Annotated in this window: 90 protein-coding genes (2 of these 90 only partly in view); 26 read left to right on the top strand and 64 right to left on the bottom strand. The window is 55.9% G+C overall.

The annotated features are described in order from the left end of the window. The 6 genes from EU557_RS22350 to panC all read right to left on the bottom strand — a co-directional run. A protein-coding gene (locus tag EU557_RS22350; RefSeq protein ID WP_135532698.1) for an acyl-CoA dehydrogenase crosses the window boundary here: on the bottom strand, nt 1-1008 show its 5' portion. Its footprint begins 132 nt before the window's first position; 1008 of the gene's 1140 nt are visible here — the first part of the coding sequence; it begins with the start codon at nt 1006-1008; the stop codon falls past the left edge of the window. Nucleotides 1009-1315: 307 nt separating this feature from the next. Next, nucleotides 1316-2011 carry a zinc metallopeptidase gene (locus EU557_RS22345; RefSeq protein ID WP_425351973.1) on the bottom strand — a complete coding sequence of 232 codons (696 nt, stop codon included), beginning with the start codon at nt 2009-2011 and terminating at the stop codon, nt 1316-1318. 12 nt (nt 2012-2023) lie between these two features. Continuing rightward, nucleotides 2024-2509: a D-glycero-beta-D-manno-heptose 1-phosphate adenylyltransferase gene (gene rfaE2 / locus EU557_RS22340; RefSeq protein WP_135532697.1), complete on the bottom strand. Its 486-nt coding sequence runs from the start codon at nt 2507-2509 to the stop codon at nt 2024-2026. After that, on the bottom strand, nt 2499-3551 hold the full coding sequence (locus EU557_RS22335) for a lysylphosphatidylglycerol synthase transmembrane domain-containing protein (protein WP_135532696.1): 1053 nt from the start codon (nt 3549-3551) through the stop codon (nt 2499-2501). Before EU557_RS22335 ends, rfaE2 begins: the two co-directional genes overlap by 11 nt. 61 nt (nt 3552-3612) lie before the next feature. Then, nucleotides 3613-3960: an aspartate 1-decarboxylase gene (gene panD, locus EU557_RS22330; RefSeq protein ID WP_135429784.1), complete on the bottom strand. Its 348-nt coding sequence runs from the start codon at nt 3958-3960 to the stop codon at nt 3613-3615. Between the two features lie 75 nt (nt 3961-4035). Next, nucleotides 4036-4887: a pantoate--beta-alanine ligase gene (panC, locus tag EU557_RS22325; protein ID WP_135532695.1), complete on the bottom strand. Its 852-nt coding sequence runs from the start codon at nt 4885-4887 to the stop codon at nt 4036-4038. A gap of 119 nt (nt 4888-5006) precedes the next feature. On the opposite strand from panC, the gene EU557_RS22320 reads away from it, so the two are divergent. The 3 genes from EU557_RS22320 (at nt 5007) to glmS (ending at nt 9216) form a co-directional block, all read left to right on the top strand. After that, nucleotides 5007-5819, top strand: a complete 813-nt coding sequence (locus tag EU557_RS22320; protein WP_135532694.1) for a glycogen/starch synthase — start codon at nt 5007-5009, stop codon at nt 5817-5819. Further along, the gene (locus EU557_RS22315) at nt 5767-7275 is read left to right on the top strand and encodes a DUF4270 family protein (protein ID WP_135532693.1); all 1509 of its coding nucleotides are present in this window, start codon (nt 5767-5769) and stop codon (nt 7273-7275) included. Before EU557_RS22320 ends, EU557_RS22315 begins: the two co-directional genes overlap by 53 nt. 105 nt (nt 7276-7380) lie before the next feature. After that, the gene (gene glmS / locus EU557_RS22310) at nt 7381-9216 is read left to right on the top strand and encodes a glutamine--fructose-6-phosphate transaminase (isomerizing) (protein ID WP_135532692.1); all 1836 of its coding nucleotides are present in this window, start codon (nt 7381-7383) and stop codon (nt 9214-9216) included. Between the two features lie 56 nt (nt 9217-9272). Here the strand turns inward: glmS and EU557_RS22305 are convergent, their stop codons facing one another. After that, a complete protein-coding gene (locus EU557_RS22305) occupies nt 9273-9953 on the bottom strand; it encodes a 3-hydroxyacyl-CoA dehydrogenase family protein (RefSeq protein WP_135532691.1) in 681 nt (226 codons plus the stop codon). 60 nt (nt 9954-10013) lie between these two features. On the opposite strand from EU557_RS22305, the gene EU557_RS22300 reads away from it, so the two are divergent. The 5 genes from EU557_RS22300 (at nt 10014) to EU557_RS22280 (ending at nt 14553) form a co-directional block, all read left to right on the top strand. Next, nucleotides 10014-10400, top strand: coding sequence for a RidA family protein (locus EU557_RS22300; RefSeq protein WP_135532690.1), 387 nt, complete (start codon nt 10014-10016; stop codon nt 10398-10400). Nucleotides 10401-10648: 248 nt separating this feature from the next. Beyond that, complete coding sequence (locus EU557_RS22295; protein ID WP_135532689.1) at nt 10649-11284, top strand: pentapeptide repeat-containing protein; 636 nt, start codon at nt 10649-10651, stop codon at nt 11282-11284. Nucleotides 11285-11458: 174 nt separating this feature from the next. Then, entirely contained in the window at nt 11459-13000 is a 1542-nt protein-coding gene (gene gltX / locus EU557_RS22290; protein ID WP_135532688.1) for a glutamate--tRNA ligase, read from the top strand. A gap of 201 nt (nt 13001-13201) precedes the next feature. Continuing rightward, nucleotides 13202-13576, top strand: a complete 375-nt coding sequence (locus EU557_RS22285; protein WP_210116110.1) for a hypothetical protein — start codon at nt 13202-13204, stop codon at nt 13574-13576. Nucleotides 13577-13770: 194 nt separating this feature from the next. Next, nucleotides 13771-14553 (top strand): TIGR00266 family protein, encoded by a 783-nt coding sequence (locus EU557_RS22280; RefSeq protein ID WP_135532687.1) that lies wholly within the window; start codon nt 13771-13773, stop codon nt 14551-14553. A gap of 394 nt (nt 14554-14947) precedes the next feature. On the opposite strand, the gene EU557_RS22275 is transcribed toward EU557_RS22280, so the two are convergent. From EU557_RS22275 to EU557_RS22260, 4 genes are all read right to left on the bottom strand, one after another. Further along, complete coding sequence (locus EU557_RS22275; RefSeq protein WP_135532686.1) at nt 14948-15442, bottom strand: toxin-antitoxin system YwqK family antitoxin; 495 nt, start codon at nt 15440-15442, stop codon at nt 14948-14950. A gap of 39 nt (nt 15443-15481) precedes the next feature. Further along, a complete protein-coding gene (locus tag EU557_RS22270) occupies nt 15482-17008 on the bottom strand; it encodes a GH3 auxin-responsive promoter family protein (RefSeq protein ID WP_135532685.1) in 1527 nt (508 codons plus the stop codon). Between the two features lie 194 nt (nt 17009-17202). Further along, a complete protein-coding gene (gene lptB, locus EU557_RS22265; RefSeq protein WP_135532684.1) occupies nt 17203-17934 on the bottom strand; it encodes an LPS export ABC transporter ATP-binding protein in 732 nt (243 codons plus the stop codon). Between the two features lie 176 nt (nt 17935-18110). Next, on the bottom strand, nt 18111-19949 hold the full coding sequence (locus tag EU557_RS22260; protein ID WP_135532683.1) for a M61 family metallopeptidase: 1839 nt from the start codon (nt 19947-19949) through the stop codon (nt 18111-18113). Between the two features lie 150 nt (nt 19950-20099). Here EU557_RS22260 and EU557_RS22255 point away from each other — a divergent pair, with 150 nt between their 5' ends. Continuing rightward, nucleotides 20100-20474, top strand: a complete 375-nt coding sequence (locus EU557_RS22255) for a DoxX family protein (protein WP_135532682.1) — start codon at nt 20100-20102, stop codon at nt 20472-20474. Nucleotides 20475-20636: 162 nt separating this feature from the next. Then, nucleotides 20637-21155 (top strand): hypothetical protein, encoded by a 519-nt coding sequence (locus EU557_RS22250; protein ID WP_210116109.1) that lies wholly within the window; start codon nt 20637-20639, stop codon nt 21153-21155. Nucleotides 21156-21184: 29 nt separating this feature from the next. Here the strand turns inward: EU557_RS22250 and recJ are convergent, their stop codons facing one another. The 12 genes from recJ to pdhA form a co-directional block, all read right to left on the bottom strand. Beyond that, nucleotides 21185-22906 carry a single-stranded-DNA-specific exonuclease RecJ gene (recJ, locus tag EU557_RS22245; protein ID WP_135532721.1) on the bottom strand — a complete coding sequence of 574 codons (1722 nt, stop codon included), beginning with the start codon at nt 22904-22906 and terminating at the stop codon, nt 21185-21187. Nucleotides 22907-23251: 345 nt separating this feature from the next. Continuing rightward, a complete protein-coding gene (locus EU557_RS22240; RefSeq protein ID WP_135532680.1) occupies nt 23252-25075 on the bottom strand; it encodes a tetratricopeptide repeat protein in 1824 nt (607 codons plus the stop codon). A 168-nt stretch (nt 25076-25243) separates the two neighbouring features. Further along, entirely contained in the window at nt 25244-27373 is a 2130-nt protein-coding gene (locus EU557_RS22235) for a peptidylprolyl isomerase (protein ID WP_135532679.1), read from the bottom strand. 249 nt (nt 27374-27622) lie between these two features. After that, complete coding sequence (locus EU557_RS22230) at nt 27623-27895, bottom strand: hypothetical protein (protein ID WP_135532678.1); 273 nt, start codon at nt 27893-27895, stop codon at nt 27623-27625. Between the two features lie 9 nt (nt 27896-27904). Further along, complete coding sequence (lptC, locus tag EU557_RS22225) at nt 27905-28480, bottom strand: LPS export ABC transporter periplasmic protein LptC (RefSeq protein ID WP_135532677.1); 576 nt, start codon at nt 28478-28480, stop codon at nt 27905-27907. A 7-nt stretch (nt 28481-28487) separates the two neighbouring features. Then, a complete protein-coding gene (gene bamG, locus EU557_RS22220) occupies nt 28488-29831 on the bottom strand; it encodes a BamG family beta-barrel-assembly machinery protein (protein ID WP_135532676.1) in 1344 nt (447 codons plus the stop codon). Continuing rightward, nucleotides 29818-30561 carry a type III pantothenate kinase gene (locus EU557_RS22215; protein WP_135532675.1) on the bottom strand — a complete coding sequence of 248 codons (744 nt, stop codon included), beginning with the start codon at nt 30559-30561 and terminating at the stop codon, nt 29818-29820. The genes bamG and EU557_RS22215 overlap by 14 nt, the downstream gene beginning before the upstream one ends. Nucleotides 30562-30721: 160 nt before the next feature. Then, a complete protein-coding gene (locus EU557_RS22210; RefSeq protein ID WP_135532674.1) occupies nt 30722-32599 on the bottom strand; it encodes a pseudouridine synthase in 1878 nt (625 codons plus the stop codon). 166 nt (nt 32600-32765) lie between these two features. Beyond that, nucleotides 32766-33149, bottom strand: a complete 384-nt coding sequence (locus EU557_RS22205; RefSeq protein WP_135429831.1) for a TraR/DksA family transcriptional regulator — start codon at nt 33147-33149, stop codon at nt 32766-32768. Nucleotides 33150-33421: 272 nt separating this feature from the next. After that, on the bottom strand, nt 33422-33898 hold the full coding sequence (gene ribH, locus EU557_RS22200) for a 6,7-dimethyl-8-ribityllumazine synthase (protein ID WP_135429833.1): 477 nt from the start codon (nt 33896-33898) through the stop codon (nt 33422-33424). Between the two features lie 173 nt (nt 33899-34071). Then, the gene (locus tag EU557_RS22195; RefSeq protein WP_135532673.1) at nt 34072-34845 is read right to left on the bottom strand and encodes a tetratricopeptide repeat protein; all 774 of its coding nucleotides are present in this window, start codon (nt 34843-34845) and stop codon (nt 34072-34074) included. A 50-nt stretch (nt 34846-34895) separates the two neighbouring features. Continuing rightward, nucleotides 34896-36065: a pyruvate dehydrogenase (acetyl-transferring) E1 component subunit alpha gene (pdhA, locus tag EU557_RS22190; RefSeq protein ID WP_135532672.1), complete on the bottom strand. Its 1170-nt coding sequence runs from the start codon at nt 36063-36065 to the stop codon at nt 34896-34898. Between the two features lie 66 nt (nt 36066-36131). Here pdhA and recF point away from each other — a divergent pair, with 66 nt between their 5' ends. Together recF and EU557_RS22180 are read left to right on the top strand one after the other, a co-directional pair. Then, nucleotides 36132-37244, top strand: coding sequence for a DNA replication/repair protein RecF (gene recF, locus EU557_RS22185; RefSeq protein WP_135532671.1), 1113 nt, complete (start codon nt 36132-36134; stop codon nt 37242-37244). A 78-nt stretch (nt 37245-37322) separates the two neighbouring features. Then, on the top strand, nt 37323-37646 hold the full coding sequence (locus tag EU557_RS22180) for a DciA family protein (RefSeq protein ID WP_135429841.1): 324 nt from the start codon (nt 37323-37325) through the stop codon (nt 37644-37646). A gap of 392 nt (nt 37647-38038) precedes the next feature. On the opposite strand, the gene EU557_RS22175 is transcribed toward EU557_RS22180, so the two are convergent. The 3 genes from EU557_RS22175 to EU557_RS22165 form a co-directional block, all read right to left on the bottom strand. Then, nucleotides 38039-38602: an acyl-CoA thioesterase gene (locus tag EU557_RS22175; protein ID WP_245326356.1), complete on the bottom strand. Its 564-nt coding sequence runs from the start codon at nt 38600-38602 to the stop codon at nt 38039-38041. 240 nt (nt 38603-38842) lie between these two features. After that, nucleotides 38843-39241 carry a helix-turn-helix domain-containing protein gene (locus EU557_RS22170; protein WP_135532670.1) on the bottom strand — a complete coding sequence of 133 codons (399 nt, stop codon included), beginning with the start codon at nt 39239-39241 and terminating at the stop codon, nt 38843-38845. 369 nt (nt 39242-39610) lie between these two features. Further along, complete coding sequence (locus tag EU557_RS22165) at nt 39611-40441, bottom strand: glycerophosphodiester phosphodiesterase family protein (RefSeq protein WP_135532669.1); 831 nt, start codon at nt 40439-40441, stop codon at nt 39611-39613. Between the two features lie 123 nt (nt 40442-40564). Here EU557_RS22165 and EU557_RS22160 point away from each other — a divergent pair, with 123 nt between their 5' ends. Then, nucleotides 40565-41188, top strand: a complete 624-nt coding sequence (locus tag EU557_RS22160) for a DUF2939 domain-containing protein (RefSeq protein ID WP_135532668.1) — start codon at nt 40565-40567, stop codon at nt 41186-41188. A 73-nt stretch (nt 41189-41261) separates the two neighbouring features. On the opposite strand, the gene EU557_RS22155 is transcribed toward EU557_RS22160, so the two are convergent. The 3 genes from EU557_RS22155 to EU557_RS22145 form a co-directional block, all read right to left on the bottom strand. Then, entirely contained in the window at nt 41262-41540 is a 279-nt protein-coding gene (locus EU557_RS22155; protein ID WP_135532667.1) for a PLD nuclease N-terminal domain-containing protein, read from the bottom strand. A 110-nt stretch (nt 41541-41650) separates the two neighbouring features. After that, on the bottom strand, nt 41651-42289 hold the full coding sequence (locus EU557_RS22150; protein WP_135532666.1) for a rhomboid family intramembrane serine protease: 639 nt from the start codon (nt 42287-42289) through the stop codon (nt 41651-41653). 89 nt (nt 42290-42378) lie between these two features. Next, entirely contained in the window at nt 42379-43350 is a 972-nt protein-coding gene (locus tag EU557_RS22145) for a polyprenyl synthetase family protein (protein WP_135532665.1), read from the bottom strand. Nucleotides 43351-43508: 158 nt separating this feature from the next. On the opposite strand from EU557_RS22145, the gene EU557_RS22140 reads away from it, so the two are divergent. After that, entirely contained in the window at nt 43509-44021 is a 513-nt protein-coding gene (locus tag EU557_RS22140; protein WP_135532664.1) for an energy transducer TonB, read from the top strand. Nucleotides 44022-44190: 169 nt separating this feature from the next. Here EU557_RS22140 and rnr read toward each other — a convergent pair whose 3' ends face one another. Together rnr and EU557_RS22130 are read right to left on the bottom strand one after the other, a co-directional pair. Then, entirely contained in the window at nt 44191-46701 is a 2511-nt protein-coding gene (rnr, locus tag EU557_RS22135) for a ribonuclease R (RefSeq protein ID WP_135532663.1), read from the bottom strand. A 442-nt stretch (nt 46702-47143) separates the two neighbouring features. Next, nucleotides 47144-49144: an ABC transporter ATP-binding protein gene (locus tag EU557_RS22130; protein ID WP_135532662.1), complete on the bottom strand. Its 2001-nt coding sequence runs from the start codon at nt 49142-49144 to the stop codon at nt 47144-47146. Nucleotides 49145-49483: 339 nt separating this feature from the next. Here EU557_RS22130 and EU557_RS22125 point away from each other — a divergent pair, with 339 nt between their 5' ends. Continuing rightward, nucleotides 49484-50470, top strand: coding sequence for an aldo/keto reductase (locus EU557_RS22125; RefSeq protein ID WP_135532661.1), 987 nt, complete (start codon nt 49484-49486; stop codon nt 50468-50470). Nucleotides 50471-50475: 5 nt separating this feature from the next. On the opposite strand, the gene EU557_RS26200 is transcribed toward EU557_RS22125, so the two are convergent. Beyond that, entirely contained in the window at nt 50476-50847 is a 372-nt protein-coding gene (locus EU557_RS26200; RefSeq protein WP_135532660.1) for a DUF7831 domain-containing protein, read from the bottom strand. Between the two features lie 106 nt (nt 50848-50953). After that, nucleotides 50954-51607, bottom strand: coding sequence for a lipoprotein signal peptidase (locus EU557_RS22115; RefSeq protein WP_135532659.1), 654 nt, complete (start codon nt 51605-51607; stop codon nt 50954-50956). Between the two features lie 367 nt (nt 51608-51974). Between EU557_RS22115 and EU557_RS22110 the strand changes: the two genes are divergently transcribed. Further along, the gene (locus EU557_RS22110; protein WP_135532658.1) at nt 51975-53768 is read left to right on the top strand and encodes a hypothetical protein; all 1794 of its coding nucleotides are present in this window, start codon (nt 51975-51977) and stop codon (nt 53766-53768) included. Nucleotides 53769-53974: 206 nt separating this feature from the next. On the opposite strand, the gene ileS is transcribed toward EU557_RS22110, so the two are convergent. Further along, nucleotides 53975-57421, bottom strand: coding sequence for an isoleucine--tRNA ligase (ileS, locus tag EU557_RS22105; protein WP_135532657.1), 3447 nt, complete (start codon nt 57419-57421; stop codon nt 53975-53977). Nucleotides 57422-57566: 145 nt separating this feature from the next. Then, complete coding sequence (locus tag EU557_RS22100; RefSeq protein ID WP_135532656.1) at nt 57567-60005, bottom strand: efflux RND transporter permease subunit; 2439 nt, start codon at nt 60003-60005, stop codon at nt 57567-57569. Between the two features lie 224 nt (nt 60006-60229). Here EU557_RS22100 and EU557_RS22095 point away from each other — a divergent pair, with 224 nt between their 5' ends. Further along, nucleotides 60230-60637, top strand: coding sequence for a hypothetical protein (locus EU557_RS22095; RefSeq protein WP_135532655.1), 408 nt, complete (start codon nt 60230-60232; stop codon nt 60635-60637). Between the two features lie 121 nt (nt 60638-60758). Here the strand turns inward: EU557_RS22095 and EU557_RS22090 are convergent, their stop codons facing one another. Then, on the bottom strand, nt 60759-62276 hold the full coding sequence (locus EU557_RS22090; protein WP_135532654.1) for a glycine--tRNA ligase: 1518 nt from the start codon (nt 62274-62276) through the stop codon (nt 60759-60761). A 358-nt stretch (nt 62277-62634) separates the two neighbouring features. Here EU557_RS22090 and EU557_RS22085 point away from each other — a divergent pair, with 358 nt between their 5' ends. Next, nucleotides 62635-64041: an inorganic phosphate transporter gene (locus EU557_RS22085; protein WP_135532653.1), complete on the top strand. Its 1407-nt coding sequence runs from the start codon at nt 62635-62637 to the stop codon at nt 64039-64041. A 191-nt stretch (nt 64042-64232) separates the two neighbouring features. On the opposite strand, the gene EU557_RS22080 is transcribed toward EU557_RS22085, so the two are convergent. The 14 genes from EU557_RS22080 to EU557_RS22015 form a co-directional block, all read right to left on the bottom strand. Further along, nucleotides 64233-64718, bottom strand: coding sequence for a hypothetical protein (locus tag EU557_RS22080; protein ID WP_135532652.1), 486 nt, complete (start codon nt 64716-64718; stop codon nt 64233-64235). A 61-nt stretch (nt 64719-64779) separates the two neighbouring features. Continuing rightward, a complete protein-coding gene (locus EU557_RS22075; protein ID WP_135532651.1) occupies nt 64780-65271 on the bottom strand; it encodes a DUF4385 domain-containing protein in 492 nt (163 codons plus the stop codon). 1411 nt (nt 65272-66682) lie between these two features. Then, nucleotides 66683-68308, bottom strand: a complete 1626-nt coding sequence (locus EU557_RS22070; protein WP_135532650.1) for an Ig-like domain-containing domain — start codon at nt 68306-68308, stop codon at nt 66683-66685. Nucleotides 68309-68543: 235 nt separating this feature from the next. Then, nucleotides 68544-69437: a class I SAM-dependent methyltransferase gene (locus tag EU557_RS22065; RefSeq protein WP_135532649.1), complete on the bottom strand. Its 894-nt coding sequence runs from the start codon at nt 69435-69437 to the stop codon at nt 68544-68546. Between the two features lie 185 nt (nt 69438-69622). Beyond that, nucleotides 69623-71491: a tRNA uridine-5-carboxymethylaminomethyl(34) synthesis enzyme MnmG gene (mnmG, locus tag EU557_RS22060; protein ID WP_135532648.1), complete on the bottom strand. Its 1869-nt coding sequence runs from the start codon at nt 71489-71491 to the stop codon at nt 69623-69625. 278 nt (nt 71492-71769) lie between these two features. Further along, complete coding sequence (locus tag EU557_RS22055; protein ID WP_135532647.1) at nt 71770-72498, bottom strand: GNAT family N-acetyltransferase; 729 nt, start codon at nt 72496-72498, stop codon at nt 71770-71772. An 83-nt stretch (nt 72499-72581) separates the two neighbouring features. Continuing rightward, on the bottom strand, nt 72582-72995 hold the full coding sequence (locus EU557_RS22050) for an Imm50 family immunity protein (RefSeq protein ID WP_135532646.1): 414 nt from the start codon (nt 72993-72995) through the stop codon (nt 72582-72584). Nucleotides 72996-73111: 116 nt separating this feature from the next. Further along, a complete protein-coding gene (gene ybeY / locus EU557_RS22045) occupies nt 73112-73597 on the bottom strand; it encodes an rRNA maturation RNase YbeY (RefSeq protein ID WP_135532645.1) in 486 nt (161 codons plus the stop codon). A 7-nt stretch (nt 73598-73604) separates the two neighbouring features. Then, nucleotides 73605-74057: an ATP-binding protein gene (locus tag EU557_RS22040; RefSeq protein ID WP_135532644.1), complete on the bottom strand. Its 453-nt coding sequence runs from the start codon at nt 74055-74057 to the stop codon at nt 73605-73607. 51 nt (nt 74058-74108) lie between these two features. After that, nucleotides 74109-77528: a DUF4175 family protein gene (locus tag EU557_RS22035; RefSeq protein ID WP_135532643.1), complete on the bottom strand. Its 3420-nt coding sequence runs from the start codon at nt 77526-77528 to the stop codon at nt 74109-74111. Between the two features lie 206 nt (nt 77529-77734). Further along, the gene (locus tag EU557_RS22030) at nt 77735-79012 is read right to left on the bottom strand and encodes a BamA/TamA family outer membrane protein (protein WP_245326354.1); all 1278 of its coding nucleotides are present in this window, start codon (nt 79010-79012) and stop codon (nt 77735-77737) included. Between the two features lie 405 nt (nt 79013-79417). Next, nucleotides 79418-80539 (bottom strand): MBL fold metallo-hydrolase, encoded by a 1122-nt coding sequence (locus EU557_RS22025; protein ID WP_167855308.1) that lies wholly within the window; start codon nt 80537-80539, stop codon nt 79418-79420. 189 nt (nt 80540-80728) lie between these two features. After that, complete coding sequence (locus EU557_RS22020; protein WP_135532641.1) at nt 80729-83785, bottom strand: M16 family metallopeptidase; 3057 nt, start codon at nt 83783-83785, stop codon at nt 80729-80731. 96 nt (nt 83786-83881) lie between these two features. Beyond that, entirely contained in the window at nt 83882-84823 is a 942-nt protein-coding gene (locus tag EU557_RS22015) for a peptidase associated/transthyretin-like domain-containing protein (RefSeq protein ID WP_135532640.1), read from the bottom strand. 180 nt (nt 84824-85003) lie between these two features. Between EU557_RS22015 and EU557_RS22010 the strand changes: the two genes are divergently transcribed. Together EU557_RS22010 and EU557_RS22005 are read left to right on the top strand one after the other, a co-directional pair. Beyond that, entirely contained in the window at nt 85004-86722 is a 1719-nt protein-coding gene (locus EU557_RS22010; RefSeq protein ID WP_135532639.1) for a M28 family metallopeptidase, read from the top strand. 179 nt (nt 86723-86901) lie between these two features. Continuing rightward, nucleotides 86902-87309 carry a hypothetical protein gene (locus tag EU557_RS22005; RefSeq protein ID WP_135532638.1) on the top strand — a complete coding sequence of 136 codons (408 nt, stop codon included), beginning with the start codon at nt 86902-86904 and terminating at the stop codon, nt 87307-87309. A gap of 28 nt (nt 87310-87337) precedes the next feature. Here EU557_RS22005 and EU557_RS22000 read toward each other — a convergent pair whose 3' ends face one another. The 6 genes from EU557_RS22000 to EU557_RS21975 all read right to left on the bottom strand — a co-directional run bounded on the left by EU557_RS22000 (nt 87338) and on the right by EU557_RS21975 (nt 96860). Further along, entirely contained in the window at nt 87338-88435 is a 1098-nt protein-coding gene (locus tag EU557_RS22000; RefSeq protein ID WP_135532637.1) for a glycosyltransferase, read from the bottom strand. Between the two features lie 222 nt (nt 88436-88657). Continuing rightward, a complete protein-coding gene (locus tag EU557_RS21995) occupies nt 88658-90283 on the bottom strand; it encodes an MFS transporter (RefSeq protein WP_245326353.1) in 1626 nt (541 codons plus the stop codon). 146 nt (nt 90284-90429) lie between these two features. Further along, nucleotides 90430-92265 carry an alpha-amylase family glycosyl hydrolase gene (locus tag EU557_RS21990; protein ID WP_135532636.1) on the bottom strand — a complete coding sequence of 612 codons (1836 nt, stop codon included), beginning with the start codon at nt 92263-92265 and terminating at the stop codon, nt 90430-90432. 123 nt (nt 92266-92388) lie between these two features. Then, a complete protein-coding gene (locus EU557_RS21985) occupies nt 92389-93096 on the bottom strand; it encodes an SDR family oxidoreductase (protein ID WP_135532635.1) in 708 nt (235 codons plus the stop codon). Between the two features lie 97 nt (nt 93097-93193). Then, nucleotides 93194-95098 carry a glycoside hydrolase family 13 protein gene (locus EU557_RS21980; RefSeq protein ID WP_135532634.1) on the bottom strand — a complete coding sequence of 635 codons (1905 nt, stop codon included), beginning with the start codon at nt 95096-95098 and terminating at the stop codon, nt 93194-93196. A gap of 313 nt (nt 95099-95411) precedes the next feature. Then, nucleotides 95412-96860 (bottom strand): hydrolase, encoded by a 1449-nt coding sequence (locus tag EU557_RS21975; RefSeq protein ID WP_135532633.1) that lies wholly within the window; start codon nt 96858-96860, stop codon nt 95412-95414. Between the two features lie 407 nt (nt 96861-97267). On the opposite strand from EU557_RS21975, the gene glgP reads away from it, so the two are divergent. Beyond that, on the top strand, nt 97268-98920 hold the full coding sequence (gene glgP / locus EU557_RS21970) for an alpha-glucan family phosphorylase (RefSeq protein WP_135532632.1): 1653 nt from the start codon (nt 97268-97270) through the stop codon (nt 98918-98920). Between the two features lie 241 nt (nt 98921-99161). Here glgP and EU557_RS21965 read toward each other — a convergent pair whose 3' ends face one another. From EU557_RS21965 to EU557_RS21945, 5 genes are all read right to left on the bottom strand, one after another. Continuing rightward, on the bottom strand, nt 99162-100823 hold the full coding sequence (locus tag EU557_RS21965) for an NAD(P)/FAD-dependent oxidoreductase (protein ID WP_135532631.1): 1662 nt from the start codon (nt 100821-100823) through the stop codon (nt 99162-99164). A gap of 121 nt (nt 100824-100944) precedes the next feature. Then, the gene (locus tag EU557_RS21960; RefSeq protein ID WP_135532630.1) at nt 100945-102345 is read right to left on the bottom strand and encodes a sensor histidine kinase; all 1401 of its coding nucleotides are present in this window, start codon (nt 102343-102345) and stop codon (nt 100945-100947) included. A gap of 205 nt (nt 102346-102550) precedes the next feature. Next, entirely contained in the window at nt 102551-103978 is a 1428-nt protein-coding gene (locus EU557_RS21955; RefSeq protein WP_135532629.1) for a T9SS type A sorting domain-containing protein, read from the bottom strand. 17 nt (nt 103979-103995) lie between these two features. Continuing rightward, nucleotides 103996-104688, bottom strand: coding sequence for a phage tail protein (locus EU557_RS21950; protein ID WP_342588274.1), 693 nt, complete (start codon nt 104686-104688; stop codon nt 103996-103998). Between the two features lie 33 nt (nt 104689-104721). Further along, nucleotides 104722-106329: a hypothetical protein gene (locus tag EU557_RS21945; protein WP_135532628.1), complete on the bottom strand. Its 1608-nt coding sequence runs from the start codon at nt 106327-106329 to the stop codon at nt 104722-104724. A gap of 502 nt (nt 106330-106831) precedes the next feature. On the opposite strand from EU557_RS21945, the gene radA reads away from it, so the two are divergent. Both radA and EU557_RS21935 read left to right on the top strand, forming a co-directional pair. Beyond that, nucleotides 106832-108223: a DNA repair protein RadA gene (radA, locus tag EU557_RS21940; protein ID WP_135532627.1), complete on the top strand. Its 1392-nt coding sequence runs from the start codon at nt 106832-106834 to the stop codon at nt 108221-108223. Between the two features lie 357 nt (nt 108224-108580). Beyond that, entirely contained in the window at nt 108581-110059 is a 1479-nt protein-coding gene (locus tag EU557_RS21935; protein WP_135532626.1) for a TlpA family protein disulfide reductase, read from the top strand. An 84-nt stretch (nt 110060-110143) separates the two neighbouring features. On the opposite strand, the gene EU557_RS21930 is transcribed toward EU557_RS21935, so the two are convergent. Further along, nucleotides 110144-110506, bottom strand: coding sequence for a hypothetical protein (locus EU557_RS21930; protein WP_135532625.1), 363 nt, complete (start codon nt 110504-110506; stop codon nt 110144-110146). 205 nt (nt 110507-110711) lie between these two features. Between EU557_RS21930 and EU557_RS21925 the strand changes: the two genes are divergently transcribed. The 3 genes from EU557_RS21925 (at nt 110712) to EU557_RS21915 (ending at nt 113572) form a co-directional block, all read left to right on the top strand. Then, nucleotides 110712-111734, top strand: a complete 1023-nt coding sequence (locus tag EU557_RS21925; RefSeq protein ID WP_135532624.1) for an SPASM domain-containing protein — start codon at nt 110712-110714, stop codon at nt 111732-111734. Nucleotides 111735-111825: 91 nt separating this feature from the next. After that, complete coding sequence (locus EU557_RS21920) at nt 111826-112467, top strand: helix-turn-helix domain-containing protein (RefSeq protein WP_135532623.1); 642 nt, start codon at nt 111826-111828, stop codon at nt 112465-112467. Nucleotides 112468-112600: 133 nt separating this feature from the next. Next, the gene (locus EU557_RS21915) at nt 112601-113572 is read left to right on the top strand and encodes a hypothetical protein (RefSeq protein ID WP_135532622.1); all 972 of its coding nucleotides are present in this window, start codon (nt 112601-112603) and stop codon (nt 113570-113572) included. Between the two features lie 121 nt (nt 113573-113693). Here EU557_RS21915 and EU557_RS21910 read toward each other — a convergent pair whose 3' ends face one another. Then, complete coding sequence (locus EU557_RS21910; RefSeq protein WP_135532621.1) at nt 113694-114344, bottom strand: outer membrane beta-barrel protein; 651 nt, start codon at nt 114342-114344, stop codon at nt 113694-113696. Between the two features lie 207 nt (nt 114345-114551). Next, on the bottom strand, nt 114552-115343 hold the 3' portion of the coding sequence (locus EU557_RS21905) for an erythromycin esterase family protein (protein ID WP_135532620.1). Its footprint extends 504 nt past the window's final position; only the last 792 of its 1296 coding nucleotides appear in the window; its start codon lies beyond the right edge, outside the window; it ends in the stop codon at nt 114552-114554.

Below are 115343 nucleotides of genomic sequence, written 5' to 3'. Positions count from 1 at the left end.
CTGAACCGCTTCAACGGCAGTGTCCATCGCTACCTTAGATGCGAACAGCTTAGCCATGGCTCCAGACTTCGCATAATCTTGGTGGGCGTCCTTATCATTGGCTGCTTGCAGACACAATAGTCGCGCTGCATCAATATTCGTCGCCATATCCGCCAGCTTAAACTGAATCGCTTGGTGCTGCGAAATCGGCACGCCAAATGCCTTACGCTCTTTAGCGTACTTCAACGACAGCTCATAGGCACCTGAAGCAATGCCTAATGCCTGCGAGGCAATACCGATTCGGCCACCTGCTAGTACCTGCATAGCGAACTTAAAGCCGAAGCCGTCTTCGCCAATGCGGTTTTCTTTAGGCACCTTCACGTCAGTGAACATCAGCGAGTGCGTGTCGGAGCCACGGATACCCAGCTTATTTTCTTTGGGGCCTACTACGAAACCAGGGGTATCTTTCTCCACGATAATGGCATTGATACCGCGGTGTTTAAGCTCGGGGTTGGTCTGAGCAATAACAATGTATACCGAAGCTGAAGAGCCGTTGGTAATCCAGTTCTTGGTGCCGTTGATGAGGTAGTGGTCACCTTTGTCCTCCGCAGTTGTGCGCTGCATGGTAGCATCGGAACCCGCTTCCGGCTCAGAAAGGCAGAAAGCCCCGATTATTTCACCGGTTGCCAGCTTTGTCAGGTACTTCTGCTTTTGCTCCTCGGTGCCATACTTCTCTAGGCCCCAGCATACGAGGGAGTTATTAACGGACATGATAACGGAGCAGGAAGCATCTACCTTGGAGATTTCCTCCATGGCCAGTACATAGCTCACCGTATCCATACCGCCGCCGCCATACTCGGGGCTTACCATCATACCCATGAAGCCCAGCTCACCCATTTTCTTGATTTGCTCGGCGGGAAATTTTTGGTGCTCGTCTCGTTCAATAACACCAGCCCATAGTTCATTTTGGGCGAAGTCGCGAGCAGCAGCCTGAACGGCTAATTGTTCTTCAGTGAGCTGAAAATCCATGCGGTAAAAGGGGTGGGGTGGGAAAAATCATCAGGAAGCACAGCGTAAATTCGCTAGCAACCCTCAAAATTAAGCGCCTGAGTTTGCAGATGACACAGACAGTGTAGTTTTTTTCAATGCGCTTGCATTGATAAGGGCAAGGATCAGCTTTTTGTTTCCTGGCAATTTCTTTTCAGCAGATAACAAACACTTGGTTCTCTGAGCGCTGGTCCATACATCTACACTAGCCACTCTCTAAGCCTATCAAATAAAACCGCCGCTCCTACTTGTGGAGCGGCGGTTAAAGCAGTCATGCTTATCTATGTGACTAATCACGACGGCGACCCATCAGGAACGAGGCGTAGTACAGGAGCGTTGCCAAGGAGCCAAGAGCGGCCACTACGTAGGTCAGTGCGGCCCACTTTAGCGCGTCTTTAGCCATTGCGTGCTCTTGAGGTGTCACAATACCTCGGCGGTCAATCCAAGCCAATGCCCGTTTAGAAGCATCAAACTCAACTGGCAAGGTTACGAAGCTAAACAACGTAGTGAGAGCAAACAGGCCTACACCAATTGTCAGGGGCAGCGGAGTATTGTTCAGCATAATCACGCCTAGAAACAGCAGAATCGGCATGAACTTCGAAACAGCACTCAGAGCTGGTACCATGGCTGAGCGGAACTGCAAGGCCGCGTAAGCAGTAGCATGCTGCACAGCATGGCCGCACTCGTGTGCTGCTACGGCAGCAGCAGCGGCGGAGCGGTCAGCATATACTGCTTCACTCAGGTTAACTGTTTTATCGGCAGGGTTGTAGTGGTCGGTTAGGCGGCCAGGAGTTGAAATTACTCGAACATCATTGATGCCGTGGTCAGCAAGCATGAGTTCGGCAATTTGCTTGCCGGAAAGATTTGATTGGAGGCCTACTTGGGAATAGCGCTCAAATTTGCTTTGCAAGCGGCGCTGAATGAGCCAACTCGCAATCATCGTTATGATAACGATGATGTAGGCCGGATTCATTGGGTAATACATGGTGGAAAGGTCTTAGGGAGTGAGATGCGCCTGGATACGCTCGACGATGCGCGTCGTGCTATAGCCGGCTACTAGTGGTACGGTCAGGACTTGCCCGCCGTTTTGTAACACCACCTGATGCCCTACAATTCCACTAATTGTGTAGTCGTCTCCCTTTACCAGGATATCCGGCACAAGGGCTTCAATTAGTGTTAACGGCGTCTGCTCGTCGAAGAGTACTACCGCATCCACAAACAAAAGGGAGGCCAATACACGGGCTCGTGACACTTCGTCTTGAAGAGGACGGCCGGGTTTGAGACAGCTCACGGAAGCGTCGGTGTTGAGGCCTACTACAAGCCTATCACCGAGATGCCGGGCCTTCTCCAAGTAGTCAACATGGCCTAGATGCAACAGATCGAAACAGCCATTGGTAAACACCACCCGCTGCCCCTGCGCTTTCCAGTCTGTAACTACGGGCAGCAAGGCCTCCCGCGTCATTATTTTGTCTTTACTCCACATGCGCGGGAACAGCCACAGCTGCTTTTATGGCCCCGGCCCGGCGGGCTACGCGGCCAGATTTTACCATACTAGCTACGAAGCTGATACCACCCATTAGTATAACGAGCAAGGTTTGGGAGCCATGCACTACTAGCGCGTATGCTATACCAGCATCTTTACTGATACCGTAGGCCAGTAGGATGCTCTGCACCATAACGTGGAATGGCCCAATACCGCCCGCAACAGGTGCGGCCATACCAAAGGCCCCGAACGTAAGCACAGCCAAACCTGCCCGCATATCGAGATTATAGGTAGCAGGAAAGCAGAAAAAAGCGAGGTAATCCATTAGATAATACACCGCCCATGTGAAGAACGTATGGAACAAGAACAGGCCTTTGTTCTTCAGCTTTAATACACTGAACACTCCTGCCAGAAGCCCTTTCAGAAAAGCTACTGCTTTATTAAAGAAAGCATTCTGCCGTAGCCGCTCTAAGTTGCGGAATAACGTATAAGCTGCCGCTACTAACAGGAACAGCGCTATGGCAGCGGCAATCAGCAGCGGAGTGCGGTTACGAGCCAGTGAATCGTAACGCCCCCCCAGCAGCTTATCCGTTACAAATACCCAAAAGGTGTTAAAATCAAGTAATAGGGTAGAGCCTAATAGGCCTAGCAGCACCAGCACGTCAATAACCCGCTCAGTCACAACGGTACCCAAGGCTACCTGTACGGGCACACCACTAGTCCGCCGTAGCACAGAGCAGCGTATGACTTCACCCATGCGTGGCAGCACCAAGTTGGCTAAGTAGCCCACCATCATAGCATGGTAGATGTCCCAAAAAGACGCCTTATAGCCAGTCGGGTCTAGCTGCATTTTCCACCTATACGCTCGGCTAAAGTAGCCCAGTGCCGACAGGATCATAGTGACTATTAACCACGAGTAGTTTGCTTCGCGGATTGAAGCTCCAATTCGCTCAAGGTTTTGTCCTTGCATAGCGTACCACATCAGAAGGCCCGAAACGGCAAGTAGCAACGCGTATTTAAGAACAGTGAGGAGATGCTTCACGTGATTGTAAGTAGGTGGATCAATAGCTAACGACAAGTGGCCTAGCTAGTAGCTATGTCACTTAGCCTAAGCGGTTGTGCTGATCAGGGAAGATAATAGTGGGCTTATGCGCCCGTGCCTCCGCAAAGTCAACTAGACCGTAGGAGATGATAATAATAATGTCTCCAACGGCGACGCGGCGAGCCGCTGGACCGTTCAGGCAAATCATTCCTGAGCCTCGCTCCCCACGAATGGTATAGGTTTCGAACCGCTCCCCATTGTTAATATTAACGATGGTCACTTTTTCGTTCTCCACCATATTTGCTGCGTCCAGTAGGTCTTCATCAATGGTGATGCTACCAACATAATGCAGCTCCGCCTGCGTAACCTTTACGCGGTGGATTTTGGACTTCAGAACCTCTATATGCATGAGGGATATATGCGAATGAAAAAGAAGGCTACAAAGATAGGAAACCCTACTTGAAGCCGGCCGGTTCGAGCAGCGCTAGACAGTTTTCACAACTACATTATCAATCAGGCGCACTCCTCCTAATTGGGCGGCTAAGCACAGGGCAATGGTCTGATTGGGTTTCCACTCACTCACGGGCTGCAGGGTTTCTGCGTCGGCTACCTCAAAGTATTCTAGGGTGATGCTTGGCTCCTGGCCTAGCAGTTCGGCTACAGCTATCCGTATAGCATCAGGGGTATTATGCTGGTGCACTAATTGCTCGGCCTGTTGTAATGCTCGATAAAGAGCAGGAGCAACTAAGCGTGCCTCAGGCGTTAAGCGGCGGTTGCGAGAGGACATAGCCAAACCATCTGCCTCTCGAATAGTAGGAAATGCTACTAACTCCAGATCAAACGATAGATCTTGCACCAGTTGGCGAACAATAGCAACCTGCTGGAAATCTTTCTGGCCAAAATAGGCGCGGTGCGGGCGGCACAGATGAAATAGTTTGCTTACTACCGTAGCCACACCATTGAAGTGTCCCGGCCGGTGCGCTCCCTCCATTACTCGCTCAAGGCTGCCAAAATCGAAATGCAGAACCGTCGGCCTAGGATACATTTCCTCCACTGAAGGCAGGAATAATGCGGTACACCCTGCTGGCCCCAACAGCTCAGCATCGGCTTCGGGTAGGCGTGGGTACAGGCGATAATCCTCAGGGTTATTGAACTGTGTAGGATTTACAAAAATACTGACTACCACTACGTCACATTCTTGGGCGGCAGCACGCACGAGTTGTAAATGGCCCTCATGCAAAGCGCCCATGGTGGGCACCAACCCGATGCGCTGACCCTCGCGACGCCAAGTTTCTGTTTGAGCTTGCAACGCAGCAGCCGTTTGCAGTATCTGCATAGAAAGAAGAGGCCTACCAGAATACCGGCAGGTGTGTTTAGTTGAAAATTCCCTCAAAAATGTTTAATTTTGTGCATCCCAAAGTGTTGCCCTCTCCCATTCACACCAACTGACCCAGTATGTCCAAGTTGAGAATACTCTATGCTGCCACGGAAATCAACCCGTTTTTGCAGACCACCAAGGTAGCGGAGTTTTTGCGGCGCTTGCCGCAGGGAATGCAGGAGATGGGGATGGAAATTCGCATTTTCGTACCCCGTTTCGGCATCATCAATGAACGTAAAAACCGCCTTCACGAAGTAGTTCGCCTGTCGGGCATCAACATCGCGGTGGGCGAGGATGAAAAGCCCCTCATCATTAAAGTGGCTTCGATTCCAAACGCGAAGCTACAGGTATACTTCATTGATAACGAAGATTATTTCCACCGTAAATCGGTACTGGTAGATAAGAACGACAAGTTCCACTCTGACAATGACGAGCGGGCTATCTTCTTCTGCAAAGGTGTGCTGGAAACGGTGAAGAAGCTAGGCTGGGCTCCGGATATTGTGCACTGCAACGACTGGATGACCGGCCTGATACCTATGTACTTGAAAACGACCTATAAAAAGGACCCGATTTTCAAGGACGCTAAATCCGTGTTCACTATCTACAATAATGAGTTCGACCATAAGTTTGATGGCGATATTATTGAGAAGGCGAAAATGCTGGACATTGAGGATGACATGCTGGCAGCATTGAAGTCGGCTGACTTTGGTGGCTTCATCAAAGTAGGTATGGAGTACGCTGATTCCGTTGTGAAATCAGACGAAGATTTCAGTGACAACCTCAATACGCTGTTTACTGAGTACTCAGAGAAGAAACAAATTGGACAAGTAGGTGCCGATGAAAACCTGCTTACTTCTTATTACGCGCTCTATAATGAACTGGCCAGCTAGCGCCATCCGACTAGCGTCGGTTACCTTCCTTTCCGGAACCCTACTAGGCCTCACCACTGCTTGTGAGAAGGCCAACGACCTAGGGCTTGAATTACCCGGTACATCTCCTATCAATTCTAACTACCGCGATTTTCCTGTTACGGCCTACACCGTACGGCAACAGCCGGTAGAGACAATTAAGGCTGATCATTTTCTTGTAGGGCGAGTAGCAGACACTAAAATTGGTGTTACTACGGCAAAGTCGTTTCTGAATGTTCAGATTGGCATGCCATCTGATTCGTTGCCTTCAAAGTATACTGAGACTAAGCTCGACTCTGTAGTATTGAGCCTGGGCTTCGATCAAGTATATGGTACTGCAACACGGCCATTGCGCTTAGACCTGCTTCAACTGCAGCAGCCGCTAGGTGAACGAACCGTCTATAATTCGCAGTCGCAGGTTGCCACAGGCAGCCCGTTGATTTCTGACTTCGCAGGCGTTTTAAACCGTGACAGATCAGTACGACAGGTAGTTGCTGGTAGTACTACTGATAGCATTACGGTACGAGTGCCGGATCGGGTAATTCGGATGCGTTTGTTGCGATACCCACAAGCAGCAGCTTTTGCTACTACAGCTTTCGCAGCGCTCAATGAAGCTAGCTTTGATCAAGCGCGCCTTGATGCTGTGGTGAAAGGATTGGCGGTAACACCTACTGCCAATGCGCAAACTGAGGATAACCTAGTAGGCTTTAGCCGAAACTTTGATACAAGGCTTGCCTTTTATTTCCATGGCAAAGCAAGCGGGAAGACGGTAAGCACCCGTCACGTTTACGCCATTTACTTCGGAAACAACCCGACACAGCTTCCTGCTGACGCAAAGTTTTTCACCCAGATTTCCACTACACTGGCGCAGCCACTTAGTGGCCTAGCAACTCCTTTTCAGCAGGTACCTGCTAGTGCTACTGGTGGAGAGACCTATTTACAGGAAGGTGTAGGGCTAGGCACTCGTATCGAGTTTCAAGGACTTGACGATCTAAAAAATAACGGGCAGCTGAATATAGGTCTGGCCGAGCTTCGCATCCCAATCAAGCAGTATACTAATGGTCTATTCCCTTATGCAAGTAGCGTGTACTTGCAGGAAGTAAATGCTGCTAACCAAGTTTTGATTCGTACGGTAGGTGCAACTGATTATGAGCGCCTGATTCAAGTCGAGAACAGCTCTACAGGAGCAGTGCCCCCTACATCGGTAGGCACTCCGGCTGCGGCGACGCTTTATCCTAGCTACTCTCAGCCTCAGTACTACACAGTACCGCTCACTAGTTACTTGCAATCTTACCTACTCAACCGATTAGGCGGGGAGCTTCCTTCAGGGCTAATTCTTTCACCCATCCTAAGAAACAACCCTAGCCTAACCTTGAACCGCACAACCCTTGACGCCAGTGGCATTAAGCTCCGGGTGTACTTTTCACAGCTTAAATAATATTGCTAGCGGAAAATCGCCAGCATAAACAGGGCGGCACGGCTTTTGCCAGTGCCGCCCGATTTTGTTTCTCTCAAAATATTGCTCTGACACAACCATCCAGCTATGTGCGGAATTGTCGCTTACATTGGGCACCGTGAGGCCTGCCCCATCATTATAAAAGGCCTGCGTCGCCTAGAGTACCGTGGTTATGACTCAGCTGGGGTAGCCTTGCTCAATGGGCAGCTTAGCGTCTACAAGAAAAAAGGGAAAGTCGCCGAACTAGAGGCTTTCATCTCTGATAAAGACACCCACGCTAACATTGGTATGGGCCATACTCGTTGGGCAACCCACGGGGAGCCAAACGATGTAAACGCACACCCCCACTATTCCACGTCGGAGCGTATTGCCATCATCCACAATGGCATCATTGAAAACTATGCAGCTCTAAAGACCCACTTGCAACAGCAGGGTCACGAATTTCACTCAGATACGGACACGGAGGTATTCGTTAACCTTATTGAGGAAATTCAGAAACAGAACCACTGCACGCTGGAAGAAGCTGTGCGCCTTGCCCTCCACGAAGTTGTTGGCGCCTATGCTATTGTAGTACTCAGCAAAGACGAGCCAGGCCAGTTGATTGCTGCCCGCAAAGGCTCGCCATTGGTTATCGGTGTTGGTCAGGACGAATTCTTTCTAGCTTCAGATGCCACTCCTATCATTGAATACACCAATGAAGTAGTCTATGTTAATGACTATGAAATTGCGGTAATCAAAGACGGCAAGCTCGACATCCGCACTAAAGAAGATGTGCAGCAGACGCCGTATATCCAGAAGCTGGAAATGGAGCTGGATAGTATTGAGAAAGGCGGCTATGAGCACTTCATGATGAAGGAAATTTTCGAGCAGCCTCGTTCTATCCTTGACTCAATGCGCGGCCGCTTGGAGCTGGAAGCTGGTCACTTGAACATGGGTGGTGTACGCGCTTACGAGCGTAAGTTCGTAACGGCCGACCGCATCATTATTGTGGCCTGTGGTACTTCTTGGCATGCTGGCCTAGTAGCCGAATACCTGCTAGAGGACTTAGCTCGTATTCCCGTAGAAGTAGAATACGCTTCGGAATTCCGGTATCGGAACCCCATTATTACTGAGCGCGACATTGTGATTGCCATCTCGCAATCAGGGGAGACGGCTGATACGCTAGCTGCTATTGAGCTAGCCAAGAGCAAGGGCGCTACGATCTTTGGCATTTGCAACGTGGTGGGCAGCAGCATTGCTCGCGCTACAGATGCCGGTGCTTACACGCACGCCGGTCCTGAAATTGGGGTGGCTTCGACCAAAGCCTTTACGGCACAGGTAACGGTGCTTACGCTGCTAGCCATGATTGTAGGCCACAAGCGCGGCACACTTTCCGACACCAAGCTGCGTGAACTCATGATGGAGCTCAGCAATATCCCTTCTAAAGTGGAGAAGGCTCTTTTGTTGAACACGGAGATTGAGCAAATGGCAGAGATTTTCAAGGATGTTTCCAACTTCCTGTATCTGGGCCGCGGCTATAATTTCCCAGTAGCTCTGGAAGGTGCCTTGAAACTGAAAGAAATCAGCTACATCCACGCTGAAGGATATCCGGCAGCTGAAATGAAGCACGGCCCGATTGCTCTCATTGATGAGAATATGCCGGTAGTGGTTATTGCCACGAAGGATAGCTCATATGAGAAGGTGGTGAGCAACATTCAGGAAGTGAAGGCTCGCAAAGGCCGCATCATTGCCGTGGTGACCGAAGGCGATGACGTAATTCCTCAAATGGCGGAATTCGTGATTGAAGTGCCTGCCACAAGTGAAGTGCTGACCCCTCTGGTTTCAGTTGTTCCGCTGCAATTGCTGTCGTACCACATTGCTGTACTGCGCGGCTGCAACGTCGATCAGCCCCGGAACCTGGCAAAGTCGGTAACGGTAGAATAGCTTAGATTATAAGTAAGTTAAAGCCGCTTCAGTTTCCTGAAGCGGCTTTCTTATTTCTACACTTCCTCAGCAGGCAAGTTAAAGTGCTGGCCTTGCAAAAACATTGCTTTTAGCAAGGAGCAAGGCTTGTAACGGCCTTCGTGAGTATCGTAGTACAATGCCTCTAGCGTTTGATAAACGTGGCCTAGGCCTATGCTGTTGGCCCAAGCAAATGGGCCTAGTTCTGTACCTAGACGCAGTTTCATTGTTTGCTCAATATCAGCTACAGATGCTGCACCTGTTTGAAGCAAGTAGCACGCTTCATTAATAAAAACGCAAACCAAACGCGGCGACAAGAGGCCTACACGGTCGGGCACGAGGCAGAAACGTGTGCCTAGTTTGGCGCAAAGCTGTGCCAATTGTGCAGCATCTTCAGGGCGAAATAAGCTAACCTCTAGGTGCTCACGATTTAGCATCGTTGGCAGTGCACACAGACCAAATACAGCACCGAAGGGCGGGGCTTCCTTATGGAAAAGCTGGGCCAAGCTCTTCGTGCAAGTGCCATAGAAGAGTGGTTGCCGGGGCTGTTCGTAATGCAGTTCCGGCCACTCCCGCAAATCGAATCCTACATCGGCTGCACCCAGGCGAGTGAGTAGATCGGGAGCGGAGGCTTCGCAGAAGTCGTAGGTGTGGCCTAGGCCAAACTTAGCGCGCAGCTCGGCTTCTACCGCTTCGCCGCCAACGATGAACAGGTGCATAGATTTTCCACTTACTTTGGCCTAAGATAGATTTTCTCTTTTCGCAACCTCTCCACCCGTATGGCAAATACTGTTGTTTATTCCGACCAAGCACCTGCTCCTATCGGCCCCTATAGCCAAGCCATTCAAGCTGGCAATACAGTCTACGTTTCCGGACAAATAGCACTCGACTCCACTACTGGGCAGCTCGTAGGTGAAGGGGATGTGGCCCAGGAAACGCATCAAGTAATGCGTAACATACAAGCGGTACTACAAGCTGCCGGCCTTACGCTGCGTAATGTGGTAAAGTGCAGCATCTTCGTGAAAGACCTCGGCAACTTTGGGTTGATTAATGAAATTTACGGCAGCTACTTTGAGGCTGACTATGCTCCTGCCCGCGAAACTGTGGAAGTGAGCCACCTCCCCAAAGACGTACAAGTGGAAATTTCCTGCATAGCGGTACAGTAACAACGTACTACAAAGCGGATATACTAAGTTGATGTTGGTAGTGCGTCAACTTAGTATATCCGCTTTTTACTTATCCGGCTCATGAGAGAATTAGGCATATTTTTGTTTGTGGCAGGCTTGATAGCCATGGTAGCCCCTTTACTACTGCCGAGTAATTTTCGGTTTCCCTTTCTCGACTGGATTCATACGTGGGGTAACACTATTGCTTGGGTTATTAGAATCGGGATTAGCTTGCTAGGGCTAGTGCTATGGCTATCCTTCAAGAACCGAGACTAGTGCGTCGCCCATCTCGTAAGCCGACGAAGGCGCTGCAAAAGCCCGATTTCTTTCCTGCTGAACATGTACTTCAACGGGCTCTGCCGCCGCATTTGGTAGGCCAGCAGGAATTTGAGCAATACCACTTTATTAACTTTGATCTGACGCAAGCGAACCTTGCGGGGCGGGTGTTCAGCGACTGTCTGTTTGAGAACTGTAACCTGGCGGGTGCCAGTATCGTGAATGCAGCCCTGCAAAACGTAGCCTTTGAGGGTTGTAAACTACTAGGCCTGCAATTTCACTCCTGCCGCGACTTTCTGTTTGGCGTGCATTTCAATAAGTGCCAGCTCGATTATGCGTCCTTCGCTGGGAAAGCGATGCCCAATACACAATTTGTATGTTGCTCCCTTCGGGAAGTTGAGTTCGGCCGAGCCAACTTAACGCAAGCCGTATTTGCTGACTGCGAGCTATCGGGCGCAGTATTTCACCAGACTAATTTGTCCGGTGCCGACTTCACGACCGCGCAGCACGTGATACTGGACCCGGAAGTAAATGAGCTGAAACAGGCCCGGTTTGCCTTGGCTAATCTACCAGGGCTAATGAGCAGACATGAGTTGGTTATCATGTAAGCGCCCTAGGCCAGTACGCTACTTCAACTGGTTACTGGCCTAGAGCTGCATAACCCTCCTCATGAGCGCTGTGCTGTGCTGGAAGGGCATTATTATATCCTTCTCCCTCCCCTGCTAATTGCCTACCTTTGCGGCGCGTTTCGGACTTGAACCGGCCGCGAATCTGCTGTTTGTATGGAAAGAGAAGTACGGGTACGTTTTGCACCCAGCCCCACCGGTCCGCTGCACATTGGCGGCGTGCGCACTGCGCTCTATAACTACCTGTTGGCCCGTAAGCTGGGCGGCAAAATGTTGCTGCGCATCGAGGATACCGACCAAAACCGCTTCGTGCCAGGCGCCGAGGACTACATCCGGCAGAGCCTGGAGTGGTGCGGCATTGAGCTTGATGAGAGCCCCTGGAACGGCGGCCCCCACGCTCCCTACCGCCAGAGCGAGCGGAAACCCATGTACATGCAGTATGCACAGCAGCTCATTGACAGCGGCCATGCCTACTACGCTTTTGATACACCCGAGGAATTAGATGCCATGCGCGCCCGCCTGACGGCCGCCAAGGTTCCGAATCCGCAATACAACAGCATCACGCGGGCGCAGATGCGTAACTCTCTTACCCTGCCGGCCGAGGAAGTGAAGCAACTGCTGGAAAGCGGCGAGCAGTACGTTATTCGTCTAAAAGTGCCCCGTAAGGAAGAAGTACGTTTCAACGACCTCATTCGCGGCTGGGTAGTGGTGCATTCTTCTTCCATTGATGACAAGGTGCTGATGAAGTCGGATGGAATGCCGACTTACCACTTAGCCAACATCGTGGACGACCACCTGATGGAAATCACCCACGTGATTCGGGGTGAGGAGTGGCTGCCCTCGGCACCATTGCACGTGCTTCTGTACCGTTACTTAGGCTGGGAAAGCACCATGCCGCAGTTTGCCCACCTGCCCCTGCTGCTCAAGCCCGATGGCACTGGCAAGCTCAGCAAGCGCGACGGCGACCGGTTGGGCTTCCCCGTGTTTCCGCTGGAGTGGCACGGTAAAGACGCCGAAACTGGTGAGCCTACGGTGAGCAGCGGCTACCGCGAGAGTGGCTACCTGCCCGATGCGTTCATTAACTTCCTGGCCTTCTTGGGCTGGAATCCTGGCAGTCAGCAGGAGCTCTTTACCATGGAGGAGCTGATTGAGGCCTTCTCAATTGAGCGCGTAAGCAAATCACCGGCTCGCTTCGACCAGAATAAAGTACGCTGGTACAACGAGCAGTACCTGCGCGCTAAGCCCGACAGCGAGTTAGCTCAGTACCTACTGGAAGCCCTGCAGGCGCAGGGCCTAGAGGTGCCCGCTGGCAAAGCCGAGCAAATTGCTGCCCTGGTGAAAGAGCGCGCTACCTTCCCTGCCGATCTGGCTAAGGAGGCGCAACTATTCTTTGTACGGCCCACGGCTTATGATGAGCAGGTAATCAGCAAGAAGTGGAACACGCAGGTAGCCGGTGCACTCGCTGAGTTTGCCCGGGAACTGCCCGCTGCTACTGATGCCTCTCCGGACGCTATCAAAGCCCTACTCACGCAGGTGCTGGAGCGCCAGGGTATTAAGATCGGGCAGGTGCTGCAAGCCTTGCGCGTTGCCGTAACCGGTGCCGCCGCCGGCCCCGACCTGATGCACATTATGAGCATTCTGGGTACTCAGGAAACGGCTGAGCGTATTGAAATGGCCATTAGCCAGCTGCCAGCTTAGCTCATACTGGCCTAGACAGCTTTACTAAAAGCCCATCCGACAATTCAGTTGGGTGGGCTTTTTTGTTGTTGCACGTTCATTGGAACAGACTTCTAGGCCACTATGTCAACCGCCGGTAAGGTCGCATCGTACTAGTTCTTTCAAGGCGACTGGTTATCTGCTGGGTCGCTTGCTGTTGAACTGACTTTAGCTGCCCGCATCATGGCCAAGAAACCCGTTAATCCGAAAAAGAAAAAGAACGACCCCGAGAAGAAAGCCCGGGTGCATAAGGAGCTAGAAGGCTTCGAGATTAAAGTAAATCCGCTGGGTGAAATCACCTCGAACTATTCCATAGAAGACATTAACCACTTTTTGAACCGCCACGTGCGCGATAAGAAGCTGGTGAACCGTGATGGCCAGTTTGGGGAGAAAGACGAAGAGGAAGAAGATTTCCCACTGGAAGAAGGTGCCCAAGAGCCCGAAGAGTCTGATGAGGACTTTATGCGCCGCACCAGCAAGGAGGCCAAGAAAAAAGGCCCCAAAGCGGAAGCTGAACCCGACGAGGACTTGGAGAAGACGACTGAAGACGACGAGTAAGCTTACTATAAGCAGCTTTCAAATGCCCTGCTGTGTGAGTGTCTCGTGAGCTAGCTTGCGACACTTGCGTAGCAGGGCATGTTTTTAAGCTCACGCTCTTATATGGCGTGGTTGCTTCCCTGCGGTGGCATTACTAACCGAATGAAAGCGGGTTTTACTATACTTGGGGGGTCCATTCACTACTACCCTCAACTATGCAATCCCACGACGTTGATTACAAAATTCTAGGCAACGACATTCAGGTGCTTGAAGTGGAGCTAGACCCGAATGAAACGGTAATTGCTGAAGCTGGCGCCATGGTGTACATGGACGAAGCCATTGCCTTCGAAACCAAAATGGGCGATGGCTCAGAGCCCGACCAAGGCTTTATGGGTAAGCTGTTTTCGGCGGGCACGCGCTTGCTCACGGGCGAGTCGTTGTTCATGACGCACTTCACCCACCGCGGAAGCTACGGCAAAAGTCGGGTAGCTTTCTCGGCTCCGTACCCGGGTACTATCATTCCGTTGGATCTGCGGACTCTGCCGCAGGGCCTCATTGTACAGAAAGATGGATTTCTGGCTGCTGCTCGGGGCACCAAGATGAACATTCACTTTAACCAAAAGCTAGGAACAGGCTTATTTGCTGGTGAAGGCTTCATTTTGCAGAAGCTGACGGGTGATGGCAAAGCCTTTATTCACGCCGGCGGTACTATCATTGAGAAGCAGTTAAACAACGAGCTACTACGCGTCGATACGGGTTGCGTAGTAGCCTTCGAGCCTAGCATTGATTTTAGTATTGCCCGCGCCGGAGGTTTGAAGTCCATGATCTTTGGCGGTGAAGGTCTGCTACTGGCTACGTTGCGCGGCACAGGGCGGGTCTGGCTCCAATCGATGCCGGTGAAAAAGCTAATTCAAGCATTGGCGCCCAACGGTGGCAACAGCCGAAAGGAAAGTGGCAGTGTGCTGGGTAATATGGTGGGCGGCATCTTCGACGAATAACAGCCTAGTTAAAAGCTCGCCCTGCTTAGCAGTGTACTATTAACATAGTCAAAGCTCAAGCAGGGCGAGTACAATTTACGGCGCAGAATTACGTACGCCCAGTCGGTTACATAGCTAGGTTAGCGGCAATAACACCTAAGCTCATTATCAGAGCCAAGCCTAACAGGCCTAGAAAAGCCATTATGGTGCGAGTGCCTAAAAGTGTGGGAGTTTCGGGGGTACGACGGCGCCTACGCCGTGCTTCCAGGGTGTGGGTAGAGGTTGTTGCAGTAGACACGCTTGTGAATTGAATGAGAAACAATTCACTAATATATTATTTTCTAATTGCCTGAATAAATCCTACTTCTATTTTTTTCACTGCTCCTCGTAGCCTTTAAGATAGACAACTACCCAGTCACCGGCTTTTACCCTGCAGCTGGCCGTTTACGTAATACTCGGAAGCCTCTACCTGCCCCAGTGCCGAGTATCGTTTCCACTCACCAAACCAATAAAACTGGGCTCCGTCGGGCCGGAGCACATACTGGGCTCTCCCATACCGAGCAATTTGCCCGTTGGGGTGGAAATAAGTAATAGCTAATTGCTGAGCCGGTATGCGCAGGTAGCGTTCCTTACGCTCAAGCTGCTGGGTGGGATTGTAGTACCGCCATACGCCTACGGGCCGCCCATGCCGGTAACGCCCGCGGTTAGCTACTTCACTTTCGGCTGCATCAAAGTACTCCTGCCAGTATCCGTGCCGTTGACCCTTAGCGTCGCGGTGATTACGGGCGTGGCCTAGTGGTAACGACGCACACGAAACTGTAGTGACACTAAGTGCTAAGAGCGAAACCCTCCAGCCGTTGTACCTCCCTAGAAGTGAGCAGGACCAGCATAGCATTTCTTCCTGTATCATCACGCAATCGAGTTAAATTGATGATGAAGGAAGTTAGAACTAATTTCTTAGTTCTAATAATATCTCCTCTAGGAATTCTCGTGAATTGCTAAGACGAGGCACTTTATGCTGACCTCCCAATTTGCCTTTGCGGGCCAGCCAGCGCTCAAACGTACCTGCCGGAGCAATAATCACGTCCGGGGGCGTTAGGGCAATATCACGGTGCCGCTTAGCATCGTAGTCGGAGTTGAGCTGACGCAGGGTCTGATCCAGAACTTCGGCAAAGTGGGTGGCATCCGTGGGGGCTTGCACAAACTCTAGTACCCACTGATGCCCGCCACGGGAGGCGCCATTATCGGCAGCAAAATAGATGGGCGCCGCAGTAAAGTCGCGGATGGTAGCGCCGGTGGCTTGGCAGGCAGCGGCTACGGCAGCTTCGGCGTTTTCTACCACCACTTCCTCACCGAAGGCATTCAGGAAATGCTTGGTCCGGCCTGAGATGCGAATGCGGTAGGGTGCCAGACTAGTAAAGCGTACGGTATCGCCAATTTTATAGCGCCATAGGCCTGCATTGGTGCTGATGATAACGGCGTAGCTACGGCCTATTTCTACCTGCTCTAGGCCTATAGCTTGGGGTGCGGGCACATCCCACTGGTCAGAGGGCAAGAACTCGTAGTAGATGCCGTGGTTGAGCAGCAGCAGCATATCCTCTGAGTTGGGCTCATCTTGAAACGCTAGGTAGCCTTCGGAGGCGTTATAGATTTCAAGGTAGTGCATCCCCTCTCCCGGAATCAGCTGCCGAAATAGCTCACGGTAGGGTCCGAAAGCCACAGCGCCGTGCAGAAAGAGGCCTAGGTTGGGCCATACTTCCCGGATGTTCTGCGCGCCCGTTAGCTCCACTACTCTCCGAATCAGCACAATCATCCAGGTGGGCACGCCGGCGAGGGTTCGCACATCTACGTGGCGTACGTGCTGGGCAATACGCTCAATCTTCTCTTCCCACTCATCTAGCAAAGCCAACTCCAGAGGCGGCGTACGCACAAACTCAGCCCAAGCGGGTAGGTTCTGCATAATGAGCGCCGATACGTCGCCTACCCGGGAGCCGGAGCCTTCTTCCCGAAAAGGGTTGCCCTGATGGGTACCACCTAGGGAAAGCGTTTTTCCACCAAAAATATCCACCTCCGGGTAGAGCAGCGTGGCCACCGCCGACATATCTCGCCCGGCCCGATAATGGCCGTCTTGCAAGGATTCTCGGGTGACGGGAATGTACTTGCTACGGGCATTAGTGGTGCCGCTGCTCTTAGCGAACCACTGCACTGGGCCGGGCCAGAGTACGTTGCCTTCCCCCTGCAGTACGCGCTCTAGATGCGGGTACAGATCTTCGTAGCTGCTGATAGGCACACGTTGGGCAAACTCGCGTGCCGAAGGAGCATCGGCGAAACCGTAGCGCTGGCCCCACTCGGTGTCGCGGGCTGTGCGCAGCAGGCTTTTCAGCAGAGCTTGTTGCACCTCGTGCGGGTGCTGACGGAAATGCTCAATATCATCCAGGCGGCGCTGCACGGCCCACGTGAGTACGGTACTAATCACAGCGGCGGGAATAAGTAGGACATAGGAAGGAGGGCGAGAATAGGTTCTCTACCGCAGGTAGCGGCAGAAAGTTACTAGAAATGCCCAGGCCTAGAACAGTCGTTCCGGCCAGGGCGAGCAACGGGGGTACTCAGTAGTAGCCACCCACATTGCTTGCCCTAGCCGGAACGACTGTTCTAGCCTATGTGCTAGTCTTAAATCTTCCGCTTCAGCTCGAAGTGCTTACCCAGGTAAACCCGGCGCACCATTTCATCAGCAGCCAGCTCTTCGGCCGTGCCTGCTTTCAGCAGCTTACCTTCAAAGAGCAGGTACGCGCGGTCTACAATGCTGAGCGTCTCGTTTACATTGTGGTCGGTGATGAGGATGCCGATGTTCTTGTGCTTAAGCTTGGCTACAATACCCTGAATTTCCTCTACAGCAATGGGGTCAACGCCAGCAAATGGCTCATCCAGGAGCACAAACTTGGGGTCAACGGCCAGAGCACGGGCTATTTCGGTGCGTCGCCGCTCCCCGCCCGACAGCACTCGCCCCAGGTTCTTGCGCACGTGGGTTAGGCTGAACTCGTTGAGCAGTTCCTCGGTTTTGTCGCGCTGGGCCTGTTTCGGCAGATCCGTCATTTCGAGCACCGAGAGGATATTTTCCTCCACGCTTAGGTCGCGGAACACGCTGGCTTCTTGAGCTAGGTAGCCAATGCCTAAGCGGGCCCGCTTGTAAATAGGTAAGTTGGTAATTTCCTGGTCGTCGAGGAAGATGCGGCCTTCGTTGGGCTTCACCATGCCCACAGTCATGTAGAACGACGTGGTTTTACCGGCGCCGTTGGGCCCCAACAGGCCTACGATTTCGCCCTGCTCCACGTGCAGCGACATATCGTTCACCACCGTGCGCGACTTGTATTTCTTAACCAGGTGTTCGGCTCGTAAGATCATCGTAGCGCAAAGGTAAGTGAGGCAAGGAAGGAATGGGATGATGAGATAAACTGGCTGCCATACCGAGCTGGTTGAGACATCTTGCGTATTGACTTTACGATGCTAGCTCAACGATTCGAGCCAGCTGCCTCGGCCAGCTCGGCATGGCGGCCTTATAGGGTGGTTATGTTGTGCCCCTACCCTTTTAGTAACCCATCCTGCAGGGCTTGCTGGGTAGGCGTTGGGGTCGGGATGGCTTCTACCAGGTTTTTTACTTCCACATCAAACTCCCGTGGGGTGGCCTGGCGCTCCTGCTCTGGGCCAGTAGCCCCACTCCGGAATTTTACCCGCACCGGATCGGCAGTCTTGGGCTCTACCAGCGGGCGCAGCAGCTTTTCAGCGCTCTGCATGTTCACGGCTTGCCCGTTTACAGCCACAATCACGTCACCTTCTTTCAGGCCGAAAGCATTTTCATCGGCCTTGGTTTTCATGGCCCGGAACTGGTCTTTTGCCTGATCGTAGCCGAAGCCAATATTGCCGAAGGCTTTCACCTTGGCCTGGCCTACGGGCGCGTACACCCAGCCAATCTTACCGAAGTACTCCGTAAGCGGGAGCGGCTCGGCACCAATCACGTAGCGGTCGAAGAACTGCTGCAGCTGGGTATTGGTGAGGGCTACCACCTCCGGAATGAGCTGGCTATCCTCGAAAGAGCGGTCGGGGCCGTACTTCTCGCGCAGGGCCAGCAACACATCGCGCAGGGTTTGGCGGCCCTGGCTAAGCTCCCGGATGCGGATATCCAGCAATAGGCCTATTAGCGCGCCCTTCTCATACACATTGTTGTACATGTCTTTGTAGGGCGCCTCCAGAATCTTGCGGCTCATTTCCGTAAACGACACATCCTGGAATTTCTGGGCCTTGTCAATCTTGTCCTTCATCCGCTCCCGGAACTCGTCGGGCGTAATCAGGCCCCCGCGCACCTGCACCAGCTGTGATACGTACTCCGTCACGCCCTCGTACAGCCACAAATGCTGCGACATTTTAGGGTTCTGGAAGTCGAACTCCCCAATTTCCTTGCTGTGGATATTGAGGGGCGCCAGCATGTGCAGAAACTCATGCGAAGCCACTTCCAGCACCATGCTGCGCATGCGGTCTGAGTCTGGCATTTCGGGCAGGAAGTAGAGCGAGGAGTAACTGTGCTCCATGGCGCCGTAGCCGCCGTTTTTGCTGTTAAGCGGAGAGTTCATGCCGGGGAAATACATCAGAAACTGATACTTCGGCACCGGCATTTTCCCGAAAAACTTAGTCAGTGCCTCCGACATAGGCCGTAGCATCTCGCTGACCTGCGCCGCTTTCACTAGGCCACCCTCCGATAGCACGGCCACCGAAATGCGGGCACCGCCGGTGCTGAAGCTGGCGGTATCGGGTTTGCTGTAGAGCACGGGGCCATCCGCCAGCGTCACGTAACTGTTGGCGGTAAACACATCCTTGGTCGGCGATTCGTGGCGCACATCAAGGGCAGAGGCTCCATAAAAATCAGCCGGCTTCTGCACGCTTACCTGGTAGGGCTGCATCTTATAGCCTTCCAGGTAGCCATAGAAACCATAGTGATTAATGGTCACGTTGCGGCCGGCGTCGATGTTGGTGCCACCGGGCTGGAAGATGAAGGAGTCGTCCTGCTTGGCATCCCAGGTATCATCTACTAAGTACTCCAGACGGGCTAGGTTCTTGGCATTGTCAATGACGAACAGATTGGGGCCGTTGTTCTTCACCTTGAGCTGCTTGCCCTTGCTATCGAAGGCCTTGAAGCTGGTCACAAAGCGGCCGTAGTCTTTCTTGGAATAGGAGCCCGGCACCACCGAAGGCATCACGTACGTGACCTGCGCTTCTTTCACCGGAGGCGTATTCACGACCACCTTCACGCGGTCGTTCTGAATATTCTGAAGGTCGAGGGAAATTTGATAACCAGCCGGCTGCTGGGCCTGCGCCGTACCAGCCACGGCCAGTCCTAGCCCGAGGGCCAGATAAAACGTTTTCATCAAGTAGTTGTCGATAATGAATGAGGAGCTATAACGCCTAGTGCAAGGTACGCATTGTGACTGGCTACTGGCCTAGCCGCCTTCTGATCATAGAGCCTGAAGTTCGCGCTAGTCTAACCTAAAGCAGGCATAGCTCGTCAGGAAAGTCATATGGATTTCAAGAAGATCAGCCGCTTCCTTCTAGCCCTCCTATTCGTGGGTGCTGGGGTTGCGCACTTTGTCGCGCCTGCTCCGTTTGTGCGGATTGTGCCACCCTATTTGCCGGCCGCGCTGCTACTCGTGTACGTGAGTGGCTTAGCCGAAATACTAGGTGGCCTAGGCTTGTTGCTGCCCATTACTCGCCAGCCCGCTGGGTTAGGACTTGTTGCCTTATTGATTGCTGTGTTCCCAGCCAACGTGTATATGCTACAGACTCACGGAGCGGGCATGCCGGTTCCCGTATGGGCGTTGTGGCTGCGCCTGCCGCTGCAGCTGGTGCTTATTGCTTGGGTATGGTGGAGCGCGCGGCTCACGTTGCGCCGTTGAGCTAGGCCACTATATTTGCCCGCGCTACTTGCATTATCCATCTACAGCTTACTTGTTGGCTGCCTTATAGCCTTCTTCGGCTGTCGCAGACATCGGCTCACTGGGCCTGCCTAAGTACAATCTATAGCTACTTCTTCACCACTATATTTCCTTTCCACTTTCATGCAAAAGCTAGCACTGCTATCCCTAGTCTTGTTATCCACTCTCTTCGTACCTCGGGCATCCCAAGCGCAAGTCGTCACCGACGGGGCGGCTGTGGCCCTCGACTCCTTGATGCAAATGGTGGCCAAAACCCGCTACGAGCTAAATCAGATGACTAAAGTTGAGATTAATGCCCCCCGCATGGGTTTACGCCGACACATTGTGCGTGGCTATAATCTCGCAGCCAACCCTGGCAATTTGCCCATCAATGATGTCAAACGACTGTATGTGTGGAAGCAGCGGACTCGTTACCTCCGCAACGGGCAAATAAGAGAAACCTTTGTTGCTCAGATCAACAATCAGAAAGTGCTGCAAGAACGTAGGCTGAATGGCTCACCTATTTGGCTAAAGCTTGCGCGAGGCCTTGATATGACCAACAAAAATCCAGCGAACAACAAGTACGTTGGGGGCACTTACATCCGCGACGGCTATTTTATCTGGAACGGAGTTTATTACGCCTTACCTAAAGCCAAGCTATAGGCCACTCCGCCGCACATAAAGGACATTCGCTATTCCCAGCGGATGTCCTTTACGCGGAGCTGCAGGGTTTTCACACCGCGGTATTCGTTCATTTCTACAGTGTAGCATACGTGGAATGGTTGCCCACGCTGGATTTCCTCCAAATACTCGCCCAGCCCGAAGCCGATAGCATCCACGGTGTGGCGTCCGTCTTGGGTAAGAGTAAGTTTGAGATGAGAGTTACCCACGATGCGGGCCGAGTCAGGCGTCACGTACACCTTTTCCGACTCAAATACCGGATTGCTATTACCGGGGCCAAAAGGCTCCATCTGCCGAAGTAGGTTGAAGAAGCTGGGGGTAATGTCGCTAAGCTGCAGCTTCTGGTCAATTTCCACCGGCGGAATCATCTGCTCGGGTAAAATGCGGCCGGCTACAATGCGCTCAAACTTCTCGCGGAAGGCTGGTACGTTCTCCACGGGCAGCGTGAGGCCAGCGGCGTACATGTGCCCACCAAACTGATCTAGCAGTTCCGAGCACTCCTCAATAGCTTGATGCACATCGAACCCTACCACCGAGCGAGCTGAGCCGGTAGCTTTACCGTTGCTCTCTGTCAGGATGATAGTGGGGCGGTAGTACTTATCAAGGCAGCGAGAGGCCACGATGCCTACCACGCCCTTGTGCCAGTCTTGCTTAAACAGTACGGTGGTGCTGGCGGTGCGCAGCAGGGCATCCTGCTCAATCATCTCCAGCGCCTCTTTGGTAATGCTGGTGTCGAAGCCGCGGCGCTCCTGGTTGGTTTTATCCACCACCCCGGCTTTTTCCTTGGCTTCCTCCGTGCTCTCGGCCAGCAGCATAGCTACAGAGCGCTTAGCGTCGCCCATGCGGCCGGCGGCATTAATGCGCGGTGAAAAGCCGAAAACTAGGCTGCTGATGTTGAGCTCGGCATTCTGAATACCAGCCAACTCACGCAAGGCATCTAGGCCTGCTCGCTGCGGACGCAGGCGGTCGTTGAGCAGACGTAGGCCATGGTAAGCCAGGGTGCGGTTCTCACCCACAATAGGTACAATGTCGGCGGCAATGCTCACGGCTACCAGATCCAGCAGTTCATGCAACGGCTCTTCGGGGAAGCCCTGGTTCTGGGTGAAAGCCTGCATCAGCTTGAAGCCGACGCCACAACCCGATAACTCCTTGAAAGGGTACGGGCAGTCTGCGCGCTTAGGGTCTAGTACAGCCACAGCGGCGGGCAATTCAGTACCGGGCAAGTGGTGGTCGCAGATAATGAAGTCAACCCCACGCTGATTCGCGTAGGCCACCTTCTCTACGGCTTTCACGCCACAGTCGAGCGCGATGATCAGCTCGTACTCGTTGTCGGCGGCAAAATCGATACCCGCATCTGATACGCCGTAACCTTCTTTATACCGGTCCGGAATGTAGTAGTCGATGCGGTCAGGGCCAAAAAAGCCTCGCAGGTAGCTGTACACGAGCGCAACGGAGGTGGTACCATCCACATCGTAGTCACCGAACACGAGCACCTTCTCCCCCATATGCAAGGCCCGCACGAGGCGGTCAACGGCGCGGTCCATGTCGCGCATCAGCAACGGGTCGGGCAGGGAGTCAAGCGAAGGGCGGAAGTAGGCGCGAGCCTCTTCAAACGTACACACCTTGCGCTGGCACAGCAGGGAAATGATAGCCTCGTTGACGCGTAAGGCGTCGGCCAGGTGCCGGACTTTATCGGGGTCGGGCGCGGGCTTGCGAATCCATCTTTTTTCCATATTCTGCCGGGAGCCAACTGGGGGCTGTATCTTCAAAAGTACAAAGAAAAATGGCGCCTGCCGCGCCTATTTCTCTCTTCGGAACCCACATTCCGTAATTTCGCAGCTGCTACTTGCCTCTGTGTCCTCATGAAGAAACTCCGCGAATTCTTTCAGCAATACCGTCATTATATCCTTACCGACGGGCTGATGTATCTGGCGTTCTTCGTGATTCTAGGCCTGATGTTCCTCTTCTTTTCGTGATGACTTTCCTGTCATTCCCAGCGAAGCGAGGAATCCGAAAATACCTTCTAATGGCGTGACCAAGATTCCTGGCTTCGCTCGGAACGACAGTTTTGGAGTGGCCTAGAGGGCATCACCGCGCAGCTTGCGGAAGCGTTTGCGCGCCTCGGCCACGTAGATGCTGCCGGGGAATTTTACCAGTACCTGATTGTAGAGCTGCTGAGCTTTCTCACGGTCTTGCACGTTCTCCTCCAGAATACTAGCCGCTAGGAAGAGGGCATCATCACTGAGCACATCAGACTTAGGATTGGCCGTAATTTTTTCCAGCGTGGCCAAGGCACCGGGGTAGTCGCCGGTGCGGCGCTGGAGCTGGGCCTTCAGGTACCATGATTCGTCTTGCAGTGCATGACCGGGGTACTTCTGCAACAAGGCATCGAGGCCGCGCAAGGCTTCCGTAATCTTGTTCTGGAACACGAGCTGCTCCACGGCTGCATAATCACGCAAGGCAACACCCGCCGTATCCATGGCCGTGTTATCCGTGATGAGCAGGCTGAGTTGCATGGCATCGTTGGCAATTTCACGGCTGGTAGCCTGTTTCAGAATATCCAGATGGCTTTGCGCCAGCTTGAAGTCTCCGGCAAAGTAGCTTAAGCGGGCATTACGCAGCTTGGCATCGTAGCCCAGCGGAGTATCCTTATGCGACTTCTCCACCTGCGAGTACAGCAGCGTTGCTTCCCAGGGCTCACCCCGCAGTAAGAAGATATCGGCTAAGTCAATCTTGGCCTGGTCTACTACCTCCAAACTAGCCCGCGGCATGTTGATGACCTCGTTGAGCAGGGTGATAGCCTTGTCTTTTTGATCGAGTTGGAACGCCAATAACGAGGCCATGCTGCGCAGCACGGGTGCCGTTTCGGGAGTGCGGCCTAGGTCGGTGAGCACCTGCTGATACTCCTGCAACAGGCTTTGCAGTTGAGCCTGATTAATTGGATACGTGTTGCGAACCTGTTCCTCCCGAGTTTGCACGAGGCGCTGGCGGGCAATAGCGTACCATGGCGGAGCCTTGTACTCCCGCACCACGTACTCATAGCCCTGAATGGCGCTATCGTAGTCTTTGTTGCGGCGGGCTATTTCAGCCACGTCGAGCACGCGCTGCCCCTCGGTGTGGCTGCGGCGGTCTAGGGCTTTCGCCTGCACTAGCGCTCCTGTGAAGTCGTGGCGCTGCACCTGCAGCCACAGGAGCAGCTCGCTGTACACGGTGCGGTCGGGGTTCTTCTGCACCAGGCCTAGCAACTCTTTCTCCAGCGCGGCAAAGTCTTTATCGTCTTGGATGCTGTTCTGGAGCATGTTGCGCACAAAGGGCAACTGCCGTTCATCGTCCTGCACCAGGCGCAAAGTTTCTACCATCACCTTGCTCTGCTGGCCCGATTGGGTATAGAGCTGAATGAGCTGAGGCGAATACTCCGTTTCCTTGTTAGCCAACTCCCGGCCGCGCAGGTAAGTACGCACCGCCCATTCCGGCTGGCCAGACCGCTGAAACTCTGCTGCCACTGGTATTACTTGCGCGGTCGTTAACTGGCCTAGCACTCGCTCAAACTGCTTCTGACTAGCCGCTTCATCACCGGCTTTTAGATAGCCTAGGCCTAGGGTTACGCCTAGCAATGAGTCATCGGGGCGCTGGCGCTGGGCCCGTTTGATTAGCTTCTCGGCGTCCTTGTATCGCTTCAGCGCCTGCAAAGAGGCTAAGTAATCGGGCAGCACATTGGGAGACGTTTGCTCGTCGGTGCGCAGCCGCCCAAATAAGTAGATGGCCTTTTCATTCTCCCCTTTGCGCGCATACTCGCGGGCCAAGCTAATAGCACTGCCCTCTGGCTCCTGCTGAGCGTGCAGTGGAGCGGCGGCGGCAGTTACGAGGGCAACAGAAAGCACAATAGGGCGAAGGCAGCGCATACAAATGAGATATTCAGCAGCAACGGACCAGAGCCCGGATTCATTTCAAGATAAGCAGGAAATCTTGGCAGTGGCCTACAGGCAAGTTGCCTTCTGCTCTTACAGGTACAACAAAAACGGACCGCACCTTGCGGCGCGGTCCGTTTTTATGTGAGCGTATGGAGTGGCCTAGAAGAACTTAGTGCGGTTGTCTTTCACGTTGGCGTGTGCTTTCACTGCTTCAAAGGTCAAGCCATCTACGCGAGCCGTGCGCTGGGCCGTCAGTTGCTGACGAACCGCTTTCACGTCGGTATTGGTGGTTGGCTTCTGCACGCTTACGGGCTCTACAATGAGTACACCTTGCTCACCTTGGAAAGGAGCCGATTTCTGACCAGCTTTCAAGCCGAAGGCTTTACCTACTGCCAGGGGCTCGTTGCCTAGGCCAGGCAGCAGGCCAGTACCCAGCGCTATGTTATCAGCCGTTTTCACTTGCGCCGTGTTGCCATAGGCTTGGGCAATTTGCTCCAGCGTACCCTTAGAGGCGTTCAGCTTCTTGATGATCTGCTCAGCCTTCAGGTCGTTGCGCACCAGCGCCGATACTTCGGGCTTCACGCTGGCAACGTTGGCCGTGCCTTTGTTTCGCTCGCCGGTCAGCACAGCAATTACGTACTGGTCGCCGATTTCAAATACTTCTGAAACGTCACCTACTTTGGTTTCAGCGCCCCCCTCGGGGTTCACGCCGTACGCCCAACGCACCAGCTGGCGGGCACCTTGTAAGTTGTTTACTGATTGGTCGCCGCGGCCAATGCCTTTGGCTTCTACTTTCTGCAGGCTCTTGTCTTTCGCAACTGCATCGTGGAAAGATTTGATGTCTGAAGCTTGGCCTTTCAGCTGCTGAGCCTTCTGGTAAGCAGCATCACGGGTAGCATCGGTAGGCTGGATAGTCTTCTGCACAGCGGCCACCTGATAAGTCTGGGTGGTTTTAGGAGCCGTTATCTTGATGATGTGGTACCCAAACGAGGTCTTTACAGGAGCAGGCAGCAGGCCTACCGAGGTAGCGCCAAACACTGCCTTCTCAAACTCAGGTACCATGCGGCCTTGCTGGAACCAACCTAAGTCGCCGCCGGTGGCGGTAGTACCATCAGTGCCGTACTGACGGGCCATGGCGGCAAAGTCAGCACCTCCTTTGATCTTGTTCAATACCTCGGTGGCTTTGGCTTTAGCCGCTGCATCGGCCTCCGGCGTGGTACCTTCGGGCTTGATGAGAATGTGGCTGGCACGAGCCGCTGCTTGTGCTCCAGCTTTCTGGCCAGTTACTTTGAACAGCGAGTAGGTACCATTCTCCGCGAAGGGACCGTACACTTTACCCACCTGCAGGGGCAGCTGGTTACGCAGCTTCTCGGGCATATCGGCCGGCGAGAGGTATGCGCCATTGTAGGGCTGGTCAGAGTTCAGCTTTGCAAACAATGAGTCGTTAGGAGCCGTGGTAAACTGAGTAGCCAGTTCGTCTACGTTTTTGCGAACGGCAGCGCTGTCTTCTACTGAAGCGGCCACGGGAACAGTTACGTACTCAATGTCGCGACCATCCTCTACTTTGTAGCGGCCCTTGTTTTTGTCGATGTAGGCCTGAATCTGGTCATCGGTCACCTTCACGCTCGAATCTGAAATCGTGAAGTACGGTACCAGCAGGTAGCGCAGGCTAGCCTTGGTGTTCTGCGCTTCATCGAAACGCTTAGCCTCGGCTGAAGTCACGTAGGTGCTCTGCTTAATCAGGTTATTGTACTTGATAGCTAGACGCTCTGGGCTCAGGTTGGCTTCGAAGGTGCGGAAAGCATCTTGGTTCTGCGGCGGCATCTTGTCGAGGTTGCGCAGGTACTCGATAACCTTCATCCGGTCGAACTTGCCAGTCTGCGGGTCAGTGAAAGCCTGACGGATGCTGGGGTGAGGGTTCTCGCCCTGTACCATGTCGGTAAGTTCCTCATCCGAAACTTTCAGGCCCAGCTTATCGAACTCCTTCTGGAAGGCAATCCGGTAGAGAATCTGGTTCCAAGCCTGTTCCCGCAGGTAGCCCATGGCATTTTCGTCGGGCTGACGGCCCTGCTGAGCAATGAAGCCTTGCTTAGCTTGCTCTAAGGCGGCATTGAAGTCTTCGTACTCCACTTTCTCACCGGCTACTTCGCCTACTACACGGTCGTTGCCCTTGAAAAAGCTATTGCGACCGTAGAGGAAGTCTCCCCCCAGCATGAAGAGCAGCAGGCCAATAATAATGGCCCCGACTGCCCAGCCCGATTTTTCGCGAATCGTGTTAATTAATGCCATTTACTTGAAAAAAAGCACAGATAGAAAGGTGATTGAGGTGCAAAATAACCAGAATACCGCGGACATTCAAAGCTGACCATCGAACGAGTGGCCTAGCGAAGCCCCGGAATGGAAGCCATTGAGAAGCAGACAAGAAGAATCGAGAAATAATTGCAGGCCTAGTGAAAGCAAACGACCTCATTTCGCTGGGTAGCTGAGCGCTCCAACGGAATAAGGTCGTTTGCTTGTGTGGCGTAAAAGAAAGGTCTTCTAGCGCTTTTTATTTTTTGCTTTTGACTTAGCCTGTGCTTTCGCAGCCGCCTTGCTAGCCGCTTCTTCCTCGGCAACAGCTTCTTTGTGTCGTTGCTTTAGGTAGCGGTAGTAAATAATGGCTCCGAAGGAAATCATGTAGAGCCAGTAGTTATGGTACAGCCCTTCCATGTTCCCTTCTGTCAGCGTTTGATAAGTGGCAATTACGAAGGTGAAGATGGCCAGCGTGAATAACAGGGTACGCTCAATGCCGGGGTCCCAGAAACGTTTCATGTAAGGGAGTTAACGGGTAGGTGCCGGGACTTTGGCGGTGGGGTCTACGGCAAATACGCCCGTGGGCGTTAGAATAGTGTAGCGCGAAAAATCCTGGTTGGCAGTCAGGCCGCGCCCAGTCAGACTTTCAGTGGGAGTGGTAACGCGCACTTCGGTTTGCTTCTGGGTATAGATTAGCGCCTTGTTCTTGTCGTAGAACGCCTCTTCGGTGTTCATCCGTTGCTGCTTCTCTATGTTGGTCACCTGCACATCGCCCCGAACGATGTAGAGGTTTTTGGTTTTATCCAGCTTACCGTAGTTACCCTTGATGGTATTTATAACTGTACTACCATCCTTATCCAGAAAAGTCAGATTTACGCCTTTGGGGTAAACCTGGTCGCCGTTTTGGAAAATCTGTTCCAGAGGAGCTTTCAATCGAAGGCGCAGCCGGGCAGAGTCGCTCATGAGGGTAAGCACGTTGGATGTTTCCAACATGGGCCCTTCATACTTGACGACTTTCTTCTGTACTTCTTCCTGCTTTTGGCAGCTCATCAGTCCAGAAACTACCAGACTGTAGGCCAGCACGTAACTCCCCAGCCGTTTCATTTCTCGATTACTCAATCTTACGCTTCAGGAACCAGCGGTTGTTGAGCGTCACGCCCAACTGCATTTTCAGGTAGCTTTCCTGCACGTTGCGCTCCACAGTGCCCGCTACAGTGCGGGAGTCGGTGTTACCGCGGCGGCCATACTGGAAGCCTAAGCTGATGGTAGTAGCCTCCAGCGGGGTTGCCGTAGGTAGTGGCAAGGCAAAGCCCCAGCTAACGGAACGGTCATAGAGCGTATTACCACCTGGGCGGTAGGGTAACTGGGCCAAGTTTAAGCCAAAACGGTAGGTAACTCGGTTAAAGTAGTTATCTACAGAAGTAGCATCGGGTGTTAACTCGCCGCCCATGCCTACCCGGTACGTATCACTTAACAAAACGCCCGAAGATCCGCCGTCCTCATTAAAAGCACGGAACTTCGACCACTCTTGCCGTGAACCGTCAAGGTTTACACTCCAGTTTTTATTGTTGTCGAGGCTAATGCCTACCTGGGCCAGACCGGGCACGGTAGCCTTACCCTTCACTCCGTTCTCTACTGCTAGCGAGGAAATAGCTACTCCTTCAAGCGTCTCACGATTTAGAGAAATCGTTCTCTCGCCGTCGATATTAGACTGGAAGCTGTACACGCCCCCCAAGTTGAAGTTCACCTTGTCATTGATCTTACCCCGGTAGTGCGCTGCTCCCCGGAAGGTGAAGTCCGAGTAGTGCACGTGCTGCAGGTAGATATTACGGTCAGTATTGGCCGCGGTAGACGTTGAACTAACTATTACTGTGCCGGCCTGCTGATCGATGCTGCCAAACACATACCCTGCAGATGCTCCCAGAGTAAGTCCCTTCGCAATTTTTACAGCATGACTGGTGTATGCTTCTGCCAGGCCACCACTGCCTTTGTACTGGTTTTGGGCTACTGCAGTTGGCTCTCCTTCTACTGCGGCGGTCGTGTTCGACTCGTAGTCAACGGTGCTGTACGGTTTCAGGCCAACAGCACCAGCCCAGCGGCTATTGATCGGCAGCGACAAGGCTAGGTAACCTAAATTGGCTGAGCCGGTTCGTTGGGAGCTAACACCGTTGCGCAAGGTTTTTACCTGTGCCGAGTAGCCCGCCTCAAACGTAGTACGAGAGGTGTAGAAAAGCAGCGCCGGGTTCAGCTCGTTTACGTTTACGTTGTTGGGAGCTGCAATACCTACGCCGCCCATGCTCAGCTGCCGGACGCCCCCCAGGTTGCTGTTCGCGTCGCCGAGGCCTAGGCGTGAATACGGCGAGTTACCGAGGCCCTGCCCGTGTACCGACGAAGCTGCCAGGAGGCCGAGCAGCGAAAGACCACCAGCGAGGCCGGCGAAATTAGGTTGAGACATGGTGTACTAAAATTCGGTGAAGCCCTATTAGCACGAGCTCCGGTATAACAAAGATAGAGCCTTTCAGCCGGGCATGGAAAAAAGCTGCATCGCCCCCCGCCAGAACTACTGCTAGGCCAGGGTACTGAACTCGGTATTCCTCCATAAAGCCCCGGACTTCCGCCGCCGCACCATTCAGCACGCCGCTACGAATTGCCGACTGGGTGTCGTCGCCAGTAAGCGCCACGGTTGCCGTAGGGTCAGTGGGCCGTGCTACTAACGGCAGGCGGCCAGTAAACGTGTGCAAGGCCTGAAACCGCATGGCTAAGCCCGGCGAGATGCTGCCACCCCGAAAGACACCCGCAGCCTCCACCAAGTCGCACTTGATGGCGGTACCGGCATCTACAATCACCACGTCGCGGCCGGGTAATAGCCAAGCAGCCCCTACAGCGGCAGCTAATCGGTCGGCGCCCAGTGTCTGGGGCGTGGCATAGCCATTCCGGATGGGGAGCGGCGTGGTGGCAGGCATAAACTCCAGTACTAGGCCAGGTAAGGTTTCTCGCAGCTCTGCCGCCCACGCAGCAGTAGGTTCTGCTACCGAGGCTACAGTAGCATGCTCTGGCTGCAAGCGCTGGAGGGCCGCCCGTACCTGATCCGGCGTTTGATGCGTGGCCGATTCCACCAGCACGTCATCCTGGAAGTACCCGTACTTCACAGCCGTATTGCCAATATCGAGGGAAAACGTACGCAAGCAGTGAGCTTATGAAGTTGGTAGTTCTGGTTCGCAAAAGTGGTGAAGCTGTGTTCTGTTGTGGCAGGAAAGCAGCGTTCAAACTGAATCACCTTTCTCCTTCTTCAACAATTCACAACCTCACCACTTAGAGCCGCCCGGTAGCCGAGCGGTTGCGTGCTTACATAAAATACTTCAGGCGGATAACCTCCTTCTCAGTGAGAAAACGCCACTTGCCGCGGGGCAGATCTTTCTTGGTCAGGCCAGCATACTGCACTCGGTCCAGGGATACTACGTCGTAGCCGAGGTGCTCGAAGATGCGGCGCACAATGCGGTTCCGGCCAATGTGAATCTCAATACCCACGAAGTGCGGGTTGCCTGCCACTACGGCCACGTCATCTACTTCCACCTTACCATCTTCCAGCTCTAGGCCAGCGGCAATCTGCCCGAGGTGCTCTTCGCTCAGTGGCTTGTCGAGCTCCACCTGATAGATTTTCTTATTGCGGTGCGAGGGGTGCGAGAGTTTCTGCGCTACTTCGCCATCGTTGGTGAAGAGCAGCAAGCCCGTGGTGTTCCGGTCGAGGCGGCCAACGGGGAAGATGCGCTCCTTCGAGGCACTTGCCACCAGCTCCATCACGGTCCGGCGACCTTCGGGGTCTTCCGTAGTCGTGATAAAGTCCTTGGGCTTGTTAAGCAGCACGTACACTAGCTTCTCACGGTTGAGGTTGGTTTTGCCGTACTGTACCGTGTCGGTGGGCTTTACTTTGTAGCCCATCTCGGTTACCACTTGTCCATTCACCTTAATCTCACCGGCCGCAATCAGCGAGTCGGCTTCCCGACGGGAGCAGATACCCGCGTTGGCAATGTAGCGGTTCAGGCGCGTTTCGTCATTCTGCGAGTCGTCCTCTTCCCGGCGGCGCTTGTTGCCACGGGTTTTGTCGTCTTCATAGAACTTCAGGTTCTTGTAGTCGGGGGCTTCCCCGGCTACCTCTCCCCACTTGCGCTTGCCAGCCTGGTTCGAATCTAGGTCACGGCCGGTGCGCTTGTTGATGGTGCGCTCCGGACGGTCACCGTAAGGGCGAGCGGGGCGCTCTTCCCGACGGTCGCCGAAACGCTTGTCGCCAGCACCGCGGCTGTCCCGGTCGCCGAAGCTACCTGACCGAGCGGGCCGCTCATCGCGGCGGTCGGTGTTGAAGCTGCTGGGGCGGGCAGTGCGCTTCTCACCGAAGCTGCCACCACCGAAGCCGCCTTCTTTCCGGTCGCCGTAGGGGCGCTGGCCGAAGCCACCCTCCCGGCGCGGAACCGAACGCTCCTCACGAGGAGCAAAGCCTTCGCGGCGAGGTGCGCGCTCTTCGGAGTCTAGTTCATCAGGGCGTCCCCGGAAATCGAATGGGCGGGCCGGACGAATCTCCCGGTCGGGACCAGTGCCATAGTCACGGCTAGGAGCCGCTGGCTCCTGGCGCTGCTCGAAGCGGTCAGCCTGAGGGGCATCCTGCTCGAAAGGGTTTTTCTTGTTGAATTTGCGATTACGCTCGCCGGCTCCACCACGGGGCACGGTGGGCTTGCCCTCCTGGCGGTAGGGCTGACCGGGCCAGTTAGCCTTAGGCTCATAGGGGCGAGCCGGGCGCTCATCCCGGCGGTCGTTGTCGCGGTCGGAGCGACCTTCGCGGCGGTCATCAAAACGGCGCGGTGCATCGCGGTCGAAGGAACGCTGCGGGCGGTCGTTGCCATACTCCCGGTTGCCGTAGGGGCGTGAGCCACCACCGCTGGGCCGGCCTTCGCCGCCGCGGTTGAAGCCGCCACTGCCACCGGTTGAGTTAAACTTCTTAGGGCCTCCAAAACCGGAGCTAGTGTTACCAAATTTCTTAGGGCCGCCGTAGCTGTTGCCACGGGGGGCATCGCCGAAGCGGGGGTTGCCGCCAGAGGGGCGGTCGTCGCGGCTGCGGCCGGCACCACCAGATTTGCGGAAGCCTTCGGGGCTGCTAGAGCTGCCCGTAGGACGATAATTAGAGCGGCCGTTGCGACCAGACGTTTCGTCGGAGTTATGTTGCTTACCCATGGAGTAAAAGCGTAAGTGCCGTATCGCTACGGTACGAATGAAAATTCAACTAGTGTTGCCGAATTGTGGAAACCACAGGCGGCAGAAAACAGTGCCCGGACCAGCGGCGCGGCTCCAGATAGAGCCCCGGCCGTAGGTCCGGGCAGAAATGTTGGGTATCGCGCGTTTAGTCGCGACGAGCCATTTTGGCCTCAATAGAATGCTGCGTGTGCGGTACTGCACGCAAGCGCTCCTTCGGGATCAGCTTGCCAGTACCAATGCAAACACCGTAGGTGCCGTTCTTGATGCGCACGAGAGCGTTTTCGAGCTGCTGGATGAACTTCATCTGGCGCGAAGCCAGCTGGTTCAGGCTTTCTTTCTCAGCCGTATCCGCACCATCTTCCAGCACCTTCGAGGAAGAAGCCGTGTTATCGGTACCCGAATCGTTTTTGCGGCTCAGCGTTTCTTTGATGAACGCTACTTCCTTGCGAGCAGCTGTGAGCTTGTCTTGAATGATTTGCTCAAATTCAGCCAGTTCTTCCCTGGAATAGCGTAGGGATTCGTCACTCATGTTGGTGCAGGGAGATTAGAGGGATAATAGGAAAAGTTAGCAACGACTGCAGGACAGCGTAATAGCCACTTGAGCTTCCAACAGCATGCTCAGAAAATTAGTTTAGGATTTCCTAAGCCGGTAGGTCAGTTGGCTGCATTGCGTATTCCAACACAGCATTTACGGCCGCAAAGCTACGGTTTTGTCGGTTATTGAGCTATAGTTCAGTCTGATTAGCCTTGTCAGTTGCTGACTACATGACAATGCTAACCGCACTGCGGAATAGTGTTGTGCTAGAAGCCAAGCATGTGAATAGCGGCAACAGCCCCTTCTACACCTTTATTGCCGTGCTTTCCGCCCGCCCGATCCCAGGCTTGTTCTAGTGTATTGGTGGTCACTAAGCCAAAGATTACCGGTTTGTTAAATTTCAGGCCTACGTTCGTAATGCCGCTGGCTACAGCGTGGCAGATGTAGTCATCGTGCTTGGTTTCCCCTTTGATGACTACTCCCAGGCAGATTACGGCATCAATCTCCTCGTGCTGGGCTAGCAGTTGTGCACCCAGAGTAAGCTCAAAGCTACCGGGCACCGTGTTACGGAAGATATTCTCGGGCTTGGCGCCATGCTTGATCAGGGTCTCGTATGCCCCGCGGGCCAAGGTGTCGGTAATCTCGCGGTTCCACTCGGCCACTACCAACCCGAAGCGCTTATCAGAAATATCGATGAAGTTATCGGAGGTGTAGTCGCTGAGGTTTTTCAGTGCGGTTGCCATGAAGTTCTTGAGTATATCAGGAGTGAAGTGGCCTAGCGCTCGAAAGAGTGCTCAGGCAATGAACTTAGTGTTGCCTACTTACTATTGAAGCTCTGCATTGTTTGAGCTGTGCCATTTATAAACAGAAAAGGTGGCCTAGGCCACCTTTTCTGTTTCTGGTGCGAAGGCTATGACTATTTACCAGCCATAGCCTCGTCACGGGCTTTGTATTGCTTAGCCTCGCCTGCCTCAGCAGCAGCGGGGTAATCATTCAGAATCTTGTCGTATGCCGTAATAGCACCATCGTAATCTTTAGCCAGCTCACGAGCGGTAGCTTCCTTCAGCAAGTAACCGGGCGAGAAGTACTCGTTGGCATTATGGTTAGCGGCCTTATTGTAGAAGTCAGCGGCCTCCTTCGGCTGGTTCAGCTCCAGGTGTGCATCACCCAGCAAAGCGTAAGCCCGAGCTTGTACCAGCAGGTCGTCAGAGCTGAAGTCTTCCAAGAAGTCTACCGCCTCTTTGTACTTGCCTTCTTTCAGAGCGGCCACGCCAGCATAGAAGTTAGCAAGGTTGCCGGCAGCCGTTCCGCTGTACTCCGAAGCCACACGCTCCAGACCCAGGTTGCGGCCGTCGCCTTTCATAGCTTTTTGCAGCGAGTCCGCCTCCCAGTAGCTTACTGCCCGGAACATGGCAGCCTGGCCTTTCTCATCCTGTGAAGACCGCCATAGGTAGTACCCAAAGGCACCAGCAACTGCCAGTATCACCACAGCCGCTAGGCCTAACAAGACGTTCTTGTTACGACGCAGGAAGTCCTCCGACTCAGCCAGGCGGATAGCCAGTGCGTCTGGGTCTTCCAGGAGCGGGTGCTCCGGGTTGTAGGCTTCGGCCGGCTGCAGAGGGTCCGAGGACACTACCTGCTGTTGCTGGCGAGCCTGGGGACTCTTGCCCGTAAAAGGAATCTTCGACATGGAATTAGCTCAAAAAGGCAGCTACGTGGGGCTGGTTAAATTTCCGCTGACTAGTCGCGGATGTAAGGATAGTCCTGCTGCACGTACACGTCTTTGTACAGCTCGTCGGCGGTAGGATACGGTGAGGTTTCAGCAAACTCAACTGACTCCTGAACCTGGGCCTTGATCTTCTCATCAATGGCAACCAGATCATCCTCCGTAGCCATGTTATTGGTCAGGATGGTGTGACGTACTGCTTCGATGGAGTCGCGGGAACGGTAATCCTCCAGTTCCTCTTTGGTGCGGTACTTGGCGGGGTCACTCATGGAGTGGCCTTTGTAACGATAGGTCTTGAACTCCAGGAACGTTGGGCCTTCACCAGCACGAGCACGCTCAGCGGCACGGGCTACGGCGTTGTGCACGTCTTCCACGTTCATGGCGTTCACCGGCTCCGACGGCATGTCGTAGCTCTCACCCAATGTATAGAGTTCGGTTACGTTGGAGGTACGCTGCACGGAGGTACCCATGGCGTAGCCGTTGTTCTCTACTACGAAGATCACGGGCAGCTTCCACAGCATAGCCATGTTGAAGGCTTCGTGCAGGGCACCTTGGCGCACAGCACCATCGCCCATGTAGCAGATGCAGAGGTTGCCGGTCTTGTTGTATTTCTCAGCGAAGGCAATGCCAGCTCCGAGTGGAACCTGACCGCCCACGATACCGTGGCCACCAATGAAGTTCACCTCCTTGTCGAAGATGTGCATTGAGCCACCTTTGCCTTTCGAGCAGCCGGTAGCTTTCGCGAACAACTCCGCCATTATGGCATTAGGCGAAGTACCCAAGGCCAGCGGATGCGCGTGGTCACGGTAGGCCGTAATCCACTTGTCATCTTTAGTCAAAGCCGATACGGCACCAGCTACGCAGGCCTCCTGGCCAATGTAGAGGTGGCAGAAGCCTTTGATCTTTTGCTGACCGTAGAGCTGTCCTGCCTTCTCTTCGAATTTGCGCATGAGCTGCATTTGCTCATACCACTGCAGGTAGGTCTCCTTCGGGAATTCGGGGTTGACCGGCGTAGTAGCCTTGGGGGCGCCGGTTGCGGCTTCTGCCTCAGCATTCGCTGGGGGCAATACCGGATCGGGCTGCTTCACCGTATCGGTGTCCTTAGAGGATGCAGCTTTAGGGGTCGACGATTTTTTCGTCGAATTGGAAGCCTTGGAGGCAGCCTTTACTTTCGTCTCCGCCATCTTGCTCTCGGTTGTTCGCGTTTGGGATGCGAAAGTACGTAAAAGGATTGCAATTCCGAACCGCGCATGATTCTAGAAAACCTGCATTTATTGTTCTTCAAGAACTACGACGAGGCAAACCTTTTACTCTCCCCCCACATCAATTGCTTTGTGGGCGACAACGGTAGTGGGAAGACCAACCTATTGGATGCCATCCATTACTTGTCGCTCACCAAAAGTGCGTTCACATCTTCTGATGCACAAAGCATAAAACAAGGAGAAGAGTTCTTTGTGGTGCGGGGCAAGTTCAAACTTTCTGATGAAGACAAAGGCGAGACTATTCAGTGCAGCCTCCGCACGGGTCAAAAGAAATCGGTCCTCCACGACAAGCAGGCCTACGATAGAATCTCCGACCACATCGGGCGCTTTCCAGTCGTACTCATCTCCCCGTACGACACGGACCTCATCCGGCAGGGCAGCGAGGAGCGGCGCAAGTACTTCGATAGTCTTATCTCCCAGCTCGACCACGAGTACCTGGAAGTTCTGATTAAGTACTCCCACCTGCTCAAGCAACGCAACTCCCTTCTTAAGCTGGCCACCGATCGGCAGGGTGGTTACGACCGCGACTACCTATTAGTACTGGATGAACAGCTGGCTCCGTTGGGCGAGCAACTAGCCCAGCGCCGGCAGGAGTTTCTACAGGAGTTCGAGCCCGTATTTCAGCGCCACTATGAGCAGCTGGCTGATGCCCGGGAGGTAGTCACGCTTACCTATAAGAGTGAGCTACCTGGTGCCGACTTCCTCAAGCTCCTCCGCCTGCAGGAGCGCAAAGACATTTCTCTGCAGCGCACCACGCTCGGCCCCCACCGCGACGATGTGACCTTTTTGATGGATGGCCTAGCGGTGAAGGGCTACGGCTCCCAGGGTCAGCAGAAGTCATTTGCCATTGCGCTTAAGCTGGCACAATTTGAGGTGCTTGCCGCCCGTAAGCAGCACAAGCCCCTACTCCTGCTCGACGACATCTTCGACCGCCTCGATGAGAAGCGGATAACTCGACTTATGCAACTCGTCGCGAACCAGACTTTCGGGCAGATCTTCCTTACCGATACCCACCTTGAGAGGACTGACCGTATTCTCTCCTCCCTATCAAATGATATCCGCCGGTTCCGGGTCGATTCGGGTAAAGTAGCGCTACTCTAGCTCGGCTTGGGGTTACCTTTGCACTAGCTCCGTTATCTACTGACAGGGGCCTGTTTCTTCGCGCGTTATTTTACTGAAATGGCTTTTAAAAAACCTTATTCACCTGAAAATTCCCGTCAGTCGGATATTGTCCCGCTGAAGGATGGTATTAAGGCTTTGCTGAAAGCATATCGGCTGCAGGGTAAGCTCAACGAGGTGGTGGTAGTATCGAGCTGGGAGCGGGTGATGGGCAAGGCCGTAGCCATGAAGACTCAGGAGGTATACGTCAGCCAGGGCAAGCTCTTTGTTCGCCTCTCTTCTGCCCCGCTTAAGCACGAGCTCTTCATGGCCAAGACTCGGGTCCTGGAAATCATCAATGCTGAAGTTGGAGAGGAAGTGATTAAGGAGGTGGTCTTCCTCTAGGCCTACCCCCTCCTGCTTAGCAACGTTCCGTCTGCTTTCCTGTGAGCAACTGGCTTACTTAGGATTGCTCTGAGCAGGATCTTCTCTTCTGCTACCCCTACTCATTATACAGAGGCACATCTGCTATTCATGCCTTGCCTGTGTGGGTCCGGCTGGGCCTGACGACTATAGTCAGCTCAACAGGAATGCATCATGATAAGGTTAGCTTATCTGATAATGCGCGCCGGGCTTATTATCCATTTGCCTTGGAGAGGACAAGAACCATTAGGTTATACACGCCTCCTTGTTGTGTCCTCTTACCCCTACTATCGCTCGTGAGTCCGTGGCCTTGCTAAACTACTCGGGCTGGTCAATGGCTCTCCCCTATTCTATCCTTCTTCCTCCTGCAGTACTTAGTACCCGAGCTGACACCGCTCTTGCTGCAAGAGGTGAAGCTGCTCCTCGGCGGCCAACTCAGTGCGGGCGTTATCGAACTGCTCCCGGTACTGGGCATTGAACTCGCGGCGCTTGATTGCCTCCAGAAAGCGGCGGGTATCCTCGGGGGTTTCCAGCAATAGCTCCGGCACTATGGTAGGCTTCCCGGCGTCGTCTTTAGCAACCATGGTGAAGTAGCTGGTGTTGGTGTGCTTCACCGTACCGGTGCGCACGTCTTCGGCAATCACCTTGATGCCTACTAGCAGGGAAGTCCGGCCTACGTAGTTCACGGAGGCCAGCAGTGAAACCAGCTCTCCTACTTCCACTGGCTGCAGAAAATTTACCCCGTCTACGCTTACCGTCACGCAGTAATTGCCGGCGTGTTTGGAGGCTGCTGCGTAGGCGACTTTGTCCATTAGCGAGAGCAGAATCCCACCGTGAATCTTACCGCCAAAGTTGGCATAAGAAGGGATCATCAACTCGGTAAGAGTAACGCGAGAATAAGACACCGGGCGCACGTCCGGGAGTACTGGATTAGCCATTAATGCAGCTTGAATTGGGAAGGGTAAGCAGCGGCCACTTAAGCCTGAATCTGGCTTTGGTACCGACGTGTTTTCTGCGGCGCAATATGCTTCATCGCTCCTCCACTACCAGCATCACCCCACTATCCTTCCCCTCTACTTTCTTTTCACCTTAGCCTCCCTACTAGCTGTGATTACAGCTGCTAATCATCACCCGTTAGAGGAAGTCAAAACAAATATGTTTCACGTGGAACAAATCTGTCACTTAGGACCATACACCCGTAACAGCAATTCATTGTAGGCCTCTAGTAGGGCAATGTATTTCGCTTGGAGGGCCAAAAGCTGCTTTGTAGGGTCTAATTCGGGGGCGGAGGGTGTAACAGACTTATGTGTTACACCTAATAGGGGCGCGGACGATACAGTAGGTGATACAACAGGTGTTACAAAAGGCAAAGCACCTTGTTGTAACACTGTAAAGTCTTGCGAAAAGTCGTGTCCGATAACTTCGCCCACTCGCTTTACGAAAGCGTAATCAAGTGTATCCTCCTTGAATTTACGGTAGATGGTTGGACGTGTAATACCCAGTTCCTCCACGATACGTGTGATGGAAATACCGCTGTTTTTAATGGCTTCCTGAAGTATTTCGCCTTGGTTTGGCATGTAAATAGGGTGTTACTTTTCGTAGTGTAAATATGTAAAAACTGTTTCAAACAGCCAAACACTTTTACGTAACACATAACACCTGTAACACTGTAAAACAAGAACACTGTTACATATGATACACGTTACACGTAACATAATATAACAATACACTGTCACATTACACAGTGTATCACTGTAACACATACAAGTGAAAAGCGGCTGAAACAGCTCATAGGAACCATTTCAGCCGCTTTTATAACTGGTTTACAAACCTTGTGTTGTCTTCATAGGCTAGTGCTAGCTACCCTAAGCGCTGTTGGCAGCACTAGGCTCTGATTATCGGAGATGAGATACTTAGTTGTAACGCTCTGAGCACGCAAGGGCAGCCTACCGCAAAGCCAAAAGCACATCCGGATAGTCGGTTGTTATACCGGCTGGCTGGAGCGCCAGAGTGCGGCGCATGTCCTCGGGTTGGTTCACCGTCCAGGGTACAAATGCTACTCCCTGTTCCCGCAAAAAATCAGCTAGGCCAGGGGTGAGCAACGGGTAGTGCATGCCATACACGGCGGGCAAAAATCCGAGCTCCTGAAGGTGGTCTTGAGCGGGTAGTTCATCCTCTACCAACAGACACAGCGGAAGCCCGGGAGCTTGTTGCCGGGCCACCTGCAGCACCCGCTTATCGAAGCATAAAAGTGTAGTCCTCTCCCCTACCTGCGCAATGGAAATCTCGGAGAGTACAAGCGCGAGAAAGTCGGCGGGTGCGGGATGGAAAATGCCGTCGCTGGCGGGTGAGCTTTTTATCTCGATGCTGTAATGTACCGGCGGCCGCCCAAGCTTCTGCGCATAGCGTTCCGCCTCCTGCAGCACCTCACGGAGCAGTGGTTTATAGGCCGGCTCCGGCTGCTGCTCCGGGAAGCCAGGGTGCCGAGAAAGGCCGCAATCGTACTGCCGAATAACCGCGTAAGGAAGCTCATAGAGATTGTGCTGCCGCTCAGTGGCTGCCTCAATGGGCTGGCCCTGGGGCGTGCGGCAAATAGCCGCCGAAAACCATGGCTCATGTGAGACAACCACCTGCCGATCGGCGGAGATGACAACATCTAGCTCCAACACATCAACGCCCAAGGCCAGCGCGTACCGGAAGGCCGGGAGGGTATTTTCGGGGCGTAAGCCACGGCAGCCACGATGGCCATGAATAGCCGGAAAAGTTCTTTCAGTCATGGAGCAAGGAATAAAACGGGCTTGTTATACGTAGGTAGGAAGGTAGGCCTCCATAGCACCACAAGCAGCTTTAGCCGCTATCCTACCTTTGTATTACTCCTTACTTCCCCTTAGAGTACCCACATGAAAAGAATAATCATCCTGCTCGTATTAGCTGGCCTAGCCGTAGCGGGCTACTTATACTACCGTAGCCTGAGTACTGGCCCAACCTACTCACTCATGCAAGCGGCAAAGGCCACCCAAAGCCATAACATGGCCGAGTTTGAGCGCTACGTGGACGTAAAAAGCGTAGCAGGCAACATGATTGATCAACTGGTTGAGCAGAGTGAGGTGTTAGACAACTTCGTGCCACGCAGTTTTGCGCTCAGAACAACTCTGCCTCTGCTGAAGCCCCAGCTCACGGAAGCGGCACGCAAGGAGGTACAACGCTACATAGAGACCGGCTCGATAGAAGCATCAGGCCAAGCCCAAGCTGGAGGCATTTTGCAGATGCCAGTACTAGGAGTAGTTGGCGCAGTGGCAGGCCCTGGAAGCCAGTTCAAAGGCATTAAGTATACGCGCGAGCAGGGCGACCAAGCTATCATTGGCTTAGAGGTTAGTCAGCCCCGGTATGACACTACTTTAGTGATAGATGTGAAAATGCGCCAGCAAGGTGACCATTGGCAGGCTACTGAAATTGCCAACGCTGGAGCACTGGTCAAAAGCATTGCTCGCCTTGAGAAGCAGCGGTTACACACCCGAAACTAGAGTTGCTAATGCAAACAAAAAGGCCCGATGCACTTAGATGCACCGGGCCTTTTTTATGGGTTGTCTGGTAACCTTAGGACGCTTTACCGCGACCAGCGAAGAGGTAGTAAATAATCAGACCACCCAGCGGGAAGAAGAAAATAATAGCAGCCCACAGAATCTTCTTGCCAATTGACCACGGCTGACGGAAAACGTCAAACAGAGCCAGTACATCGAGGGCAAGCAGAACGTAGCCCCAGGTAGCTAGGCCACCGTTGGCGTTGTAGCGGCTGCAGGAAGACATCACGAGCGTCAGTGCGAGCAAAGGCGTAGTGAAAGCAAGTCGGGTGATATAAGGTGCGAGTTTGTTCATGATTGAAGAGAGTAGTTGAAAAGGGATTTCAGACTCTCTTTACGCGCATTCCGCTAAATGGATATCTATCAATCTATATATTTGCACACATACTATTGATAGTCAATAAGTTAACTTAAAAATCCTCGAATTTGGTCCCAGAAAAACGGACCAGCCTTGGGAACTAGGATCAGCGTGACTACCAAACCATATAAAGCACCATAGAAGTGCGCATCATGGTTGATGTTATCGCCGCGACGACGACCCATGTAGTAGGAATAGGCCAGGTAGAGAAAGCCGAAGATGAAGCCTGGAATGCCGAGGCTGGGTGGCAATGGGAACACGCCAATCTTGTTGGTAGGCGCAAATAGTATAGCCGAGAAGATAACCGACGCTACTCCACCCGAGGCCCCCAGGCTACGATAGTTGGGGTCGTTGCGGTGGCGGAGGTACGTGGGAATATCAGAGACGATGATGCCACCGATATAGAGCAACAAGAAGTACAGGATGCCGGTAGTGATACCGAAGAAGTTCACGAAGACCTGTTCTACAATCTGGCTGAAGGAATAAAACGCCAGCATGTTGAAGAGCAAGTGGCCGAAGTCGGCGTGCAGGAAACCGGAGGTGATGAAGCGGTACCACTCGTTGCGGCGGCGCACTTCGTAGGGGCTGAGGATCCAGCTGTCCATCAGCTCCTGATTAGACCAGGCATACATGGAGATACCACAGGTGAGGGCCACCAGTACCAGCGTGGGGCTTAGATTAAGCATGGAGATTTCGTTGTTGATTGTTAGTTGTCGGTAGTTGATTGGTTGGGGACAGCTAACAACTGACAACCCGCAATCAACAACCCAAAAGACTACTGCTCGCGGTCCATGAGTTGGAGGGCAAGCTGCTGCAGAGGCTTTTTGCGCTCTGCGGGGGCCGCCACGCGCTCCAAGTGCTGCAAGGCATTCTGGAAGTAGGTATTGATGAGAGCTTCCGTCTGAGGGCGTATTTCGAGCTCATCGTAGATAGCACGCACGGCTTGCACCTTGGCCTCAGCATCCGTGACGGGCTGGCCTACGTGTTGGGCTAAGGTCGCCTGCTGAGCAGCGTTGGCCTGAGCCTGGGCGGTGAGCAGCAGAAAGGTCTTTTTGTCGGAGACGATATCACCGCCCACGCGCTTGCCGAAGGTGGCCGCGTCGCCGTACACGTCCAGTAGGTCGTCGCGCAGTTGAAAGGCTAGGCCGATATCCGTTCCGAACTGGCGCAGGTGGTCGGCATCCTCTTGGGAAGCGCCGCCCAGCAGGGCGCCCAGCTCCAGGGCAAAGCCAAGGAGCACGGCCGTTTTCAGGCGAATCATGTCGAGGTACTGGGCAATGGTTACCTCGGTTTCTGTCTCGAAGTTCATGTCCCACTGCTGGCCCTCGCAGACCTCGGCGGCGGTTTGGGAGAAGCGGCGCAGCACGTAGGCCAGTAGCTCGGGCTTCACGTCTAGGAATAGCTCGTAGGCGCGCACCAGCATCACGTCGCCGGAGAGAATGGCCACGTTGGGGTTCCACTTCTCGTGCACGGTGGCTTTGCCCCGACGTAGGGGCGCCTGGTCCATTAGGTCATCGTGGAGGAGGGTGAAGTTATGGAAGACCTCGGTAGCCAAGGCCGGCTTGAGTACGGGGTCTAGGTCGTCGGTAAACAGATGGGCACCCAGCAGTGTGAGCAAAGGACGAATGCGCTTGCCCCCAAGGGCCATGATGTAGCGAATGGGCTCGTAGAGCGCGTCGGGCGCTTCGCCGTAGCGTAGCTGGCCTAGGCCAGTATTGAGGCGGTCGGTAAGTTGGGACAGGTCCACAGAAACGGGTATGGTTCGAAGGGGAAAGGTACGGAGGAGTCGGTTGGGATGGATGAGTGTCCTAGGCCAGTAGGTAGGCTACTAAGCAGACAAGCTGCTCATGGGAGAAGTTGTTATCTTCCACACAACGCTATTATCCGCGAATCCATGTTTATCCCATGAGTACTATGCGCTGTGTAGCTATCCTGAGTTGCCTGCTTCTATCTACCGGAGCTGCTGCTCAGAACTCTTACAACTGGTGGGATGCCCATAAGCCGGCCCCCGTTACTACTCCGCCTCGACCTAAGAGTACCACCTCTGCGGCCCCTAAACTAACCGAGTCGAAGCAGGAGGTTATCCTGCCCGACTCAGCAGCTCTGACTACCGGTGGCTATGTGTATGCAGAGCAAGTGCCGGTCTTCCCTGGCGGACAAGCAGCCCTTGCAAAAGCCATCCAGAAAACCCTGAAGTGGCCGTCCGGCCCAAAGCAGCACGTGCGGGTATTCGTGCATTTTACTGTACTCCCTTCCGGTGATATTACCGACGTTTGGGTAGCGCCGGGCCGTGGCATTAGCGACGCGTATGATGCCGCCGCAGTAGCGTGCGTCAGTCGGCTTCCCAAGTTTTCGCCTGGTCAGAAGAACGGTAAACCAGTAGCTGTTGCTACCACGGTTCCAGTAGATCTTCCCTGATAGCCGGTAATGATTCAGATGCAAAAAGCCCTTACCTCCTAAGTGGAAGTAAGGGCTTTTGTTTGTTCAAGGCTTCGTGCAACGACAAGGAAAGATTAGCGGCGCTGTCCTGCGGGTGCTTCGTCCTTCGTCCTCGCAATTGCAGGCCTAGGCCACCACGAGAGGTGGCCTAGCTGCGCTTGCTGCCTTTGCCGCCGGGACGGCCGCCACCGTTGCGCTCAGGGCGGTAGCCGCGGGGCTTGCTGCCCTGGCGGCGGTCCTCCTGCTCACGGCGCTTCACGTGGTCGGGGCGCTCGTCTACCAACTCGAAGTCGATGGTACGGTCTAGCAGGTTGGCAGCTTTTACCACCACCTGCATCTCGTCGCCGAACTGGATAATGCGCTTCGTGTTCTTGCCTACGATGCGGTAATTGTCACGGTCCAGCTCGAAGAAGTCGCCGGGAATCTCGCTGAGGCGAACCATGCCTTCGCACTTGTTCTCCTCGATTTCCACGTACAGCCCGCGCTCCGTGAGGCCCGACACCACGCCGGTGAATGTCTCGCCGATAACGTCCGACATGAACTCCACCTGCTTGTACTTGATGCTGGCACGCTCGGCGGTGGCCGCTAGTTTCTCCCGCTCCGAGGAGTGCTTGCACTCTTCTTCCACGGGACCCACTTCCACATTCTTGCCGCCCTCCAGATAGTGCTCCAGGAGGCGATGCGCCATCATGTCGGGGTAGCGCCGGATGGGCGAGGTGAAGTGCGAATAGTGGTCGAAGGCCAGACCGAAGTGGCCTAGGGGCTCGGTGGTATAAATGGCCTTGCTCATGGTGCGCACGGCCAGCGTCTGGATGACGTTCTGCTCCGGGCGACCCATCACTTCCTCCGACAAATCGTTGAGCTCGGTGCTCAGCTTTTTGGGGTTGGTGAGGTCGAGGTTGTGGCCAAACTTCTTCGCGAAGAGGGCGAAGTTCTGGAGGCGGTCGGGGTCCGGGGCTTCGTGCACGCGGTACACCATAGTGAAGCGCGGCTTGCGATTCTTGAGCTTAAACACGAACTCGGCCACCTTGCGGTTGGCCAGCAGCATGAACTCCTCAATCATCTTGTGGGCGTCCTTGCGCTCCTTCACATACACGCCCAGCGGCTTGCCATTCTCATCCAGCTTGAACTTCACCTCCTGGGTTTCGAAGCTAATAGCACCCTGCTTGAAGCGGGCTGCGCAGAGCTTCTTGGCGATGCTGTTCATCAGCTGAATCTCGGCGGTGTAGTCGGCTTCCAGTCCTTCGATACGCTCCTGCGCTTCTTCGTACGCGAAGCGGCGGTCGGAGTGAATGATGGTTTTACCGAACCAGGAGTTGTAGAGCTTCCCGTTCTCATCGAGCTCAAACACGGCCGAGAAAGTCAGCTTGTCTTCGTTCGGGCGCAGGGAGCAGAGACCGTTGGAGAGGCGCTCAGGCAGCATAGGAATCACGCGGTCGACGAGATACACGGAGGTAGCTCGGTACTTGGCCTCGCGCTCCAGCTCCATGCCGGGGCGCACGTAGTGCGTTACGTCGGCGATGTGCACGCCAATCTCCCAGTGGTCGTTCTCCAGCTTCCGGATAGACAGGGCATCGTCGAAGTCCTTGGCGTCGGCGGGGTCGATGGTGAACGTGGTGATGTCGCGGAAGTCGCGGCGGCGCTCAATCTCGCTCTGAGGTATCACCTCAGAGATGGATTCCGACTCGGCTTCTACGTCCGTGGGGAACTCGAAGGGCAGTCCGAACTCGGCCATGATGGCGTTGATCTCGGCCTCGTTTTCGCCGGCCTGTCCGAAGCTGCGGACCACCTCGCCCACCGGCGTGCGGCCTTCGCTGACCTCCGGAAACTCGGTGATGCGCACCAGCACTTTCTCGCCGTGGTTGGCGCCGTGCAGGTTCTCGAACGGCACGAACACGTCGAAGTAGAGCTTGCGGCTATCGGGCTTCACGAAGCCGATGCCACCCTGCACAAACAGGCGGCCCACTACCTCGGGGCGCACACGGTTTACTACTTCCACCACGTCGCCGACGGGGCGGCCATCGCGGGAGCCGCGCAGGCGCAGACGCACAGTGTCGCCGTGCATGGCAAACTTCAGGCGGTCCGTGAACACGCGCACATCGGTCTCGCTCTCCTCACTAATGACGAAAGCAAACTGGTCGGTGGCCAAGGATACGGTACCCGTAATGGTCTGGGCATCGCTCTCCCGACCGGGACGGCGACGCGTGTCGGGCTCGTCGGCATCGGGGAAGTCGAAACCAGCTTCGCGGCGACGGTGCACCACGGGGTCTTGGCCAAACTCCGTCTCGATGGGACGGCCACTGCGACGGGTAGGCACCGGCGTATTCTCGGGGTTGCGCGCCCGCCGGCTGCTGGCCGGAGCGGTGGCAAACTCGGTAGTGCCGGGGTCCGTGAGGCGGTACTCGTCGTTCTGGAGGAGGGTAATCAGGCCTGCTTTCTTGAGGGCTTTGAGGTGGTCAAAAATCTCCTCGCGCTGCTGCTTGGTTGTTACGCCAAGGCGGCGGGAGAGCTGGCGGTAGGCCAGTACTTTGGTGGGGTTGTCGCGGAAGATCCGAAACACGAGGTCTTTGGATACCGATGCGGCAGCGGTGGCTTCTTCGCCACGGGCCGCCTTCGCGCGAGGTGCGCGGGGGGCGGCGGATTCGTCTTTTCTTTTCATCAGAAAATAAGAGCCGCCAGTGGTTGTCTTTTTCGCAGGCGGCGGGGTTGATATGAGGAAGGCTGGTAGTAATACGAGGCCTTCCGGGGTAAGGGTACTGAGGCGCTAAACTGCGCTTCTGAGAGATGATACGGAATATATCGGCAAATAACTATTTCCGCCGGTAGGGGGAAGGTTATGGTTGAGTTACGCGGGTGTGGGCAAGTGTTACGGTTGCCCGGTTATAGAGACGCGACACTTCGCGTCTCGGTATTGCTGATGTTGTTTAGCTAGCCCCGTTCTAGGCTAGTAATTTTGACGCCGAGACGCGAACCGGAGGTCGGCAGAGCCAAGTGTCGCGTCTCGACAATCGTTCTTGCCTCAGCGCGCGAGATCCTTCGACTGCGCTCAAGATGACGTTCTGGGTTTGACTTAACGTTGACTCCTGCTGGGCCACTCCTGCCTATGCCCGACTAGCTACGGCTGCCCGAATGTCCGAGGGCTCGTCCTTCGGGATGGCGGCCAGCAGCTGCTGAGTGTACTCGTGTTGCGGGTTGGCGTAGACCTCGGCCGCTAGGCCACTCTCTACAATCTGTCCCTGGCGCATAACCAGCAAACGGTCCGACATGAAGCGGGCCACGGAGAGGTCGTGAGTGATGAAGAGGTAGGTGATGCCGAACTCGCGTTTGAGGTCGTTGAGTAGGTTGAGCACCTGGGCCTGCACCGATACGTCGAGGGCCGAAACCGACTCGTCGCAGATGATGCACTTGGGTTGGAGCGCCAGGGCCCGCGCAATACAAATGCGCTGGCGCTGTCCGCCACTGAACTCATGCGGGTAGCGGAGGTAGTGCTCTTCCCGGAGGCCTACGGTGCGGAGCAGCTCCAGCACGCGGGCCTTCTGCTGCTGGCGGGTGCCGCCTACACCGTGCACTTGCATGGGCTCCTGGATGGCCTCGCCCACCGTCAGCATAGGATTGAGGGCAGCATAAGGATCCTGGAAGATCATCTGAAACTCGCGGCGGCGGCGGCGGAGCTCCCCGGCTGGGAGATTGGCCAAATCCACTCCTTCAAACAGAATACTACCCGAGGTTGGTTCCACTAGGCGCAAGAGCGTCCGGCCTAGCGTGGTCTTGCCGCAGCCCGACTCGCCCACCAGCCCGACAGTTTCACCGGGGTAAATGTCGAAGCTCACCCCGTCCACGGCGCGCACGTACTCGGTGGTGCGGTTGAAGAAGCCCTTGCGGATGGGGAAGTGCACATTCAGGTCGCGCACCTCTAAGAGTGGCCTAGCACCGGTAGCTGATCCCGCCGAGGCTGCGGTGGCTTCGTAGGCCACTGCTGGCTCCGAGGCTACCGTACTTGGCACGTCTATCTCCGAAACAGCGTCTACCCCTACACTGGGTGTTTCCAGCAACGGCTGCCCAGATTCTAAGCTAGGTGCTGTTTCCAGGCCAAAAAGTGGCGTTTCGGGGCGTGAAACAGGATGTTCCACGGGGAACGTTTTGGTGGTTTCAATGCCATTTTGAGAGGCTACACCACCTGCTTCACCAATTTCATTAGCAAGCAGTTGCGTAGGGGCAGTTTCAGTAGCAATAAAGCCTCCATCGGCCGTTTCACGCATGAAATCGGCTACTACCGGTAATCTTTTTTTGCCAACCGATAATTTTGGGCGGCAGGCCAACAAGCCCTTTGTGTAGGGATGCTGAGGGTTGGTGAAGATGTCTAGCACCGGCCCCTGCTCCACTACCCGGCCGCGGTACATTACCATGATGCGGTCGGCTATTTCCGCTACCACGCCTAAGTCGTGGGTGATGAAGATGACCGCAGTGTTGTGCTGCCGGCGCAGGTCGTCGATGAGGTGGAGCATGCGGGCCTGCACCGTCACGTCGAGGGCAGTGGTGGGCTCGTCGGCGATGAGGATGGCTGGGTTGCAGGCCATGGCCATGGCAATCATTACGCGCTGCTTCTGGCCGCCGCTGATTTCGTGGGGGTAGCTGCTGAAGATCTTTTCGGGGCGCGGTAGCTGGGCCATGCGGAACAGCTCCACGGTGCGGGCCTCGGCTTCTTTGGCACTGAGGGTGGTGTGCAGGCGCAGGGCCTCCACCACTTGGCTGCCGCAGGTATACACGGGGTTCAGCGAGGTCATGGGCTCCTGGAAGATCATCCCGATGTCGTTGCCGCGCACCTGCTGCAGCTGCTCCTCGGAGAGCTTGAGCAGGTCCACCTCCCCTAGCGCCTCCGACTGAAACCGCGCCTCGCCCGACGTAATGCGGCCGGGCGGCAGCGGAATCAGCCCCATCAAGGCCAGCGAGGTCACAGACTTGCCTGAGCCCGACTCGCCCACAATGGCCAGCGTCTCGCCCCGCCGCAGATCAAACGAAATGTTCTCCACGGCCCGCGTGTCGCCGCGGTGGCTGGAGAAGTCGATGGTCAGGTTACGAACGGAAAGAATGGGCTGGGACACGGCAACGAGGGACGAGGCGGAAAAAAGTAAAGATAGGCAGGCGGGCAGTAGCTTGCGGCGCAAGTCTACCGTATGTCATTTCGAGCGCAGCGAGGAATCTGGAGACAGGCCTAGAGCCTTAAAAGCTGTTCAGGAAGTTGAAAAAGACCGTCATGCTGAGCTTGCCGAAGCATCTCTACCTCTGGCTAGCTACTGGCCTAGGCCTCTGCAACGAAGCAGTAGAGATGCTTCGACAAGCTCAGCATGACAGTCTGTAGGAGCATGAACAACCTCTAGGCCACTCCTCAGATTCTTCGCTGTGCTCGGAATGACAACCAAAACTCAACCCAACCAACACATATGAACTACCGCAAACTGGGCAAAACCGGCTTTAACGTTTCTGAAATCAGCCTCGGCACCTGGCAAGTCGGTGGCAAGTGGGGCGACCCATTCAGCCACGAAACTGCTGACGCCATTTTGAATAAAGCCGTGGATAGCGGCATCAACTTCATTGACACTGCCGACGTGTACGGCGACGGTGAGAGCGAAAAAGCTGTGGGCCGCCTCGTACGCAGCCGCTCTGAGCGCGTGTACGTGGCCACCAAATGCGGCCGGCAGCTGCAGCCCCACGTGAATGAGGCCTACCAGCCTGAGGCCATCCGGAAGTTCGTGGAGGCCAGCCTGCGCAACATGCAGCTGGAAACCCTCGACCTGATTCAGCTGCACTGTCCGCCTACGGAGGTGTACTATCGCCCCGAAATCTTCGAGGTGTTTGATCGGCTCAAGGAGGAAGGCAAGATTCTGAACCTGGGCGTGAGCGTGGAAAAGGTGGAAGAAGGCCTTAAAGCCCTCACGTTTTCTAACGTCACCACCATTCAGCTTATCTTCAACATGTTTCGGCAGCGCCCCACTGAGCTGCTGTTTAGCGAGGCCAAGCGCCACGATGTAGGCCTGATTGTGCGCGTGCCGCTGGCTAGTGGCCTACTCACCGGCAAGTTCTCCCGCGAAACCACCTTTTCCCCCGACGACCACCGCCAGTTCAACCGCGACGGAGCCGCCTTCGACAAGGGCGAAACTTTCTCGGGCGTTGACTACGAGACTGGCCTAGCAGCCGTGGAAGAGCTGAAAAAGGTGTTCCCCGATCAGCCCAACCTCGCCCCCATTGCCCTGCGCTGGGTACTGATGTTCGATGAAGTGAGCTGCGTAATCCCCGGCGCCTCCAAGCCCAGCCAGCTAGAGTCAAACCTCAGTGCCGCAGAGTTACCCGCGCTATCAGGCGAACAAATGGAAGCCGTCCGCAGCATCTACGAGCAGCGCATCAAGCCGCTGGTGCATAACCTGTGGTAGAGCTTTTATAAAGCTTGAATAGCTTGTTCCAAGTAGGCAAACGTTTGGGGTGCTCGTTGCTCCAATTGAGCTAGGCCGGTCCCGAGACCATCCTCTGGTACCACTACGGTCCCACCTTTGGCGAGATGATGTCGTGCTGGAGCTAAGTCTTCGTCAATCATCTGACAGTTTTTAGCCAGGGTTTCGTCGGTCCAGAAATCTGCTTCCTTCAAGCTAGGCTTACGCTTCGTTCTCACTCCTATTGCGTTTGGTTCTCCACACATTTCCTTGGCTTGCCCGCCTAGTCCACGTCTGCTTTCGTTGTCGCCAAACAGGTATAGCGTATTAGAGTTAGCTCTTAAGTCAGCCCGGTATATCCTCTTTTGCTTCAAAAGCATACATATTCGATGAAGTGAATAAGGAAAAAGTGAAGCTACAAACATTAGACACAAAAAGGCCCGTTGGAGTAGTTCCAACGGGCCTTTTTGGCATTTAAGGGGTTCTCTAGGCTACTTCTGAGGCTTCGGCGTCGTGGCGGGCCTGGGCGGCGGCGGCATCATCGGCGGCTACGGGATGGGCGTCTTCTTCGTGGTGGCTGAAGAAGCGATTCTGGAAAATCAGGATCAGGGCCACGCCTACGAAGATGGCGGAGTCGGCGATGTTGAAGATGGGCCAGAGAGAAACGTGCGAGCCACCTATCAGCGGCCAGGAAGCAGGCAAGATGCCTTCGTAGATGTCCACGTAGAGCATGTCAATCACCTGCCCGTGAAACCAGGGCGTAGGCGCCGTGATGGGGGCGTTGTTGTAGATGATGCCGTAGAAAATAGAATCGATCAGGTTGCCGATGGCCCCGCCCAGAATCAGGGAAACGCAGGTGATAAGGCCTTTGGGGGCGTGGCGCTGCCAGAGCTTGTAGATGTAGTAGGCGATGCCCGTCACGGCCACCAATCGGAAGCTGGTAAGGAGAATTTTACCGTAGGGCGGGGGCAGCTCAACGCCGAAAGCCATGCCGGGATTCAGCGTGTAGTGCAGTTTAAACCAGTCGCCGATGAGGTGAATTTCGTCGAAGCGGTCCATGTAGGTGTGCACGGCCCACTTCGAGAGCTGATCAATGAGGATGACCAGCAGGGCCACCAGGTAATACTTCCAATACTTCATAAGCACAAAGTGACGCAGAATTTTTGACTCCGCTGCGTGGCGCCCCATTACAGCCTCTGCGTCGTTGGTATATGTTCTGAGGTGGCTTTTGTGCCGATATAAACCCGTTTTTCGAGGATTTGTGCGGCGTTATGCCAAACGCTCCCTCAACGGCAAACTTACTCCAAACAAATGTTTTTCTGGGCGAGACGCAGCGTGCAGTTTCCGGGGGAAGTTGCGCGGCCACATTTCAGCCGAGTTAAGGAGCTTATTCAACCGGCAAAGTCCCGAAAATTCAAGGCTGACGCGGCAAAGCAAAAGAAGCTTTAGCAGTAAACTATTTTTTTAGTTATACATTCCATTTCGGTATCCTTCATCTGCTATTCCTATGCTAATCAGCCATAATCCGCTTTCGTATCTACCGCTCAGAGCCTCGCTTATTGCCTGCACAATAGGCCTGGGGGCCTGCGCCTCGCCCCACCCGCTCACCAAGAGCAATGAACAGCAGAAGACTATGACCACCACGTTCTACAACCGCCAGCTCAACACCAGCCTGCTGCTTAACGGGGATTACGATATAGAGCTGCGGCCCAAAAACAAGCCTGATGCTGTAACCAAACTGCGCCTGAAGCAGCTAGGCCTCTCGCGGCGGCAGGCGGCGCTGGTGTTTACTGGCAAGACATACATAGACCCAACTTACCGAATACGTGGCCTGCGCGTGGTCGGCAGCCCCGATTGGCACGCCCTGGGATTTCAGGAAAACGGCACTGGCCGCTACCAACGCACCGACACCGTAGGCCAGGATTTGCTGATGGAATACGCCGCGCCACTGCCCGACAAGCAGGGCTGGCTATACCTGGTGGCTACGGATGAAGGCAGTTCCCGCCCCGGCACCTCCATCCGCGACCGGAGCTTTGAGATGGATGCGGAGTTCGTGACATTCACGTTTCCTTCGGTGCAGAAGGGGCGCTGGCCGCGGGTGGTGTCGCCGGTGCGGCTGGCCAATGATGCGTTTCTAAGTCGGCCAAATGGGGATTATCTGGCTCCGCTGTCGGCGCTGGCCCAGAGCCGGCACGCACCCAGCGCGGGCAACGACCCTAGCCTTGATGGGATGCTGTGGCAAATGCTGCAGCAGTATCACGCCATGGCCGGCAACACCGACTCGGTGGAGTATTTTCAGCAGCAGGGTTGGAACAACGTGAGAATCCCGGCGCCTAGCTCACCCACAGAAACCACTCGCCGGCCCACTCCTATGTCCTCTGATACGCTAGTGAGCCTGGATGCGGTGCCGGAAATCCTGCGGAAAGCGGCTGGTGTGCAGGCCGTGATGCTGAATGAGTCGCACACGTTCGGCCGGCACCGGGCCCTGGCCGCGGCTTTACTACCGGGCTTGTATCAGCAAGGATTCCGCTATCTGGCCCTGGAAACGCTCGAAGACTCGGCGGCCGCCAGCTTGGACCCGCTGCCCCTAAAAGCCGGCTTCTACACCCGCGAGGCCACGTTTGCCAACCTAATCCGCACGGCACGCCACCTAGGCTTTACCTTGGTGGCCTACGAAGCTACCCGCGACCAAAAGGAACGGGAGCTAGGCGAGGCCACCAACCTGTATAATGCCGTGCGCCACGACCCCGCCGCCAAGGTGTTTGTGTATGGCGGCGGCTCCCACATGAACCGCCTCATTATGCCCGGCCAAGCCGACAAAAAATGGATGGCCCAGCACCTCATCGACCTCTCGGGCTGGCGCATTCTGAGCATCAACCAGGCGCGCATGAGCAATGAGGCACGAGGTGGCCTAGTGGCTGCTCCTGCCGGCACTGCCCAGGTGGTGTACCAGCTGCACAAGGGCAAACGCCTCTCTCCCTACCCCGAAAACGACTTGGTAGTGCGCAACAACCTAGACCTAGGCCAGTTGCCCCTACCTTACTCTGATGCCACCAACGCCCAGCTAGTGTCCCTAGACGTGCGCCCTTTTAAGCCAACCACTACCACCGGCCGCCGGATGGTACAGCTCTACCTACAACCAGAACTAGCCATGCGGGAGGATATTTCGCCCATCTATACCCACGAATTACGCGCATCAGAGGACGCATTGTCGCTTCGCCTGATACCGGGCAGATATGTGTACCGCGTGCTCTCAGAGAAGCAAAAAGAGGAGGTACGGAAAGAGTTGGTTGTGAAGTAGAGTTTACATTACTCTCAAGAACGTCATGCTGAGCTTGTCGAAGCATCTCTACTTCTAGCTAACTACTAATCAAACAACAGCAACGAAGCGGTAGAGATGCTTCGACAAGCTCAGCATGACGGCCTGATTAGGCTAACACAAACAAAAAGGCCGCGCATCAATTGATGCGCGGCCTTTTTGGCTCTATAAGTGGCTCAGGCCACTATCTATCCGTTAGCTACTTCCAGCTGCACGGGCACGTTGTACTCGTCGAATTCCAGTACGGAGCCGCCATTTACATCGGGCGCGAAGTTCAGGGCGAGGGCCTGCACTTCCTCGCGGATGTAGTCGCCGAACGACTGCACGGCGGCTTGTAGCTCGGCCTGCTGGCCTAGCGTCACGCGGATTTTGTCCTGCACTTCCAGGCCGCTGTCTTTGCGCAGGTTCTGAAGGCGGTTCACCAACTCGCGGGCTACACCTTCCTGGCGCAGCTCATCGGTCAGGGTCACGTCGAGGGCTACGGTGAGAGGGCCGTCGGTGGCTACGAGCCAGCCGGGCAGGTCCTGAGTGCGGATTTCCACGTCGTCGGGGGCCAGGGTAAGAGCTTCGCCATCCACTTCTACGGCCAGCTGACCCGTCTTTTCGAGGGTGCTGATTTCCTCAGGGGTCATCTGCTGGATGCGGGCACCCACGGCTTTCAGCTTGGCGCCGTACTGCTGGCCTAGGCGCTTGAAGTTAGGCTTCACCGACTTCACTAGCACGCCGCTGGTATCGTCGAGGAACTCCACGTGCTTCACGTTTACCTCGGCGCAAATCAGGTCCTCCACCTTGCCTACCTGCTCACGAGTAGTCTCGTTGAACACCGGCACCAGGATGCGCTGCAGGGGCTGGCGCACCTTCAGCACCGACTTCTTCCGCAGGGAATGCGTGAGCGAAGAAATCCGCTGGGCCAGCTCCATGCGCTCCTCCAGAGCCTTGTCGATGCGGTTTTCGGCGGCTTCTACTAGCAGCGTGAGGTGCACTGACTCAGGAGCCAGCGGCGTGCTTTTGGCCACTGCTTCCTCGCGCATGCCGTCGGTCATGTTCTTGTAGAGCCACTCGGCGAAGAAGGGCGCAATGGGAGCCATGAGCTGCGAAACTACCACTAGGCATTCCTGCAGGGTTTCGTAAGCGGCGCGCTTATCGGTGGTCAGCTCGCCCTTCCAGAAACGGCGGCGCGAGAGGCGCACGTGCCAGTTGGAGAGCTGATCGGTCACGAAATCCTGGATGGCGCGGGCGGCTTTCGTGGGGTCGTAGCCATCATAGTAGCCGCGCACTTCCACAATCAACGACTGCAGCTTGCTGAGAATCCAGCGGTCCAGCTCGGTCAGCTCTTCGTAGGGCACTCGGTCAAACTCGCGGGCCTGGAAGCCGTCGAGGTTGGCGTAGAGGGCGTAGAACGAGTAGGTATTGAACAGGGTGCCGAAGAAGCGGCGCTGCACTTCCGTGATGCCGGCCAGGTCAAACTTGAGGTTGTCCCAGGGCTGGGCGTTGGCAATCATGTACCAGCGCGTAGCATCGGGGCCAAACTGGCTGATGGTGGCAAACGGATCTACGGCGTTGCCGAGGCGCTTGCTCATCTTGTTGCCGTTCTTGTCCAGCACCAGGCCGTTGGCCATCACATTCTTATAGGCCACTGAATCCTCCAGCATTACGGCCAGGGCATGCAGGGTGAAGAACCAACCGCGGGTCTGGTCTACGCCTTCAGCAATGAAATCAGCCGGGAAGTTCTTCTGGAACTTCTCGCTGTTTTCCAGCGGATAGTGCCACTGTGCGTAGGGCATGGCGCCGCTGTCAAACCACACGTCAATGAGGTCCGTCTCGCGGTACATGGGCTGGCCGCTGGGCGATACCAGGAAGATATCGTCCACGTAGGGGCGGTGCAGGTCCATTTTTTCCCCGTTGGCGTAGGGGTTGTGGGTCATAACTTCGGCCGCTACGGCCTTGTCAATCTCCTGCTTCAGCTGCTCAACCGAGCCGATGCAGATTTCCTCCGAGCCATCCTGGGTGCGCCAGATGGGCAGGGGCGTACCCCAGTAGCGCGAGCGGCTCAGGTTCCAGTCGACTAGGTTTTCGAGCCAGTTGCCGAAGCGGCCGGTGCCCGTGCTGGCGGGCTGCCAGTTGATGGTTTTGTTGAGCTCAATGAGCCGATCCTTCACCGCCGTGGTCTTGATAAACCAAGAGTCCAGGGGGTAGTAAAGTACGGGCTTGTCGGTGCGCCAGCAGTGCGGGTAGGTGTGCTCGTACTTCTCCACTTTGAAAGCCGTGCCGTCGCTTTTCATGCGGATGGCAATGCTTTCATCGAGGGTTTTATAGTCGGCACCGCTCTGGTCATGGCCATCGTAGTTCTTCACCCAACGGCCGCCAAATTCGCCCATTTGCGGCACATAGCGCCCAGTGCGGTCCACAACGGGGGTAGGCTTGCCTTCCGCATCCGTCACTATCAGTGCAGGGATGTCGTTAAGCTGGGCTACTTTAAAGTCATCGGCGCCAAAGGTGGGCGAGATGTGCACGATGCCGGTACCATCCTCCGTCGTTACGAAGTCGCCGGGAATCACGCGGAAGGCACGCTCCTCCCCTTCAAACGCCGGGAAGCCTTTGTCGTGACCAAACAAACGCTCATAGCGGACACCCACCAAATCGGAGCCCTTGAAGTGGCTCTCAATGCGCCAAGGCAGCACTTTGTCGCCGGGCTTGAACTCTTCAAACGAGGCGTTTTTTCCTTTCTCCGAGAAGTAACGGCTCACCAACGCCTCCGCCAGCACCACCCGAACGGGGGCGTAGGTATAGGGGTTGAAGGTGCTCACCAGCACGTACGGGATGTTCTTCCCAACGGCTAGGCCAGTGTTAGCGGGCAAGGTCCAGGGCGTAGTCGTCCAGGCCAGGATGTACACCTCTGGCTCCGCGGCTCCGTCACCATATAGCTCAGCCAGCGGCACCTCATCGAGCTGCACATTGCTGAATAACTGTTCTGATTTCTCATCGCGCTTCACCTTGAACTGGGCCACGATGGTCGTGTCCTTCACGTCGCGGTAGGTGCCGGGCTGGTTCAGCTCGTGCGACGACAGGCCCGTGCCAGCGGCTGGCGAGTAGGGCTGAATGGTGTAGCCTTTGTAGAGCAATCCCTTGTCGTAGAGCTTTTTGAGCAGGGCCCAGCAGCTCTCGATGTACTCGGGCTCGAAGGTGATGTAGGGGTCGTCGAGGTCAACCCAATAGCCCATTTTCTCGGTGAGGTCGTCCCACTGGGCTTTGAAGCGCATCACGGTTTCGCGGCAGCGCTGGTTGTACTCCTCAATGCTGATTTTCTTGCCGATATCCTCCTTCGTGATACCCAGCTCCTTCTCTACCTGCAGCTCAATGGGCAGGCCGTGGGTATCCCAGCCGCCTTTGCGGTTCACCTGCTTGCCCAGCAAGGTTTGGTAGCGGCAGAAAATGTCCTTCACGGTCCGGGCCATCACGTGGTGAATGCCGGGGGCGCCGTTGGCCGACGGGGGGCCTTCATAAAACACGAAGGTGGGCTGCCCTTCGCGGGTGCTCACGCTCTTCTCAAAGATGCCGTTCTGCTTCCACCACGCCAGGATATCGGTACCAACCTGGCCGTAGTTGAGCGGCTGCTTGTATTCGGGGTAGTTCATTGAGTGGGGGTCGTTATATCAGAACGTCCTGCTGAGCTGGCCGAAGCAGCTCTTCCTCGGGCTAATCAAGTGGCCTAGGGCCGACTCACCGAAGCGGTAGAAATGCTTCGGCCAGCTCAGCAGGACGGTGGTATGAATAGTGGTTCTATCCGTTCAGCTTGGGCTGTACCTGAATGCGGTTCAGGTTCAGTTCCAGGTCATCATCTTCTTCGTGGTAGTTATCATCGTAATGACGAATACTAGACTGGTCGATGGTTTCTTCATCCTTGCCGTGCTCAAAGGTAACCAACAGGCAGGGCAGCAGAATCAGGTTAGAGAAGTTGGTAATCAGCAAGCTGGCCGACATCAGCAGGCCTAGGGCCTTGGTGCCGCCAAACTCTGAGAAGGCAAACACCGAAAAGCCCAGAAACAGCACAATGCTGGTGTAAATCATGCTCGTGCCGGCCTCCGAAAGCGTGGTGCTGATGGCAGCCCGCACGCGGCGGCCGTTGGCGGCCATTTCTTGCCGGAACTTGGCCAGCAGGTGAATGGAGTTGTCGCCATCAATACCCAGCGCAATACTGAAAATGAGGGCGGTGCTGGGCTTGAGCGGGATGCCGAAGTAGCCCATAATACCCCCCGTGAGCAGCAACGTGAAGAAGTTAGGCAGCAGGGTGAAGAACACCGCCCGAATGCTGCGGAACAAAATCAGCACTACTAGGCCTACCAGCACAAAGGCAATAACGAGGCTTTCCTTGAGCGTGCCAATGAGGTATTCGTTGCCCTTGGTGAAGATAATGGTGGTACCCGTTAGCTTCACATCCATGCCCGTACCGTTGAAAATCTTATTGATTTCGGGACGAATGCGGTTGTTGAGCAGCGTATCGAGGTTGTGCGAGCCTACGTCGGCAATCTTGAGCGAGATACGGGCCCGCTGCATGGTGCTGTCGGTGAAGGAGCGCAGCAATTTACTGGTTAGCTGGCCCTCGCTGCCCTTGGTAGACTGTGAATGAGCCAGATAGCTGAAGATGTAATTCTTCTCGGAGTTATCGGGCAGGCGGTAATACTCCGGGCTGCCGTTGTAGAAGGCCTGAGTTGAGGCCTTCAGGAAGGTAACCACGCTAACCGGGGTGGTGAGCACGGGCTGCGTGCGCAGGAAGTTTTCCAGGCGGTCAATCCGCTCCAGATTCTTGAGCTTCAGCAGGCCTTTGGGCTTACCCGTATCCACCACCATTTCCAGTGGCATAACGCCGTTGAAGTGCTGCTCGAAGAACTTCAAGTCGGAGTTAACCGATGAATCTTTCGGCAGGTCGTCCACCATATACGACACCGATTTCACCTTCGTAACCCCGAACGAGGCCAGTACAATCAAGACGAGAGCCGTTAGGTACACGGTAGTGCGGCGCTCCAGCACCAGGTAATCAAAGAACTCCAGCAGCTTGGTCAGGGGCTTGGCTTCGAGGTGCTCTAGCTGCTTGGGCGTGGGTGGCGGCAGAATGGTAAAAATGATGGGCATCAGGATGAAGGACACCGCAAACGCCACGAAAATATTGAGGGTAGCCACCGCCCCGAACTGGAACAGAATGGCAATATTGGTGAAGCAGAACACCACAAACCCAATGGCTGTGGTGGTATTATTCATCAGCGTTACTAGGCCTATCTTCCGCACTACCCGAGCCATGGCCAGCACTTGGTTGCCCGATTTGCGGTAGTCGTAGTGATAGCGGGAGAGCAGGTAGGTACAGTTTGGGATGCCGATAACGATGATGATACTCGGAATCAGGCCCGTGAGCAGGTTGATTTTGTAGCCTAGCAGCACCATGCTCCCGATGCACCACGTTACCACAATCAACACGATAAGCAGGGGGAACACCACCGCCGACCACGTCCGGAAGAACATAAGCAGCGTTACGGCCATCATAACGATAGTCAGGGCCACAAACAGCTTCATCTCGGAGGCTACCTTAGTGGTCATGGTGGCTCGCACGTAGGGCAGCCCGGCATAGTGCATTTTGATGCCGGTCTTCTTTTGGAAGTGCTCAGCGTGGCCTAGAATCTCCTGCATCACGGCCTCGCGCCGGCTAGAGTTCAGGTACTTGGGATCCATGGTGAGGGCCAGCAGCGTGGCGCCCGTAGTGGGCGAAATCAGCTGGCCTTTGTAGAACTCCTGGGCATTTACCACCCGCATTAGCGAGTCGAGCTCGGGCTGAGTTTGGGGGAAGTTGCGGAAGATCGGGACAGCCCGGAATGTTTGGGTGGCAGTATCCTTTTCCAGCTTAGGCAAGCGCGTAACGCCCAGTACGCCATTCACACCCTCTACCTTGCTCAAAGTATCAGTAAGCGTGCGCAGCTCATTGAAACTGCCGAGTTTATACACGGAGCTATCCTGCATGCCCAACACCAGCACATTGCCATCTTCCCCGAAAGTCCGCTTGAACTTCTGGAAGTACACCATATCTGGGTCGTCGGCCGACACCACCTGGGCAAAGTCGTAGGTCATCTGCACCTTGCGGGCTTCCCAGGCCATAAATACCGTGATGACCGTCAGCAGGCCAATGAGCAAGCGACGGTTCTTAATGACAAACAGGGCGAGGTTTCTCCACATAGGCTGCTAAAATGCAGCAAAGGTACGCAACTACTCTGTGGGCGTAGCGATTAAACCGTTAGCTCAACCATAAGCAAACTAAACCTGAATAGCATGCGTTTTAAAAATTGTTTAGAATATAGGCAACAACTTATGTAGCTTACAGCGTAAACAGCCGCACATCAACATGTTGCGGATTCATCCAATTGCACTTTGAGGCGTGTTGGTTGTTTTAACTCGACTTAATGACACTTTTTTCTTCCCCAGAAGCTCTCCTCACTTTCAACTCAGCTTCTCAGACTCTGCACCTTAGCTACAACGCAACTCGTTTGTCGGTCTCCTTTGGGCAGGCCTACCAGCGGGCCCTGCAGCAGATGCTTGATCTTAACATCGACAAGCTTCTGCTGGACCTAAAGCGTAACGCTCCTCCCACCGAAGACGAAACGGAACAAATTCTGCAGCCGCTCGTAACGGCTCTACCCGCTCACCACACGCAGCCGCTCTTTATTGCGGCCGTGGTGTCGGAGGGTCAGTACCAGTATCAGATTGCGTCTTACTCTTCGGCCGCCAGCCAAACGGTTCCGCCAGCACACATAGAGTTCAACTACTTTACCTCGCGCCGCGATGCTACGGCCTGGCTCAGCGAGAACTAAGCATCCCGCGTTCTACCCAACTCCATTCCTTCCTTTCCAAATATTCCCAAACAAGAACGCCCCCGGATTCCTCCGGGGGCGTTCTTGCGTTCTAGGCCTGTGGTACTAGCCGGTAAGTGGCCTAGAGCTTCTCAAAAACGCGCGACAGGCTCACGGCCTCGCCAATGTAGCTGCGCAGCTCCGAGATGGGCATGCGGGTTTGCTCGCGGGAGTCGCGGTGGCGTACGGTTACGGTGTTGTCTTCCAGGGTCTGGTGGTCAACGGCAATGCAGAAGGGCGTACCGATGAGGTCTTGGCGGGTGTAGCGCGTGCCGATGGAGTCCTTCTCCTCCACCACCAACCGGAAGTCGTGACGCAGGCTGTTGTAGATTTCGTTGGCTTTGTCGGGCAGGCCGTCCTTCTTCACCAGCGGGAAAATAGCGGCCTTGATGGGCGCTACGGCTGGGTGCAGGCGCAGCAGCTTGCGGGTTTTGGTTTGCTGCTTCTCGCCCTCGCCCTCTGTAATCGTCTCCTCCTGGTAGGCCTGGCAGAGCGTGGCCAGGAACAGGCGGTCGGCGCCCACGGAGGTTTCTACCACGTAGGGCACGTAGTTGCCGTAGGGCTTGCCGGTTTCGGGGTTGATGTCGTTGTCGAAATACTGCTGCTTCTTCCGGCTCAGGTTCTGGTGCTGGGTCAGGTCAAAGTCGGAGCGGGAGTGAATGCCCTCGATTTCCTTGAAGCCAAAGGGGAACTCATATTCAATATCCACGGCCGCTTTGGCGTAGTGGGCCAGTTTATCGTGGTCGTGGAAGCGGAGCTTGTCGGCGGGCAGGCCTAGGGCCTCGTGCCAGCGGCGGCGCGTCTCTTTCCAGGTGGTGTACCACTCGCCCTCGGTGCCAGGGCGCACGAAGAATTGCATCTCCATTTGCTCAAACTCCCGCATGCGGAAGATGAACTGGCGGGCCACAATCTCGTTGCGGAAGGCTTTACCGATCTGAGCAATGCCAAACGGCACCTTCTGGCGCGCCGACTTCTGCACGTTCAGGAAGTTCACGAAGATGCCCTGGGCCGTTTCGGGACGCAGGTAAATCTTGCTGGAGTCATCGGCTACGGCGCCCACCTGCGTCGAGAACATCAGGTTGAACTGGCGCACGTCGGTCCAGTTGCAGGTCTTGCTCACGGGGCACATGATTTTCTCATCGAGGATGAGCTGCTTCACGCCCGCCAAGTCTTCGGCGGTTAGCAAGCGGCCCATCTCGGCCAGCAGAGCGTCGGCGCGGTCTTTGTCGCCAGCATTTTCATACTCGGCAGCTTTGTCTTCGAGCAGCACGTCGGCGCGGTAGCGCTTCTTGCTGTCGAGGTTGTCAATCATGGGGTCAGAGAAGCCATCCACGTGGCCCGAGGCCTTCCAGGTGAGCGGGTGCATGAAAATGGCCGCATCAATGCCCACCACATTCTGGTTGAGCTGGGTCATGGCCTTCCACCAGAGCTGCTTCAGGTTGTTCTTGAGCTCCACGCCGTTGGGGCCGTAGTCGTACACGGCGGCAAGGCCATCGTAGATTTCCGAAGAAGGGAATACGAAGCCGTATTCTTTGGCGTGCGACACGATATCGGCCAGGGTGTTTTCAGCCGTGGCGGCGGGTTTCTGCTCGTTGCTCATATAAAGGAGAAATAAGAAGGGAGAGCCAAGAGCTTAGATCACTACCTACTTCGCAGCGCTTATCGCCAAAGCAGGTCTACTATCTAACTTCTAAGCTCTCAGTTCTACTGTGTGGGCAAAAGTAGCCAAAGCTTTAGCTAGTCGTCTATATCTTCCGGCTAAAATGCAGCTCTGCCTCAGTTTAGTAGTAATTTACTGTTCTTGCAGTGGCCTAGCCAACCTGCAAGGCTAGCCTACGTTTAGCGCCTCAAGCCGGAGCCTATTCTGCTAGAGCGGTAACAATTTCATAATCTTGTGCCCCTTTACGGCACCCCTACCTTTGGTTGCCAAAATCTGAATACTCACCAATCCCCCCCTTATGTTTGGCTTAGAGCCTCATGTGCTGTTGCTGCTGATTGCCTGTTTGGTGGCAGCTTGCGCCTTTGAATTCGTAAATGGTTTCCATGACACGGCCAACGCCGTAGCCACGGTCATTTACACCAACACCCTGCGTCCGTGGGTGGCTGTTATCTGGTCGGCGTTCTGGAACTTCATCGGAGTTCTGACGGGCGGTATTGCCGTGGCCATGGGCGTAGTGTACCTGCTCCCGGTAGAAAGCCTCGTGGACCAGAACGTGTACCACGGCATTGCCATGGTGGGCGCGCTTATCATGGCCGCCATTATCTGGAACGTGGGCACCTGGTACTACGGTATCCCCGCTTCGTCGTCGCACGCCCTCATCGGCTCTATTCTTGGTGTGGGCATTGCCTACAGCTTCCTGCCGGGCTCCAATAATGCCGCCGTAAACTGGGGCAAAGCCGGCGAAACCGGTATTGCCCTGCTGGTAGGCCCACTGTTTGGCTTCTCACTGACCATTGTGATGATGTTCCTGCTGAAGCGCTTCGTACGGAACAAGTCCATCTTTAAGGAGCCCCACAAGCGCAAGCCCCCACCCCTGTGGATCCGTCTGATTCTTATTGCTACCTGCACGCTGGTAAGCTATTTCCACGGCTCCAACGACGGTCAGAAGGGTGTAGGCCTCATGATGCTGATTCTAATCGGCATTGTGCCCACGTACTTCGCCCTCGACCACGGCAAGAACCCCCTCGACATGCGCGACTCGCTGGTAAAGGTGGAGCAGGTGATGCAGAAGGTGAACGTGAACGAGCTGGGCACGAAAGACCGTGAATCGGTAGCCAGCATTAAGCTGCAAACCAATTCTCTGGACAGCATCTTCGCCGGCAAAACGCAGGTGAGCCAGCTCCCTCAGAATGCCCGCTTCGAGATTCGCAAAGCTATCCTGCTGCTCAACGATCAGGCGAAGAAAATCCAGTCGAGCGACAAGGTAAGCCTGAGCACTGCCGACCGCGACGCGCTGAAAACTGGCCTAGACACCATGAAAGGCTTCACCGACTACGCCCCCTGGCAGGTACTAGTAGCCGTGTCGGTATCCCTAGGCCTAGGCACCATGATTGGCTGGCAACGTATCGTGAAGACTATCGGTGAGCGTATCGGTAAGGAGCACCTGACCTACGCGCAGGGTGCCTCTTCGGAGCTGGTAGCCGCCGCCATGATTGGCGCTTCTACGTCGTACGGTCTGCCCAGCAGCACCACGCACGTACTGTCGTCGGCCATTGCCGGTTCTATGGTTGCTAACCGCGGTATCAAGAACCTCAACCCCCAGATGGTGCGCAACATTGCTCTGGCTTGGGTACTCACGCTGCCGGTTACGGTGGCACTGGCTGGCGGATTATTCCTGCTCTTCAGAGCTATCCTGCCTTCCTAGGCCATCTTGAAATTACACAAAAAAGCCACCCCAGACCGGGGTGGCTTTTTTTGTTGCTTCCTGATTCCTTTAGGTGGCTCTATTTGGGAAGAGCAATTCACTTAGAGAAAGGGGCGGCAGGAATGCACGGTTTATCAAATACTTATCAACTTATCAACACGAAAATCGTGTGATTTTGTGGATAACTCTGGCTAAGCAGGCCACTGTACCTCTAAGTCGTCGTTGATGAAGACCCCAAAGTTTACAAACTGCAGCTGGTCCTCGTCAAAATACAGGTCAATCATCTCCTTCTCGTAGGAGAGGCGCATCTCGCCGGTGTCCATTTTCTCTACCTCGCTTTGCTCGTGGCCGTGGCGCTGCATCAGGTCCTGAATAGCTTCCGGCGACATGCCGTGGATAGCTTCACCGTACAGGCGGATACCGGGGTGGTCCGTTTCAATGCAGCTCAGGCGGTAGTCATCTTCGCGGTCGAAGTACAGAGAGTAGCCTTCTTCCAGGTAGTTCCAGGCTTGGTGCTCAAACTCGTCGTCGTCTTCCGACTCTTCAATTTCTTCGGGCTCGCCCATCAGGGCGCGCACTTCATCCATGGAGGCACCGAACTTAAGCGGGCCCATGCCCACGCCTAAGGTGATTTCGTTTTCTTCGGTGCCGGAGGATTGATTGGAGGGCGTTTGCATGGCTATATCAGTGAGGGTGGAGGTTCTTAAAAAAAGCAGGGTAAAGGTAGGTATTCAAGGTTCACTTGCCGTAGCGGGCCTCAAATTCGGCTCGCTGGCGTAGGTACTCGGGGTGCTGTTTGGCCTGGTCCCACTTCTGCTTAAATATAGCAGCCGCTTCTGCTTTCGCGGGGTCCTCGGGAGAGCGGGGCAACTCGGCCCGACCGTGGGCGCCGCTCTGGCCTTTTTTGTCGTCGGGCACGGGTCCATCGTACTTCTTGCCCCCACGGTGGTTGGCATAACGCCGCGCTCTAGTAAAGCCCATCTGCAGGAACTTACGAGCCATGTCGGCACCCACAAAGTCGTGATCTTGTAAATAGGCCTCAAACAACCCGTAAATGGTTGTGCTAGACTCCTGGGCCACCGCGGGGGTGCGGAAGCGCCAGTGGGGCAGAATCTCGCCTTTATAGGGCTCTACCAGCAGCACCCCCTGCTCGCCCTTGCCCACCCGGTAAAGCTCCGGGTGAGCCCGAAAGTCCAGCGAATGAAAATCAAGGTCGTAGTTGAAAGGCATAAAGGCTAGGCCAGTGCTGTGGACAAGTTGTGTATTTATGGATGCTATACGCCCATTCCAGGTTCCTGGCTGCCCCAACTCCTAAATGCCCACCCCAGCAGTGGATAACCACCTTCTATCCTGTGGATAACTACCTACTTATTAACAGTTTATTTCACTCACTTCCTTATATCAACACTTCGGAGATGTAGATAAGCCAATGCCGGTAGTTTAGGCTGCTTTGGGCAGAGGCTGCCGAAGCATTCTGCTATGGCAAGTGGTATGGGCGAAGGAAACATCTACGCAGTGGCACTATGTGTCTGGGTTGCGGCTCAACTGGCCTAGTGGTTTGAAGAGGGTTGAGCTAAACCAGAAGTTAGCAGCTTAGCAGAACTGCCCTCGCTTTTCGACGCCTCTGCAAGTACTCCTATCCGCACCTTCTTTGGCTCGGCTGCCTAATAACTCATGCGCTAGGCCACTCAAACGAAAACCGAAAGCCCGGCTCGCTTTTCCACAGGTTAATAACTTTTAAAATATTTTTTTCTTAAAGTCTCTTTTTCTTCTCTGTCATAGGGGCTGTGTATAAGTGGATAAAAAGAAAGGGTTATTAACACGACTGATAACTTGTGTACAAGAACAGAGTTATGCACCGTGTATCAACAGGGTATGTGGATAGTAACTAGTTGTTTTATAAGTAGTTAAACTAGTTTTTCACAATCCACATAGCTTGTCAACAAATCCACAATTCACACTGTGTGTGGAGTGTGGATTGTAGAATTTTCGGGGGAAAGTTATCCACCCTTGTCCACCACCTAATTGCTCTGTTATAGCTGTACAGCAGCCAAAAAAACTTGTACCCAACTTCTCCACGCATTATCCCCAGGTTTCCCCACCATTATCCACAGATTATGGCCTAAGCGTAAACAGACGTGGAAAACTATGTGGATTGCGTGTGGAGAGACAGGTAAAATATGCCTTGCTGAGCTGGAAACGCAGATATGGAATGTGGATAGCTGCATGGGCTATTTTCTATATAGGAAGAAATAGTACTTTACCGGACCATTAGCCTCTCTTCTGCCGAGAAGAGCTATAAGGGGTACGGTTGAACTCCATCTTAGCCAAGACTGAGTGGCCTAGCTAGTCACGTACGCCTTACCTATTCATATAACATCCTGCTGAGGACAATCAAACTGCCTTTGGAGTGCCGCACTTGAACAGTAATATAGACGTCACATCTAAGGCGCTTCGGCAACATAACAACTGGCCTAGAACGACGCTGTACAGGTAACATCAGCAACCAAAGAGCAACGAAGACAAGAACCGAAGATTGACGGAGCTAAGTGTGCGTTTCTACACCGTGTCGATGGATAGTCATCGTAAACAGAAATGCCCGACTTGTTAGGCCGGGCATTCCTTGAGAAGAAACAATGGGTTAGAAACTAAGCGCCTCTACTATATCAAAGTTGGCGCGAATTTGAATGCTTTTGGGGAAGAAGTAAATGGGCTCGGGGGGCACCCGGAGCTGCGGGTCGCCGCCCTGCCAGCGGCCGTCTTTATTAGTGTCAATAAGCACGCGCAGGGTGTAGGTGGCGGGCGCCAGGTAGTCGAAGCGGTAAGTGCCCTTGGGGCTAAGCAGAGTAGCTACCACTTGGTTGCTGGCATCTAAGAGCTGCAATTGATAGCTGGTGTACTTTGTGTTGATAGAGCCACTAAGCGTGCCAGTAGTCGCTTGGTCAGTCACTCGGAGACGCGTCAGGGGCTTTAGGCCTAAACGCTGCCCGGTTATGCTTTGCACTACGGTGCTATCCAGAATAATACCCACGTTTTTCTTCGCCTGAGTGTTCAGGGTAATGGTCAGGGTGCTACGGTCGGGGCTTAAAACGGCGTCGGTGGGTACCCGGAGGGGGCGGCGTTTTAAGGAGTCCTCCACGAGCGTGCCAATGGGTTTACCAGCTACCAGCCGGATGGGCTCCGTGAATTTAAACTTCACCTGGCCCTGGCGGTACACTTCCCGCGGGCTGCCTTCTACGGAGTAAGGAGCGGGACGTTTGGTGGGCGGATTGCCCTGAAACCGCACATTCACGGTGTCACGGCCCACGTTGCCGGCGCTGTCAGTGGCAGCTAGCAGGTAACGGCCTTCCGTGAGGTCGGGGAAGCGGTAGAGCACTACATTGCGGCCGCGCTCCGTCAACTGCACCGCCTCATTGAGCACGGGCGCCGTGGCTCCGCTGAGCGCCGACAGCGTGGCCGTGGCCAGGCCTTCGTTATAGCTCACTTGAAAGTCGGTGGGGCCAGGCTTCTGGCTAACCAAAGTAGGGCGCCGACTATCAGGCCGGGTGAGAACAAGCTGCAGTGAGTCGGCGTTGGGCCGCACGGTGTACAAAGAAGGTAAGTAGGCAATTCGCTCTCCTTCCTCGTAACGCAAGCTTTGGTTCTTATCGGCCAGAGCGTAAAGTTGGTAGTTACCGGCCTTGAGGTACTGCAGGAAAAACCGACCCTGTTTATCGGTGCGAGCCAAATAGTATGGCCGGCCCCGCCGAATGTTGGCCGTATCGCCTTCCGGGTACAACATCACCACCGCTTCTGCCGCCGGCTTGCCCGAAAGCAGTTCCGTCACGGAGCCCCGCACCGCGCCCGAGTCGAGCTGGGCACCAGTGCTAAAGCTCACTCGGGCATCGGGGGCCGGGTTGCTTTCCGTGATGTCGGAAATGGCGTTGCCGAAGTTGAAGGAGTAGGTAGTGTTAGGCGTGAATGGCTTATCAAAAGTGAGCGTGACGGCGTTGCGGTCTTCGCGCACTTTGTACTTGTTATCGTCGCCGATGTAAGGCGCAATAATCAGGTTCTTCTGCAGGTCCTTTACCTGAATAGACTCGGAGAATACTAGCCGTATAGATTGCCCACGCACGTTACGCGCTTCGTTTTCTGGTAGGCTGCTTACCAGCTTAGGCGGGGTAGTGTCCCGGATGCCGCCCTCTGGGGAGCTAACGGCCGCGCACCCGGCTAGGCCAGCTACTGCCGGTATAAGAAAGAGCCAACTTAAGCGGGCAAGGTGAAGCATAAAGAGAAAAGTCTCGGAAGAAAGGACGGACTACGATCTGTGGCTGCAAGTCCGTATTCACAGCTCGAAGGTACAATGCACAACGCTGCAACGGCCAAAAACTGTCATTCCGAGCGAAGCGCAGAATCTAAGGCAAGCCGCTAGGCCAGTAACTCAGATTCCGCGCTCCGCTCGGAATGATAATGTAATGGAGAGCAGAAGAGTAGCCCCTCCCCTACCCCACCCGCTAAGCCACTTAGCGCCGGGTGGCAACGTAAATCAGGCTGGAATACTGGCCCTCGTGCTGGGCCGCATATTGGTTGGATTTGTAGCCGGCTTTAAGCACTGTAAGCAGGCCGCCCCCGCGCTCGGCGCGGTGTTTCTCGCTGAGCATGCTCACATAGTAAGCGTCTAGCGCCATGGGCAGCACCTCACGCACGCCCATTTTATGCTTTTTGAGCAACTGGGTCATGGTTTTGGCGCTGAAATGGTACAGATGGCGGGGCACGTCATAGGCAGCCCAGTCCTGGCGGTAATGCTGGGCGTCGAGGCTCTCTACGTTAGGCACGGCAATAATGAGCACACCATCGGGCTTCAAGAGCTTGATGAGCTGCTGCAGGGTATCGTTCAAGGTATGAACGTGTTCTAGCACGTGCCAGAGCGTAATAGCATCAAACGAGCCCGGCTCCAGTGCCGTCAGGTCGTCGGAGCCGATGGGTTGGCCTACGCGCTGGCTGGCCTCTTCCCGGGCCCGCGGGTTGGGCTCTAGGCCACTTACCTTCCAGCCCGCCGACTTAGCCGCCTCCAGAAAATGACCCGTGCCGCAGCCATAGTCTAGCAGCTGGCCCTTGCGCGGGGCCTGCTTGTTGAGCAGGGCCACCTTGCGGCGCATGGTAAAGAAGCGCGCTACTTTGTAGGCCTGGTTGATAACCCCCCCTGCCCCACTGTTGTGCGACACGTATTCCTCCGACTCGTAGTACCGCCCAATGTGGGCGGCGTCGGGGCGCGGGTTGGTAAACTGAAAAGAGCAGGCGGCGCACTGCTGAATAGCGAAGCTTTCCTTGCTGACCGATTTGTCCTCCACCACGAGCTTGTTGCGAAGCTCCGTCTTGCCACACACCGGGCATTTGTCCAGACGTTCGTAAACCACTGAGTTGTGTTAATGAATTTGATTGGTGAAGCAGGCCTAGGCCAGGCCGCCCCGAATGCGAAGGTACAAAACAGAAGCTGCCACAAATTCACTAAGAACTCGTGGCAGCTTTAATAGGCCTGTGGAATACAGAACGTCATGTCGAGCTTGTCGAGACATGACGTTCTCTTTGTTTTACCACTACTCTACCGGCCCAGGTACACCATCAGCACCGACACGTCGGCGGGAGATACGCCGCTGATGCGGCTGGCCTGGCCTAGGGTTTCGGGCTGAATTTTGAGCAGCTTTTCGCGCGCTTCGTGCGAGAGGGCGGGCATGGCTTTGTAGTCGAGGCGGCCGCGGATAGCGAAGTCTTCCAGCTCCTGCACGCGGGCAGCTTGCTGGTGCTCCTTCTCCAAGTAGGCCTCGTACTTCACCAGAATCACGGCCTGCTCCAGAGCATCGGGGCGGTACTGGCCTAGGGCCAAGGCCAGCGTGGGTAGGGCGCGCGTGAGTTCGGGCAGCTCCACGTTGGGGCGGCGGAGGAGGTTCACAGCGCGGGTTTTCTCATGAATGGTAGCTGAGCCAATTTCCTCCAGCCAGCCGTTGATTTCCGTGGGCTCAATACCGAAGTTCTTCAGCAGCTTCACGATTTCGGCGGTCTGCTCCTGCTTCTCGCGCACGCGCTCCATACGCTCATCCGAGGCCAGGCCCAGCGAGTGGCCTAGTGGCGTGAGGCGCAGGTCGGCGTTGTCTTGGCGGAGCAGAATGCGGTGCTCGGCGCGGCTCGTGAACATACGGTAGGGCTCGTCGGTGCCTTTGTTTACGAGGTCGTCGATGAGCACGCCGATGTAAGCCTCGCTCCGCTTCAGTATGAAAGGCTCCTTACCGTGCACGCGGTTGTGGGCGTTGATGCCGGCCATCAGGCCCTGGCACGCCGCTTCCTCGTAGCCCGTGGTGCCGTTGATCTGGCCCGCGAAATACAGGTTTTTGATGCGCTTAGTTTCCAGCGTCAGATGTAGCTGGGTGGGCGGGAAGAAGTCGTACTCAATAGCGTAGCCGGGGCGGAACATCTTCGCGTTTTCGAAGCCGGCAATTTTGCGCAAAGCGCGGTACTGCACGTCTTCGGGCAAGCTGCTGCTGAAGCCGTTCACGTACACCTCTACCGTGCTCCAGCCTTCGGGCTCCACAAAAATCTGGTGGCGGTCCTTGTCGGCGAAGCGGTTGATTTTATCCTCTACCGAAGGGCAATAGCGCGGCCCCAGACCCTTAATGCGACCCTGGAACATGGGCGACTTCTCGAAGCCCTCCTTCAGGATTTCGTGCACCTCGGGGTTGGTATAGGTGATGTAGCAGGGGCGCTGCTTGGTCAATGTGGGCGTATCGAGGTAGGAAAACTTGCTCGGCTCGGCGTCGCCCGACTGCTCTTCCATTTTAGAGTAATCGAGGCTGCGACCATCCACGCGGGGCGGAGTGCCAGTTTTCATGCGGCCGGCCTCAAAGCCCAGCTCCTTCAACTGCTCCGTAATGCCAGTGCTGCGGCTCTCGGCGGCGCGGCCACCCCCAAACTGCTTCTCCCCAATGTGGATAAGGCCGTTCAGGAAGGTGCCGTTGGTCAGGACCACCGCCTTGCCCCGGAACTCAATACCGAGCTGGGTTTTTACCCCTATTACCGTGTCGTTTTCCACCACTAGGCCAGTTACGGCTTCCTGCCAGAAGTCCACGTTCAGGGTTTGCTCCAGGGTCATGCGCCACTCTTCGGCAAAGCGCATCCGGTCACTTTGCGCACGCGGGCTCCACATGGCGGGGCCTTTGGAGCGGTTCAGCATCCGGAACTGAATCATGGTTTTGTCGGTGATGATGCCCGACTGCCCGCCCAGCGCGTCAACTTCCCGCACAATCTGCCCCTTGGCCACCCCGCCCATAGCCGGGTTGCACGACATCTGCGCAATGGTGTTCATGTTCATCGTCACGAGCAGGACCTTTGAGCCCATGTTGGCAGCCGCGGCGGCCGCCTCACATCCGGCGTGGCCGGCTCCTACTACAATAACGTCGTACTCTTCTTGCTGAAACATGGCGGGGATGGCAATAGCGCGAAACCGGAGCTTCGCGTGTTGTTGAACTCTATGTTAGCTGGTTGCTAACGGTAATTCGTTCGGGGTAAACAGCACTTGGGGGCTTAGTCGTTCAACATGGTGCGCGGCCAGAGCTGCGCGCTACATATTTACCAACAAAAACGCCCGCGTTTGGGCGGGCGCTCTTAGAGAAACAAGTTCAGAAAGCCAGACGCAACGCGCTCAAAACGTGCGCAAAGATACGCAGCCGCGGGCTTTATCGCGAGGCGTAAGAAGGTTTAGTCTACGTCGAAGTCCTCGAAGTACTCATTCGGGATATCCCGCATTAGATGAGTTGATTGAGCCGCCACCGTATCCCAGGAAAAAGGCAGCCATAGGCCCGTCACGCAGTCAAAAACCTCCGTGGCGGCCAGGCAGGGAAATAGCTTGTAGTCGAACTTGGGATAGTTGTGCACCAGGTAGCCGGGGTAATAGTAGTCGTGCTGCTTAGCTAGCGCGTGCTTAATTTTCAGCAGCATGAGGTATTTGCCTAGGCTGTGCTTGCGGTAGCTTGGGTGATAGAAGTTCATGATACCGGCCAGCGTGCGGGCGCCACTGTCGAAGATACCCGCCGCAATTAACTGGTCACCGTCGCGGACCTCTAGTACCTCCGAGTTGAACACGTTGTGCGTAGCGCCAGCCAGCATAAAGGCTTCCACCGTTTCGGGCGCATCGAAGGTGATGGAGCGGCGGTACTCGGCGTACAGGGCCTCCAGCTCATCCGTAAGCCGGAACGGCCGGATGGATGTGGAGAACCGCTCGTTGAGGCGCAACAGCCGGCGTTGCTCACTACCAAATTCCATCTCAGGCAGCACTAGCCGCAGCCAATGCACCGTGTAGAGGGTATCGTTGATGGGCAGGAACCGACAGGTAAACAAGTCCTGGTGCATCCGGTAGTAGCCCTGGCTCAAGTAATAATCTAGCGCGTCGCCTCTGATAATGGGGAAGTAAGAAGGAGTAGCGGACATGCGGCGTATGTAGGGTAGTTCGGTAATGAAAAGGTAGCATAGGCGGGCTTCAGCTAGTAAGCAAGTAATAGCTACAAAGCTTGTTAATGAGTCGCGGGAGTTAAACTCAATACGCGCACTTCCTTCGCAACTATACTAGCATCTAAGCCTACCGAAGAGTCAAAAGTGCATTTGAGGTTACTTCCACTTTCTTCGATAAGTAAGTCGAAAATCACATTTTGGTGGCTGAAGCAATCAAACTCCACTTCCTGAATGTCGATAAATTGAAGCTCTATTGTGCAGTGTTTAACTGGCTTAGAAAATCTATTTGTCTGCCCCTCTTTCGTCATGCCAAAGGCATTGATTACAAACGTGGCGGCGGCATGATAGCCACGATTAGCTTCAAAAGTTACTTTGGTGATTTCCGCGTCATGAAAGCTAGGCCAGTAACCGAAGAACTGACGAACTACTTCAGCATTAACGATTCGGGCGAGGGCAAGGCTCTCAAGTTCAGACATAAATAGCACTCAGTATAAGGCAGCAGAAAGAGCTAGGCCACCTAAAACTAAAAAACGCCCGCGTTTCGGCGGGCGTTTTAAAGAGTATTAGTAGAGTCAAAGTAAAATCAATAGGCCTAGAAGGTGCGCAGCGACAGGCAGTAGTCCTCTTTTTTGCGCATGGCCGTCTGGCTCAGCAGGTCTTTATCGGCGTAGCCCAGCAGGTGCAGCACGCCGTGAATCATGACCCGGTGCAGTTCATCGCGGAACGGCACGCCCAGCTTTTCGGCATTTTCCCGCACGCGCTCCACCGAGATGAAGATGTCGCCCTCAATGATATCCGACGTATCGGCGTTGTCGAAGGTGATGACGTCAGTGTAGGTGTCGTGGTCGAGGTACTCCATGTTTACCTTGTGCAGGTACTCATCGGAGCAGAATATGTAGGTGAGCTGCACAATTTCGTACTCGTGCACTTTGGCTACCTGCTCAATCCAGGAAACCAAATCTTCAGCGTCACCTAACTCAAACTCGACATCCTCCACCAGGAACTCGATACCGTGTACCTCGTGCTCGTGGGTGGTATCGTCCTCAAACTCGTCGTGGTCGTGCGGAAAGTCGCTCATACCCTAATCAGTTGCTAGCAGAAGCGTTTTCGGCATCGTTCAGAGCGGGCTCCTGCGGGTTGGGCAGGAAGAACGTCAGCTGCACGTTGCGGCCATCTTTCTGGAACTCCACTTCGTCGGCTAGGTGCCGAATCAGGAAGATACCACGACCACCGGGATTCTCGATGTTCTCGGGAGCGGTGGGGTCGAGAAGGTTGGTGTAGTCGAAACCTTCGCCCTGGTCTTCTACTTCAAACTTCAACCGGTCGGTATCCACGATCAACGATAGGAACACATTCTTGTCCTTGTCGAACTTGTTGCCGTGCCGGATAGCGTTGTTTACCGCTTCCGTGACGGCCACCATGATGTTACCGTAGATATCATCCTCAATGTGAAAGGTATCCTTCGAGTTGTCGATGAAACTTTCCACCACGCGGATATTTTCGACCAGCGAAGGAATCTGAATTTTAACCTGCTTCATAAAAAGAAAAAAGAGGGAAAGCGGCGTAGGGGCGGTAAAAGTAGCTCAACGCTACTTCATTTTCTGAAAATATTCACTCACCTCGCGCTGATAGTACGGGGTGAGGGCGGGCGGAACAGTCCGGAGCAACTCCGTCTGCCGGTTTTGCTGGCGTTTGTACTGGTCAAAAGCCGGCGGAAAAACAGGCGGACGGTTCTGAGCCGTCTGCGCTTCGCGCTTGTCATCCTGGTCCCGTTCACGGGCCGATTTTTCGGCTTCGAGCAAGCGAGTCAAGATTTGGCGCTGGCGCATGACAGTTTGCTCCGTCAGCCGCTTGTTTACGAGGTCGGTTTCGGTTTGTTCCATCATTTTTTTGACGTCGCCGAGACCCCCGGCACCGTCCTGGCCTTTGCCATCTTTATTGGAGCCCGGCTTGCCGCCATTTTTCTGCTGCATGCGCTCTAGCTCCTGCATAGCCTGCCGCAGCATTTGCTGCTGCCCAGCTAGTTTGGCCAACTCTTCGCTGAGAGCCCGGCCCTGCTTGCCACTCTGCTGCAGCTGCTGAATCTGTTGGTTAAGCTGCTGCTGCATGCGGCCCATCTGGCCCTCACCAGCGGCGCTGCCTTTTTTCTTTTTGCGGCTGCCTTTGCCTCCCCCACCCTGCTGTTGCTGCTGGCTCTGGCGCTGCTGCTCCTGCATTTGCTGCAGGGCATCATTGAGCATCAGGGCTAGGTTGTTCATGCTGGTCATGGCCAGCTGTTGGCTGTTGGTGGCCCGCCCAATGTTGCGCTGCCGAATCTGGTCGAGGCTCTCATCCATGCGGCCGTTCATCTCGCCCACTTCGCGGGTCACGAAGCTCTGAATCTGGAAGACTTTTTTGGCCAGTGCATACAGAGAGTCCTGCACCACGCGGGCATCGTCCTTGAGCTTGCGTTGGGTTTGGCCGAGCTGCACGAAGCGCGGGTCCGACTGGTCTACGGTGCGGAACTGCTTCATCAAACCCTCTTGGTCGAAGCTGAGCTTGAGCAGGTTTTCCAGGATGTCGCGCAGGTCGTCAATGTTCTGCTGCTGCTGGTCCTGCTCCTCTTCTTCCTGCTGTTGCTGCATCTTCTGGGCCATCTGCTTCATCTTGTCAGCGGCTTGCTTCTGGCTCTGGCTGGCTTTCTGGTTCTGATTCTTACCGAGCTGCTCCTGGCTTTCCTGCTGCTGCTGGTCCACCTCCTGCTGCTCCTGCTTCATCTCGTCGGCCCCGTTCTGGTCGTCGAGCTGCTTGTCCAGCTCCTTCATGTCTTTGAGGTCCTGCTTCAGCTCCTCAAACTGCTGTTTCTGCTCAGCCTGCTTTTGCTGCAGCTCCTGCTGTTTCTGCTGTTGCTGGGCTTTATCCTTGGGAGCCTCGCCGGAGTTCTTGTCGTTCTTTTGGGTTTCGTCGGCCAGCTTCTCCTGCTCTTTGGCAAGCTCCTGCAGCTTTTCGAGGGCTTGATCCTGCTTCTGCTCAAACTGCAGCTGCTTGAACATTTCGAGGGCACGCTCTAGCTCCTTCTGCAAGGTATTCTCCTTGTTTTCGAGCTGTTGCAAGAGCTTCTGCATTTCGGGCTGGTTCTGGTCCTTCTGTTGGTCCAGGAGCTTCTGCAGCTCCTCGTAGAGCTTCTTGGTCTCGGGGTCAAGAAGGGTTTCCATTAGCTTCTGTAGCTCCTTCGCTTTCTCGGCCAGCTCCTCGTTTTTCTCGGGGTTGAGCTGGTTCTGCTGCTCCTGGAGCTGCTCAAACTGCTTCTTCAACTCATCGAGGGCCTGATCCATCTGCTGTTTTTGGTCCAGCATGTCCTTGAGCTGCTTGCGGTCCTGGAAGTTCAGGTCGCGCTTCACCTTGAGCTTGTCCTCTGCCTTGGCCAGCTCGCGCTCCATCTTCTTGCTCTGCTCCTTCGATTGGCTCAGCTGGCTCTGCACCGCCTGGCTTTGCGAGGCCATCTGCTGGCGCATCTCGGTGCGCGAGGGCAAGCGGAACTCCGCCGCCCGGCTCCGCGCCGACTTCGGCCCATGCAAGCCGTCGTTGTCCCACACCTGCACAAAGTACTCCAGCCGGTCGCCGGGCTTGAGGCCTAGCGGCCGGATATCCCACTGGTGGGCGTAGCTCTGGTTGGGGCCGCTGCTCAGGGGCAGAGCGCGGGTCTGGTAGGCCGCATTGGGCCGCGCTTTGCTCAGCACGCGGTAGTGCAGCTGCAGGCGCGAGAGGCCATAATCGTCGCGCACGTTGCCGGCCAGGGCCAGAAAACGTAGCGAGGTAGTGTCCTGGAAGCTTTCCAGCGTAATCTCCGGCGCTTGGTCCGGAATCACGGTGAGTTGGTACTGAATTGGGTCGCGGTTGGGGCTGAAGCTGTTCTGCAATTGCACCGAGTAGTCTTGGCTGCGCGACACCTTGCGGCTCACCCGGAATAGCTCATCGTTGGCCTCAGCCGTCACGGTTTCGTCGGGGTTGCGGAACTGCAGCTGCAGCTTATCGGTGGCGGCGGTAGTGAATTCCCACTGCACCGTGCTGCCCTCGGGCACCGTGAGGTTACCAGAGTTGCGGATGGTTTCGGCGGGCTTGCCAAGGTAGGCCGGGTAGGCCACTCGCACGGCAAAGTCGCGCAGGTTGGGCCGCTCCCGCACCTTTAGGTCGTAGTCGGTAGAAGTAACGTTGGCGGCCGAAAGCTGGAAGTTTACATCTTGCTGGAGCTGCCGGAACTGGTACTGAAAGCGGTTGCCCTGGCTGCGGGTGAGGCGGCGCGTGCGCCCCTCATATTCAATGCTGATTTCGTTGGGCAGGGCCTCGCCTTCCACGGCCACATCCAAGGTAAAATCTTCACCCTTGAAGGCTTTGAGGTCTTTATTTGCCACCACAAACCGGAATGGCGCGGGCGGGCTATACTTGTTGTTGTAGTGCAGAATCCGCTCAGTGCCCTGCACGAACAAGGCGGGGTAAATTAGCAGCACTAGCATCACAATGGCCGCGGGCACGGCCACGTACTTCCAGAGTGGCCTAGTTTGGCTTTTAATGTTGATGCCTTGGCTGAACTCCACGCCGCGCAGCTGGGCGGCGCGTTGGTCGAGGCTGGCCGCCAACAGGGCGTTGGTTTGGGCCTGGCCCCGCAGCTGCAGGGCATTGAGCAGGCGGTCCTGCACATCGGGGAACAGCTCGCCCACCCGGCGCGCGGCCTGCTCATCGGTCAGCATGCGGCGCAGGTTGGTAAGGGCCGCCAGCGGTTGCCAGATCCAGCGCCCAAACGCGTACACCGACAGGCCTACGAACCCGAACAGCAACCCGGCCCGCACCCACGTGGGCAGGTACAGGAAGTACTCGAGCAGGTTAACCACCAGAAACAGGGTAAGCAGCAGCCCGCCGGCCACCAGCGCACCCCGCACCAGCAAACTCAGATAAAATTTACGCTTAAAGGCATCTAGCCGGGCCAGCACATCGTCTAGCGCCCGGGTTGTTGCAGGGTCTTGCTCCACCATAGGTCTTCAGCCAGTTTCAGGCCTGGGAAAGATACGGATTTAGGGGCGCAGGATGCACCAACCCATGTCCTTAGCAGAAGGACGTACAGCAAGGGGTAAAATGTTCCGTTTCGGAGGAGGTTGGTTTTTGGTTGTGGCCTAGCGTGACCTTACCCCCGGCCCTCTCCTCGGAGAGAGGGAGAATTCTGGAAGCAATGGGCAATGGCCTAGAAGACCTCACCCAAATTGAACGCCAAGCCGCGGGAGCCATCGGCGCCGATACCATAGTCTACGGAAAGGTTGGTGCGGGAGACTTTGTTGAGGTTGAGACGGAGGCCCGCTCCCATGGCGGGCACCACTTTATCGAAGCGTGCCGTGAGCAAGGAGCTAGAGGCTAGGGGCGAGTTTTCGGATACCGTTTGCGCATTGCCGAATACTACGCCGCCCAGCAGGCGGTTGCGGGTGATGCCGAAGCGGTATTCGGCCTCAGCATAGAGCAGGTTTTTTCCCCGAAAGCGACCCTGGATAAAGCCGCGACCTACGTTGCTGTACGTGTCCCAACCGGTGCTAGGCAAGTCTAAGAAGGGCGGGTTGCCATGCAAAGTCATGGCGTTGTATGACCAGAAGGCCAGCACATCCTGAGAGTGAGGCGCCAGCTTAATATAATGGCGAGCATCAACTAACAGAGTTTGGTAGTTATTGTCGCTGCCCAGCCACCGTGAGTTAAACCGCAGTACCGTATTTACATAGGTGCCGCCCAGCGGGTTGATGCTATTGCCCCGGCTGTCATAGAGCAAGCTCATGGTGGGCCCCGAGGAGATTGACTGGCCTAGCACACCGTTATCGTAGTTTGAGATGTGGCTTACCTCCTGGGTTCCAAAACGGCTTTTAATATCCCAATGATAGTCAAGCTGGTAGCCCAGGCCCGCATACAGGTCTTTGCTGATGTTGCGTAGGCCACTCTGGTGAATGCGCAAGTAGTTGTAATCCATCAGCACGGCCCGGTCGAGAGAGGTATGCATGCCCAGGCCGTAGGTGCTTTGGGGGTAGTGCATCACGCGCCAGTCGCCTACCCAGTTGAAGCGGTTGCCAGGGTTCCAGATGGAGGAGGTGGCCGTGAGAATCAGCTGCTTATTCTGGGTGTAGCTCAGGGCCGATACCAGCGTTGACATGTTGGCGGCCGGCCGCTGAAAGGCCACGTTACCGGTGAGCTGCACCAGCAGGCGGGTTTGCTGGGTGTACCCAATGGCCGGAATTACCCACACAAACTTGTGCCCCTCGCCCAGCGCCGCCGAGTCGTGGGCAGCCATGTGGGTGCGCGGAAATAGGGTGCGGTACAGATCTACTATATCCTGCTGGGGCCGCCGGCCCACCCCAATCAACTGTACGCTGTGGCGCGGCGGCGCAACGATGGCCGCCGTATCAGGTGCCTGGGCAGCAACGGTTCCGTTCATCAACCAGCTGATTAACAGGCCTAGGCCACCCTTTTTTACTACTTGTAACACTGCACGTATTCAAATGGAACTATATGTAATCGGTGCCGGGATATCTAAAACCCAAAGGTCCGAGAAATGATTAGGAGCTGTTTAAGTTTTTCTGCCACTCCAAGCTTTTGCTCGATCAGCAGAAGCAAAAGCCAGCTCCTTCCTCAGTTGAGGAAAGTCTAGGGTAGTTGCTTAATCGTTGTTTACTAAGCCCGTCATGCTGAGTGCAGCCGAAGCATCTCAACCGCTTCGTAGCGGCTAGGCCAGTTGATTATCCCAAGGGAGAGATGCTTCGCTAAGCTCAGCAGAGCGGGCGGGGACATGGGAGAATGACGGTTCTAGGCCAGTCAACTACCCCTACCCCCACGCCGCTTTATGGGCAGAATTGGCTGAGGAGGGGAACTAGCCGCTAGCTCAAGCTTTCTACTACTGCCACCACTGCACCTGTGGCAAGGGTTGGCCTAGCGTTACAGGCTGGCCTAGCTCGGGAGTGGTCATGGGAAGATGGTGGCGGAAGGCTGCAGCGGAGGCGCGCTTTACGGGGTCGTTCCAGGGGTGGTGGGCTTCCGTGAAGGCTCCCCAGTGCACGGGCAGTAGCACGTTGGCCCGCACATCTAAGGCCGCCTGCACGGTTTGCTCGGGCAGCATGTGAATGTTGGCCCATTGGGCATCATACTGGCCACATTCCATGAGTGCCAAGTCGAAAGGGCCGTGCTGGCGGCCGATGGTTTGGAAGTGCGGGCCGTAGCCTCCATCACCGCTGTAAAACACGCGCTTGGTGGCCGACTTCATCACCCAGGAGCTCCAGGAGGTGGAGTTACGGTTGGTGAGGCCGCGGCCTGAGAAGTGGCGGGCTGGTGTGCTGATGATGGTCAGGCCGGGCAGCTTCACGGAGTCGCCCCAATCTAGCTCGTGCACCTTGGCGGGGGCCACGCCCCAGGCCAGCAGGTGGGCACCTACGCCCAGGGGCACGTAAAAATTGCTGGTCTTGTCCTTGAGGCGCAGAATGGTTTGGTAGTCGAGGTGGTCGTAATGGTCGTGAGAAATCAGTACGGCATCAATGGCGGGCAGCTCCTCGGCGGTAATGGCCAGCTGGGGGTTGTAGCGCTTGGGCGTAACCCAGGAAAGTGGGCCCATTTTCACGCTCAGCATGGGGTCGAGGAGGATGTTTTTGCCGGCTATTTCTACTAAGCTGGCCGAATGCCCAAACCACGTGGCCCGCACCGTTTCGGGCGCCTTTTGTGCAATGCTGGCGGCCGTGAGCGGTTGGGTAGGAAGGGGCCCATTGGGCGTGGCATTGGGTGATTTACTGAACAAAAACTTCCACAGCACCGAGAAGGTGCTACCGCCGGTCATCATCTCCGTGGGCACCAGATTCTTGAACTCGCCATCCTCGTAGTGGCCCGACTTCGCGTAGGCCAGTCGCTGCTCCTTGGTGGGGTTGCCGCCCAGCTCGGGGCTCAGATTGGCAAAGGCCACACCCACCACCAGCAACACAACTACAATACTGCCGACGAGCCGGCCGATGACTTTCAATGGTTTACGCATGAGTACAGGTGAATCATGTAGTGCTAGGCACATGGCCCAGGCAATGGAAGAGGCAGACGGGCAAGGGCAACAAATACCTTACGCACTAGGCCAGCTGGTGGCCTACAAACCAAAAACCGCCCTGCCCGACTAAACGGACAGGGCGGCTGACTAAGGCGTAGGGCGTTGTATTACAACGCGTAGGCCGGTTTACTTAGCGTCGGCTGATTTGGCGTCGGCTTTATCGTCTTTGGCTTTAGCCTTGCGCTTCTCTTTCTTACCGTTCGCGTCTTTGGTCTTGATTTTCATCTTCTCATTGTCGGCGGGCGGCGTTACGGCAGAAGGGGCCGGAGCCGCCGCCGGGGTCGACGCCGCAATGGGCAGGCCCTCCGTGTCAAGCTCCACTACTTCGTAGCCCAGCTCGGAGAGGCCGGGGAACGACTTAGCGCGGTCACCTACTACCAGGATATACATGTTGTCGGCGGGCAGATATTTCTGCGCGCTGGCCTGCACATCTTCCTTGGTCAGGTTGTTCAGAATCTGGCTCTGCTGCTTCACGTAATCCTGGGGCAGGTCGTACTCCACCAGGCGCGAGAGGAAGGCGGCCTTCTGCTGGCCGGTCTCGTAGCGCAGGGCATCGCTCTGGCCCACCGACGACTTCAGGAACTGCAGCTCCTCATCCGAAATGCCGTTGCGGTAGTTCTGAATTTCCTTCATGAACTCCTTCACCGAAGCAGCGGTAGCATCGGCGCGTACGCCGGCTGAGGCCGTGAACGGACCCACGTAGCGGGTGCTCTGGAAGCCCGAGCGGGCACCATACGTGTAACCTTTGTCTTCGCGCAGGTTCAGGTTGATGCGCGAGTTAAAGGCCCCACCCAGCAGGTAGTTAGAGAGGTAAGCACGGTAATAGTCGCCGGTAGCATCGTAGGTGAAGGGCGTGAGGTAGCCCACCCGAATTTCTGACTGCGCGGCACCCTCCTTGTTCACGAAGTAGATGCGGGTCTTATCAGGCTTAGGCGCGTTGTCACCAGCGGGCAGGCTGATGTTCTTCTGGGGCCAGGCCTTCAGGAACGCCAGCTGCGGCGTGAGGGCGTTCTGGTCCACGTCGCCCACGGCTACCAGGTAGCTCACGTTAGGCGCGTAGTACTGCTGGTAGAACTGCTTCACGTCGTCCAGCGTCAGAGCCGATACCGTGGCGGCGGTACCGCTGGTAGGCACGTTCAGGATGTTGGTAGGCCCGTAGAGCAGGCGCGAGTAGGCCTTGTCGGCAATTACTACGGGCTGGGTGTTCTGGTTGGCAATGTTTTCCAGCGTCTGCTTCTTGATACGGTCAAAGTCGGCCTGATCGAAGCGGGGGTGCATGAGGCGCTCCTCCAGCAGCTTCATGGTGGCTGGAATGTTCTTGGTCAGGCTCTGCACGTACACCGTGGTGTTGTCGTCGCCGGCTGAAACGCGCACGGTGCTGCCCAGCTTGTCTAGCTCAGAGCTGAACTGCTCGCCGGTGTATTTCTGGCTGCCTTCGTTGAGCATAGCGGCCGTGAGGGAAGCAATACCAGCCTTGTTGGGCATGGTTTGCTCCAGGCGGTGACCACCCCGGATAGTCATCAGCATGGTAACCGTCGGGATTTCCTGGTTACGGGTGCCAATGATGCGCAGGCCATTATCCAGGGAAGCCTGCCAAATGGTGGGCACCTGCACCACCGGGTTAGCTCCGGCGGCGGGCTGCTTGCTGCGGTCGAAGGTATCGGTAGCCTTCAGGTATTTCAGGCCCGCGTACTCGTCTTTGGGCGCTACGTAGCCCGCTTTCGATACCGTGAAGTTATCGGGGTGAGAAGGTTGCACGCCGCCCGTCTTGGGCACCACGCTCAGGATTACCGCCGATTTGCCCTTCAGGTACTGGTTGTACACGCGCTGCACATCGGCCTTGGTTACGGCCCGGATGCGCTTCAGGTCTTCGGGCAGACGGTTGGGGTTGCCGAAGTACGTCTGGTTGGCCGCCAGCTGGTTTACCTTGCCGTTTACGCTGCTCAGACCATTGATCAGGTCAGCTTCTTCGGAGGCCTTAAAGCGCTGGATATCCTCGTCGGTTACGCCGCGGGTTTCAAACTCCTTCAGGGTCTTGCGCAGCGTCAGCTCCAGAGAGTCTAGCGTTTTGCCGGGGAAGGGCAGCGCAATCAGCGAGAACTCACCCGCCAGCTCGTTGTTGCTGCTGTAGGCGGTAGCCTGCACGGCCTTCTGGGGCTTCGTCAGGTTCTTGTACATCAGCGAGTTTTTGCCCTGTCCAATAATCTGGGCCAGCACGGCCAGTGGCACCTCGTCGGGGTTGCCGTTAGGAACGGTCGGGAACACCATGCGCAACATGGGGAAACGCACGTTATCGGTGTAGCTCACGTAGCGGTCCTGGGTCAGCTTCACGGGCGCCAGCTTCTGGCTAGCCACGGCCGGACCGCGGTTGATGGGACCGAAGTACTTCTCCACCATCTTCACCACCTCGGCCGTCTTCACGTCGCCGCCCACGGTGAGTGTAGCGTTGTTGGGGCCGTACCAGCGCAGGAAGAAGTTCTTGAGGTCGTTCACATCGGAACGGTCCAGGTCTTCGAGGTAGCCAATCGTCGACCACGAGTAGGGGTGGCCGTAGGGATACAGCGTCCGGATGATGTACTCATTGGCCTGACCGTAGGGAGCGTTATCCACGCGCTGGCCCCGCTCGTTCTTCACCGTAGAGCGCTGAATTTCAAACTTCTTCTGCGACACGGCATCCAGCAGGAAGCCCATGCGGTCGGCTTCCAGCCACAGGCCGGTTTCCAGCTGGTTGCTGGGCAGGGTCTCGTAGTAGTTGGTGCGGTCGAGGTTGGTAGAGCCGTTGAGGGTACCACCGGCCGAGGTTACCAGCTTAAAGTGCTGCTGGTCGCCCACGTGGTCGGAGCCCTGGAACATCATGTGCTCAAAGAAGTGGGCAAAGCCCGACTTGCCAATCTGCTCCCGGGCCGAGCCTACGTGGTAGGTCACGTCTACGTGCACCAGCGGGTCACTGTGGTCTTCCGTCACGATGAGGGTAAGGCCGTTGGGCAGCACATACTTTTCATACGGGATAACCAGCTCGTTGCCCTTGCGGGTTACTTTCTCCACCAGTTTGGCACCACCCGCTGTAGCAACAGGCGCTTTTTTTACCGTGGCAGGCTTAGGAGTAGATTTTTGTTGGGCCATTGCCGGGTTGAAGGCCAGGGAGAAGCCCAGCCCGAGCAAGAGCAAATGATTACGCGTCATTAGTGGGGAAATAGAGGATGAAGAAAGTTCGTAGTCCGGAAGTTACGCCGCGAAAGACACAGTAAAAAATAGGAAGATGCAAGTAGTGGCCTAGGCCTATTCCAAGGCGCGGAGCACCAACGTAACTGCCACATTCTCCGACTCCTTTGGCTTGTGGGTCAGCCGGTACCCGCGCCAAGGGCGGTTGCAGCACTGCCGCCAATATGTCTCGACCTCCGTCACGGAAGTACCGCGCACTACGGCCGGAAAATCGTTCATAGGGGTGCGGCGGTAAGTGGCAGAGTCTGCGAGATTTGTAGCGGTAAGAATAAGGTGAGGTGTTGGGTCGCCGCGTTGCATAGGAACGGCCACTTCGGCGGGATAATTGGAACCTAATCCTTCAATCAGCACGAAAAAGCCGTTAGGCGGCAGCTGCAGGCCATAGGCGGATATATCCACGGTAAGCCGCTGGTCAGGTAGGGCCACTAGTTGCGCCGCAGTGTAGGTAGCTGCCACCGGAATGAGGTCGTGGGAGGTGGGCCGAGGCTCAGCCTCGCTAGTAGGAGCCACGAGCCTAATGCGTATTTGGCCGGCTTTGGGCTTATTTGGGCGCAGCTGCACAGTTATTTGCTCTACCACAGCTGGCGGGCTGTCAGGCGCGGGCCGAAACAGTACGCCACACTCACTGCCTGGCACTACTAACACGCCCATCTTATCCTTCACCTTTGGCCCGAAGCTGGAGAGTACTACAGGCTTGGTAGGCCGCACACTCACTTCGCCAAGCAAGATGGACTGAGGCAGCAGGCGCAAGGTGTCTACTTGCCCGGGTTGTAGGCCACTGCGGGAGGCTTCTAACGGCGCAAAGCCTAGGTGGCGTAGCTGAAAGTGAGCCGCTGGTCCCGCTAGCGTGAAGTGGCCTAGAGCATCGGTGCTGAAGCGCTGCTGGGTGGCAAGGTCAAGCCCGGTCACGCCGGGTAGTGGCCGGCTGGTGGTGGCATCTACTACTATTGCTTGGTAAGGAGGCTCTTGGATTAGATGTGCAAGAAGTAATGCAGTCATAGTAGAATGGTAGAAAGGCATAATAGGATATAGCTCAACAAGAGCAAATCTAGAGAGAAAGTATCCGGAGAAGCCTATATAAATACAGGAGATTTTTGGCACCTTGAGGCTGAGTGGCCTAGTGGTTGACAATTGGCGCTAGGCCACCACAGTTCCTTCACACTTCTCCCCTACTTGCGTATGCGCGTTCTTTCTTCCGCCGCCCTGGCGGGCCCGGCCTTGCTGCTAGGCCTGTTGGCCGGCTGTCAGGGTAACTCCTCCACAACCACTACCGGTGCCGGTGCTGCCACGGCTGCCGCCGACACCACCGTTGCTTCCCCACCCGACGGCATCACGACCGCCGACATCGGCAACCACATCAAAGTGCTGGCTTCTGATGAGTTTCAGGGCCGCAAGCCCTTCACTGCTGGCGAGGAAAAAGCTACCAGCTATCTGGCCGATGAGTTCAAGAAACTGGGTTTGAAGCCCGGCCCCGATGGCTCCTACTTTCAGAATGTGCCCTTGGTAGAAATTACGGGCACGCCCTCCAGCACCATGCAGGTAACCGGCAAAGGCCAGAACCTGACCTTCAACTACAAAACCGATTTCATGGCTTTCACCGAGCGGGAGGTGCCTTCGGTGGCCCTGAAAAACTCCGAGCTGGTGTTTGCCGGCTACGGCGTGGTGGCCCCCGAGTACGGCTGGAACGACTACGCCGGCCTCGACGTGAAGGGCAAAACGGTGGTGGTGCTGGTAAACGACCCCGGCAATGCCGGCAACGATACCACCATGTTTAAGGGCAAGGCCATGACGTACTACGGCCGCTGGATGTACAAGTATGAGGAAGCCGCCCGCCAGGGTGCCGCCGGCCTGCTCATTGTGCACGATACCAAGCCGGCTGCCTATCCGTGGTCGGTGGTGCAGAGCAGCTACTCCGGTGCCAAGCTGCGCCCCCAAACCACCGACAAAGGGGCCAGTAAGTGCGCTGTAGAGGGCTGGATAACCCTGGATGCTACCAAAAAGCTGTTCCAGGCCGCTAACCTCAACTACGATCAGCTTTACGCTGCTGCCAACAAGAAAGGCTTCAAGGCCCAGCCTATGGGCCTGAACCTAAGCGTGAGCGTGCAGAACAAGCTGCGCCGCCGCAACTCTAAAAACGTGGTGGCCGTGCTGCCGGGCGCGGCCCGCGCCAACGAGTACATCATGTACTCGGCCCACTGGGACCACCTCGGTATTGGGCCCGCCATCAACGGCGACTCCATTTATAACGGCGCGGTGGATAATGCCAGCGGCTGTGCGGCCCTGCTCAGCATTGCCAAGGCTTTTACCAAGCTACCCCAGCCACCCGCCCGCAGCATTGTGTTTCTGGCCGTAACCGGCGAAGAGCAGGGGCTGCTGGGCTCGGGCTACTACGCCGCCCACCCGCTGTTTCCGCTCAACAAAACCGTGGCCGACATCAACATGGATGCCCTCTCCTCCTTCGGGCCCATGCGCGACCTGACGGTGGTGGGCCTCGGCCAGTCGGAACTGGATGACTATGCCCGGGAAGCGGCGAAAGAGCAGGACCGTTATATTCAGCCCGATGCACAATCGGAAAAGGGCTTCTACTACCGCTCCGACCATTTCAACTTCGCCAAGGTGGGCGTACCTTCTCTCTACGCCAGCGGGGCCGCCGATAGTCGGGCCAAGGGCAAGGAGTACATCACCCAGCAGCACGCCGAGTTTGAGGAGAAGCACTACCACCAGCCCTCCGATGAGTACAACCCCAACTGGGACCTGCGCGGCATGGAGCAGGATGCCCGCCTGCTGTTCCGGGTGGGGCAGCGTCTGGCCGGCGAAACTACCTTTCCTAACTGGAAGCCCAGCTCCGAGTTCCGGGCTATTCGGGAGAAAAGCCTAGGCCAGAAGCCAAAGGCGTAGGCCAGTGAAGTAATCATAACAAAGGGAGCCGCAAAGAACTTGCGGCTCCCTTTGTTATGGTAGCGTTCATAGAAAAATCATGATGGAAATGGTATGATAAAGGTCATGGTAGAAAAATGCCCTTGGGAGTCTCAAAACGGGACATCTTACCCCTACCTTTACTGCAATTGACTCTCCTCATGCAAGCTTCCTCAACCGATTACGTGGCTCTCTCCTACCGCTCTGACCTGCGGTTGCTGTTTCTGCGGTGGAAGAGGCCGGCTTCACCAGCCGAGCATCGGGCCGGGTATCAGGCTGCCCTTCAGCTGGCTCAGAAGGAACAGGCTGGGCGCTGGCTAGTGGACTTGCGTAGCCGCGGACTAGCCGACCCCAATGATTTGCAGTGGGTATTGCGGGATTTTCGCTCTGATTTTCAGGCCGCCTTGCCCACTACTACGCGTCGGCTGGCTTACCTCACCACCCCTTACCACGCCGATATTCTGCGGCCGCGCCTATCAGAATTAGACAGCCTGGCGGATACTGGCACCGATATTCGGGTGTTTACTGAGGAGATGCCTGCTCAGCAGTGGCTGCAAACCGGGCAATAGGCAGCTGGTACTTGCAGGCGGCAGTGCCCTAGCCCTCGGCCCAGCGGTACCGGCGCTCCTTCCACTGAATATAGGAAGGCCACACGGTGTAAGCCAGGGCCGCCAGCGACATGAACAGCAGGTACGCGTCGTAGATTAACAGGACGCTCAGAGACTCCCGCCGCCCAGTCTGCCGAAGCGTGATGAATAGAAACAACGTCTGACACAGTACTTTGGCAGCGTACAGCGTGAGGATGGTGGTGGTGGGGAGCAAGCCCGGCCACCCCAGCACCGTGTAGAAAAAGCCGTAGGAGCTGAACAGCAGGCTTAGCTGCCAGGGCAACCGGCTGGCCCCCTTCATCCAGCGCTTGCGCTGATGCAACAAGTGGCGCACCGTGGGCTGCGGCACCGATACGCCCAGCGCTTTCGGAGAAATGATGTTGCGGAAGCCCCACCCCTGGCCTACAATCTGCTCAAACAGCTGCAGGTCTTCGGTGATGCTGAATGCCAGGGCCTCAAAGCCGCCAATAGATTCATAGGCGGCCCGCGTCACGAGCATGTTGTTGCCTACCGCCGTGATGGGCAGACCTAAGTCGGTGAGTACCCGAATCAGACTCAACCCATAGAGCCAGTCGAGGCCCTGCAGGCGCCCGAAGAGGTTGCCATCAGCGGTGGTGATGCCCGTTACAATGCCCACACCTTCGGGCGCGGCGGCCAGCATGGTTTGCACCCAGTCGGGCGCCAGAGCCATATCGGCATCGGTGAACAGGAAGTAATCAGTAGTGGCGGCGCGGCAGAGGTGGGCCAGCACGTTGCTCTTGCCCTTGGAGGTGCCTAACCGGTGCCGGATGGACAGTAGCCGGAACTGGGGCTTGTCTTTGATAAAAGCTTCCACCACGGCCACGGTGTTGTCGGTAGAAGCATCGTCGCCGATGAGGATTTCCAGTTGCTCAGCCGGGTAGTTTAGCTGCAGTAGCGCCTGCAGGCAGCGCTCAATGGTAACTTCTTCATTGCGAGCGGCAATGAGAATGCTGACTCGGGGCCGGGCACCGGTATCGCGCAGAGCGGGGCGCGGCAGCACCAGCAGAAGCAAGATCAGCAAGAATAACCCAAAAAATACGCCGAAGAAAATAACCGGAAATACCATACGCTGCCAGTCGAGAGGAAAGGCCGCCCATCGGCTGAGGGCAAAGGTGCGGCACTGATTGTCTATGGAATACGGCTTGCGCGCTAATTGGTGGTGAGGGGTAAATGCTGATTTTGACTTTAACGGCCTGGTATTAATACGGATAGGCCTAGAGCACAGAAAAGCCCTTCCTCGTGTGACGGAAAGGGCTTTTCTGTGCTCTAGGCCTATTTAGATAGGAACTTACATGTTGGGGACAACGGCCGTTGGGGTATCATAACCCGGCGAATCAACTATTTGCGCGCCGGGCTTCACATCATCTTGGTCTTTCACCCACAGGGTAAGCAGGCCCGCTAAAATCATGGAGCCGCCGCCTAAGGCAATTGTATTCAGGGTGTTGCCTTGGAACAGGTGCATTGTAAAGAAGCCCAGGAGCGTGGCCGCTACAATCTGAGGAATTACAATGAAGAAGTTGAACACGCCCATGTAATACCCCATTCTGTTAGCCGGCAACGACCCCGCGAGAATAGCATAGGGCATCGACAGAATGCTGGCCCAGGCAACACCCACCATAGCCATGGAGACCATGATAAAGTCGGGGTTGCTGATAAACTTCAGCGACAACAGGCCTAGGCCACCTATGAGCAAGCAGATCATGTGCGTTTGCCGCCGGCTGGTGCGCGCGGCAATCAGCGGGATGATAAAAGCAAAAACAGCCGCTACGCCATTACGAACTGAGGAAGCTAGGCTCAGCCAGTCGGCGCCATCGTTGTACTGCTGCTGCACCCGCTTGAGCTCTGCCTGCTCCTGGCCCGTAGGCTGGGCGTGGGTGAGGTAGTAGCCGGTTAAATTGGTGGTGAGAATTTTGGTAGGATTATCCGCCTGAAACTGGTTGATCTCCTTGATGTCGTTCTGCAGAGAGCTCAGCTCTTTCTTGTCTTTATCGGTTTGGGCTTGCGTGGCGGCTTGGTTCACAAACGCAACCATTTTGGCATACAGGCCCTGGTTCACCTTCATGTTGTAGATGTTGCTCGTAATGGCGTTGGTCGAGTAAATCCACATCGAGAACAGTGCAAACCAGGTGAAGAACTGCACCAGGGCTAGTTGCCGCATGGCCACCGGCATCTGGAAAATACCCGCAAATGATTCCTTCAGGCCGTCCCAAATGCCCACCTTGGCGTTTTCCTTCCGAAACTCTTCCATGTCTTCCGGAGGAGTTTCAGTAGAGGTAAACACCGTGTACATCACGGCCAGCATAAAGGCCACGGCGCCGGCGTAGAAGGCCCATTTTACAGAAGGCGGAATCTCACCCGCCGGAGCCGTATTGCTGAGGTGGAACCAGTTAGTAAACACCCAGGGTAGCGCCGCTGCAATCACTGAGCCGACCCCAATAAAGAAGCTTTGCATGGCGAAGCCGCTGGTGCGCTGCTCGCTCGGGAGCTTGTCGCCCACAAAGGCCCGGAAGGGCTCCATACTCACGTTGATGCTGGCGTCGAGAATCCAGAGCATGCCGCCCGCCATCCAGAGAGCGGAAGAGTTAGGCATAACAAACAGCGCCAGCGTGGCCAAGATAGCCCCAATGAAGAAGTAAGGGCGGCGCCGGCCCCAGAATGGGTGCCACGTACGGTCAGAGAAATACCCAATGATGGGCTGCACAAGTAGGCCAGTCAGCGGAGCGGCAATCCAGAGAATTGGAATGTCGTCCTTGTTAGCGCCCAGCGTTTCGAAGATGCGGCTGACGTTGGAGTTCTGCAGCTCAAAGCCGAACTGGATGCCTAAGAAGCCGAAGCTCATGTTCCAGATTTGCCAGAAGCTGAGGCGGGGTTTTTCGCGGGTGCTGGTGGAAGCCGCCGCTACACTGGTTGCCATGTGGTGGGAAGTGGTAAAGAGGTGAGGAAGGGATGAGGCAAGGAGGTGATGAGGTGCCTAGGCCAGTGAAGATGTAGGATGCACGGGCCGTTTATAGTGCTCAGGATGACGTGCTGGAGCGCTTCATCACCTCGTCACTTCATCACTTATTTAGCTTTGATTTCGAAAATGTAGGCGCTCTGCGGGGCCAGCGTTACGTTCAGGGCCTGCACGGTGGGGGCCTGGTTGAGGATGTCCGTGTAGGTGTAGAATTGGTTGGCGTTGAGGCCCATCAGCTGCAGCACGTTAGGCGGAATGCGCAGGGTTGGCTTGTAGGTTTTGTCGGGGCTGAAGTTGGCCACAATGAGCAGCTTCTGCTTATCCGTATAGCGTACAAAGGTGTAGAGCTGGCGCTGGTTGTACTGCTGATCGAGGTTGTTGGCGTCCTGCAGCTCATAGAACTTCCCGCGCCGGATGGCGTCGCTCTGGCTGGTGAGCGTGAGCAGGCGCGTATAGAAGTCGTGGAGCTGCTTCTGCTCGTCAGAGAGCTTGCCGCCGTCAAACTTGCCGCCGTTCATCCACTTCTGGTGTTCGGGCACGCCCCAGTAGTCGAAGATGGTGGTGCGGCCGTCTTCGCTGGAGAAGCCCTCGGCGCCGTGCGCCGGCTCGCCCACGTGCTGCCCAAAGTACAGCATCACCGGGCCCGTAGCCAGCGTGGCCGACACCGTCATGGCCGGAATAGCGGCGCGGGGGTTGCCGGCAAAGTCTTTGGAGGCAATGCGCTGCTCATCGTGATTTTCCAGAAAGCGCAGCATGTGGCCCGAGAAGCCGCGGCTTTCCTGGCTCCACACCTTGGTAATGTCCTCGGTGGTGCCCTCACCCCGCATCAGGCGGCGTAGGCCATCGTAGAGGCCTACCTTGTCGTAGAGGTAATCGAAGTGCCCCTGCTCGATGTACATCTTGTACGTCTTGGCGTCGTAGGCCTCTCCAATGAAAATCAGGTCGGGCTTGATCTTCTTGAGCTCCGGAATCACCCAGGCCCAAAACTCTACGGGCACCATCTCGGCCATGTCGCACCGGAAACCATCCACGTTCTTCTTGGTCCAGAAGATAAGGATGTCGCGCATTTTCAGCCACGTATCCGGGGTGGGCGTGAAGTGCTGGGCGCGGCCATTCTGGTAATCAACCCCGTAGTTGAGCTTGATGGTCTCGAACCAATCGTCCACCTTGGGTGCTTCCGAAAACACGTCGTTGCCGGTGGCTTTGGCGGGCACTTCCTGAAACTTGGTGTCTTCTTTCGGGCCGCTTAAGGGGCCTAGCGGATTGTAGCCGGCCGGCACCACAAAGCTTTTGCCGGGCAGGTAGTAGAAGTTGTTGTTGGGCGCAAAGGCCTTGGTCTTGTCGTCCTTCTCCCCCAGGTCTACCACGCCCGCCGGGTGGGCATCCGACTTATACGTGCGGGCTACGTGGTTGGGAATGAAGTCGATGAGCACCTTCATGTCGTTGTCGTGGGTCCGCTTTACCAGGGCTTCAAACTCCTGCATGCGGTTCTTCACGTTCACGGCCAGGTCGGGGTCTACATCGTAGTAGTCCTTCACGGCGTAGGGCGAGCCGGCACGGCCCTTCACCACGTCGGCATCATCGAGGGCAATGCCGTCCTTGGTGTAGTTGGTCATGGTGGCGTGCTCTAGCACGCCGGTAAACCACACATGGCTCACGCCCATCTTCTTGATGGCCTGTAGCGCGGTGGTATTGATGTCGTTGAACTTGCCAACCCCGTTTTCCTGGAGCGTACCGTAGTGCTTATTCACGGCTGTTTTGTTGCCGAACAAACGGGTCATCAACTGATAAATCACCAGCTTGTGGTCCTGCGGTACTTCGTCGGTGGTGTTGGGGTCCGAGGTGGAAAAGGTTTCTGCCACGGGAGCTGAGGGTTGCTGAAACAAAGAGAAAGATGCTAATCCTAGAGAAAGGACGGCAACCGGCAGTACCAGGTTTTTCATAGGCAAGTGAGAAAGGTAAAATGGTGAAGCGGTGAAGTGGTGAAATGATGAGCTTAGTACTGGGGCCGTTCAACGTGTTTGAACAGGACAGCATCACATTCACAACCTCACTGCTTCACCATTTTACCACTCCTGAGTAAGGGGGTGAATCATCAGCTCATCCACTACCACATGAGGCGGCGCTTCTAGCACGTAGCGTACCGCCTGGGCAATATCGGAGGGCTTGAGGTGGGTCTTTTCGAGCTCGGGAGAGCCGGGGTGGGAGTCGTTAAAGTAGGTGTCCACCATACCGGGGTAAATGGTGCTCACCTTCACGCCGTGGGGTCGCAGCTCCTTGCGCAGAGAACCCAGCATGGCATCCTGGGCGTACTTGCTGGCCCCATAAACGGTACCATGCTCAAAGGTGCGCTTACTTACATCGGAGGCAATACCCACAATGTGGCCCCGGCCCTGCGCTTTTAGGTGGGGCACTACGGCCTTGCACATCAGGAAGGTACCCTTCACATTCACGTCAAAAATCCGGTCCCACTCGGCGGCCTCAAAGTTTTCGAGCAGGTTGAAAGAGCCCACGCCGGCGTTGCACACCAGAATATCGAGGCGGCCAAAGCGGCTTAGGGCTTCATCTACCACATTTTGGGCGTCGTCGGCATCGGCTACATCAGCCGGAATAGCGAGGCCCTGGGTTTTGGCGTTGAGCTCTTCCAGTTCCTCGGCGCTACGGGCTACGGATACCACTTTGGCACCTTGCAGGGCCAGCAGCAAAGCAATAGCTTTCCCGATGCCGCGGCTGGCACCGGTTACAATGGCTACTTGGTCGGTCAGGTCGGTCATAAGAATCAGGCTTAGTGGGCTTATGCTGAAAAAAGCAACCAGTGCTCTAGGCATAAGTTACGAGGGACTGCGGAGGTTCCCGCAGTCCCTCGCCAGACTATTTCTTCAACTCCACTACCCAAGCCGTGCGCCCAGGGATTTTGAAAGACTTCAAATCTGATACAGTGGCCCCAGTGGCTACCTCCGTACCGGACGTAAACCCGCCGGTACGCTCCGCAAACCGGGTACCGTCTACCGTCTTCTCTTCCTTGTTGCCGTTGAGCATGACCATCACGGTCTGGCCCTGGTCGTTGTAGCGGAAATAGGTGTACACCCCGTCCTGCGGAATGAACTGCATGAGCTTGCCGGTGGCCACTACTGGGTGCGTTTTGCGGTAGTTGGCCAGGGTACTGAGGTATGTGAAAGCCTCGCCGGCCTGCCCAGTGCGGCCGGCGGCCGTGAAATAATTGGTCTTATCACCCGCAAAGCCGCCGGGGAAGTCTTCGCGAACCTTGCCGTCGGGGTTCGAGAAGTTCTTCATCAGCACCTCGGTGCCGTAGTAGAGCTGCGGAATACCGCGGGTGGTGAGCAGCCAGGCAATGCCCATCTTGTACTTGGCAAAGTCTTCCCCAATCACGGAGTAGAAGCGGCTCATGTCGTGATTGTCGAGGAAGGTCACGTTGCGGCTCGCGTCCTCGTACATCCAGTCGCCCTGCAGGGCTTCGTACAGGCGGTTCATGTTGGGCTGGTCGCCGCGCAGCGCATCGTGAAGAGCACCCTGCGACTGGAAGTCAAACACCGACTCCAGGTTAGACTTGAACCCATCGACGGGCTGGAAAATGTTGCGGGCGAAGAACGCCTGCTGAGCCGTGCTGCCCACCCAGGCCTCCCCAAACTTGAACAGGTTCGGGAACTCCTCGTTCAGGGCCTGGCCCCACTGCATCAGGAACTTGGGGTCGGAGTAAGGGTAGGTGTCGATGCGGTAAGCATCTAGGCCAGTGTACTCCACCCACCACAGGAAGTTCTGAATCAGGTAGGTAGCTACCAGCGGGTTGCTCTGGTTCACATCGGGCATGGTGGTATCAAACCAGCCTCGGTTGTACAGCTTGCGGTCCAGCTCCGAGCCATACGGGTCGTTGAGGGCCGAGGAGTTGTAGTTGCTGCGCGTGAAACTAGGCCACTGGTTGAACCAATCTTTGGCGGGCTGATCCAGAAACAGGTAGTTCTTGCTTCCCATGTGGTTGAGCACCACATCATGCACCACTTTCAGGCCGTTCTGGTGGGCCTTGTCCACAAACTGCCGGTACTCCTCCAGGGTGCCGTAACGGCGGTCGGTGTTGTAGTAGTCGGTGAGGGCGTAGCCGTGGTAGCTGGCCTTGGGCATGTCGTTTTCCACCACCGGCGTCATCCAGATGGCCGTGGCACCCAGGCTCTTAAGGTAGTCGAAATGGTTCTCGATGCCCTTCAGGTCGCCGCCGTGACGGGAGTACATAGAGTCGCGGGCCACTTTGGGGGCGCGCATCTCCTTGATGTAGTCGTTTTTCGGGTCGCCGTTCGAGAAGCGGTCCGGCATCAGGAAGTAGATGAAATCCTGCTGCGTTAGGCCCTGCACTTTCTGCTTGTCGCCGGGGGTAGTGCGCTGACGCAGCTCGTAGGCGTACGTCATCTTTTTGGCACCCTTAAACTCCAGCTGCAGCTTGCCTGGCTTGGCCGTGGGACTGATGGTGAGGTTGAGCAGCAGGTAGTTAGGGCTCTCCAGCTTCTGCACGCCATCCAGCGTTACGCCTTCGTAAGACTTAAGAGTAGCGGTGCTGCTGGCAATACCGGGGCTGTGCACCAGTAGCTGCAGCTTGGGGTTTTTCATGCCTACCCACCAGAAGGTAGGGTCGATGCGGGTAGCGGAGGTGGCTTTGGCGGCCGGGGCAGCCAGTTCAGTAACGGAAGGGGCGGTGGCGGCTACAGCGGGCGCGGCAGCGGCCAGCAGGGTGCCAGCCAGCAAAGGCAGAAATCGGGCTGAGATCATACGTGAGGTGGGATTCAGTGACGGAACTGCAAGATACAGGCTCTGCAATCGGTTGAGGTAATGCCGAAATGCGCGGAATTGGTGCTGTGTTAGCCTATTCTAGGCCACCCAGTAGCCCAAGACGCCAATGGCCGTTACCCCACCCCCGTCCCCTCCCCTCCGGGAGAGGGGTGCCAGACGACTTCTATGTCAGAACGCACCCCTCTCCCGGAGGGGACGGGGGTGGGGTAACGGCCACAAAAAATCCCCGCCGCCTGCATTACCAGACGACGGGGATTTTTGTGGGAGTGGCCTACCGGGGTGGCCTAGGACCTTACTGCACTTTCGCCAGCCAGAGCGAGGCGTTTAGGTGCAGGCGGGCGTGGCTTACGTTCTCGTTCCAGCCATCATACACGGTGTTGCCGGGCGAGCCCGTGCCGTCGTCGGCCGGGGAAGAGTCGCCGATGATGACCACGCGGCCGGTGCCAAAGGTGCTGCTGGCGGCCATTACGCTGTTGTTGCCCTGGGTAGCGGAGGTACGCCAGATCAGGCCTTGCACCGTAGTGTTGGCGGTAGGGTTGAGCGTCATAGTGGCGCCGTTGTGGAAGGACAGCTGGCTAACCCGGCCCTGCGAGCCGTTCATGATGGGGTTGGTGGTGGAAGCCAGCGCGTTGGTGCTGTTCTCCACAATGTTGTCGAGGTTTACGGAGAAGCCGAAGGGGTTGGCTTTCACCGAGTTGTTCTGCATCAGGTCGTTCCAGATGGCCGGCGAGTCCCAGCCGTCGTTGTTGCGGTCCGAGATGTCATGGTCCGAAATCATGAACAAGCCACCCCCGTTCTGCACAAACTGCAGGATAGCGGTTTTCTCGGCAGCTGTAAATACCGTGTTGGGCTCATCCACCACAAACACGCTGTAATTGCTCAGGTCCTGGGGGTTAGAGGTGTTGCCGAACGAGATGGCCGTGCCGGCGGGCAGTTGCTCCACGGAGTGGCCTAGCTTAGCCAGGGCCACGCCCCAGGCTGAAATAGCGCCGGTCCAGTAGGTTTCCAGGGTGCTGCTGGTAATGCCGCTCTGGTCGGGCGAGGGGTAGCGTGAAACCACGCCGCTGTTCACGTCCAGCACCCAGTCGGCGTTGCCGGCCAGCTCCCCGTGCGAGCCATCAAACAGGAACTTCTTGCCGCCCGTGGTGGGAGGTGGCGTAGTGGTGCCGGAGCCGTACTGCTCCAGGGTCACGTTATCAATGTTGATGCGGTTGGTGCCACCCGAGATTTTGCGGATCTGCAGACGCACGTTGCCGCTCAGGTTTACGGTGAAGGAAGCCGTGCTCAGGGCCGAGCTGCTGCTGGTGATGGTGCTGCCTACTTTAGTGTAGCTGCTGCCGCTGTTCTGGCTTACCCATAGCTCCCACTGCGAGCTAGCATCGGTGCCGTACACGGCGTGCTGCACGGTTACCACGCCTGCGCCGGTGGTGGCATCGAAGTTCATGCCCACCGAGCCCACGTTGCGCACCCGTACCGATTGGGCCCCAGTTTTAGGGTCGGCGGTGGTGTTGCCGAGCAGGGCGTCATTGAGCGTCCAGGAGCCGGAGCCGAGGGTAACGGAACCCGTGGTATAGGCTGTTTTGGTGCCCGTCTCGAAGCCTTCGGGGAAACCGACGCTGCTTACATGTTGCTGAACTGTAGTAGCCGCCGCGGGCGTGCTGGGCGAGAGGTCTTGCTTGGCGCAAGCCAGCATAGTAAGGCTCAGAACGGAGGCCGTGAGCCAGCGAAAAGAATACTGCATGAAAGAAGGGTTTTGGTTGTGGAGGTAGGAAAGGAAGGACTACTGCTCGGCAAAACTACCCGGCAGCTTGCCCCTGATACGGCTGAGCAGCATTATTGATTTGTTACCAAATAGCAGACTGACAACCTATTGTTTAGCTCTCCTAAGCAAGCAGAAAGGCGGCCAGACAGTTCCAAAGCTCCGCCTGTGCTACCTACCAAAGGCCCCGGGGTGGCCTAGACAATGTGAATGGGGCATGCATTGATGCTTTTTTGTCTTTTATTGGTGGCAGGTTAGCATTTTGGCCTTCCTAGCGGGCTCACCCTCAAACAGTCTGCACTTTTCCGCTTTTTTTGGGCCGGATTCCGTACGCGGTTTCCGAGGGCGGACTTGCCGCCACATTTCTCACTTTGACCTTTCGTGCTCCAATGGCATTTGACTTTCAGATGTACACCACCGCCCCCGAGTTTAGCACTCCGGCGGCTTACTTTTCCATGGAATTCGCGCTCGACCAAGCGCTCAAAACCTATTCGGGTGGCCTAGGCTTCCTGGCCGGCTCGCACATGCGCTCGGCTTATGAGCTGAAGCAAAACCTGGTGGGCATCGGCATCCTGTGGTCGTTCGGCTACTACGACCAGGGCCGCAACGAGGACATGAGCATGCGCGCCGACTTCCGCATCAAGCAATACAGCTTCTTGCAGGATACCGGCTTTGTGTTCCCCATCAACATTCACAACGCGCAGGTACTGGTGAAGGCTCTGTATCTGGCTCCCGAGACCTTCGGGACGGTGCCGATGTTCTTCCTGACCACCGACATTCCCGAGAACGACTACCTCTCGCGCACCATCTCTCACCACCTCTACGACGCCGACACCGCAGCTCGCGTAGCGCAGAGCATTCTGCTGGGCGTGGGCGGCGGCAAGCTGCTCGACCTGCTCGGTCGCCAGACTGAGGTGTACCACCTCAACGAGGGCCACGGCCTGCCGCTAGCCTTCTATCTCTACGACAAGCACGGCCGCAACCTGGAGGAGGTGAAGAAGCGCCTGGTATTCACGACCCATACGCCTGAGCTGGCCGGCAACGAGGAGCACCCCGTGAAGCTGCTCGACGAAATGTCGTTCTTCGGCAACGTGCCCCTGCAGGAGGTGCGCGACCTGGGCATGGTGGAGAATGACCGCCTGAACTACACGCTCACGGCGCTGCGCTTCTCGCGCATCTCCAACGGCGTATCCAAAGTGCACGGTGAGGTGGCCAATGAAATGTGGGGCCACTACCAAGGCATCTGCCCCATTATCGCCATTACCAACTCGCAGAACGGTACCTACTGGCGCGACAAGCAGTTGCACGCTGCCCTGGAAGCTAACGACGACGCGGCTCTGCTGGCCCGCAAGAAGGAGCTGAAGCATGAACTGTTCAAGATTGTAGCTGACCAGACCGGTACCCTCCTCGACCCTGAGGTACTGACCGTGGTGTGGGCCCGCCGCTTCGCCGGCTACAAGCGCGCCGACCTGATTCTGCGCCACTTCGAGCGCTTCCTGGAAATCGTGAACAACCAAGACCGCCCCGTGCAGGTGATTTGGGCTGGCAAGCCCTACCCCAAGGACTACGGCGCTATTGGCCTGTTCAACGACATCATTGCCAAAACCAAGAACCTGAAGGGCTGTGCCGTGGTAACTGGCTATGAGCTAGGCCTGTCGGCAGCCCTGAAGAAGGGTTCCGATGTGTGGCTGAACACCCCGCGCTTCCCCCGTGAAGCCTCGGGCACCAGCGGCATGACCGCCGCCATGAATGCCTGCGTAAGCCTTAGCATCGCCGACGGCTGGATTCCGGAGTTCGTGCGCCACGGCGAGAACGGCTTCATCATCGAGCACACCGACATCAACCAGCCTGACAACGTGAAGGACGACATTGAGGCCACTAACGTGCTCGACGTGCTTCAGAACGAAATTGTGCCGCTCTACTACGGGCAGCCCGAGAAGTTCCTGGAAATTGCCAAGACTGGCATGCGCGAGGTAGAGCCCGAGTTCGAGTCGCACCGCATGGCTACGGAGTACTACGAGCGCATGTACAACGCCAAGTAGTAATTAAGGAAGTGGCCTAGGCCACATTCTAGATGAAAACAAAAGCCCATCATCCTGAGCAGGATGATGGGCTTTTGTGTGTTTACAACTTTAGAACGTCATGCTGAGCTTGTCGAAGCATCTCTACCGCTTCGTTGAGTCGGCTCTAGACCTGTTGAATAGCCAGAGGTAGAGATGCTTCGACAAGCTCAGCATGACGTTCTTTTTTACATTATCACTTCATTACAACTCCCTCCCTCTCCTACTCATCCAGATACTGGTGCACGAACTTGATGGCCATGCTGCCTTCACCCACGGCGGAGGCTACGCGGGCCATGGCCCCGGCACGGCTGTCGCCGGCGGCAAAAACGCCGGGCACGCAGGTTTCCAGCAGGTACGGCTCGCGGGTGTGCTTCCAAGAGTCGGCGTAGCGTGGATCGGTTACCAGGTCGCGGCCGGTGAGCAGGAAGCCTTTACCGTCGCAGACCACTGTATCGCAAATCCACTCGGTGCTGGGTTTGGCCCCGATGAAGATGAACAGGGCCCGGGCAGGCCGCTCCTCTAACTGCCCGTTGCGGTTGAGCACTACTTGTTGCAAGTGGTCGTCGCCGCGCACCTCGGCTACTTGGGTGTGCGTAAGCAGTTCAATGTTAGGTGTCTGGCCGATTTGATCAATCAGGTATGCCGACATAGATGCCGCCAACGAGCTGCCCCGGATCACGATGAACACCCTCCGGGCATAGGTGGCCAGGTACATGGCCGCCTGACCCGCCGAGTTGCCACCGCCCACAATGTACACGTCCTGCTCGTCGCAGGAGCGGGCCTCGGTGCGGGCCGCGCCGTAGTACACGCCCGCCCCCGTCAGCTGATGAATGCCGGGTACTTCCAGGGTGCGGTAGCTTACGCCGGTGGTCAGCACCACGGCGCGGGTTTTTACCTCCGTGTCGTTGGCGAGGGTTAGGATCTTGTAGCCATCCTGCACGCGTAGGCTAGTTACTTCCTGCGGGGCTAGCAGCTCTGCCCCCAGCCGCACCGCCTGCGACCAGGCTCGGTGGGCCAACTCGCTGCCACTGAGGCCCGTCGGGAACCCTAGGTAGTTCTCAATGCGGGAGCTGGTGCCCGCCTGGCCGCCCGGAGCCATACGCTCCACCACCAGGGTGCGCAGCCCTTCAGAAGCGCCATACACTGCGGCCGCTAGGCCCGCGGGGCCGGCTCCAATTACTACCACATCGTAGAGCTCCTGCGAGGCTTTCTGAGACAGGCCTAGCCGTTCGGCTACCAAGCTGCGTTCGGGGTTAGAAAGGGCGGTGTTATCTTCGAACACCACAACCGGCAGATCAGCAGGGGTGAAACCGGTGCGGGTGAGCAGCTCCTGAGCGTCAGCATTTGTCTCGTAATCAAGCCACTGGAAAGCCACCATGTAGCCCGCCAGAAAGTCTTTGAGCTCGTGCGAGAGTGGCGACCATTGAAACCCAATCAGGCGCAACCCTTGAAAACGCGGACGATAGGCAGTTTGCCAAGCCGCTAGCAAGTCGTGGAGCGTGGGGTAGAGCAGCTCCTGGGGCGGGTCCCAGGGCTTGATGAGGTAGTAGTCGAGGCGGGCGTGGTTGATGGCCCGGATGGCAGCTTCCGTATCGGCGTAGGCCGTCAGAAGCACGCGCTTAGCATCGGGAAACAACTGGCGGGTTTGCTCCAGCAGCTCCACGCCCTGCAGGCCCGGCATGCGCTGGTCGGCTAGCACCAGAGCCAGGGGCTCTTCGCGCTGCTGCAGCTCTTGAATTGTAGAAAGGGCTTCTTCGCCGGAGCTAGCACGCAGCACCCGATAGTCGCGGCGGAACTCCTGACGAAGGTCCCGCTCAATAGCATTTAACACCTGCGCATCATCATCAACGGCAAGCAGAATCGGTTTTTTGGTGGCAGCCATGGAAGTAGGAACAGGCCGGCAGAGCGCCGGACGAGATAGGAAAGGAAGGAAAGAACGCTGCGCTGTTTTCTAGCGAAAGGTAAGAGGCAATCTGCGGAGGGCAAGACGGTGCCCGACTGGCCTAGCGGCTTCCGGCCACCGGCAGCCACACCCGGAACTCGGTGTGGCCGGGCTCCGACTGTACCTCCAGGCGGCCATCGTGCTGCTCGATAATGCGCAGGGCAATATCGAGCCCTAGGCCAGTGCCTTCGCCGGCAGGCTTGGTAGTATAGAAGGGCTCCAGGATGTGGGGCAGCACCTCGGGCGGAATCCCGGGCCCGTTATCAATCACCGATACCAGCACGAAATCACCTTCCTGGCGGGTGCGCAGCGTGATTTCGCCCCCACCCGGCATGGCGTCAATGGCGTTGTCTAGTAAGTTCGTCCATACTTGGTTGAGGCTACTTACCTGGCCTTTTACCAGCGGCAGGCCGGGCGCATAGTCCCGCGTGAGCTGCACTTTCTCCTCCCGCATGCAGTAGCTCAGGATATTCACGGTACTCTCCAGGCCGGTGTGCACATCCAAAGGCGCAAAGTCGCCGGCGCGGTCCATGTGGCTATAGGTCTTTACGTTGCTGACAAGCGTACTGATACGCCCACCTGCCTCCTGCACGTCGCGCACTAGGCACAGCGTAGTCAGCTGCCCTTCCAGCCACGCCAGGGCCGAGGGCCTACTAGGCTCAGGTAGTGCCATGATGAGTGGCTTAAGGCTATCTAAAGTTAAGCCAGCTTCTAAGAGACCTGAGGCCAAAGCATAGCCATCAAGTACGTCTTGGTCCTCCAGCCATTCGGCCAGTTCATCTTCCCGGTCGGAGCGCTCCAGCGGAGAAAGAGGCGTTTGCGTAAGGGGCGGGTTTGAGGCCACGGCTGCTAAATCGGCCAGGGCATCGGGCTGAGGGCAATGGCGCACCAACTCCAGCAGTAGCCCCGGCTTGGCCCGCAGGCGGTTATCCAATGCCTCGGCTGCCCGCATAATGGCGGCAGCAGGGTTGTTAAGCTCATGGGCTAGGCCTGCTGAGAGCTTGCCCAAAGCCCGCAGCTTATCGTCGCGCTCCTGATAGCGAGCTTCTTGCCGGGCCCGGTCGCTCATCAACCCTACTAGGCGCTGCACCAGCTCGGGGCTGACCTGCTCCAACGCCGGGAAGTTGTCGCGGTGCAGGAGTAGCAATTCTGTATCACCAACGGCCACTCCTAAGCCCTGAATCACACGCAGCCGGGAGTAAGGCAGCACGCCGCTCACGTGGCCCTTATCGACCCGAAAGATAGGCTCGCGGTTGCCATTGCGTAAGAAAAAGAACTGTAGGCCACCTGATAGTACTACCACCATAAACTCGGCTGGGTCGCCGGGGTTGAGGACCGTATCACCGGGGGCATACGTACGAACCTGCCCATGATCCAGCACCCACTGCAGCGTGTCGGTGGGCAGCTCCGCGAAAGTGGCTACGCGGGCAAGTACCTCGGGGGTGATAGTGGCAGTAGACATAGCAGAGAGGGAATAGAGTGAGATAAGAGCTAGGCCAGATGGCGTAGCCGTACGGAGCACATCAGGTTAAACTTCTAATGCAACCGGGTAAAGGTCTAATTTACTTTCCAATTTTTACTGTTAAGGTAAATACCAACAAAACGGCCAGACTCCTGCTAGGAAATCTGGCCGTTTAGGGTGGCGGGGGCAGCTGAAAAGAATTCGCTTACTCCCGCACCACCTTTACTATGCGTGAGGCATCAGCCTGCCGAACCACCAGAAAGTACACCCCCTGTGGTAGCGTAGTAGCTTCCGGAAGAGCAACTTCAGAAGTGCCGGCTGGCAGTTCTAGCCTGCGGGTAAACAGCACCTGGCCTAGGGTGTTGTGAAGCGCGATGCTGGTAAGTCCGGCGTGGGGTAGCACAAGGTGAGCAAACAGCTCCCGATTAAACGGGTTGGGGTGAGCCTCCAGTGCCAGCGCCTTTTCTGCCGCTGCCAGCTTCACAACTTGCACGGCCGAATACGATTCGGTGCCGTCGGTGTCCTGCTGGCGCAGGCGGTAATAGAGCACCTCACTTGCCCAGTGGCTAGCTTGGGCATCGGGATAGGTGTAGGTAGTCTGCTGGCTGGTAGTACCGCGCCCCGCCACCTGGCCTATTGGTCTGAACTGCTGACCATCGGTACTTACCTCAACAATGAATACGGCGTTGTCTTTCTCCGAAGCAGTAGCCCAGCGTAGCAGTACATCTGTGGCTCGTGCCTCCGCCGTGAAAGAAATGAGCTGCACCGGTAGCGGGTTAGCCGAGTTTGAGACGGTCAGGCGGTCGAAGACGGTGGTAGTGGTGCTGATGCTGCGCGTAGCTGATGCGTTAGCCACTGAGCCCACCCCGTTCCAGGGCGCCGTTTGGCTGGCTTGGCGCCAAATAAGCACCCGGGCAAAATCCGTCAGACCATTGTCATTGTCGGGCAGCCAAGAAAGCGTAATCGGGACGGGCCCCGTGGGAGCCTGAGCGGTGGTTACCGTCCAGATCCGGTCTATGCTTTTAGAGTTGTTAAAGGTACCGTGGCTGGTGCCAGCCGTTGTCAACCCGGCCGTGCGCTTTACTACCACCTGACCCAGGCTCTGACCATTGCCGCCAATGATAGCGCTGTTAGTGAAATCAGTAGCGGTAGTTACGTTGTCTCGCGCTACGCGCAGGTTGCCCAGCACGTAGCGGCCCGTAGCCTCACCTACTACGCTGGCTGCGTTGGTAAGGCTGATGGTAGCACTAGCCGGGGTGCGCATCATGCCGTTGGTGAGCTTCAGCTCCTGCATAATCGTCAGGTTGTCGGGCACAGTAACGCCCTGAGTGCTGGCGTTGTTTACTTCTAACTGGCCTAGCGTGGCACCGCCCGCCGTGAGGGTTTGAGCCGCTGCGCCGCTTAGTAGCACTCGGCCCGGTGAGGTTAGGGTGCCGGCATTGGTCAAATCGCCAAGGACTTGCACGGTGCCCGCATTGGTTAGCGTGCTGCCCGTCTTGTTATCGAGCACACCCGGTACGTAGAGCGTTGCCCCCGACTGCACCGTAAGGATGCCGCCGTTGTTGGTCAGACCCTGGGCAAAACCAGCTTCGGCCAGTGCGCAGAGCCCTAGTAAGGAGTAGAAAACCTTCATCCTAAATTACTTGGGCGCTAGTCGCGCGAAGGATATATGCCGTCAACAGCAATACAAAAGTTGAGGGCTAGATACGGCGGCATGTTTTCGTGGGGCTGGTTGCCACCCGCAACTCCTACGCTCTGAGGATTCATAGGCGTATTTGTTGTGCCAGCCGAGGTGAATTGCGGCCCGCCCCGGCCATTGTTAGCTAATACGTTGCCACTCGGCGAATCAGAATTGCCGGCAGCAGTAGACGCATTTAGCTGATGGTTGTGAGCCGGCATCTGGCTATTAAGCAAAGTAACCGTTTCTGTTCCAGCCATCTCTCCCTGGCTGTGATATGATAACCCAGGTCCCTGCCCTTGCTGCATTGGGAACCGGCCGCGTAGGTCAGGCAGAGCAAAGTTTGTTTGACCATTCCCGCCGTAGGTAGTGCCAAGTATGGAGAACAAGGCGGTGTTCTGACTGATGTTTAACAGTTGCCCTTGGCAAAGCAGATAGCCCTTTGGAGCAAAGTTGCCGGCAAACAGCATAATCTCTCCAACAAAGGGCTCCATACCCTGCGTAGAAGCCACACTGCGCGTGCTGGCTAGTGCGGGGCCGGCCAACAGGCTGCCACCGAGGAGGGCGCCCAGGCGCTTGAGCAGCCCCCGGCGCTGCGGCTCCGCTTGGGGTTGTTGAGGAGAAGAAGCTGGTACAATGCCAGCAGGAGTAGCCATAAATCTCATAGCAGAGAAGAAAAGTCAGGAAGGAGGGAAGAATTAATTGACGCGGAACCAGCCGCTGGTGGTGCTATTGACCACGTACACGAACTGCGCCGCGAAATTGGGCAGCAGGTTGCCCGTACCGCTGGTGCTGGTGATGCTCACGGCGTCGGCGTCGAGGTTGGTGATGGTCAGGGTCTGGCCGTTGGTGCCAGTGCCCAACGTGATGGTACCGTTCGTGCTGTTGTTGTTCGGCAGAACTACTATACCCGTCGTGGCATTTAACGTACCTGCGCCCGTAGTAGGAATTGCGAAGGTGTTGGTAGTCTGGATGTTGGTGGCGCTTGAAGCGGCGTTTTGCCAAGTAGCTAGGCCAGTAGCATCAGAGGTCAGTACCTTGCCCGCACCGGGTGTGCCCCCAGTAATTTTCACTTGACCGGCTACTTCCAGTGTAGCGCTTGGGGTAGTAGTGCCAATACCTACGTTGCCGCTCGGCATGAGGCGCATTACGTCGCGGTAGTTCTGGGAAGCATCGTTGTACGTACCCGCGGCGCCGGCACCCACTCGGAACGCTAGGCCAGTGTCGGCACCACCCGCTGTTATAGCCGACGTCGTGCCATCGTGCGCAATGAACAGGTGGTCCCAGGCCGCGCCGTTGCGCACCCCGAAGGTGCCCAGTACCTCAAGTGCTTGAGCAGGAGTAAGTAAGCCAACGCCCACGTTGCCGCCATTTGGGTTCAGGCGGAGAGGGTAATTAGTATTAAGAGCGGTAGCGTTAGTGCTTTGGATCCAGTTGCCGTCCGTGCCGCTGCTACCTAGGTCAAGGGTCACGTTACCATTGTCGCGGAAGCGGGCAATATGCCCCGTGCTTTGGGCTGCGCCCGAGGTGAAAGGGTTAGCAGCACCCGTCCCTACCATACTCAACCGAGTAGTAGGATCTTCTACACCAATGCCTAGGTTGCCCGTCTGCGTCAGCGTCATAAGGGTTTTGTTAACAGTAGAATTAGCGTTCCACGTTACCCAGGTAAACGACTTGCCTCCCAAGTCCGGAATGCCCGACGACAATGAGCTAGCCCGCATGAATATCCCCCAGCGGCCTAGGCCACTATATGTGCCGCTAGTGAAAGCATCCCAGCCGCGGGTAATCAACGGTGCATCGTTGGCATTCAGAATCAGGCCGAAGGTTGACCGGCTATACAAGCTGCCATCGGTGGTAATGCGCAGGCGTTCTGTGTTGCCGGTGCGTATTACCACATCTTTGTTGTCGGAGGTACCAATGAAGTCGGAGCCGGGGCTGGTGGTGCCGCCCACGCCGGGGTTAGTGCCGGGGTCGGTGCCCGTGTTACCGGCGCGTTGCCAGGCCGAGCTAGTGGCAGTGCCCGAGGGGAGTGCCACCCATACGCCACCCTGGAAATACCAAAAGCCGGGCTGGGCGCCATCGGTCTGGAACACCAGCATGCCCTGTGTAGTGTTGGTAATAGCTGTGCGCTGAGCCACCGTCATGCGCGGTATTAGAAGGCCCTTGTTGTTGCTAGCGCCTGCTGAAATATCCAGGGCCGCATTAGCATCAGGGGTGGTAGTGCCCACACCCACGGATTGGGCCTGAGCGGAAACAGCTAGGGCACTGAACGACAGGCCTAACAAGTAACGGTAAAGGTGTTGCATTAGTAGTGCGGTAGTTAAGAAGCCAGCTATTATGCTTCTCGAAAGAATTAAATATGTTCAAAGGTATATCTATGAATATTATATGTAAAGTGCTATGAAATAAGTGCAATAAATAATGTATGTACACTATTTGTACTCGCTTCACAAAGTGTCTTACCTAAACTGACAATTGTTTAAATTTAAACTTATAGGCTTCATTTATACAGGAGTTTGTTGAACGATTAATAGAGAGGGTTGTAGATTGTCCAATTAAGCCGTAAGGAACTAAATTAGGTAGCTGAAGTAAGGTTGTTATAATAGTATAATTTCCAATGCATTTAGGATGTGCCAGCCGTATGCTCGCCTAGGCGTATATTAGGTGTTAAGCCCCTCCTAATCAGAAGTGATGCATGGCTGATTATAGGTTGAGCAGTAACCTCGGCCAAAAACCCGTTTCTTACCAAACTTTTTAGCTGCCGCGCGCATTTCTTTAGTTTACCCTGGCTCAGTCAGAGCTTCCTACATGGCCAAGATTAAGACCCTATATTTTTGTCAGAACTGCGGCGCGCAATCCGCGAAGTGGATTGGCCGCTGCCCCTCTTGCGGCGAGTGGAATACCTACGTAGAGGAGGTAATCGAGAAGACCGATAACAATGCAGCTGCCGGAGCCTGGAAAGCCTCTACCTCCGTGGGCGGCACTACAAGCAAGGCGGCTAAGCCTAAGGCGTTAGGTGAAATCCTGTACGAAGAGGAGTCGCGCCTTAATACCCACGATGGCGAATTGAACCGCGTATTGGGCGGTGGCCTAGTGCCAGGCTCCCTGGTGCTGATTGGCGGTGAGCCAGGCATTGGTAAGAGTACGCTCATGCTCCAGATTGCCATGCACATGGGCAACCTGCGCATCCTGTATGTATCGGGGGAGGAAAGCGAGCAGCAGATTAAGATGCGCGCCGAGCGCCTGGGCCAGCAGCATCCCGGCCTGTACATCCTCACCGAAACCAGCACCCAGAACATCTTCCGCCAGATTGACCAGCTGCAGCCCAATGTAGTGGTTATCGACTCCATCCAGACGCTGCACTCCTCACTGGTAGAGGCGGGGGCAGGCTCCGTAAGCCAGGTACGGGAGTGCACCACTGAGCTGCTGAAGTACGCCAAAGAAACTGGCGTGCCCGTGCTGCTTATTGGGCACATCACCAAAGATGGCTCTATTGCCGGCCCCAAGATTCTGGAGCACATGGTGGATACCGTGCTGCAGTTTGAGGGCGACCGGCACCTGAGCTACCGCATTCTACGCACCATCAAGAACCGTTTCGGCTCTACCTCGGAGCTGGGCATTTACGAGATGCAAGGCAGTGGCCTACGGCAGGTTAGCAACCCCTCCGAGATTTTGCTGAGCCAGCGCACCGAGAGCCTGAGCGGCATGGCCATTGGCGCCACGCTGGAAGGCAACCGGCCCCTGCTGGTAGAAGTGCAGGCCCTCGTGACGCCCGCCACCTACGGCACGCCTCAGCGTAGCAGCACCGGCTTCGATGCCAAACGCCTGCAGATGCTGCTGGCGGTGCTAGAAAAGCGTAGCGGCTTGCGCCTAGGCCAGCACGACGTATTCCTGAACATTGCCGGTGGCCTCCGCCTCGATGACCCAGCCCTGGACCTGGCCGTGTGCGCCGCCGTGGTGAGTAGCCTCAATGATGTGCCCATTGCCGGCGAAGTGTGCTTGGCCGCGGAAGTAGGCTTGAGTGGCGAAATCAGGGCAGTGAGCCGGTTAGATCAGCGCCTGTCGGAGGCTGAAAAGCTGGGCTTTGCTGAAATGTACATCTCCCAGTTCAATGCTCGTGGCCTTGACATTGCCCGCTATGGCATCCGGGTTCACCCTTCCGGCCGGCTAGATGAAGTACTCAATGGCCTGTTTGGCTAAGCTGAACCGTAGAGTGCTGTCATCGTAAGATGAGGAGTGGCCTACACAACCCGTTGGTCGCCACCTTTTAATGCTCAATCCACAATAAAATCAGCAGAGGCCGCCCTCGGAAGACGATACTTCTGGGGGCGGCCTCTGCTGATTTGTGAGGCTGGCCGGTTAGATACCTCGGTTAAGAAGCACTTAGTTCAAAACTTTGGCCTTGGGAACTCGTTACGAAAAAACCGTGCTACTGGATTGGACTTTCTCTTTTTTTATGCCGTATCTTCGGTGCAGGAATTGGCTTTTACCGCGAATCACCTGACGAGACAAGCACTTCTTGAATTTGAAAAGCGGACGATTCCAAGTCCCTCATGTATGCAATTTCCTCTGATGGCCTCTAAATCCCGCGTTGTTGCTGCTCTGCTTTGGGCAGGGCTGCTAGTTGCTCCGCTTCTGAGCAAGGCCCAAGGCACGGTGGTCTTGACTGGCAAGGTGAACGGGCGCACGGCCGATACAGTGGCCGTGTCTATCCGCGAGAATCCGCTTGATCCGAAAGAACAGATTACCTATGCTCGCCTCGACGACAAAGGCGAGTTTCGGATGGCAGTGAAGGTAGACGGACCTACCCGCGCTGACCTGGTGTACGGCGACGATGTGGCCGACCTATTTCTGGAGCCCGGTAACCAGCTGGATGTTCGTTTCAAAGGCTCCGATATGGCAAGCACCGTGCGCTTCAAGGGCAAGGGCGCTGAAACCAACAGCTACCTGTCGGAGGTGGATGAGAAGTTTATTGAGAACGATGGCTTTCAAGTCCTTCCCGACAACATCATGCTTTACGAGCCCGGCTTTCTATCGTTTTTGGATTACCGGCGGAAAGAAGAGCGGAAATTTCTCGAAAACTACGCCCAAGACAACCAGCTAAGCCAAGCGTTTAAAGACTACGCCAAGGCTGAAATAGAATACAGCTACGCCAACGACCGACTCACTTTCCAAGACCTGCGTGAGCAAGTAGTGGCCACGGAAAGTCGTCTGAAAATGACGCCTTCCTACTATGAATTCCTCAACGACAAAGCCCTGATTAACAGCCCTAGCTCGGTGAGCAGTGGCATGTATCAGGAGTTCCTGCTCAACTACATTCACTACTCGGCGGAGAGCAGCGGTAAGCGTCGCTCCGACCCCGACTTCTACCAGGTGTGCTATGATCTGGCTAAGAAGCAGCTAACCGGGCCCGTGAAGCCAATTATAATGGGGCGCGTGCTGCAGGAGTCGTTCCGGTTTGGGCACGTGAAGCAGTCGGCGGCTATGCTGGCCGATTTCAAAAACGCCGATCCACAGAATCAGTACTACCCTATTCTGCAGCAAGATTTTGAGGCGCACAAAGCCTTTGCCATTGGGTCGCCAGCTCCAAACTTCAGCCTTATTTCGTCGAAGGGCGATTCTGTAAGCCTGAAGCAACTGGCTGGTAAGCTGGTGTATATCAACTTCTGGCGCACAACGAGTGGCCTAGCCCTGCGCGATTTGCCCTACGCCGCCGATTTGGCTAAGAAGTTTGATGGTAAGAACATCGTATTCCTCAATATTGCCCTTGATGAAAACGAAGGTGCCTGGAAGCAGTTGGTGCTAACTAAGCGCCTGCCCGGCACGCACGTACGGGCCAGCGGGGGCTTCCGCTCGGCAGTGGCGAAGGCCTACGGGGTGCAGGATGTGCCCACGTACTTTCTGCTGGCCGAGGACGGTACCTTCCTCAATACCAAGCCCAAACGCCTAAGCAGCCGCGCCGCCGTAGATGAAATAAAGGAGTCGTTTGGTAAGGCCAACACGTACAGCAGCACCTTACCCGCTGGCGGTAAGTAGACTGGCCTAGCGAATTGCTACGACATAAGAAAAGCGCCGACCACGATACTGGTCGGCGCTTTGTCATTATAGGGGCGTCCAGGCCTAGGCGGTGCGGAAGCCGGTGGCTTGTTTGATAGAGCGCTCGTTGCCGGTTGCCGGGTCAGGGTAGCTGTGCTCTCCTATCTCCACCGATACGCGCTTACCTAGTAGCTGCTTGGTATCGAGGTCTTTGCCTGCCTCGGGGTGGATACCCACGGCGGCATACAGAGAAAGCAAGATGGGCATAGCTGCCTGTGAAGTGTAGAAACGCTGGGTCACGAAGCCCTCTTCATTCTCCATGCGCGCGGCAAAAAAGGGCACATTCTGGTGCTCACTCTGGCCTTCCTGAATATCGGTAATCTCAACGGTGTGGCGGCCGTCGGGCAGAAATCCTTTTTCCTGTCCTTTCTCAACTGAAATTTTCATGATCTGTAGCAAGGTTGGATATGGTTGGTATACGTGGCTAATAAATTTAGGTTGTGTTGCTAATGATAATAGTATTAGAATGGGAAGCTGCCACAAAGCCATGTTGTTGCAGATACCAAGAACTTAAAGGAGCTACTCACGCGAGCTAGGCCTCCGGGAGGTTTTCCTGCTTTGGTTGTTAGCAGCACCGTACCTTTACTCCAGCATGGCTTCCCTCCTCTCCGACGCGCTCAACTTCGTTTCCAAGACTTCGCCTCAGCGGCTCTGGAATGCCACGCAGGTTACGGGCGGCTACCTGCTCAGCAAGCTCACTGGCAAGGCGCGGCATTGGGGCCTGCCCGTGGCGCTGAGCTTCGAGCCTACCACGAGCTGCAACCTGCGCTGCCCCGAGTGCCCGAGTGGCCTACGCTCCTTCACGCGGCCCACGGGCATGCTCCCCGATGAGCTATTCAAGAAAACCATTGACGAGGTAGCCTCGCGGCTCTGGTACCTGATTTTCTACTTCCAGGGCGAGCCTTACCTGCACCCCAACTTCCTGGACTTGGTAAAGTACGCCGCCGATAAGGGCATTTATACGGCCACCAGCACCAACGCCCACTACCTCAACGATAAAAATGCCCGGCGCACTGTAGAGAGTGGCCTAGACCGCCTCATCATTTCCCTTGATGGTACTACCCAAGATGTGTACCAGCAGTACCGCGTGGGCGGTAAGCTCGATAAGGTGCTGGAAGGTACCCGTAACCTTATCAAGTGGCGGCGGGAGCTGAAGTCGCAGACGCCGCGGGTAGTGTTTCAGTTTCTAGTGGTGCGCCCCAATGAGCATCAGATTGAGGAGGCTAAGCAGCTAGCGAAGGAGCTAGGCGTAGATGACGTGTGGTTTAAAACCGCCCAGATCTACGACTACCACAACGGCTCGCCCCTCATCCCGACCATCGACTACTACTCGCGCTACGAGAACCAGGGCAATGGCACCTGGAGCATCAAGAACAAGCTGGTAAACCACTGCTGGAAGATGTGGCACTCCTGCGTAGTGACCTGGGATGGCCTAGTGGTGCCCTGCTGCTTTGATAAGGACGCTGAGTACCGCCTCGGCGACCTAAAGCAACAGACATTCCGCCAGCTCTGGCATGGTACCAAGTACCAGCAGTTCCGGGCTTCCCTGCTCAAAGGCCGCGACCAAATTGAGATGTGCCGCAACTGCACCGAAGGCACCAAGGTGTGGGGCTAGGAGGTAGTTTGTGAAGTGGTGAAATGGAGGGCTGGTGTTAAGCAAGCGCTTATCTTAGGGCGAAGCTTACTTTGCTATCCCACTACGCGCTATGTTTTCCCCAACTCGTATTTCCACTATCCGCAAGAGTAAAGGCGTTTCGCAGGAGGTGCTGGCCGAGCAATCGGGGGTTAGTTTGCGCACCATTCAGCGGGTGGAGCAGGGCGATACTATGCCGCGGGGCTACACGCTGCAAGCGCTGGCGGCTGCTTTGGAAGTACCCTTGGAAGCATTCCGGGCGGAGCCCGAAGTGACTCCTGAACATGCACCAACCCCAGTACAAGCCGCCGCACCGGAACCACAAGTTGTGGCACCTGCACCTGCTTCAGTGCTCCGTCCGGACCCTCAATTTTTGCAGCTGCTCAACCTAAGTGCGCTGAGCTTTTTGGTGTTTCCGTTGCTGAACCTGGTAGTACCCTGGGTGCTGTGGCGGAAGCATCGTCACGATACGGAGCAGGCGGCCGAGGTGGGGCGGCGGGTGCTGGGGTTCCAGATTTTGTGGCAGGTGCTCTGCTTTCTGAGCTACGGTTTAGCGGCAGTGGCCCAGCTGTGGGCGCACCTGTATCAGGTGGTATTACCCAACCTTTTCGTGTGGGTGTTTATCATCTCTTACCTGCTAAACCTAGCGGTGGTATGCTACAACGGGTGGAAACTGCGGCGTGGCCACCTCGATATTTACCCTTTTCGGCTCTAATGATGTATTTGGTAAGAGTCAGATAGTCAATATGGTATAGCAAATGGCGGTAAAATGACGGGTAAGTGGCGGCCGTGCGGAGGTAGGGTGCTGGTAGTTTTGGTTCATCAACCAACCCCCACTACCCTACGTCATGAAACTCTTCCGCAACATCCTGCTCGCCGTGCTTACCCTGCTGTTGGTTAGTGGCCTAGGAGGCTACTTTTACATGCGCAAGAAGTTTGAGCCGGCTGCCAACCAACTGGTGGTTTCGGGCCTACCCACCACTGCTAGCTTTGCTTGGCATGCCAGTGGTGTTAAGCCAGTGAACCCTCGGGCTGGCTTGCTGGTGCCCGTGCGGCTACCCGGCTGCCCCCGCACTTGCTACCTGCAATTTGATACGGGTTCTCCCTCTACTCTGCTTTACGCAAACTCCCTGGCGGCCCTGCGGAAGCACTACCCTGCCACCACCCAGCGCCTGCTGCCCCAAGCCGATACCCTTCATGACGTTACCTTTTCGCTAGGCCAGGCTACTGTGCAGGCCAGCTGGTTGCGAGTACTAGAATATGGTGCCACCGAGTTGCCCGCTGATAGCACGGCTCAATTCATCATCGGGACGTTGGGGGCCGACGTGTTGGATGGCCGCGTGCTGGTACTCGACTACGCTCGGCAGCAGTTTAGCCTAAGCACCCAGCTGCCCGACAGCTTAGCCCGCCACACTGCCTTTGTACCCCTGAGCTACGAAAGCCGCCGCGTGATTCTGACGGCGCAGGTATTAGGTAAAGAAGAGAAGTTGCTCTTTGATTCGGGCAGCAGTGCCTTTGCTCTCATCACCAGCCGTGCTATCTGGCAGAACATGGCCCGGCCACAAGCTCCTGTACAAACGGCAGCCTCCAATTCTATGGGCCGCACGCTCACCACGTATACCACCGCCACTGCGGAGGCCATGCAGGTGAACAACATGGTAGTTCCTTTCAAGACAGTAACCTACGTGGAAGGAACTAGCCTGATGCAAAGCACCCTGATGCGCTTTTCAGGCATGGGTGGGATGCTGGGCAACAAGGCCTTCGAGCAGCACACCATTGTGCTGGATGTGCCCGGCGGGCGCTTCGGAGTAGTGCGCTAACTGTGAGATAGATACGATGGCGGCAATGCGAATTCAGGAAATCATGCTAATGATACATTGCCACCATTCATACCTCTTACCATCCTAGTGTTGATGTCCTTCCTGCTCGGATAAGGTCATACTAGTGACCAAACCGATAACGCAGTCCAACGGCACCGGATGTTGTGACGACGCGTGGCGAACGTAAGTCCATATTGACCGTACCCTCACCTACTGCCTCTAAACCAGAGAATAGACGGTAGCGGAAACTTGGGCCCACGCTCAACGCTTTGTGGTACGTTTTGGAACTGCGGTCGAATGCAACAGATGCACCTTGGCTAACATCATAATAATACCCTCTGCCTTTATAGGTTTCGTAGTCCAGTGTAAAACCGCCTATTCCATCAAGCTGGAAACGGTTGTTCAGATTGCGAGTTACCGTGTAACGCCCCAGTGCTGTTAGTGTTAGGGCTGTATTGCGGTAGTTGTTGGAATAATACCCGGCGACTACGTTTCCATTTGCATCCCTAGGATTGACACTATACGAGCCCGGGCTGCTGCTATAGGCTGCCCCTAGCTGCACCGCCCAGCGCGGGTTAAGCTGGTAGCCGAGCGTGAGTTGCAATGGTGGTACTGTGCTCTTGTCTAGCTCCCGGCTCAATCGTTGAGAGAAGTTGGTAAAGGCTGAAACGCCAATGTAATACCGGGGTGTTTCTGGTTCAGTAGTTTGCGCAAGACTGAACAATGGGGCTGAGAGTAGAGCAACGCCAACGGCAATAGACCGAACAAGCATAAACGGAAAAGTATAGAAAGTAGAAAAGAGACTTCAATAGCAAAATGAACATCTAGAAGAATCTAAAACCCTGCAAAACGTTGCACCCAAGGCAATAAAAATACGCTGGCTCAGCATATTTCAAGCCTATAAAGCTGAAAGCTACCAACCCAGTGTATTAAATACAGGCACGACCGACGGGGCCTTGTAACTAGTAAAATGCTCTTCCTAGTAATTCCAGGGGTACAGGTCCGGGGGCGTGTGGTGGTCTTCGTGGGTGGGCAGCGCGTGTAGAGCGTGGGTCTGGTCGAAGAACAGGAAGGCATCGTAACGCTCGGGAATGAGCGTGGGTACGTAGTTACCGAACTGCTCAAACTCGGGGCGGTACACCACGCCAATAGCCCGGTGGCCTAGGGTGTGCTCCAACAGGGGGTGGCCGCGCAGCTCATCGGAAAACAACAAGGCATTATCGCCTTTGAGCTGCTGGTGCAGGGTGTACTCCCAGGAGCTGCGGCGAGCCTCCGGCACGGTCATGACCTCAGGGGTGGCGCCCCACTTCTTGCCGGCTATTACGGTGCCCTGGTACGAGCCGAAGCCCACCGCAAACACGTTCTCGCGGCCGTAGGTTTCGCGGGCCAACTGGCCTACGTTCACCATCTGGTCGTCGCGCATGTCGGTGTAGCGGGCATCGCCAATGTGGGTATTGTGCTCCCAGATGATGGCTTTACTGTCGGGGCCGTGCAGGTCGAGCAGGCGGGTGAGGGTTTCCATCATGTGCCGGTCGCGCACGTTCCAGGAGGCCGAGCCACCTTTGATCATGGCCCGGTAGTAGCGCTCGGCATTTACAGCTACCAGGGCATTTTGCTCGGCGTTGAACTTCTGCTCCTGAGCCGGTAGGCCATCGGGCTGCAGCTCCCGCACCTGCTTGCGCAGAGCCCGCAGCATTTCCGTCACCTCATCCTCACAGTCTTCCGATACAAAGGCCACGGCCTGCGCGTACTCCTGCGGGTCTTCGCTGTA

It is taken from the genome of Hymenobacter wooponensis (assembly GCF_004745865.1).
Lineage (GTDB): Bacteria > Bacteroidota > Bacteroidia > Cytophagales > Hymenobacteraceae > Hymenobacter > Hymenobacter wooponensis.
The sequence above is the reverse complement of the archived record's forward strand: the minus strand, read 5'-3'. Positions and strand labels throughout refer to the sequence as shown.

Coding starts and splice junctions, on each gene's coding strand:
- radA (WP_135532627.1), top strand. CDS start 106,832: ATGGCCAAGATTAAGACCCTATATTTTTGTCAGAACTGCGGCGCGCAA.
- EU557_RS22315 (WP_135532693.1), top strand. CDS start 5,767: ATGAAAACCTGCTTACTTCTTATTACGCGCTCTATAATGAACTGGCCA.
- lptC (WP_135532677.1), bottom strand. CDS start 28,480: ATGAAACGGCTGGGGAGTTACGTGCTGGCCTACAGTCTGGTAGTTTCT.
- EU557_RS22275 (WP_135532686.1), bottom strand. CDS start 15,442: ATGATACAGGAAGAAATGCTATGCTGGTCCTGCTCACTTCTAGGGAGG.
- EU557_RS22070 (WP_135532650.1), bottom strand. CDS start 68,308: ATGCTTCACCTTGCCCGCTTAAGTTGGCTCTTTCTTATACCGGCAGTA.
- EU557_RS21980 (WP_135532634.1), bottom strand. CDS start 95,098: ATGATCTCAGCCCGATTTCTGCCTTTGCTGGCTGGCACCCTGCTGGCC.
- EU557_RS22205 (WP_135429831.1), bottom strand. CDS start 33,149: ATGAGTGACGAATCCCTACGCTATTCCAGGGAAGAACTGGCTGAATTT.
- EU557_RS21990 (WP_135532636.1), bottom strand. CDS start 92,265: ATGAAAAACCTGGTACTGCCGGTTGCCGTCCTTTCTCTAGGATTAGCA.
- ileS (WP_135532657.1), bottom strand. CDS start 57,421: ATGAACTACCCCGAATACAAGCAGCCGCTCAACTACGGCCAGGTTGGT.
- EU557_RS21930 (WP_135532625.1), bottom strand. CDS start 110,506: ATGAAAATTTCAGTTGAGAAAGGACAGGAAAAAGGATTTCTGCCCGAC.
- EU557_RS22005 (WP_135532638.1), top strand. CDS start 86,902: ATGCAAGCTTCCTCAACCGATTACGTGGCTCTCTCCTACCGCTCTGAC.
- ybeY (WP_135532645.1), bottom strand. CDS start 73,597: ATGAGCGACTTTCCGCACGACCACGACGAGTTTGAGGACGATACCACC.
- EU557_RS22110 (WP_135532658.1), top strand. CDS start 51,975: ATGCTAATCAGCCATAATCCGCTTTCGTATCTACCGCTCAGAGCCTCG.
- EU557_RS22095 (WP_135532655.1), top strand. CDS start 60,230: ATGACACTTTTTTCTTCCCCAGAAGCTCTCCTCACTTTCAACTCAGCT.
- EU557_RS21975 (WP_135532633.1), bottom strand. CDS start 96,860: ATGCAGTATTCTTTTCGCTGGCTCACGGCCTCCGTTCTGAGCCTTACT.
- ribH (WP_135429833.1), bottom strand. CDS start 33,898: ATGGCAACCGCACTGAAAAACCTCAGCGACTACACCTCCGATAACTTC.
- rfaE2 (WP_135532697.1), bottom strand. CDS start 2,509: ATGTGGAGTAAAGACAAAATAATGACGCGGGAGGCCTTGCTGCCCGTA.
- mnmG (WP_135532648.1), bottom strand. CDS start 71,491: ATGTTTCAGCAAGAAGAGTACGACGTTATTGTAGTAGGAGCCGGCCAC.
- lptB (WP_135532684.1), bottom strand. CDS start 17,934: ATGATCTTACGAGCCGAACACCTGGTTAAGAAATACAAGTCGCGCACG.
- EU557_RS21935 (WP_135532626.1), top strand. CDS start 108,581: ATGCAATTTCCTCTGATGGCCTCTAAATCCCGCGTTGTTGCTGCTCTG.
- EU557_RS22300 (WP_135532690.1), top strand. CDS start 10,014: ATGGCAAATACTGTTGTTTATTCCGACCAAGCACCTGCTCCTATCGGC.
- EU557_RS22125 (WP_135532661.1), top strand. CDS start 49,484: ATGAACTACCGCAAACTGGGCAAAACCGGCTTTAACGTTTCTGAAATC.
- gltX (WP_135532688.1), top strand. CDS start 11,459: ATGGAAAGAGAAGTACGGGTACGTTTTGCACCCAGCCCCACCGGTCCG.
- glgP (WP_135532632.1), top strand. CDS start 97,268: ATGGCATTTGACTTTCAGATGTACACCACCGCCCCCGAGTTTAGCACT.
- EU557_RS22210 (WP_135532674.1), bottom strand. CDS start 32,599: ATGGGTAAGCAACATAACTCCGACGAAACGTCTGGTCGCAACGGCCGC.
- EU557_RS21925 (WP_135532624.1), top strand. CDS start 110,712: ATGGCTTCCCTCCTCTCCGACGCGCTCAACTTCGTTTCCAAGACTTCG.
- EU557_RS22055 (WP_135532647.1), bottom strand. CDS start 72,498: ATGTCCGCTACTCCTTCTTACTTCCCCATTATCAGAGGCGACGCGCTA.
- EU557_RS22175 (WP_245326356.1), bottom strand. CDS start 38,602: ATGGCTAATCCAGTACTCCCGGACGTGCGCCCGGTGTCTTATTCTCGC.
- EU557_RS22305 (WP_135532691.1), bottom strand. CDS start 9,953: ATGCACCTGTTCATCGTTGGCGGCGAAGCGGTAGAAGCCGAGCTGCGC.
- EU557_RS22295 (WP_135532689.1), top strand. CDS start 10,649: ATGGCTATCCTTCAAGAACCGAGACTAGTGCGTCGCCCATCTCGTAAG.
- EU557_RS22050 (WP_135532646.1), bottom strand. CDS start 72,995: ATGTCTGAACTTGAGAGCCTTGCCCTCGCCCGAATCGTTAATGCTGAA.
- EU557_RS22025 (WP_167855308.1), bottom strand. CDS start 80,539: ATGCGTAAACCATTGAAAGTCATCGGCCGGCTCGTCGGCAGTATTGTA.
- EU557_RS22075 (WP_135532651.1), bottom strand. CDS start 65,271: ATGCCTTTCAACTACGACCTTGATTTTCATTCGCTGGACTTTCGGGCT.
- EU557_RS22020 (WP_135532641.1), bottom strand. CDS start 83,785: ATGACGCGTAATCATTTGCTCTTGCTCGGGCTGGGCTTCTCCCTGGCC.
- EU557_RS21910 (WP_135532621.1), bottom strand. CDS start 114,344: ATGCTTGTTCGGTCTATTGCCGTTGGCGTTGCTCTACTCTCAGCCCCA.
- EU557_RS22160 (WP_135532668.1), top strand. CDS start 40,565: ATGAAAAGAATAATCATCCTGCTCGTATTAGCTGGCCTAGCCGTAGCG.
- EU557_RS22250 (WP_210116109.1), top strand. CDS start 20,637: ATGCAAAAGCTAGCACTGCTATCCCTAGTCTTGTTATCCACTCTCTTC.
- recF (WP_135532671.1), top strand. CDS start 36,132: ATGATTCTAGAAAACCTGCATTTATTGTTCTTCAAGAACTACGACGAG.
- panC (WP_135532695.1), bottom strand. CDS start 4,887: ATGCAGATACTGCAAACGGCTGCTGCGTTGCAAGCTCAAACAGAAACT.
- recJ (WP_135532721.1), bottom strand. CDS start 22,906: ATGGAAAAAAGATGGATTCGCAAGCCCGCGCCCGACCCCGATAAAGTC.
- EU557_RS21985 (WP_135532635.1), bottom strand. CDS start 93,096: ATGACCGACCTGACCGACCAAGTAGCCATTGTAACCGGTGCCAGCCGC.
- EU557_RS22040 (WP_135532644.1), bottom strand. CDS start 74,057: ATGAAGCAGGTTAAAATTCAGATTCCTTCGCTGGTCGAAAATATCCGC.
- EU557_RS21955 (WP_135532629.1), bottom strand. CDS start 103,978: ATGAAGGTTTTCTACTCCTTACTAGGGCTCTGCGCACTGGCCGAAGCT.
- panD (WP_135429784.1), bottom strand. CDS start 3,960: ATGCATATAGAGGTTCTGAAGTCCAAAATCCACCGCGTAAAGGTTACG.
- EU557_RS22260 (WP_135532683.1), bottom strand. CDS start 19,949: ATGAAAACGTTTTATCTGGCCCTCGGGCTAGGACTGGCCGTGGCTGGT.
- EU557_RS22115 (WP_135532659.1), bottom strand. CDS start 51,607: ATGAAGTATTGGAAGTATTACCTGGTGGCCCTGCTGGTCATCCTCATT.
- EU557_RS22345 (WP_425351973.1), bottom strand. CDS start 2,011: ATGTATTACCCAATGAATCCGGCCTACATCATCGTTATCATAACGATG.
- EU557_RS22180 (WP_135429841.1), top strand. CDS start 37,323: ATGGCTTTTAAAAAACCTTATTCACCTGAAAATTCCCGTCAGTCGGAT.
- rnr (WP_135532663.1), bottom strand. CDS start 46,701: ATGAAAAGAAAAGACGAATCCGCCGCCCCCCGCGCACCTCGCGCGAAG.
- EU557_RS22080 (WP_135532652.1), bottom strand. CDS start 64,718: ATGCAAACGCCCTCCAATCAATCCTCCGGCACCGAAGAAAACGAAATC.
- EU557_RS22230 (WP_135532678.1), bottom strand. CDS start 27,895: ATGAAACGTTTCTGGGACCCCGGCATTGAGCGTACCCTGTTATTCACG.
- EU557_RS22255 (WP_135532682.1), top strand. CDS start 20,100: ATGGATTTCAAGAAGATCAGCCGCTTCCTTCTAGCCCTCCTATTCGTG.
- pdhA (WP_135532672.1), bottom strand. CDS start 36,065: ATGGCGGAGACGAAAGTAAAGGCTGCCTCCAAGGCTTCCAATTCGACG.
- bamG (WP_135532676.1), bottom strand. CDS start 29,831: ATGTCTCAACCTAATTTCGCCGGCCTCGCTGGTGGTCTTTCGCTGCTC.
- EU557_RS22170 (WP_135532670.1), bottom strand. CDS start 39,241: ATGCCAAACCAAGGCGAAATACTTCAGGAAGCCATTAAAAACAGCGGT.
- EU557_RS21945 (WP_135532628.1), bottom strand. CDS start 106,329: ATGCAACACCTTTACCGTTACTTGTTAGGCCTGTCGTTCAGTGCCCTA.
- EU557_RS21960 (WP_135532630.1), bottom strand. CDS start 102,345: ATGTCTACTGCCACTATCACCCCCGAGGTACTTGCCCGCGTAGCCACT.
- EU557_RS22085 (WP_135532653.1), top strand. CDS start 62,635: ATGTTTGGCTTAGAGCCTCATGTGCTGTTGCTGCTGATTGCCTGTTTG.
- EU557_RS22035 (WP_135532643.1), bottom strand. CDS start 77,528: ATGGTGGAGCAAGACCCTGCAACAACCCGGGCGCTAGACGATGTGCTG.
- EU557_RS21995 (WP_245326353.1), bottom strand. CDS start 90,283: ATGGCAACCAGTGTAGCGGCGGCTTCCACCAGCACCCGCGAAAAACCC.
- EU557_RS22280 (WP_135532687.1), top strand. CDS start 13,771: ATGCAATCCCACGACGTTGATTACAAAATTCTAGGCAACGACATTCAG.
- EU557_RS22155 (WP_135532667.1), bottom strand. CDS start 41,540: ATGAACAAACTCGCACCTTATATCACCCGACTTGCTTTCACTACGCCT.
- EU557_RS22140 (WP_135532664.1), top strand. CDS start 43,509: ATGAGTACTATGCGCTGTGTAGCTATCCTGAGTTGCCTGCTTCTATCT.
- EU557_RS22090 (WP_135532654.1), bottom strand. CDS start 62,276: ATGAGCAACGAGCAGAAACCCGCCGCCACGGCTGAAAACACCCTGGCC.
- EU557_RS22010 (WP_135532639.1), top strand. CDS start 85,004: ATGCGCGTTCTTTCTTCCGCCGCCCTGGCGGGCCCGGCCTTGCTGCTA.
- EU557_RS22320 (WP_135532694.1), top strand. CDS start 5,007: ATGTCCAAGTTGAGAATACTCTATGCTGCCACGGAAATCAACCCGTTT.
- EU557_RS22195 (WP_135532673.1), bottom strand. CDS start 34,845: ATGTCGAAGATTCCTTTTACGGGCAAGAGTCCCCAGGCTCGCCAGCAA.
- EU557_RS22000 (WP_135532637.1), bottom strand. CDS start 88,435: ATGGTATTTCCGGTTATTTTCTTCGGCGTATTTTTTGGGTTATTCTTG.
- EU557_RS22285 (WP_210116110.1), top strand. CDS start 13,202: ATGGCCAAGAAACCCGTTAATCCGAAAAAGAAAAAGAACGACCCCGAG.
- EU557_RS21915 (WP_135532622.1), top strand. CDS start 112,601: ATGAAACTCTTCCGCAACATCCTGCTCGCCGTGCTTACCCTGCTGTTG.
- EU557_RS22100 (WP_135532656.1), bottom strand. CDS start 60,005: ATGTGGAGAAACCTCGCCCTGTTTGTCATTAAGAACCGTCGCTTGCTC.
- EU557_RS22240 (WP_135532680.1), bottom strand. CDS start 25,075: ATGCGCTGCCTTCGCCCTATTGTGCTTTCTGTTGCCCTCGTAACTGCC.
- EU557_RS22165 (WP_135532669.1), bottom strand. CDS start 40,441: ATGACTGAAAGAACTTTTCCGGCTATTCATGGCCATCGTGGCTGCCGT.
- EU557_RS22015 (WP_135532640.1), bottom strand. CDS start 84,823: ATGACTGCATTACTTCTTGCACATCTAATCCAAGAGCCTCCTTACCAA.
- EU557_RS26200 (WP_135532660.1), bottom strand. CDS start 50,847: ATGCTTTTGAAGCAAAAGAGGATATACCGGGCTGACTTAAGAGCTAAC.
- EU557_RS22235 (WP_135532679.1), bottom strand. CDS start 27,373: ATGGCATTAATTAACACGATTCGCGAAAAATCGGGCTGGGCAGTCGGG.
- EU557_RS21950 (WP_342588274.1), bottom strand. CDS start 104,688: ATGAGATTTATGGCTACTCCTGCTGGCATTGTACCAGCTTCTTCTCCT.
- EU557_RS21920 (WP_135532623.1), top strand. CDS start 111,826: ATGTTTTCCCCAACTCGTATTTCCACTATCCGCAAGAGTAAAGGCGTT.
- EU557_RS21965 (WP_135532631.1), bottom strand. CDS start 100,823: ATGGCTGCCACCAAAAAACCGATTCTGCTTGCCGTTGATGATGATGCG.
- glmS (WP_135532692.1), top strand. CDS start 7,381: ATGTGCGGAATTGTCGCTTACATTGGGCACCGTGAGGCCTGCCCCATC.
- EU557_RS22150 (WP_135532666.1), bottom strand. CDS start 42,289: ATGCTTAATCTAAGCCCCACGCTGGTACTGGTGGCCCTCACCTGTGGT.